Below are 114034 nucleotides of genomic sequence, written 5' to 3'. Positions count from 1 at the left end.
CGGCAACCTCCTGCGCTACATCGTGCTCCGCTCCGGCATGCTCACCACGAACGTGGGCGAGGCGGTGGCCTTCATCAGGACGTCGCCGGAGGAGCCCGCCCCCGACATCGAGCTGATCTTCGCGCCCGGCCCGTTCATCGACCACGGCCTCACGCCGCCGACCGGCCACGGGCTGACCGTCGGCGTGGTGCTGCTGCAGCCGGAGAGCCGCGGCCGGGTCGGGCTGAGCGGCCGCGAGGTGGTGATCGACCCCGGCTACCTGACCCGGGAGGCCGACGTCAAGCGGCTGGTCGCCGGGCTGAAGACGGCCAAGCAGGTCTTCGCCACCGCCGCGATGAGCAAGTACGCGGGCGGCCCGATGGCCCCCTACCAGGGGCCCGAGAGCGACACCGAGCTCGCTCAGTGGGTACGCGAGCGCGGCGAGACCCTCTACCACCCGGTCGGCACCTGCCGCATGGGCACCGACGCCGAGTCGGTCGTCGACCCGGAGCTCAAGGTACGCGGCCTCGACGGGCTCAGGGTCGTGGACGTGTCGATCATGCCGACCCTGAACCGTGGACACACGCACGCCCCGGCCATCATGATCGGCGAAAAGGGAGCCGAGCTCATCACCAAGCGCCCTTGACGTAAGTGACTACTTGCAGAAGGCTTGGTGTTCATGACGCTCTCCAGTGACCTGGACATCTCGCAACTGGTGTTCTGGGGGCTGCCCCAGGCCGAGCGCATGGCCGCCTTCCGCCGGTTGCGCCAGCTGGACGAGCCGGTGTTCCTGACGGAGCAGGCCGTGCCGTTCATCAAGGGCGGCCCCGGCTACTACGCCCTGGTGCGCCACGCGGACGTGACCGAGGCCAGCAGGAACGCGGCCGTGTTCAGCAGTGAGCCGTGTTCCAACAGCGTGCCCGACATGCCGCGCTGGCTGGCCGTGTACTTCGGGTCGATGATCAACATGGACGACCCGCGGCACGCCCGGCTGCGCCGGATCGTGTCCAGGGCGTTCACGCCGCGCATCCTGTCCAAGATGGAGGAGGACCTGGCCACGGCCGCCGCCGAGATCGTGGACCAGGCGATCGAGGAGGGGCCGGGCGACTTCGTGGCGCAGATCGCCGCCCGGCTCCCGGTCCGCGTCATCTGCGACATGATGGGCATTCCGGCGACATTTCATGACATGGTGCTTCGGCGGACCAACGTGATCCTCGGCAACGCCGACCCCGAGTACACCGGCATCGACCCCGAGTTCAGCCGCGTCAACGTGGCCCGCGGCCTGGCCAAACTGCTGCACGCCGGCTTCTCCCTGAACCGGCTCGCCGCCCGCCTGGGCGACGAGCGGCGCAAGAATCCCACGGGCGACCTGGTCAGCCTGCTGGTCAACGGTGAGGAGCGGCTCACCTCGCAGGAGCTGGGCTCCTTCTTCATCCTGCTGGTGGTGGCCGGCAGCGAGACCACCCGCAACGCGATCGCGTACGGGCTCAAGCTCTTCACCGACCACCCCGAGCAGCGGCGGCTGCTCCTGGAGGACTTCGACGGCCGCGTCACCAAGGCCTGCGACGAGATCGTGCGCTACGCCACGCCGGTGATCCAGTTCCGCCGCACGCTCACGCGGGACCATGAGATGAACGGCATGCGCTACAAGAAGGGGGACAAGGTCCTGCTCTTCTACAACTCGGCCAACCGTGACGAGACGGTGTTCAAGGACCCCGACACGTTCGACATCACCCGCGACCCGAACCCGCACGTCGGCTTCGGCGGTCCCGGCCCGCACTTCTGCCTGGGCGCCCACCTGGCGCGCAGGGAGATGACGGTGATGTTCCGCGAGCTGTTCACCCGGCTGCCGGGCATCAGGTCAGAGGGGGAGCCCGACTTCCTGCTGTCCAACTTCATCAACGGGATCAAGCACCTGAAGTACACCTTCTGAGGGCCTCGGCCAGGCCCTCCTCGCCGCGCCAGGCCACGAACCCGTCAGGCCGTACGAGGAGCGTCCCGTACGGCCAGCCGTCCACGACATGCACCGGAACGTCGGCCGCCACGCCGGGATCGGCCGTGAGCACACACCACTGGGATCCGACCAGGTCGAGCGTGGACACCCCGTCGGCCACCCACATGTGCGGCAGGCGGGATCCCGGCGACCCGTCGAGGTCGAGGGCGACGTCCTCGGTGGAGGGGAGCTCCGCGCCGCCGTACCGATAGCCCATGTGCACCACCGGCGCGTTGATCGCCCCCGCCGCCTTGCGCGCCTCCGCCATGTCCTGCCCCCAGTGCAGGGACGGATCGTTGAACCGCAGGAGCGCCTGTTCCATCGTCATGAGGGCCACCGGATGGCGCTCCGCGTGATAAGTCTCCAGCAGCTCGGGCTCGGCCTCACCGCGCAGCACGTGCGCGAGCTTCCACGCCAGATTGTGCGCGTCGGCGATGCCGGTATTCAGCCCGAACGCGCCCAGCGGGGGGATGGCGTGCGCCGCGTCGCCCACCAGGAAGACCCGCCCGACGGAGAGGCGATCGGCCACCTGGCCGCGCCCCCGGAACGTCAGCACGCTGCGGATCTCCACCTCGATCGACGGGTCGCCGAGCGCGGTGCGGATGTGCTCCGGAGTCGGCTCAGTGCCGAGGCGGGTGAGGAAGACCCACTCGCGTTGGCCGTCGACGGTCACCAGCAGGCCGGGCGCGTCCGGATGCTCGATGTCGCACATGGCGAACGGCTTGCGCGGGCGCAGATCAGCGCGGAACAGGACGCTCGTCGTCTCCTGACCGAGCACACCGGGACCGGTGAGGCCGACGCCGAGGATCTGCCGAACCCGGCTGCGCACACCGTCGGCCGCCACCAGATAGCGCGCCCGCACGACACGCCCGTCGGACAGGGTCGCCGTGACGCCGTCGGAGTCCTGTTCGAACGAGTCGAGCGCCACGCCGAACTCCACGTCGCCCGCCTTGGTGATCAGCACGCGGTCGAACCGGTTCTGCGCGCAGGTGCCGCGGATCCGGGCCGGCGTGTAGGTGAACTCGGCCTCGCCTCTCGTCTTCCACGCCACGCCTTCGGTGAAGTCGGCCTCGGCGAGCGTGCGCCCCCTGATCTTCCCCGCCCGCAGGTCGACCGCGGCCTCGTTGACCGCTTGTTCCAGGCCGACCTCGCGCAGGATCTCCACCGACCGCAGCCCGATGCCGTTGGCCCTGGGGTGGTGCGACAGCTCCGGCTTCTCCTCAACGACGAGGGGTTTGACGCCGTGGTGGCGCAACAGCACCGCGAGCATCAGCCCGACGGATCCGCCGCCGGCGATCAGAACATCTGTGGAAACAGTGTGCCCATTCATGGGAACACTGTACCCATATCTGTAGAATCCTGTCCATGCCGCTTATCTGGGAGCGCGAGCCGTACCAGCCGAAAAGGCAGGCCCTGAGCGTGGAGCGCATCGTGGACGCGTCCGTCGCCATCGCCGACGCCGAGGGGCTCGACGCGCTGTCGATGCGCCGCGTCGCCGCCGAGCTGTCGACCGGTACGACCTCGCTCTACCGTTACGTGGACAGCCGCGACGACCTGCTCGACCTCATGGCCGACGCGGTGCAGGACCACCACGTGCCGCTGACGGGAGACTGGCGCGCCGACCTCGAGGCGTACGCCCACCACGAGCGCGAGCTGTGGCTGCGGCACCCCTGGCTCGCCCCGCTGCTGGCGACCCGGCCATCGCTCGGCCCCAACTGGTTGCGCGGCCTGGAACACGCCCTCACCGCGGCCGCCCCGCTGACTTCCGACATCGCCGACGCGGGCTCGGCCGTCGGGCTGATCAGGGACTACGTGCGCGGCGCGGTCATGCGCGAGCTCGCCGAGAAGGAGACTCAGCGGCGCACCGGTCAGACCGAGGACGAGTGGCGCGCCGACGTCGCCCCCTACATGCGCAAGGTCATCGAGAGCGGTGCGTATCCCCGGGTCTCGCGCATGACCGAGTCCGCCGACCTGAGCCCGGCCGAACAGTTCTCGTACGGCTTGCACCGCATCCTCACCGGGATCGCGGCCGCTCAGCAGACGGCAAAGTGATCACGACCCGATCAGTTCGAGTTCGGACCGCGCTGCCCGCCGCGGGGGTCGAGGAGGGCAGCTGATTCCGGAGTGCTACTCCAGCGGAGAGCCGACTGCTAGGTTTCGCAGTCATGGAGATCAGAACCGTCCACGCCAACGGGGTGGAGTTCGCGTATCTGGCCGTAGGGGAGGGGCCGCTGGCCCTGTGCCTGCACGGCTTCCCTGACACGGCCCACACCTGGCGTCACCTGCTCCCGGCGCTGGCCGAGCGTGGCTACCGCGCGGTCGCGCCGTTCCTGCGCGGCTACGCGCCGACCGAGATCCCCGCCGACGGCGCCTACGAGGCCGGCGCGCTCGTCGCCGACGTACGGGCGCTGCACGAGGAGCTCGGCGGCGACTCCGCCGCGGTGCTCATCGGCCACGACTGGGGCGCGTTCCCCGTCTACGCGACCGCCGACCGCTTCCGCAGATCCGTGGCCATGGCCGTGCCGCCGGCCGCCGCCCTGGCGACCGGATTCCTGGACTACGAGCAGCTCAAGCGCTCGTTCTACGTCTTCCTCTTCCAGACCGCCCTGGCCGAGACGGCCGCCGCCGCCCCCGGCTTCCTCGAGGGCATCTGGCGCGACTGGTCGCCCGGCTACGACGCCGAGCAGGACCTGGAGTTCGTCCGGCAGAGCATCGGCGCACCGGCGAACCTGGCGGCGGCCATCGGCTACTACCGGGCGATGCTCGGCACCACCCCGCCCACCGGCCGCTACCCGGCACCGGAGCCCGCCACCACCGGACCGATCCTCTACCTGCACGGGACCCAGGACGGCTGCCTCTCGGCCGACCTGGCCAAGGACGCGCTGAGCCACCTGCCGGCCGGATCGCGGACCGAGCAGGTGGCCGGCGCGGGACACTTCCTCCACCTCGAAAAGCCGGCGGAGGTCAACCGGCTCATCCTCGACTGGCTGGCCTCCTGAGGGCGGCGGCCCACGGGCTCGTCCTCGACTGGCTGACGTCCTGAGGGCGGGGGTCAACTGGCTCGTCCTCGACCGGCTGACCTCCTCAGGACCGCCACGACCGGATGGCGGCCTGACAGGGTGAGACGAATCACCCTGTCCACCCCGAATCCGGGCGGCTGCCACGGCTCCGGAACGAGCGCCACCACGGTGCCGCCCACGGCCAGGACGCGGTGGATCTCCCGCCACAGGCGGCCGGGGTCCCGGCGGAGCCGCCCGCTCGGGGCGACCTGACGGTCCCAGGGCGGATTCACCAGCACCCGGTCCACGCTGCCGTCCGGCAGGGGAATCCGCCCCGCATCGGCCACCCCCCAGGCGATGGCGTCCGTCACGGGGCTCCGGCCCGCGTGGGCTGAGGTGAAGGCGCGGGTGGCGTTGGCGGCGGCGACGTGGACGGCGTGCGGGTCGTGGTCAAAGCCGATCAGCCGTGCGTGCGGCGCGAGCGCGCGAGCCTCGATGAGCGTGGTGCCGGCGCCACAACAGGGGTCGAGCACCGTGCCGGCGCGCTCGAGCCGCGCCAGCCCGGCCATGGCGGCGGCCACCGGCGGGTGCAGCGTGCCCGGGATCGACTCCGTCTTGTACGGCCTGCGGTGCAGCGGCCTGACGGGCACCCGCAGGGCGATGACCGCCTGCCCGCCCTCCACCGTGACCCGCCACGCCGTCGAGCCCTCGGGCGGCACTCGTCCGTCGCGGCGCGAGTGGTACGGCATGCCCAGCGGCCGGGCGAGCTCGGCACCGACGGCGTCCTCGATGTCGAACCGGTTGTAGTTCCGCCGCCCGACGAACGACGCCGACACCTCCACCCCACCGCCGCCCCGCCCGCCTGTCTGGAGGGCGAGTTTCGTCAGGCTTTCGGCGTCGAGCTCGCGAGCCGCCCGCGCCAGGCGTCCCAGCGCCTCCTTGTCGCGCCCGATCCCCTCCACGACGGCCGCCACCAGCAGCACGTCGTCGGCCGTCCGCAACCCCAGCAGCTCCGGCCCGGGTTCGGCCGTCTCGAACCACACCTCACGGTGGCGCACCCCGCGCACCACCCCAAGCCCGGCACGTCGGATCTCCGCGGCCACCAGGGGCTCGATGCCACGCACCGCCCTGGCCACGGCAAGCGTATGCACGTGTCCTTCTCCCACGTCGCGACCCGGGACGGCGGCCGGCCGTCCCGCATCACCGGCGGTGGGTCATCCACGGCCCGCCGGCGGGTCGCTAACGCAGGAAGAAGAAGAACTGCATGCGCCCACGCTATAGATCACCCGCCTCCAGAGGCCACCGATTTTCCGCGCGCGCCCGGCCACGGAGACGTACGGTGTACTTCGATCGCGTTGACGTGAATGGGCCGCTATCCGAATGATGGTGTTCATGGACGTGCTTGACTTCGACCTGTCGGACCGTGACTTCTGGGCCAAGCCGATGGCGGAGCGGAGGGCCGCCTTCGACCGGCTACGGGAGCGAGATACGCCGGCCTTCTTCGCCGAGCCCGTGGTCGACTTCGCCCCGCAGGGGCCCGGCTACTACGCGCTGGTCAAGCATGCCGACATCCTGGAGGCCAGCCGCACTCCCGAGGTCTTCTCCTCGGGCGACGGCGGGGCCACGAACATCCTCGACATGCCCGCCGAGTTCGCCGAATACTTCGGCTCGATGATCAACATGGACGACCCGCGGCACGCGCGCCTGCGCCGGATCGTCTCCCGGGCCTTCACCCCCAAGATGATCAAGCAGTTCGAGGCGGACGTGGACACCGCGGCCGCCAAGATCGTGGACGACCTGCTGGTCACGGGCTCCGGCTGCGACTTCGTCACCGAGGTCGCCGCCCGCCTGCCCTTGAAGATCATCTGCGACATGATGGGCATCCCCGAGCGCGACTACCAGTTCGTCTTCGAGCGCTCGAACGTCATCCTGGGCGGCTTCGACCCCGAATACACCGGCGACGACGTCACCCAGGTGGTCCCGCTCCTGCTCAACGCCGGGATGGAGCTGCAGCAGCTCGTCCAGGACCTGGCCGCCTACCGCATCGACCAGCCCACGAACGACCTGACGTCCTCCCTCGTCAACGCCAACATCGACGGCGAGCGGCTGACCTCGCAGGAGCTCGGGTCGTTCTTCATCCTGCTGGTGGTGGCGGGCAACGAGACCACCCGCAACGCCATCTCGTACGGCCTGCGCCTGCTCACCAACAACCCCGACCAGCGGGCGCTGTGGCTGGAGGACGTCCAGGGCCGGGCGGCCGGAGCCGTGGAGGAGATCGTCCGGATGGCCTCACCGGTGAACTTCATGCGCCGCAAGGTGACCAGGGACTACGAGATGAACGGCCACCTGTACCGGAAGGGCGACAAGGCGGTCCTGTACTACTGGGCGGCCAACCGTGACGAGGCCGTCTTCGAGGAGCCGGAGCGGTTCGACATCACCCGCTCACCCAACCCGCACGTGGGGTTCGGCGGACCGGGGCCGCACTTCTGCCTGGGGGCGCACCTGGCCCGGCGGGAGATCACGGTGATGTACCGGGAGCTGCTCCGCCGGGTGCCCGGCATCCAGGCGGGCAAGCCGGACCGACTGCACTCCAGCTTCATCAACGGCATCAAGCACCTGGAGTGCACCTTCTAGAGCCGCCTGCCCGGCCCCCGGGATGCCGGGGGCCGGGGACAGGGTCAGGAGGTGGGGGTGACCTTGATCTGCTTGATGACCGTGTTGACGTCCGGCAGAAGCTGCTTGCTGGTCGACGGGATCGACATGTAGACGATCGCCGGTACGTCCTTGCCGGTGTTGATGGCGGCCGTGACGATCGTGGCCTTCTCGGTGCCCGAGGTCAGGGCGTAGGCGATGACCCGGCCCGAGGACTGCCCGACCTTGATCGGCTGCTGGGCGATCTTCTTGACCGTGTTGCCCTCGGGGAAGAAGCGCTTGCGGGCGTTCAGCACCACCTGCTTGATCACCGGCTCCAGGTCGTCCTCGCTGGTGAACGAGGACGCCAGCTTGGCCGGGAGCGGGCCGGTGAGGATCTGGGCGGAGCTGTTGGTGCCCGTGATCACGTACTGGCGGGTGTCGAAGCCGTACGTGGACTTGACGGTGGCGCGCTGGTCCTGCTGCCAGGTGCCGCCGAGGCGCGGGATCGTGATGCCGGCCGAGGGGTTGGCGACTATGCCCGTCACGGGGGCGGCCTTGCCGGACCACCGCGGCAGACGGGGGATCGAGCTCGCCGCCTTGGTGGGGGCGGTGCTGGCCGACGTGCTCGGCTTGGCGGCCGCGGTGTTGGTGGCGGACGGCGTGTTGCTGGCCAGCGGTCCGGCCAGGAACGCCCAGAGGACGGCGCCGACCAGGGCGATGGCCACCGAGCCCGCCAGGGCGTAGATCCAGAGGGGCTTGCCGGGGTTGTCCAGCGACTCTGGCTCACCCATCGCCTGGTAGTCGTCGCCGAAGACGGTGTTCCAGAGCTCCTGCTGGCGCTCGGGCGGCGGGGTGCGGGAGCCGCTGATCTGACCGGCCGTCACGAACCTGTGGTCCGGGTCGGACGGGTCGCGGCTCAGGTTGGCGCCCGGCCTGCCCTGCTCGCCTTGCTGGTCCTCGCCGGTCGGCGGCTGCCCGCCCGGGGGCTGGCCGCCCGGACCGTGGCCACCTGGTCCTTGCCCACCCGGACCGTGGCCACCTGGCCCGTGGCCGATCGGCGGCTGGCCGGGCGGTGCTTGGCCGACCGGCGCCTGGCCGTACGCGACCAGGCGGTCGTCGGGGGAGGGCGCGGAACGCGGCACCGCACGCTCGTCGAGGGGAGTGCCACGGCGCCGGCTGTCCAGCGGAGTGACGTTTCGCGGGCCGTCCAGCGGAGAGCCGCCCTGCGGACCGTCCAGCGGCGAGCCGGACCGAGGGCCGTCCAGGGGGGAGCCGGAGCGGGGACCGTCCAGCGGGGAGCCGGACCGCGGGGAGCCGGACCGCGGCGCGCCTCGGTCGTCCGCGGGCGGGTACGCCAGCTCGCCGAGCGGATTCGGGAACTGGTGGTACGCCGTGGGCTGATTGTCCGGAGAGTTCTGGCCATAGGCGGCCGTGCGCTCCATCGGGTCACCCGGACGCGACTGAGGCCGGGCGTCGGGCTGGCCGAGGTTCGACCACGCGCTCGAGGACGGCGGAGCCTCCGACCAGGCGGGCCCGGAGTCCGGCCAGGACTGCTGCGACCCCTGCGAGGGCGCGGAGCCCTGCCGCGAGGGATCGGGCCACGAAGGCGAGGACTGTGATGGGTCCGGCCAGGACGGCGAGGATTGCGCCGGGTCCGGCCAAGATGGCGAGGACTGTGATGGGTCCGGCCAGGACGGCGAGGACTGCGCGGGATCGGGCCAGGACGGCGAGGACTGCGCGGGGTCCGGCCACGAGGGTGAGGATTGCGATGGGTCGGGCCACGACGGCGAGGACTGCGACGAGTCCGGCCATGACGACTGGGCGGCACCGCCCCGTGAAGAGTCAGGCCATGCCGCGTCCTGCCGGGGCGCCTCGGGCCAGGATGTCGGCACCTCCGGCTTAGGCGCCTCGGGCCAGGACGGTGGCAGATGGGGTGCTCCGGAATTCTCCGTTGCCATTGCTGCCGTACCTCCCGAGGTTATGTCCGGATTTGACGCATCCGGCATGATCTCACGCGAGACCAGGGGTTCCGCAGTAAAACGCGCGAAGCCGTGCGGATCCGTCGGTGGGTCCTGCATGGGCAGGCCACCATCTGGACGTTCTGGCTCTACTGGGTACACCACGGCGACGAGAGTATTCTAATGGGACATTAGAGGTCACAACGGATACATCACCATCAGATCTCACCAGACCTGAAGAGTCCATTGTGCCTACTGACCCGACTCGACGACCCGCATTCAGCCGAAGACGTGCGCTAGGCTTGACCTATGCGTTCCGCGACCCTGCTTCTTAGCGGGCCGCGACGGCTCTGATCAGCTCGCCGTCGCGGCTGCCCCTCGTCATGCGCACGAGGGGTTTTCTTATGGGTCCGAGTCAATCCAAAAGGACAACCGCCGTGAGTGAGTACAACCCGCAGGCGCTGCAGGCCAAGTGGCAGCAGCGATGGGAGGAGCAGGACCCGTTCCGGGCCAGCGATGACGCCGCCGACACGCGTGAGCGGCGCTACATGCTGGACATGTTCCCCTATCCTTCCGGTGACCTCCACATGGGCCATGCCGAGGTGTTCGCGATCGGTGACGTGGTCGCGCGCTACTGGTTCCAGAAGGGCTACAACGTCCTCCACCCGATCGGCTGGGACTCCTCCGGCCTGCCGGCCGAGAACGCCGCCATCAAGCGGAACGCACACCCCGCCGAGTGGACCTACGCCAACATCGAGACGCAGGCCAATTCGTTCAAGCGCTACGGCATCTCCTTCGACTGGTCGCGCCGCCTGCACACCAGCGACCCCGACTACTACCGCTGGAACCAGTGGCTGTTCATCCGCTTCTTCGAGCGCGGCCTGGCCTATCGCAAGGGCGGCCTGGTCAACTGGTGCCCCCAGGACCAGACCGTGCTGGCCAACGAGCAGGTCGTGGCGGGCAAGTGCGAGCGCTGCGGCGCCGATGTGATCCGCCGCGAGCTGACGCAGTGGTACTTCAAGATCACTGACTACGCGCAGCGGCTGCTGGACGACATGCAGCAGCTGGACGGCTGGCCGGAGCGGCTGCTGACCATGCAGCGCAACTGGATCGGCCGGTCCGAGGGCGCCGACGTGCTGTTCGAGATCGAGGGCCGCGAGGAGCCGGTCCACGTCTACACCACGCGGCCCGACACGTTGTTCGGCGCCACGTTCTTCGTGGTGGCCGTGGACGCGCCGCTGGCCGACGAGATCGTCACGGACGAGCAGCGCGCGGCCTTCGAGGCATACCGGGCCGAGTCGGCCAAGCTGAGCGACATCGAGCGGCTGTCCACCGACAAGGACAAGACCGGCGTCTTCCTGGGCCGCTACGCGATCAACCCGGTCAACGGCGAGCGCATCCAGGTCTGGGCGGCCGACTACGTGTTGTCCGACTACGGCCACGGCGCCATCATGGCCGTGCCCGCCCACGACCAGCGCGACCTGGACTTCGCGGTGAAGTTCGGGCTGCCGGTGAAGGTCGTCGTGCACACCGGCCTGGCCGACCCCGGCGAGACCGGCGAGGCCACGCCGGGCGAGGGCAAGCTGGTCAACTCCGGCCCGCTGGACGGGCTGTCCAAGACCGAGGCCATCTCCAAGATCATCGAAGTGCTGGAGACCCAGGGCAAGGGCACGGGCGCGATCAACTTCCGGCTGCGCGACTGGCTGCTGTCCCGCCAGCGCTACTGGGGCACGCCGATCCCGATCATCCACTGCGTCGACTGCGGCGAGGTGCCCGTCCCCGACGACCAGCTGCCGATCACGCTGCCCGACCTGCGCGGCGAGGCCCTGGCGCCGAAGGGCGTGTCCCCGCTGGCCAGTGCCACCGACTGGGTCAACGTCGAGTGCCCCAAGTGCGGTGGTCCCGCTCAGCGGGACACCGACACCATGGACACCTTCGTCGACTCGTCCTGGTATTTCCTGCGCTACACCTCGCCCGGCTACACCGACGGCCCGTTCGACGTCGAGGCGGTCCGCAAGTGGGGCCCGATCGACCAGTACGTCGGCGGCATCGAGCACGCGGTGCTGCACCTGCTCTACTCGCGCTTCTTCACCAAGGTCCTGCACGACATGGGCATGCTGGACTTCACCGAGCCGTTCCTGCGCATGCTCAACCAGGGCCAGGTGATCAACGGCGGCAAGGCCATGTCCAAGTCCCTGGGCAACGGCGTGGACCTGGGCAAGCAGATCGACGACTTCGGAGTCGACGCGGTCCGCCTGACCATGGTGTTCGCCGGTCCGCCCGAGGAGGACATCGACTGGGCCGACATGTCGCCGGCCGCGTCGCAGAAGTTCCTGGCCCGTGCCTTCCGTGTGATGGACGAGGTGGCCGCCGAGCCCGGCGTGTCGTTCGAGGGCGGCGACGTCGAACTGCGCAAGGCCACCCACCACGCCATCGACGAGGTCACCCGGCTGGTGGAGTCCCAGCGCTTCAACGTCGCGATCGCGCGCATGATGGAGCTGACCTCGGCGGCCCGCAAGGCCATCGACTCCGGTCCCGGCGCCGCCGACCCCGCGGTCCGCGAGGCGGCCGAGACCCTGGCGATCATGCTGTCGCTGGTGGCGCCCTACACCGCCGAGGAGGGCTGGGAGCGCCTGGGCCACGAGGGCGGCGTCGGCCGGGCCGGCTGGCCCACCGCCGACCCGGCGCTGCTGGTGCAGGAGTCGGTGACCTGCGTCGTCCAGGTGGCCGGCAAGGTGCGCGAGCGCCTGGAGGTGTCCCCCGACATCTCGGAGGCCGACCTGAAGGCGCTGGCCCTGGGCTCGGAGAAGGTCCGCTCCTACCTGACGGGCGAGCCGCGCAAGGTGATCGTGCGGGCGCCGAAGCTGGTCAACATCGTCCCCTGACGCCGACTTAGAGGCGGCGCAGCGCGGGCAGCAGCTCCTTCTCGGCCCAGCCGAAGAAGGGCTGCTGCTGGTCGTGGCCGATCTGGACGAGCGCGACGTGCGTGAACCCGGCGTCGGTGTACTTCCGGACCGCCTCGACCACCGCGTCCACGTCGTTGCCGCACGGCACGCTGCCGGCGACGTCCTCGGGCCGTACGTAGTCGGCGTAGGCGCCGAAGTTGACCGGCCCCGGCAGCTCGGCCATGACCTTCCACCCGGCCGCCGACCAGCGCCACAGCTCGTGGGCCCGCTCCTTGGCCGCCTCGGCGTCGGTGTCGTAGGAGATGGCCAGCTGGCCGTACACCGGCTTGCCCGACCCGCCGAGCGCGTTGAACTGCTCCACCACCTCCGGCATCGGCTCGTTGACGATCAGCAGGTCGCCGAACTCGGCGGCCAGGTCCGCCGACTGCCCACCGGAGGCGGCGACCCCGATCGGGATCCGGCGCTCGGGCAGGTCATAGAGCTTGGCCGAGTCCACGTCGTAGAACTCGCCCTGGTAGGTGACGTACTCGCCGGAGAACAGCTTCTTGATGATCTGGACGGCCTCGCGCAGCATCCGGTGCCGGGTGTTGACCGGTGGCCAGCCCTCGCCGATCACGTGCTCGTTCAGGTTCTCGCCGGAGCCCAGCCCCAGCGTGAACCGGCCCTGGCTGAGCACGCCCATCGTGGCCGCCTTCTGCGCGACCACGGCCGGGTGGTAGCGCATCAGCGGGCACGTCACGTACGTCATGAGGGGCAATCGCTCGGTGGCGTTCGCCGCCGCGCCCAGGACCGACCAGGCGTAGGGCGCGTGACCCTGCTCCTCGAGCCATGGGAAGTAGTGGTCGGAGATGACCGCGTAGTCGAATCCGGTCCGTTCGGCGGTGGCCGCGTCGTCCACCAGTTGCCGGGCCGGAGTCTGCTCGCACATCAAGGTGTAGCCGATTTCTGCCATGGTGTGCCGACTACCCGGGCTTGCACACATTAGTTACCAGGCGCCGGAGATCAACGTTGGGTCAGTTCCTCCACCACCAGGCCCAGCCCGATGCCCATCAGCCAGACGTCCTTGGCGACGGAGACCCCCTCTTGGGAGGGGCGCAGGGTGCCATCCTGGCGCAGCCCGGGGGTCTTGACGTAGAAGGCGAGCAGTCCGCCGGCGAACGCGGTGAGCGCCGCCCCCGCGAGCAGCGACGGCACCACCGGGAGCAGCAGCGCCGATCCGACCGCGATCTGCGACTTCGACAGCAGCCGCACGAACGTCTCGGGATCCTGCCGGCGAAGGAAGGGGAAGGCCGTGGCCGCCATGCCGTGCACGCCGGTGGCGGCTTCGCGGTCGGCCTGAGCCAGGGTGAGCCCGGAGTCCAGGATGTACGCTCCCGCCGCGATGCGGGGCGGCCATTGGTGGGGACGGGCGAGAATCCTCACGTTTCCTCCAGAAATGACGTCACGTACGGCTTCTGCCCCATCGCCGTCTGTCACACGCTGCCCGGCGGCGGCCTTGACCAAGACTTCAAGGGCGGACTTCGCGGCCGGACGCGCACTAGTGTGCAGCTGTGACAACTGGCGCATACCTGAGATTTCCACACCTGCACGGTGACCTGGTCACCTTCGTCGCCGACGACGATGTCTGGCTGGCTCCCGTGGCGGGCGGACGGGCCTGGCGGTTCACCGCCGACCGTACGCCCGTGTCGTACCCCAGGTTCTCGCCCGACGGCGCCCGCATAGCGTGGACCGGCCATCGGGAGGGACCGCCCGAAGTGTTCGCCGCCGAGCTCGACGGGGCCGAAGGCGAGCGGCTGACCCACTGGGGCAGCGCCACGACCGGCGCGCGCGGGTGGACCGCCGGCGGGGATGTGCTCGCGGTCAGCGCGACGGGCGAGGGCTCACGGTCCAGGACGTGGGCGTACGCGGTGCCGCTGGACGGCGGCCCGGCGGTGCGCCTGCCGTACGGGTGGGTGAGCGAGGCCGCCGTCAGCGGCGACCGGGTCGCGACCGTGTCGCCGGTCTACCGCGAGCCGTCACATTGGAAGCGCTACCGGGGAGGTACGGCCGGCAAGCTCTGGGTCGACGCCGAGGGGAACGGCGAGTTCGCCCGGCTGTTCGCCGACAGCCACGCGCAGTACTGGTCGGTCATGTGGGTGGGTGACCGTATCGCGTTCCTGGCCGACATCGACGGCACCGGCAACGTGTACTCGGCCCTGCCTGACGGCTCCGACCTGCGCAAGCACACCGGGCACGACGAGTTCTACGCCCGCCACGCCTCGACCGACGGGGAACGGGTGGTCTACAGCCACGCCGGCGACCTCTGGCTGCTGGAGAGCCTGGACGCAGAGCCGTACAAGCTGGAGGTCAAGCTCGGCGGGCCGCGCCCGGCTCGCGCGCGGCGACCGGCGCCGGCCCGCGTCGGCGGGTTCTCGCCGGACGAGACCGGGCGGGCGAGCGCGGTCGAGATCCGCGGCACCGCCCACTGGGTGACCCACCGAGACGGGCCCGCGGGCGCGTTGCGGGTGGAGCCGGGCGTCCGGGTACGGCTGCCGCGGGCGCTCGACGCCGACGGCCGGGCGGTCTGGGTCTCGGACGCCACCGGTGAGGACGGTCTGGAGATCGGTACGCCCGGCGGCGAGATCCGTACGCTGGCCGCGGGCGAGCTCGGCCGGGTGCTCCAGCTGGCCGCCGCGCCCAACGGCAAGCACGCGGCCGTGGCCACGCACGACGGGCGACTGCTGGTCATCGACCTCGAATCCGGAAATATCCGGGAGCTGGATCGCACGACGCAGGGGGACATCAGCGGGCTGACGTTCTCGCCCGACTCGTCCTGGCTGGCGTGGGTGCATCCGCATGACGAGCGGCTGTCGCAGATCAGGATGGGCCGCCTCGACGGGACCTCCGTCATCGACGTGACGCCGCTGCGGTTCGTCGACTTCGACCCGGTCTTCACCAGGGACGGAAAGCATCTGGCGTTCCTGTCGGTACGGACCTTCGACCCGATCTACGACGCGCACGTGTTCGACCTGTCGTTCCCGGCGGGCTGCCGGCCGTACCTGGTGCCGTTGCAGGCGACGACGCCCTCGCCGTTCGACCCGAGCCTGCAGGGGCGCGGGTTCAACGGCGAGGACGACAAGCCCGCCTCGTCCGCTGCTTCGGATGAGAAGAAGAACTCGGACAAGAAGGACGCCGAGCCGCCGCGTACCGAGGTGGACGTCGAGGGGCTGGCCTCGCGCGTGGTGCCGGTGCCCGTGCCCGCTGCGCACTACCGCAACCTGCGCACCGCCAAGGACGCGCTGCTCTGGCTGCGCCACCCGACGGCCGGGCTGCTCGGCGACGGCACCGAGCCGACCGGCGAGACCGTCCTCGAACGCTACGACCTCAAGAAGCGCGCCAAGGCCGAGCTCGGCAGGGAGACGCGCGCCTTCGAGGTGAGCGGCGACGGCAGCAGGCTCGTCCTCAACGGCAAGAACGGCCTGCAGACCCGCACCAGCGGCGAGGGCGACGAGGTCGTCACCATCGACCTCGACCGGATCACGGTCCAGATCGACCCGGTCGCCGAGTGGCGACAGGGCTTTGCCGAGGCCGGCCGGTTGATGCGCGACCACTTCTGGCGCGCGGACATGAACGGCGTCGACTGGCAGGGCGCCCTCGACCGCTACGCGCCGCTGGTCGACCGGATCGGCGCCTACTCCGAGCTCATCGACCTGCTCTGGGAGGTACAGGGCGAGCTGGGCACCTCGCACGCCTACGCCCGGCCCGTCGGCGGGGGCTACGACTCGCGGCGGCGCCAGGGCCTGCTCGGCGCCGACATCACCCGCGACGCGGAAGGCGTCTGGCGGGTCGAACGGATCCTGCCCGGCGAGTCGTCCGACCACGACGCGCGCTCGCCGCTGCTCGCGCCGGGCGTCGCCGTGCGCGCGGGCGACGCGATCGTGGCGGTGGGCGGACGACCCGTCGATCCCGTACGCGGCCCGCTCGCCTCTCTGTCCGGCACGGCCGGCCAGCCCATTGAGCTGACCGTACGACCGGCGTCGGGCGGCGAGACCCGCCGGGTGGTGGTCACCCCGATCTCGGACGAGACGCAGCTGCGCTACCACGACTGGGTGGAGGGCCGCCGGGCCTACGTCCGGCAGGCGTCGGACGGGCGGCTCGGCTACCTGCACGTGCCCGACATGGTGGCCTCGGGGTGGGCGCAGTTCCATCGCGACCTGCGTACGGAGATGGCCCGCGAGGGGCTGGTCGTGGACGTCCGTGAGAACGGCGGCGGGCACACCTCCGAGCTCGTGCTGGAGAAGCTGTCGCGCCGGGTCACCGGCTGGAACCACGCCCGCGGCTACGAGCCGATGCGCTACCCCGAGGACTCGCCGCGCGGCCCGATCGTGGCCGTCACCGACGAGTTCGCGGGCTCGGACGGCGACATCGTCAGCGCGGGCATCAAGAACCGGAAGATCGGTCCGCTGGTAGGCACCCGGACGTGGGGCGGGGTGATCGGCATCGACTCGCGCTACTCGCTGGTGGACGGGACGGTGGTGACCCAGCCCCGCTACTCGTTCTGGCTGGCCGGGCCGGGCTGGGGCGTGGAGAACTACGGCGTCGACCCCGACATCGAGGTGGTCATCACGCCGCAGGACCGGGTGGCGGGGCGCGATCCGCAGTTGGAGAAGGCGGTCGAACTCGCGCTCGCCGCCCTGGCCGAGCACCCGGCGGCCACCCCTCCGGACCTGCCGCCTCTCGCGACATGACGAGCCTCTCCGTCGCGGACCTGCCGCCTCTCGCGACATAACCGCGCGACGTAACCTCGCGACATAACGGACTCATCACGGGATCCGCTCCGATGACGATCGGAGCGGATCCTGTAGGCAGGCTTGATCCTATGAAGTCCCTTACGTATCGCCTTGGGCTGTCGCTCAAGGGCGTGGCCGCTGACTCCCTCTTTCAGAGGTAAGGCGGTGGAGCCTCTCGCCTATCGTCAGAGCGGTATCCGGGAAACCGGACTGAATGCCCGGGACATCAGGAAGGCCCTGGAAAAGCTCACCGTTCCAGGGCTCCCCCTGGGGACGTTCGGCATCGCGGGCGGTGCGGCGAGAGAACGCCACAACCAGGCCGGCGACGAGTTCAACAGCCGGGCGCGGCGCGGCGCGGAGTCGGCCGAGGGCATCTCGCACAATATGAAGCTCACCGCCGACGGGTACGTGCGGGCCTCCAACGACGTCATGCGCGCGGTTCTCGCCGTTGGCCGCGACCGGCAGCCTCTCGTACGCGGGAAGGCCCCTTCGCCGGAGTCGGAAGTCCGGAACGGCCTGGGATATGGCCTCACGTCGCTCGGTACCACGGGCGTGACCCTCATCCGGCTAGCGGAGGCCTCCTCCTACCTCCAGCGCGGCTCGGCCGCCGGGGTCGCGAACCTGTCGGCCGAGGCGGCGAAGATGGCGAACCTGAGCCAGCGCACGCTGTCCATGCTCAAGGTCGCCGCCACGATGTCGATCACGGCAGGGACCGGGCTCATGCTCTGGCTGGCCACCGTGACCTGGAACGACGACAAGGTCGACGAGGCCATCGCGGCTTGGCGCCACGCCGCCGACTCCCTGGGCGAGATCTTCGGGGCCGGGGACCCGATGAAGCTGGAGGCATTGGCGGCAGCATGGCACGGTGGCGCCAAGGACGTGGCCGACCAGAAGCTACGAGACTTCGTCACCGCGGGTGTCCAGCTCGCCGACTACGCCGCCGGCCGGGCTGTCGGGTTGCAGGACGCGGTGAAGCAGCTGAACCGGCTGCACTCGTACGCGTTCTGGACGACCATGGGCGAGCTGGGGGTGATCGCGGCGCTGCGCCTGGTCGCGGCCGTCAACCCGGCCGCCCGGCTGGCGACCATCACGGTGGGGTGGCGGTTGTCCCTCGCCCTTGTACTGATTCAGGGGGCTATCACCGCGCGGCTGGAGTACCTGGCGGGAGAGTCCTTGAAGAAGGACTCGGTGGGCGCCGGGCCGCCGGGGGCCGAGGAGACGGACTTCCCTCGCTTCTGACCTTCCCTTGCGGTCATGCGGTCATGCGGGCCTGCGGTCATTGGGGTCCGTGGTCATGCGGGTCGTCCTGGACTGCCGCCCGGCGGGGTGAGGCCACAGGCCGGTTGATGATGATGGTCATCCGGTCTGTGTGATGCGGTCCAGGATCTCAGCCAGGATCGGCTCGGTGGTGGCGAAGTTCAGCCGCACGCAGTGCGCGCCGCCGGGCCCGAACGTGGCGCCATCGCTCAGCATGACTTTCGCGTCACGTTCGAGCGCTTCCTGTACGCCTGGGCGGCCGTAGTCGAGCCAGGCCAGGTAAGTGGCCTCCGGGATGCGGTAGCCGACCTCCTCAGGCAGCCGGTCGGCGATCGTCCGGCGATTCCTGTCCAGCAGGGCACGGGTCTCCTCAAGCCAGGCGTCGCCGTGCCGCCAGGCCGCCACCGTCGCCTCTACCCCGAACAGATTGGCGGAGCCGAACACGAAGGGCGGCTGCGCGTCCAGAGCCTTACGCAGCTCCGGCGAGCCGATGTGGGCGACCGAGCACCGAATGCCGCCAAGATTGAACGCCTTGGTGGCAGAGGTGAGCGTGACGGTCCGCTCCGGCAGGATGGTGGCGAACGGGATGTGCTGGTTGGGGGCGTACGCGAGGTCGGCGTGGATCTCGTCGGAGATGACGAGCAGGTCATGACGCTCGACGTGCTCCGCCAGCTCGGTCAGCTCCTCGCGGGTGAAGACCCGGCCCGTGGGATTGTGCGGGTTGACCAGCAGCAGCACCTTGCACCGGGACAGATCAGGCACCTCAAACCGCCACGAGTCCCCGTCGGCGATCAGCTGGAGGGGATGCAGCGGCCGGTTCATGGTCTCCAGCGTGCCGAGGAACGGGGGATAGGCGGGGGTATGCACGGCCACGCCGTCGCCTGTGCGGGTCCATACGTGGAGGAGCACTTGGAGCGCTTGGTTGATGTCGGAATAACTCCGCACATACTCAAGCTCTGGCTCCCAGCCGTACCGACCGGCCATCCGCTCAACGAACGCCTCAGCCAGGGGACCACAGCGGGGACTGTCCAGCCAGGTGGGGTAGCCGAGGTCACCGTGGGCCCGCCGTTGAAGGGCGTTGACGACTTCGGGGGCGGTGGGGAGGTCCATGTCGGCGATCCAGGCGGGGATGACGCCGGGAGCGGCTTTGGCCCACTTGAATCCGTCGTGTGTTGCCTTGAGGTCTTCTGCCCGCTTTGTGTAGGTCACCCGGCCATTCTAAAAACCACCTTGATCCTGGCCACCCCGTCTCACGATCAGCCCGGTCTTACGGCCACCCCTGGCCTTGCGGCCGACCCTGTCTCACGGCCATCTCGTCTCACGGTCGGCCCGGTCCTGCGGCCAACCTGTCTCACGTCGGCCAGCCGGTCCCACGATCAGCCCGGCTCACTGATCAGCCCATCTCATCGTCGGCCCATATGGCCGATCAGACGATCGGTCCGTTCGCGCCGAAATGCTCGAAGACCCGTCGATGGCAGGCCCACAAGGTGGCTGGTGGCGAAACAGCACCAACCACTCGTGGATCACAGGAGCGGTGCCTTCCTGCCATATCCATCAGCCATCCGCGCGACTGATGCCCATTGGGCACCCGCACGGTCGATACCCGCTAGCCGTCTGTACGATCCGTACCCATTAGACGCCCGTACAGGAGATGCCCAGTAGCCACCCGATACGGTCCACGGCCACCCATCAGCCACCCGTATGGTCGTGGCCACTCGTAAGACACACGTACGGTGTTCCGGGCGCATGACCCTGTCATGCGCCCGGAAACCTGCGTGGAGTCAGAGGCGGCGGAGGACCGCCACGACCTTGCCCAGGACGCTGGCTTCGTCGCCGGGGATCGGGTCGTAGTTGGCGTTGTGCGGCACCAGCCAGACGTGGCCGTCCTTGCGCTTGAACGTCTTCACCGTAGCCTCGCCCTCGATCATGGCCGCCACGATGTCACCGCTCTCCGCGACCGGCTGCTGGCGGACGACGACCCAGTCGCCGTCGGCGATGGCGGCGTCGATCATCGAATCACCGGCGACCTGCAGGAGGAAGAGGGTGCCTTCACCGACCAGTTGCTTGGGCAGGGCGAAGACGTCTTCGACGCTCTCCTCGGCGAGGATCGGCCCACCTGCGGCGATCCGGCCGACCAGCGGCACGTAGGCGGCCGTGGGCCTGCTCACCGGAGAGTCGGACTCGTTGGCGGCGTCGGGATCGACCCAGAGCACGGGCTCGCCGGGCAGACGCACCTCGAGCGCACGCGGCCGGTGGGGGTCGCGTCTCAGGTAGCCCTTGCGCTGCAACGCCGTCAGCTGGTGCGACACGCTGGACGTGCTGGTCAGTTGCACGGCCTCGCCGATCTCGCGCATGGACGGCGGGTAGCCCCGCTGTTGGACCGAGTCGCGAATCACCTCGAGGATCTTGCGTTGCCTGGGCGTCAGGCCCAGGGAGTCACGCCGACGCACCGCGAGGTCACTGACCCCGTTGGTGTCATCCCGATCGCTCATGATCTGCCTCCTCGCCCGGCGGCCCGCCTCACCGGCGAATCTCCCGGTCCGTGGTCTTCGTGTCGCACACAGCGACCGTATCGCTGTTGAAGATCATCTTCAAACAATTGTTCGAGTCTTCCTCGAAATTGTTGGCAGCGTGGTGTACAACATCGTACGGGAGTTCGATCGACACCGTGTTCGATTTGCCGATCTTTATTGGGTCTTTTTTTCGGGCCGGGGCGGCTGGGAGGTCACACATGCGAACGACCACCATCACAGATGCGACCAGCGACGACGTCAAGCGACTCACCCTCCTGGCAGACGCCACCCGGCGACCGGTGGCAGGGGGCGGAAACACGGGTGACGACCGGGGGGACGGTTCTCGGGGCGGCGATTCCGCCATCCGGCCAGATTGCGAACGCCCGCATACCCGTGACAACTCTGACAACCGGGCTCCGGGGTCTGGCGGTTCGGGATCGGCCACTCCGGGGTCTGGCGGTTCGGCGTCGGTCGGCCCAGGGTCTGTTGGACTGACGTCTGGCGGTTCGGGGTCTGTTGGTCCGGGGCTCGTCGAGTCGGGATCGGCCGGTTTGGGGTCGGCCGGTTTGGGGTCTGGCAGTTCGGGGTCTGGCGGTCCGGGATCTGTCGCTTCGGGCTCCGCCGATCCGCGATCGGCCGGTTCGGGATCTGGCAGTTCGGGATCGGCCGGTTCGGGATCCGGCGGTCCGGGGTCCGCTGCCCCGGGACCAGAAGGCCGTCTTGGGGTAGCGGGCGGGGCTCGCTCCGGAAGTGGGAGTGCGGGTCGTCTGCGGGCTGGGGGCGGGAGCATTCGCGAGAGTGGAGACGGAGGCCGTTTCGGCAGGGAAGGCGGTACACGGCCTGTACGCGGGGGCGGGGGGCGTCCCGAATACGGCAGCGGTGGCCGTCCGGGGGGCGGCAGAGTACGTGCCGGAGGCGGATCGGCTGGCAGAGGGCCTCTCAGTCGTCGGGCTGCGGCACAGGGGAGACCGCTCCTGTGGCTGGTGCCCGCGCCGCGCCCTGACGCCGACGACACGCCGCCGCCTGATGGAAGTGTGCGACCCACGGACACGACCGGGCGCCCAGTGGAGCCCGCAGGCTCAGCGGAAGTTGGGCGGCGATCGGTGGAGTCCGGGAATTCGTCGCTTCGGGCGAGCGACGGCCGCGCGGAGGGACCTCTGCGCGATGCGGGCGTTCGGCCCGGTGAGGCAGGAAGCCGGCCCGGGGGCCGGTCCAGTGAAAAGAGTGGCCGGTCCGAGGGTCGGTCTCGTGAGGCGGAGGGCCGGTCCGAGCTTCGGTCTGGGGAGGCTGCGGTCCGGTCGGAGGGGCGGTCGCGTCGGGTGGGTGGCCGGTCCGAAGGCCGGTCTCAGGAATCGGGTGGCCGGTCCGAGCTTCGGTCTGGGGAGGCTGTGGTCCCCTCGGAGGGGCGGGCGCGCCGGGCGGGTGGTCGGTCCAGTGTGCGGTCTCGGGGTGTCGGTGGGCGTGTCGGGGGTCGGGCTCGGGAAACGGCTGGTCGTTCCGGTGGCCGGGCCCGTGAGGTGACGGGCTCGTACGCACGCCGTCCCCGGCGTAAGGGCGGCCTGCCCGCTGATCGGACCCGTCTCTCCAGGAGGCAGGCCGGCGTCACTCGACGGGGGCGGCGTAATCCTCCCGTACGGCTCACGCGACGGGGGCGGGCCGTACTGGTGATGGCCATGGCTTTGCTGTCCCTGGGCGGTTTCTGGCTCGGCACCCGTGCGGTCAGCCAGGCGTCCGCGGCACCCGCCGTACCGAGTCACGCGGGTCTGCCCTGGGTGACCGTCCACGAGGGGGACACGCTCTGGACGATCGCCGACGCGATGGCTCCCGACGAGGGCGACCCCGGAGCGGTCGTGACCGAGATCAAGCGGCTGAACGGCCTGCCCAGCTCGCTCATCCGCCCCGGCAGCCGCCTGTACGTCCCGAGCGCTCACGCCGTGCCGTAAGCCCCGAATACCCCTAATCCGTGCCGTGCCGCGCCGCGCCGTGCGATCCCGTGCCGTGCCGCGCCGCCCGGTGTCAGTGCCGTAACCGTGTGATGCTCTGTGATGTCGTTCCGTGTCGGGTGGTGCCGTTCCGTTGCGTGGCGTTTAGTCCCGAAACGGTCCGTCCCGACCGGTGGCCGTATAGCCGTACGGTCCGTCCTCCACCGGTGAGCGATACGGTCCGTCCCCAACCCGAAGCGCGGAGACGAGCGCGTACGGATGTGCCGTACGAGATGCCTGTGAGCCGTGTTCACCCACGTGAGACCGGCCAACCAACGTGACCAGCGAGGCGAGGAACACACCCCCGCCGGCCGGTGTTGACGACGACACGCCCGAGCCGGACCAAGGCGGCTGCGCTGATCAGCGACTTCGGCGGCAAGCCCCCGTCCAACTTGCGTTCATGGTCGCTCGCTTCTACGGTTGGACCACAACATCTAGTAGTTACACCGATGTAGTTCACCACAAATTGTGTTTCTCTGACCGCACCATGGCGAGCCGTGGGGCGTGCGCGAGCGTACGCAGAAGAGTGCTTTACGCCTGTGGTGACCACACGGTCGAGGAGGGCGAGCAAACGTGCACTGTCCGTTCTGTCGTCATCCCGACACGCGGGTCATCGACAGCCGCTCGACAGAGGACGGCGCGGCCATTCGGCGCCGCCGTACCTGTCCGGAATGCGGGCGCCGGTTCACCACGCAGGAGACCGTACTGCTGATGGTGAGCAAGCGCAGCGGAGTAACGGAGCCGTTTTCGCGGGACAAGGTCGTCGCGGGCGTGCGACGGGCCTGCCAGGGCAGGCCGGTGAGCGAGGATTCGCTGGCTCAATTGGGCCAGCGCGTCGAGGAGGCCATCCGGGCCAAGGGTGCCGCTGAGCTCCCCTCCAACGAGGTGGGGCTGGCGATCCTGGGCCCGTTGCGGGAGTTGGACGAGGTGGCCTACTTGCGATTCGCATCGGTATATCGCGGTTTCGAGAGCCTGGCGGACTTCGAGGCCGAGATCGAACAGTTGAAGGCGGAGAAGGGGGAGTCATGACGGAGACGGCCAGCGGTTCAGTCGCGCGCGGAGGTAAGCGTCCGCGTAAAGGGCTCAAGATGAAGCGCATCTTCACCAAGCCCGGTGTGCACCCATATGACGACATCAAGTGGGAGCGCCGCGACGTCGTCATGACCAATTGGCGCGACGGCTCGATCAATTTCGAGCAGCGGGGCGTCGAGTTTCCCGAATTCTGGTCGGTCAACGCCGCCAACATCGTCACGACCAAATACTTCCGCGGCGCCGTGGGCACCCCGCAGCGCGAGTGGAGCCTGAAGCAGCTGGTCGACCGGGTCGTCGGCGTCTACACCAAGACCGCGGTGGAGCACGGCTACTTCGCCACCGACGAGGATGCCGAGATCTTCGACCACGAGTTGAAGCACGCGCTGACGCACCAGGTGTTCGCGTTCAACTCGCCGGTGTGGTTCAACGTGGGCACCGCGAGCCCGCAGCAGGTGAGCGCCTGCTTCATCTTGGCCGTGGACGACACGATGGAGTCGATCCTCGACTGGTACAAGGAAGAGGGCGTGATCTTCAAGGGCGGCTCGGGCTCGGGGGTCAACCTGTCCCGCATCCGCTCCTCGAAGGAGCTCCTGTCCAGCGGCGGTACGGCCAGCGGGCCGGTCTCGTTCATGCGCGGCGCCGACGCGAGCGCGGGCACCATCAAGTCCGGCGGCGCCACCCGCCGGGCGGCCAAGATGGTCGTGCTCGACGTCGACCACCCCGACATCGTGGAGTTCGTCGAGACCAAGGCCCGCGAGGAGGACAAGGTCCGCGCGCTGCGCGACGCCGGGTTCGACATGGACCTGGGCGGCAAGGACATCGTCTCGGTCCAATACCAGAACGCCAACAACTCGGTGCGCGTCTCCGAGGAGTTCATGCACGCGGTCGAGAAGGGTGACGACTTCGCCCTGCGCGGCCGCCTGACCGGCGAGGTGATCGAGAAGGTCGACGCGCGGGAGCTGTTCCGCAAGATGGCCAAGGCCGCCTGGGAGTGCGCCGACCCCGGCGTCCAGTACGACGACACGATCAACGACTGGCACACCACCCCGGAGACCGGGCGCATCACCGCCAGCAACCCCTGCAGCGAGTACGTCCACCTCGACAACTCCTCCTGCAACCTGGCCAGCATCAACCTGCTGAAGTTCCTGAAGGACGACGACACCTTCGACGTCGCGAACTTCGTCAAGCTGACCGAGCTGATCATCACGGCCATGGACGTGTCGATCACGTTCGCCGACTTCCCGACCGAGAAGATCGGCGAGACCACCCGCGCCTACCGCCAGCTCGGCATCGGCTACGCGAACCTGGGCGCGCTGCTCATGGCCACCGGCCACGCGTACGACTCCGACGGCGGCCGCGCGGTCGCCGGGGCGATCACGTCGCTGATGACCGGTGTGTCCTACCGGCGCAGCGCCGAGCTGGCCGGCGTCGTCGGCCCGTACGACGGCTATGCCCGCAACGCCGAGCCGCACAAGCGGATCATGCGCAAGCACGCCGCCGCCAACGACGACCTGCGCACGGTCGGCTCGATGGACGCCAAGATCCACGCCGAGGCGTCCCGTCAGTGGTCGGAGTGCCTCAAGGTCGGCGAGAAGAACGGCTACCGCAACGCGCAGGCCAGCCTGCTCGCGCCCACCGGCACCATCGGCCTGATGATGGACTGCGACACCACCGGCATCGAGCCCGACCTGGCGCTGGTCAAGTTCAAGAAGCTCGTCGGCGGCGGCTCCATGCAGATCGTCAACCAGACGATCCCGCGCGCGCTCAAGCAGCTCAACTACCAGCAGGAGCAGATCGAGGCCATCGTCGAGTACATCGCCGAGCACGGCCACGTCGTCGACGCCCCCGGCCTGCGCAGGGAGCACTACGAGGTGTTCGACTGCGCGATGGGCGAGCGGGCCATCGCCCCGATGGGTCACGTCCGCATGATGGCCGCCGCGCAGCCGTTCCTGTCCGGCGCGATCTCCAAGACGGTCAACCTGCCGGAGTCGGCCACGATCGACGACATCGAGCAGGTCTACATGGAGGGCTGGAAGCTCGGCCTCAAGGCGCTGGCGGTCTACCGCGACAACTGCAAGGTCGGCCAGCCGCTGTCGGCCGGCGGCAGCAAGAAGGAAGCCGAGAAGGCCGACAAGGCGGCCGAGGTCGCCGAGCCTGAGGTCAGGGTCATCGAGGTCAACCGGCCCACCAGGCGCCGGATGCCCAACCAGCGGCCGAGCATGACCACCCGCTTCACGGTCGGCGGCGCCAAGGGCTACATGACCGCCTCGTCCTACCCCGACGACGGGCTCGGCGAGGTCTTCCTCAAGATGTCCAAGCAGGGTTCGACGCTGGCGGGCGTCATGGACGCCTTCTCGGTGGCGATCTCGATAGGGCTCCAGTACGGCGTGCCGCTCGAGACGTACATGAGCAAGTTCGTCAACATGCGCTTCGAGCCCGCCGGGATGACGGACGACCCCGACATCCGGATGGCCACCTCGGTGATGGACTACATCTTCCGCCGCCTGGCCCTCGACCACCTGCCCTACGACGAGCGGGCGGCGCTGGGCATCTTCTCGGCGGCCGAGCGCGCCGCGCAGCAGCGCGGTGAGGACCCGGCCGCGCTCCAGGAGGCGGTCGATCGTGAGGCGCTCGCCCAGTCGGCGCCGATCGAGGCGAAGCAGGAGGCCGAGCAGGAGGCGAAGCCGGAGCCGGTGCAGGAGTTCACGCTGGAGAACCACCAGCGCATCACCGCCGACGCCCCGCTCTGCATGACCTGCGGCACCAAGATGCGCCCGGCGGGCAGCTGCTACGTCTGCGAGGGCTGCGGCTCGACCAGCGGCTGCAGCTAGAAGAGTCGCGGCGGATGTGACAACTGGGCAAGCGCTCAGCTGGTTCCGTGTTGGTCGTCGGTATGGCGGCTGATATGGCGAGCGCCTGGCCTTGTGTAAGGCCAGGCGCTCGGCGTGATCAGGAAGCTGATGTTCCTGCTCGTGTCAGAACCTGCATGACCTCAGCTTCCGGGTCGCAACGCGAGCGACTCGGAGTGAGGTGAGGGTGCTGAAGAAGGGGTCAGGAAATCGTTCATGGCCCCCTTCGACGAGCTCAGGGATTTCCCTGTGCCTCAAGCGAGAGCTCCTGCCAGTCGGCCCAAGTCTTGAGCCTGTCGGCATAAGCCTGCTGGAGCATCGGATAGAAGCCCACCCCGAACATGACGCGCAGCGGCGGCTTCTCGGAATCGACCAGTTTGAGGAGCGCCTGGGCGGCGGCGGCAGGGTCGCCGGCCGGTTGCTTTCCGGCCATAGCGCCGAGTCGTTGACGGAGCTCCGTATAAGCCGGATCAGGCTGAGCCACGAAACCGTTGTTGAGCGGGTCAGGATTCTTACCGGCCCGGGTCGCGAAGCCGCCGGGCTCGATAATGGTCACCTTGATCCCGAATTCGGCGACTTCGCCGGCGAGGGCCTCGTTCAATCCCTCAAGGGCCCACTTGGACGCGTGGTAGGCCCCGCCGAGCGGCATGGCGATGACCCCGGCGGCCGAGGAGAGCTGGATGATGTGCCCTGAGCCCTGTTCGCGAAGGTAGGGCAGAGCGGCCTGGACGACCCAGACGGCGCCGAACAGGTTCGTCTCCATCTGGTTGCGCAGCTGCTGCTCGGTCAGTTCTTCGACCGCGCCGATCTGGGCGTAACCGGCGTTGTTCACGATGACGTCGAGCCGCCCGAAGTGCGCATGTGCCCGCTTGACGCTCTCGAAGACGGCGGCCCGATCGGTGACGTCGAGCTCCAGCGGAAGCAGCGCATCGCCGTAGGTGGTGATCAGGTCATCGAAGCCCGCGATGCTTCGGGCGGTCGCGACCACCTGGTCGCCCCGGGACAGAGCGGCCTCGACGAATTCACGGCCCAGGCCGCGGGAGGAACCGGTGATGAACCAAATCTTGCTCATGAGGTCTCTCCAAAGGCAGCTGCGTTGTCGCGGGCCCAGTCGGCGAAGGTGAGCGCCGACCGGCCGAGCAGATCGTCGACGGTCGTGGTGGTGGGGCCGGGGCGGTCGGCATAGTCAGCCAGTGAGCCCAGCAGGCGGGCGGGGACCTCCTCTGGCAGGCCCTGGGCGAGCATCGCCCGCCGTACCTGCCCGGCGGGGAGCTCGACGAAGGACAGCTCCCGGCCGAGAGCGGCGCCGAGCAGACGCACCTTCTCGAACTGGTTCAGTGACTGCGGGCCGGTCAACGTGTGGACAGCGCCGGCATGGAGGCCACGCAGAGCCTGTACGGCTACCGCGGCGATGTCGGATTCGTGGATCGGGGAGGTGACGGCGTGGCCATAGGCGCCGCACACCACGTCACCGTCCCGCAGCTGCGGAGCCCAGGCCAAGGCGTTGGCGGCGAAGTCGGCCAGGCGCAGGATGGTCCAGTCCAGGCCGGAACCGGTGACGAGGTCCTCGGCGAGCTTGAACTGGGCGGCGAAGCGGGCCTCACCCGCCGGATACCGCACAGTGGTGGCCGACAGGAGCACCGCTCGCCGTACACCCCGCTCGACCGCGAGCCTCAGCAGTTCGCCGAGGCCGGGGCCGGTGGCGCGCGGGCTGATCTGGATCGCTTCCACACCCTCCAACTCGGCCTCGATCCACTGGGGGTGGAACAGGTCGCCGCTGACGGGCCGCACGTCGTCGGGGAGCAGGGCCCCGCGCGTGGTGGCGGCGACGGTCGCGCCCTCCTGGAGCAGCAAGTTCATCACGGAGCGGCCGACGACGCCGTTGGCTCCGGTGAGCAGGATCATGGCTGGTCACCAGCCCACGACGCCGAGGCGGTCGATGAAGATCCCGGTCGGCCCGTCAGCGCCCAGCGTCGCGAGCCGGATGAACGGGTCGGTGCCCTCGGTGACGGTCAACTGGCCCATGTGATTGTTCATATCGGTGGCGGCGAACTTGTGGTTGGCGACCTCGCCCGGGGTGAGGGCGTTGAACTTGATGTCAGGATGCGCCTGGGCGTATCTGAGAGTGACCATGTTCAGGGCCGCCTTGGATGAGCTGTAGGCGAGCTCGTGGAGCTGTGTCCCTGGTTGCGCCGGGTCGCTCTGCACCGCGAAGGAGCCGATGGCGCTGGACACCATGACCACCCGCGGATTGTCCGACGCCCGTAGCAGGGGGAGGAAGGCGTTGGTGACCCTGATGGGCCCGTACACGTTGGTGTCATAGACGGAATGGATCTCCTCGATCGTGGTGTCGGCGGGCTTGGCCGCCTTGCCGGGCGCACCCGCGTTGTTGATCAGGACGTCCAACCGGTCGGTGTGCTCGCTGACGAGCCGGACGGCGTCCGCCACCGATGCGTCGCAGGTCACGTCGAGCGGGACCAGGACCACGTTCACGCCATCGATGGCCAGCTTCTCGGCCGCTGTCCGTCCACGACCCTCATCGCGCGAGCCGAGGAAGACCGTCCAACCCTGCTCGCCGAGCCGCCGGGCGGCTTCCAGGCCGAGGCCCTTGTTGGCTCCGGTGATAAGTGCTTTCGTCATGGATCCAGCATCGAGCCAGGTCAAAGGCGGAACAATGTAAGCTTCATTGGGCGATCAATAACATAGGGATTATTTGTGGAGCTAAGGGATATCGAGATCTTCTTGACGCTGGCTGAAGAGCTCCACTTCGGCCGCACCGCCGAACGACTCCACGTTTCCCAGGCCCGGGTCAGCCAGGCCATCAGCAAACAGGAACGGCGCCTGGGCGTGGCATTGTTCGACCGCACCAGCAGGCGCGTGGCCCTGACCTCGGTCGGCAGGCGCCTCGTTGAGGACCTGCAGCAGGCCCTCGACCTCCTCCGCGCAGGGCTCGCGCGCGCCGAGGCCGCGGGGCTGGGCGCGGGGCTGAGCCTACGTGTGGGCGTCTTCGGTTACGCCGGACATGTTCTCGAACCCCTCATCGCTGCGTTCCGCGCCCGTCATCCTGGCGTTGACGTCCAGTTCGGCGAGGTCAACGGCGTCGACCCGTTCAAGGCCGTACGTAGCGGAGACCACGATGTGAACGTGCTGTGGCTGCCCGTCATCGAAGCGGACCTCACCGTCGGACCCGTCCTGTACACCGGGCGCCGCGTGCTGGCGGTGGCGGCCGACCATCCGCTGGTCGAGCGCGGTCACGCGACCCTGGAGGACCTGGCCGACAACCACGTCATCGACTTCGGGGCGGACGCTCCCGAGTATTGGGTGGCGTCCATGATTCCGATGCGCACACCGTCGGGGCGCCGGATTCCGCGCGGGCCGATCGCGCGGACCTTCCACGAGATCGTCTCCCTGGTCTCTTCCGGGCGGTGCGTCCAGCCGATCGGCGAGATCGCTGCCCGCTATGGCAGCCCTCCGGGGATGGTCTTCTTGCCCATGCCCGACGCGCCCGTTCTCCAGTGGGCCATGACGTGGCGCACCACCGCCGACAGTCCCATCATCCGGGCGCTGGCCCAGACCGCCGCCGACCTCGGGCCGATCGTGTTGTGATCAGAGGCCGCCGTCGCGTCGGAGGGTGCCGACGGCGCCGGCCGAGCACCCAGGCCCGATCCCCGGCAAGATCCTGGGCGTGCACGTGGTCAAGGATCTGGACTTGGTTCCAGATCCCTCTCGACGAGTTCGGGCGGGCGGCGGGAACCTGCTGACCCGTCGCACCAACGACTCGGGCCGAGTACCTGACCGCCCACGATGCTATGGTCCGGCCATGGCTCAACAGCGATCAACGGGACCGACCGGCTTCAAGTAGCGCGCCAGGAAATACCTGGCGGTGCTACCCAGGGAGCCTCATGTCCCGCACTGCCCATCACATCGCTCGTCCGGTTCACGGCGGGGGAGCCCCATGGCGATCGGTGGCGATAGTTGATCTCCGTTACAGTGCCGCATGCCTGCGACAGGCACGGCAGGCCGGTCGTCGGCCACGTCCGATGTCCCTCCGCCACAAGGTCGACGTCTCCTCCTGGGCCAGGGCCGATCTCCGAGATCGGTGGGTATCAGAGTGGGCCGACATCGAGGAGCGCCGGGCACGCCAACGCCTGCGTCTCAGGCTCGAAGCCATCCGTCAGACGATCAACGCCACAAGCGGTGACTCCCTGGCCATCGATGATCTTGAAGTCCACCCGGCGCGACACCGTCGCAACGCCATCTGGCTGTACTGATCACGGAATACCGCACTCATCAGAGAGAGGCTTCGATGCGCCATGACCTATCCACCACCGACCTATGACGGTGACGCCGGCGAGCTGAGCGCGACGTACCGGCGCCCGGATGCCGTGCCGGAGCTGATCTACCCGAGCCGTAACACGGTGCACTACCTGGCGACCGGCGCGTCGACCAACGGACAGTTCGGGCTGTACCGCTGGGAAATGGGACCGGAGCCCAGTGGCCCCGCGGCGCACTTCCATCGGTCGATCTCCGAGTCGTTCTACATCCTGTCCGGCAGCGTGCGTATCTACGACGGGCGGCGCTGGATCGACACGACGCCGGGCGATTACGTGCATGTCCCGGAGGGTGGCGTACACGCCTTTCGTAATGAGTCGGGGGCGCCGGCGTCGATGCTGCTGCATTTCGCGCCGGGCGCGCCACGAGAGGGCTACTTCGAGGGGCTGCTGACCCTGGCGGGCAAGAGCGAGGAGGAGAGGGCGGAGTTCTTCCGCGAGCACGACACGTACTGGCTATGAATTCGACGAGCCCGACAACAGGCCCGCATTCAGCAGGTGTCACCCTGGGGGAGATCCTCGTCCTCGGCGTCCGGCTGGCCCAGCACCTGCGCGAGTGCGTCGCGCCCGGACACCCCGAGCTTGGCGTACACCCGGCCCAGATGGTTGTTGACGGTTCGGAGCGAGAGGCCGAGGCGGTCGGCGACGGCGCGGCTGGGCAATCCCGCCGCGGTCAGCTTCGCCACCTGCAGCTCTCGAGGAGTCAACGACACATCGAGAGTCCCCGTCAGGTCCGTCAGCGGTGTGCGGGCGCCGTCGCACTCGGTGAGCAGCTCACGGGCGAACACGAGCGCGGCCTTGGCCGCCGTACGCCGGCGCGCCCCGGCATGCAGCCGGTGGGCTGTCGCGGCCGCCTCCGCTGCGGGCAGCAGGTGGCCGAGGCGATGGAGCCGCTCGGCCGCCTCCGCGAGCAGGTGGGCGTCGTTCGTGGCCAGCGCGGTGGCCATCGTGGCGAAGGCCGCCGTCGCGGGTGCGGCGGTGTTCCTGGCGAGTTGGTGCAGCCTGTCGCACACCTCTTTCGCGGCGCCGAACCGCGCGGCGTCGAACAACGCCAGGGCCTCGATCATCGGCACTCCGGCCTTGCCCGCGGTCTTCGCGGCCCCGAGGGCGTGGCCGGCGGCGCTGGAGAGATCGAGCGCGGCGGCGGCGACCCAGGCGCGGTCGCGCTCGATCCAGGCGTCGAAGAGCGCACCTCGTGGTGGGGGGCTGGCGTCCGTTCGGCAGAGCCACGCGTCCGCCTGGACGGTGTCTCCCGCCATCGCGTACGCGCCGGCCAGCTCGGCCAGGTAGACAGCCGGTAATCGCAGCGGATCGTGTTCGCCGAGTAATACGATCGCCTCGCGCAGCGCCTGCTGGGCCGGCTTCACGCGTCCCTGAGCCTTCGCCACGAAGCCACGTACGATCGCCCACATGCCGACCATGGGTGCCGCCTGCCGCGTCTCGACGGCTTCTCGATAGGCGAGGTCCACGGCCTTGGCCGCGGTGGTGAGAGCGCCCGCGAGCGCCAGGGCGACGCATCTGGCGGCACCGACCTGAGCCTCTGTCCACGGCGAGGCGACCTCCAGACCGGTGGCGCTCGCTCGTTCGACGAGGCGGATGTCTCCCATGAGACCCGCGGCGAGCACGACCGCCGTGGCCGCCCGTGCCGTCGCCTCCGCCGGCAGCCGGGGTCCCGGCCGGGTGAGCAGCGCCGTACCGATGGCGAGAGATCCCGCGACGTGTCCCTCGATCAGCATCGTCCAGGCCCGCACTGCCTCCGCCGCCCGCTCGCCGGTCGGGTTCCCCTGGGCCGGTGCGGCTTCGTGCTGCCAGTATTCGATCTTCTCCCTGACTATCGCCCGCCGGTCGGCGCGTTCTTCGTTGTCGCATTCCCCCGGATCAGGGAGTACGCCGGCCGCGTCGGCGAAGCGGCCCTGCAACGCCAGCACCTCGGCCAGGGTCAGGTTCGCGTCCACCCCGCCGTCGGCGGCACCGGCCGCAGTGGCCAGCCGCTCGGCGACCTCGAGCTCCAACCGTTCGGCGGCGCGTTCGGCGGCGGCCAGCAACTCCTGGCCGGAGGAGCCGAGGCCCGCGGTGCGCCGCCACATGACCAGCTCGAACGCGTCGTCCGCGCGACGGCGTGGCGAGGCGGCCAGGGACCCGGCCAGTCGCGCCCAGATCTCGTGCGCTCGGGCGCGTGGCATGCGTGCCCGGATGACCTCCCCGTACGCGGGTATCGTGAGGCGCGCCTGGTGCCGCGCTCCGGAGGGTTCGACCACCACCAGCCCCTGCCGTTCGGCCCGCACCACGGCGGAGTGCCCGGTGAGCTCCTCGAGCACGGGCTGGCCGAGCGGCTCCTTACAGGCGAGCACCTCGAGTACGGCCAGTACGGCCGGATCGTCGACCTGCATCTGCGCCTCGATCAGATCACCGAGCCGGCCGGTTATCCGCAGCTCGCCACTCAGATGCCAGAGGCCGTCGCGGCGCAGCAGCGCGGATCCCTCCAGCGCGGACTGCGCGAGTTCGCGCAGCACGAGCGGGTTGCCGGCGGACAGCCGACGGAACGTGTGCCGCGTGACGGCGTCCAGCGGACCGCCCAGGCCGCGCTCAAGCAGGGTGTCCACCTCGCGGTCGCTCAGCGGTCGCAGCTCGACGCGGCGGGCCACCCCTTCCTTCCATAACGCCGTCATCACGTCGGGTGCCGTGTGCCCCTGCCGTACGGTGAGCAGCACGAAGGTCCGTGTGTGTACGGCGAGCTGGTACACCAGCGCGGCCGAGGCGTCGTCGAGCAGATGGGTGTCGTCCACGACGAACACGGGCCGTTTCCCGGTGGGAACGCTGAAACGTTCCACGATCTGGCCGAAGATGTGCGCGGTGACGGGCTCCGCGGCGTCGTGTGGGAGCGCGAGATGCAGCAATGATCCCAAGGGGATCGCCCCGGCGGCACGGGTCCCCGTCGCCCAGGCCGTCGGGTGACCCGCCGCCGCGAGCCGCGCGACCGCCTCCTTGGCCAGGCGCGTCCGGCCCACTCCCGGCGGTCCCACGATCACCACGCCGCCGACGTCCGCCTGCCTCGCCGCTGACAGGACCGTGCGCAGCGCGGCGGCGCGCCCGACGAGTGGCCAAAGGTTCCCGGGGCGTCCGTCGTGCGGATGGCTGTCTGCCATGTCGTCCCTTCCGGATGTCGTCACACTGCGACGTCGTGCCCTGACCGGAGATGCCCCCAGCGGCGACTCTCATGCCGCGTCCCCCGCCCGAAACTCAGGCAGGTCCTTGATCTTCTCCACGTGAAGCGTGCTCCCCTTTGGCGCCCTTCAAACAGGCTTGGCCGGGCGGTGACCGCGCGTCACGGTGTCCGGACGCGCCAATAGCCACCCGCTTGAGGCCGCTCAGTCCCAAAGGGCCTAAAGGGGTGGTCCGGAAGGCGCGGCGAGCGCCCGCGGAAGAGAACGGAACGGCGCCCCGCGACGGCGGAGGGGTCCGTTACGGTGCGAGGAGTTCGTCGGCGATGGCGAGCAGGCGTACGACTGCCGCGTCCGACGACCGGTCCCTGCCCCGCAGCCTCTCGCCGATCCGCCGCAGCAGCGCGTTCGGGTCGGCGAGAGGCTCCCGGCCATCACTCCGCCGGACGCGGAGCAGGAGTTCCAGGGCGCAGGCGGCCTGCGTGGCGAACATCCCCAGGAGCTCCATGTCGTCCAGATCGCTGCGGGAGGCCGTGCGATCCAGCACCTCCAGAACGCCCACGCATTCCTCGAACCGGATGAGCGGTGCCGCCATGATGGTCCGCGGGACGTAACCGGTGGATTCCGCGGCGTCCTGGGCGAACTGCGTCACGGCCGACACATCATCCGCGACCATCGGCTGCCCGCTCGCCGCGACCCAGCCGGCGATCCCGGTTCCTGCCGGAAAGTGGCTCCCGACCAGCTCTTTCTCGCCTTCGCCCGAGACGGCTTCGAAGACCAGGTCACCGGTGTCGGGGTCCACGAGGAAGATGGAGGCGGCGGCGGCGCCGAACATGTGGCGGGCCACCTCGACGATCGACTGCAGCAGCCTGCGTTCGGTGCCGTCCAGGGAATCGGGAGAGTCAGGGAAGTCAGCGGACATGGGGCTCTCCGTTCTGCGTCATGGTGTTGTCCGCGGCCAGGTAGAGGACCGTCTTGAGCTGGAACGGCGTCAGCCACGGATGCTTGCCCAGGATGAGCGCGCAGATGCCGGTGATGTGCGGCGCCGCGAAGCTGTTGCCGGTGCTGCGGATCTCCCGGCCGCCGGGCCAGGCGACCGGCACCCTGACCCCTCGCGCGAGGAACTCCGCGGGGGGCGCGGGGTTGTAGTAGTACGTCATCGGGTCCGCCTCGTCGTGGCTGGCCACCGAGACGACCGAGGAGAACGTCCACGGGTAGCTGAGCACCGGCATGTTGTGCGCCGCGGCGACCAGGAGGCAACGCCGGAAGTACGCGCGGTCGGCGAGCTCGTGCAGGGATTCGCGCAGACCCGACCTCGTGCTGGAAAGACTGAGATTGACCAGGTCATAACCCTGGTCGATGGCCCAGCGCAGCCCGGTCACCAGGGCGTCACCGGTGCCGGACTTCCCGTCGGTGAGCGCGCGTACGGAGGTGATCGCCGCTCCGGGAGCGACCGACCTGATCACTCCGGCGCAGGCCGTGCCGTGCCCGGCCGGGTCGACGGGAGCGCACTCGGCGACGGTCAGTCTGCCCTCGTCCCCGCTGACGACCTCGACCGACCGGTCAAGGCCGCCGATCTTGGGATGGTCGCCCGCCACGCCCGTGTCCACGACGCACACGCGTACTCCGGTGCCGTCGGACCCACCCCATGCCCACTCCCTGGTCACCCCCGCCAGCGGGCTGATTTGGAAGGGCTCCGGGGGCTGCCGCGTGGTGGCCAGACCCCACGCGGGCACACCGGGGAAGTGCGCGCGCTGGTTCCGGCGCCAGGGCGGCGTGCTCATCGCAGTCCCTTCATCCAGTCGCGGACGCGCCGCGCCGACAGGGTCGCGCCCTTGCTCAGGTACGCGTCGAGCGCGCGCCGGGCGGGTTCGGCCGGGTCGTGGCCGGCGGCCCGCCGGATCCGGGCGATCTCGACCAGGACGTCCCCTCGAAGACAAGGGTCGTCGGTCGATTCGAGCAGCGCCGCCGCACGGTCCGCGGCGCTCATCGCGTCCGCGTGCTCCCCGTCGAACGAGGCGATCGCGCCTCTCATCGCGAGGGCCGTGAGCTCGCCGCGCAGCTGCGGCGGCCCCGCGTCGCCGCGCGCCAGTTCCGCGGCCGCCTGCCGGACGTCTCCCTGCCGGAGGGTCTCCCGCGCCGCGTAGATCTCCAAGGTGACGGCGGGCCCCCCATGGCCTGCCGTACGAAGCGCGGCGGCGGCCCGGCTGAACAGCTCCCTCGCGTCCTGATGGTTGCCGTCCAGGGATTCCACCAGCCCCCGCACCTGGACGACGGCGACCGCCGAGAGGCCGAGGTGCAACTCCTCCGCGTACTGGCCGGCCGTGTCGAGCGACTCACGGGCGCCACCGAGGTCGCCGGCGAGGGCGAGCAGGCGGGCCCTGGTGACGAGCACCGGCACCAGCAGAGCGCGATCACCGGCGAACCGGGCCAGCAGGTCGGCGCAGAGCGCGAGCCCTTCGGGCACCGGGGTGGGCGACCATTGCACCAGTTCGCACAGCCCGCCGAGCAGCCGGTCCTCCTCGTAGCGGTCGCCCATCGGCCGGGCCAGCGCGAGCCCGTCACGCAGCGCGCGGTCGGCGGCGCCGAACCGGCCTTCCTGGATGTGAACCAGGGCTTGGAGCTGGTGGAAGCGGCACCAGCTCAGGTCGTCTCTGGGGTCGAGCGCCAGCCGTACGCGAAGGGGTTCGAGCTCCGGCGCGCGGGCGCCCGAGCGCAGGGCGAGGACCTCCCGCTGGATCACGCAGGTGAGCTGGGTTCGCGGGTCTTCCGGCAGCAGCTCCTCCGCACGGTCCAGGGCCGCGGCCGCCGCGGCGGCCTCTCCCCGTGCCAGCTCGGCATCGCTGATGCGGACGGCCAGCGACCGGTGCTCGTCCCTGCCCGGGGGCAGCATCTCCCGGCCCTGCTCCAGCAGTGCGATCGCCGCGGGCAGGTCTCTGCGGTGCAACGCCTGGCCGCCGTCCCTGATGAGCTGGTCCGCGGCCCGGCCGGTCAGCTCGGGCAGGAGCGGGTCGCCGGGGCGTACCTGCCGGGTGAGGCGGCAGGCCGCCAGGAGGTGCCGGCTGACGTCTCCGGACGCCGGTCCGAGGAAGGGAGCCTGCTCCGAGGCGTCGCCGGCCCGGTCGCCGAACCAGTCGGCCAGCCTTCGGTGCCAGTCCGCCCGCACCTCCTTGCTCGTCAGCGCGTACACGGTCTCCCGGGTGAGGGTCTGCGCGAACTCGTACGCTCCCGGCAGCGCGCCACGCCGGATGAGGCGCTCGCGCCGCAACCGGCTCAGCGGAGCGGCCGTCATGGCGGGCTCGCCGTCGAAGAGGACCTCCAGCTGTTCCACCGAGAAGGAGTGCCCGATGGTCGCGGCCCGTTCGAGCACCTGGCGCTCGGCCGCGTCCAGCCGATCCAGCCGGGCCCCGAGCAGCGCCTGGATGGTGGGCGGGAGGGAGGCGGCGCCCTCGGCGAGGGTCTCCAGCATCAGCTCGGCGAAGAGCGGGTTGCCGTCCGAGCCGTGGATCACCCGCTGGTACGTGCCGTCGTCGTCGTGGGCGACGACGTCCGCCCGCCCGGCGCGGAGCTCGGCGACGAGCCGGGCCATGTGCGGCGGGCTCATCGGGCCGAGCTCCAGCGCCATGGCGCAGGTCATGCCCCCTCCCCAGGAGGGGCGGGCCTCGTAGAGCTCGGGCCGGGCGACGCAGACGAGGAGGACGGGCACGTCGGCGAGCCACGCCGAGCAGTCCTCGATCAGGTCGAGGAGGGTCGGCTCGGCCCACTGCAGGTTGTCCAGCACCACCACGAGCGGCCGGCGCTGGGCGAGCACCTCGAACAGCGACCGTACGGCCTGCGCGATCTCCGCGACCCCGGGAGTGTCGTCCTGGTACTCCGCGTCACCGCGGCACGCCAGCCCGCGCAGCGCCCGCTCACCTTCCGTGCCCACGGCCTCGGCGATGGTGGGCCAGTCGCCGTTGAGGGCTTCGAGCATCTCCGTGATGGGCCGGTACGTGGCGCCGATGCCATAGGACGGGCACCGGCCGGCGAGCACGGTCACGTCCTCGGGCAGGTTCGTCAGAAACTCCCTGACGAGCCGGGACTTGCCGATGCCCGGAACACCGAGCAGGGTGGCCATGCAGCACTGCCGCCCGCGTACGACGCGGTCATGGAAGCGCGTCAGCTGCTGCAGCTCCTCGGTCCGGCCGATCAACGGGACCGTGTCGGTCTCCGGCGCGCCGCGATCGGGCTCCACGGTGATGAGCCGCCACGCCCGTACCGGATCTCTCTTGCCCTTGAGCATGAGCGGGGGGACGCCGTCCAGCAGCGCGTGCCGCCTGACCAGGCGGGCCACGTCGTCGCCCAGGAGGATCTCGCCGCCGCCCGCCGCGGACTGCAGCCGGCTCGCGGTGTTGACCGTGTCACCGATCACCCGCACGTTCGAGCCGGACCCGTCGGCGACCATCACCTCGCCGAAGGCGATGCCGCAATGGGCGTCCAGCCGGACTCCGTGGGTGGGGGCTATCTCGGCGCTGAGCCGGTGCACGGCCGTCATCGCCGCGTCCGCGGCCAGGACGGCCCGCAGCGCGTCGTCCTCCCGGCTGACCGGGACGCCGAACACCGCCATGATCGCGTCGCCGATGTACTTCTCCACGGCGCCGCCGTGCTCGAAGATCTCCGTCCGGCACGCCGCGTAGTAGCGGTCGAGGATGCGCAGGAGCAGCTCGGGGTCGAGACGCTCGGCGAGCTCCGTCGACCCCACGATGTCGATGAACAGGACCACGACGTTACGGCGGGTGGGTCGCGGGTCCCTGTCGCTCATACGAGCTTGAGCTCCTGTCCTTCCACCTCGCCGGCGTGGTCGTCCAGACGCTTCTTGATCGAGTTCAGTACGGCGACCTCGGTCTCCGTGAGCGAGGCGAACACGGTTCGCTGCCGCTCATCGAGCAGGTCGATGGGATGCCCGCCCGCCCGCAGCGTGGCCAGCGCGTCGAACCCGCCCGATCCGGTTGCGTTCATGAACCACAAGCCTGAAACGGCTCATCAAGGTTCGCAAGAGATCAGGACACCCACATTCGTGTGGTCTTCGCTCTGCCTGGTGAAAGGCGTTTAGCCCACATTTGTGGGGTTGTGTCGCCTCCGCATCGCCAGCCGATACTCGACCTGCAACGCGTCCCCCCTTAAGACGGAGAGGTGAAGGCATGGCCTTCGATCCGAAGGAAGCCCTGCGCGAAGCCGGCGTCCTGAACGACCCGATCGCCGCGGAAGTCGAGGCGGCGTTCGCCACCTTGACCAAAGAGGAAACCGACCTGCTCATCTCGCTGAAGGACAAGCTTCCCGCCGCACTGCCCGTCGTCATGGCGGGTGGCCAGTGGGCCACGCCCGAGGTCGAGGTGCACAACGAGTCCCCCGAAGCGTCGTGCCTGTGCGGAGCCTGGTCCGGATCCGGGTCCGGGTCCACCCCGACCAAGCCGAACCCCTAGTCCGACGGCCCACGGGTGCGGCCCCGGTCACCTGTCGCCGGACAAGGCCGGGGCCGCGCCTGCCGCTGAGAGCGTGAAGGGAACTGGATGTCTGGGAAGCTGGCCCGGAACCACGCGTTGTTCTACGTACCAGAAGACCTTACCTACTTCGTGCACGCCGGTAATCATCTGGTCGTCAACCCGCATTCCGGCGGTCGGTGTGTCCTCGATTCGCGTGAGTTCGGCGTCCTGCGAGCCTTGACCCGGCCCTACGCGCGGCTCGAAGAGACCGACGAGACCGATCGGGTCCTCGCCAAACTCATTCTGAGCTGGATCGTCTACTACAACGGCAACCATCCGCGGATCAAGCTGAAGGAGCCGCCGCTCCGCATGGCGTACTACGCCATCACCGACGGTTGCAACCTCCGCTGCCCCTACTGCTACGCGTCCTCGGAGAAGTGCCTGCCGGGTGAGCTCAACACCGAGGAGTCGCTCAGCCTGGTCTCCCAGATCGCCGACTTCGGCGCCTCCACCATAGTCTTCACCGGTGGCGAGCCCATGCTCAGGAAAGACCTGTTCCAGATCGTGGAGCATGCCAACCGCAGCGGCCTGACGTCGAACATCATCACCAACGCCACCATGATCAGGACGCCCGCCATGGCGGAGCGGTTCGCCGAGCTGTTCGGCAACGTCACGGTGAGCGTCGACGGCGGCACGGCCGAGACGCACGACCGCACGCGGGGCGCCGGCTCCTTCGCCAAGACCCACCAGGCCCTGCGACTGCTCAACGACGCGGGCGTCGTGCCGATGATCAACCATATCGTCACCTCGGAGAACGTCGAGGAGCTCGAAGGCTTCGCCTCGTTCATGGAGGGGATCGAGGTGAACAGCATCCGGCTGATGTACCACAACAACCTGGGCCGGGGAGAGAGCGACGAGTACGACTTCGGCTGGGACGACCATCTGAGGATCCAGCAGCTCACCTGGACCTCACCCGTCGCCGGCAAGCTGCTCCCGGACGGGCCGAAGACGCTGAAGCTGTGCTCGGTGAAGGCCAACTGCGGGATGGGCGGCAACGAGATCTACATCAACTCGCTGGGCGACGTCTACCCGTGCAAGCTCGTCACGGGACGCTCACACTTCGCGGGCAACGTGAGACGGCAATCCCTGGCGGAGATCTTCGGCAGCCCGGTCCTGTACGACATGCGGACGAGCTCCGTGTTCGGCGGCGACTACCACGCCGACTGCGCGAAGTGCTACATCAAGTCGTCCTGCGGCGGAGGCTGCCGCGCCTCTCACATGGCGGAGTCGGGGGACCTGCGGCGCAACAGTCGTCATCAGTGCAGGATCCTGCGGCACGGCATCGTCACCCAACTCTGGCTGGAATCCGGCGTCGACCCCGCGGAGCTCGCCGAGGATCCCGAAATGCAGACGCCCCGCCTGCTCGTCAACGACGACGTCCATCCGGTCTTCGACGACTGGAAGACCTACGTTCCCCCTTCAGCCGAGGCCGTCAAGGTCCGCGAGCTGCTTCCCATAACGCCGGTATAGAGGAGGTGGAGTGTGTCACTCCAGATCAGTGACTCGGTGATTTGGCAGGAGACCGCGGGGGGCATCTCGCTCTATCACGCCGAAACCGGGGATTTCCACACCCTGAACGAGACCGGTTCCCGGATATGGGAGCTCGTCGCGAGCGACGGGGAGCGGGAGCCGATCGTCGCGAAGCTGTCCCATGAGTTCGCCGGAGACAACCTCGCGATGAGCGTCCGCGTGCTGAAGGACGTGCAGGCGTTCCTCGGCAGCATGATCGAACGGGGTCTGATCGAAGAGCACCCTGCATGACCAGAGCGGTCGTCCTCGGCGGCGGCTTCGCGGGATCGCTGGCCGGCGCCGTGCTCGCCAGGCACGCGGACGACGTGATCGTGATCGAGGACGATCACTATCCGTCCGGTCCCCGTGCCCGGCGGGGACTACCCCAGTCACAGCACAGCCACGTCCTCGTGGCCGGTGGCGCGCGGGCGCTGCAGGAGCTGCTTCCGGGGACTCTCGAAGAGCTCTTCGCGCGCGGCGCGCATCACCGCCGCCTGCCCGGCGACGCGCTGATCCTCGCCGCGGCGGGGTGGTTCCGGCGGCTGGACACCGGGGCGTACCTCATCTCGTGCAGCCGGGGACTCCTGGACCAGGTGGTACGTCAGCGGGCGCTGGGCGCCGTCTCGACCTGGACGGGCACGCGCGCGCTCGGCCTGGTGGGGGACGCGAGCCGGGTCACCGGGGTCGCGGTCAGCCGCGAGGGCGCCGCGCCGGAGACGATCGAGGCGGATCTCGTCGTCGACGCGACCGGGCGCAGATCGAAGGCGCCACGGTGGCTGGCCGAGCTCGGCGGGGCGGAGATCGAGGAGACGACCGTCTCCTCCGGGCTGGCCTACTCCACCCGGGTCTATCAGGCGCCCGCCGAACTCGCCGGCGAGATTCCGGCCATCATGCTGCACCCGCGGCCGGTGGCGGGGCGGCCGGGCCAGGGGGCGACGCTGTTCCCGATCGAGGACGGCCGGTGGATCGTCACCCTGACCGGCACCCGGGGCGGCGAGCCGCCCGCGGACGAGCGGGGCTTCGCGGACTTCGCGCGCTCGCTGCGTGACCCGATCGTGGCGGACCTCATGGCGGCGGCCACACCGCTCGGCGGCATCCGGCCGTACCGTGACACCTCGAACCGGCGAAGGTACTTCGAACGAGCGCGCCTGCCTGTCGGCTTCGTCGCGATCGGTGACGCGGTCGTCGCGGTGAATCCCGTTCACTCGCATGGGATGTCGGTCGCCGCGCTGAGCACGCTCCGGCTGGACAGGGAGCTGACGCGGCGCGGGCTCGATCCGGCCGCCTCCGCCGATCTGCAGGCGGCCATGACGGCGGAGGCGGAATCGTCATGGCGGATGGCAGTCGCGCAGGACGCGGGACCCGCCGGGCGGATGGCGGTCGTAGAGGAGGCGGAACCGGCCGGGCGGCGGGAAGCGACCGCGTTCGAGCGCGAGATTCTCGCCCGCAGGACTCGGGCCCTGCTGAGCAGCCCGGAGCTGGCCGCCGAATTCTTCCGCGCTCAGACCTTGATGCCCGCACGGGCCGAGAAAGACGGATCGGCAGTGGCACGGGCGCTGAGAGGAGAACCGGATCCCCTGCTCACCACGCGGGAAGCCGTCATGCAGTACCCCGCGCTGCACGCATGGTGGGACGCGCTCAACCGCGTGCCCGGCGGCCGTGAGCCGAGCCTGCGGTGATGAAGCCGGATTCGTAGGCGATGCCGACCGCGTGCGCCCGGTTCGCCGCCGACAGCTTGGCGAGGATGCGCGCCAGGTGCGAACGGACGGTTCCGGTGCCGATGCCGAGCTTGTCGGCGATGCCGGCGTTCGACAGGCCGGCCGCGACGAGCGCCAGCACCTCGGCCTCGCGGCGGGTGAGCTCCGCGAGCCGGTGATCGACCCCGGTGGTCACGGCGGCGATGCGATCACGCAGCCGCGTGATCATCGAGCTGGAGATGAACGTGTGCCCGGCGGCGACCAGCCGGATCGCGGGCACGATCTCCTCCACCAGCGACGCCCGGTGCACGAAACCGCCCGCGCCCCCGCGTAGCGCCCGCCCGAGCAGCTCCTCGTCCAGCGCTTCGGAGACCACCACCACCCGCATCCCGTTCCTCGCCTGCGCCGCGACGATCCGGGCGAATTCCACGCCGTCCGCCTGCCGCAGCGCCGCGTTCACCACCGCCACCCTCGGCCGATGCCTGACGACCAGATCGCCCAGCCGGTCGGCGGCGCCGGCCTCGCCCACCACGTAGATGCCGTTGCCCATGTGGAGCACGCTCCTGAGCTTGGCGCGCACCACCCGGTCCGGCTCGCCCACGACGACCCGCAGAATGGGCATGGCCTCGCCGGCAGGGCTCGCGTCAATCGGTTGCGCCACCTGACCACCCGAGTTTGAGCCCGTTTGCTCGACCGGCACACTATGCGCGTCCGGTTCCCGGACAGCCAGAGCAGCGGGGTTACTCACGTCGGACAGCCGCATGTGAGAAGTACTCATGACTGTCTGTAGTCCGCGTTGTCGGGACCTCGGGACCTCGGGACCTCGGGACGTCGGGGCGGACAACCGGAGGATCGGCCCTCAGGACGGATCCGCGACGAGGATCCGGATCGCCGAACCCCGCAGCGGCGCCGTGACGTCGGCCAGGTCGAACCCGCCGGCCGCGAGCAGGGCGTGGAACTCGGCCCGGTCGCGTTCCCAGCCGCCGGTGTAGACGAGCATGGCGATGTCGCTCATGACGACGCCGGCCGCCTCCGGGGTGCCGAACCTGGCCGGCAGCACCGGTTCCAGCACCAGCAGGCGCCCGCCCGTCGCGATCGAGGCGCGGCAGTTACGCAGCAGCGCGGTGCACCGCTGGTCGTCCCAATCGTGCAGGACGCCTTTCAGCAGCATGAGGTCGCCTTCGGGCACGGACTCGAAGAAATCGCCCACCTGCCTGGTGCACCGATCCGACAGCCCCGCTCGCCCGAACGTTTCAGTGGCGGCCGCCCCGCCGTCGGCGGTGTCGTACAGGATGCCCTGGGCGCCGGGCGTGGCCGCCACTACCGCGGCGAGCAGCGCGCCGTTTCCGCCCCCGATGTCGACCACGGTGCGGACGCCGGTGAAGTCGTACGCCTGGGCGACCTCTGACGCGACGCGCTCGGTGCCCTCGCGCATGGCCGTGTTGAAGATCTCCGACAGGTCCGGATGGCCGGCGAGGTAGTCGAAGAGCGGCTGGTCGTGCACGTGGTCGAAGGCGGTCGCACCCGTTCGTACGCTGTGGGTCAACGCCCCCCATGCCTGCCAGGTCGCGGGGTCGCCGAGCAGCAGCACGCTGGAGCGCATCGACCATGGGTGGTCGGCACGCAGCGGCTGACCCAGCTCGGCCAGCGCGAGGTGTCCCGGCGCCACCTCATCGACCACGCCCAGGACCACCAGCGCCCGCGACAGCCGCTCCAGCGCCCGCGGGTCGGCCCCGATGGCGTGCGCCAGTTTCTCGACCGGCAGCGCACCGGCGGCAAGGGCCTCCGGAATGCCCAGGCGGACGGCCGCGTACAGGATCTGCGAGCCGGCGTAGCCGAACGCCATGCGGGACAGCTCCGCGTACCCCTTGATCATGGGCTCTTCTCCAACAGCAGCGGCAGGTGGCGTACACCGTGCAGGAACAGGTCCGGCGTCCACTCCAGCTCGGCCGGATCGACGGCCGGGGCCAGGCCGGGGAAGCGGCGCACCAGCGCGCCGATGGCGGCCCGGGCCTGCAGCCGGGCCAGCGCGGCGCCGAGGCAGAAGTGGATTCCGTGGCCGAAGCCCAGGTGCCGATTCGGGGTGCGGCCGATGTCGAAGACGTCCGGCCGGTCGAACACCGCCGGGTCGCGGTTGGCGGCCAGCAGCACCGGCACGACGATGTCACCCTGGGGGATCACCGATGACCCGATGTCCACGTCGGCCAGCGCGAACAGTGGCCGCGAGTGCCCGACCGGGCCGTTGAACCGCAGCACCTCCTCCACCGCGGAGTCGATCAGCTGTGGCCGGGCGCGGAGGCGTTCGAGCTGGTCAGGATGGCGCAGGAGTTCCAGCACTCCGTTGCCGATGAGGTTGACCGTCGTCTCGTCCCCGGCCAGCAGCAACTGGAACACGCTGGACACCAGCTCGGCGTGCGTGATCTCCGTTGACCGGACGAGCTGGGACAGCAGGTCCTCGCCCGGGTGGGCCCGGCGCTCGTCGAGCTGCTCGTTGACGTAGGCGACGAACGCGACTCCGGTGCGGCGTATCAGTGCCGCGTCCCGGCTGCGCAGCATGTCGTCGCTCCACCCGCGCAGCCGGCCCCGGTCGCCGATCGGGAAGCCGACCAGGTCCGCGACGATCAGGATCGGCAGCGGCAGGGCCAGAAGCTCGATCAGGTCGGCTCCGTCTCCGGCGGCCGCCAGGTCGTCGACCAGCTCGCCGACGACCTGGTCGATGCGCCGCTCCAGCGCCGCCACCGTCCGGGGGCCGAACGCGGGCGCCATCAGCCGCCGCAGCCGGGTGTGGTCGGGCGGGTCGAGGTTGAACATGTTCCGCCGCACCATCGCCAGCGGGTCGTTTTCCCACCGGCGGTGAAAGGCGGCCAGCTCGCCGGGCAGCCGGTCGAGTTGGCGTCCTATGTCCGGGTGGTGGAGCGCGCGCTGCACGTCGGCGTACCGGGTCAGGTACCAGGACACGCGACCGTTCGCCGGGGCGTGGCGGTAGACCGGCTCCTGCTCCCGCATGCGGTGGAAGAGCGGGTGCGGGTCCCGGCGGTGCCGCGAGGTGGTCGGGTCGAACGCCCGCTCAAGCTCGGTCGCGCTCATCGCCCCTTGGCCTTGTGCACGTCCAGGGCGAAGAACCTGGCGGCGGTCTGTCCCAGATCCGCCATGCTGAGGAACCCGCGCCGCGCCAGCTCGACCTCCGCGGTCGTTCCCGGGCCGTTCCAGTGGCGGGAGAAGATCCGTCCGCAGATCGCCGGCGCCGGGATGACCACCCTTCCGAGGCTCTGTTCCGCGATCTCGTCGGCACGGGCCACGATGTCGGACCACTCGGGCCAGCGGCTCGATTCCCGGATCCGGTCCAAGACGATCGGCCGCCAATCCTCCGACTGCCAGACCGGCCACACCCGCACCATGACCAACCGGAGTTGCTCGGCGACGGGCAAGGTGGCCCGCTCCGTCTCGGACAGCCACGGCGCGAGGACGTGCGGCAGGTCGGCGCGGCCATCGACGCCGAGCCTGGCGCGCGTGTACGCCTCCAGCTCCAGGCCCCGCGCGGCGGCGAAGTCCGTCAGGAGGCCGGTCAGGACCTCCTCGTGCAGCTTCGGGTAGTCCTGGCCGAACAGCCGCGCCGCGTCCAGGACATCGAGATCGGACATCCACCTGCCCGGCGCGTACTCCCGCATCGACCGCCAGGCCAGCGCCTCATAGTGGGTGATCCCCGTCAGGGCCAGCTCGGCCGCCCACGTGCTGGGCGTTTCGGTTTGGTGCCCGCCGACGGCTCCCAGTGCAGCCATCGCGTCCAGCCGCTTCAGGTCCCACTCACCCGTCCCGATCTTCCGCTCCAGCGTGCTCAGCGCGTCACCGGCGTCCGGGCCCAGGGCCTCTCCCAGCTCGCGCCAGGTCCGGTGGACGAAGGGCCTGGACCGCGCCGCTTCGACGATCCGCTCGGCGGTCGCCGCCGGAACCAGGCCGCTCTTGGCGCCCTCCTGGCAGCCGTAGCGGATGTTGACCATGGCCACCGTGTCAGTGGGGTATCCCCGCTCCGCGGGCCCGTGCAGGACCGCCACCTCGTCATCCCCGTCGACCTCGCCGCTCTCGTACATGCGGAAGACGGACCCGACGCCCCGCATGCCGTACGGGCTCAGCTCCGCGGCCCGCAGCGCCCCCATGCTGGCCGCCCCGATGACGTTCACGCCTTCGTTGAGCAGCCAGAGGATCTCCTTGTGGCCCACGGACAGCCGTTCCCGGTAATACCCGTCGATGATGACGGCGGTGTCGTCCCGGCTCCACTCCTCCCTGAGGAGATCGCCCCGGGCCACGGGCGGCCGCGCCTGTGCCTCGGGAAGCACGGCGCGGACCTCGTCGTGCGAGATCGTCGGCCCGGCGTAGACGACCGTCTTCTGGCGGCTCACTAGAACACCTCCGGGGTGACGCGGCTGCCCGGTGCCACCACTCTGACCACCGGGACGCCGATCTCGTCCCTCGTCAGATCGATGACGAGCGGGGCGGCGGAGAACGCGGCCGCGGCCCGCCCGACCACGTCCGCCAGGTCATCGACCAGGCTCTGGTGAGCCGTCAGCTTCGGGATCGCTTCGCCGGTGTCCGCCGCAGGTGCGGCCCGGTGCCGCGCGCCGTCGTGGACGCCCGGATGGAGGTCGTCTCTCGCGCCCGAGATGTAGCCGAGCCTGGCCTGCGCGGCCTCGGTGACGGCCCGGGTGAGCGCTATCTCCGAGCCGAGGTGGCAGCCGAATCCCATGAACGCCGGTGGATAGTCGTCGCAGGAGATCCGGGCGAGGAAGCACGGCAACCCGGTGGGCGACGGCAGGGACCTGACCTCGAGACCGACCCGGGCCCGCGTGAGCAGCCCGCACAGCTCGTCGACGACCGGCGACCCCAGCGTCCCCGGATCGACGAGGACGCCCTTGTCGCCGCCGGTCATCGCCGTGGTCACGGCGTCCCGCTCGATCACCTCGTAGAGCGCGTGCAGAACGGCCTCGACCAGCGTGTTCCCGCTCGCCAGGCCATTCGTCGACTCGAAGAACACCGGCGGGTTCCAGCCGGGCTTCCGCAGGAGGGAGAATCCCACCGATTCCCTGGGAACCAGCCGCTCCGAGCCGTCGACCAGCGACCGGCCGGCGACCCAGTCCAACGGCAGCCCGTCATGCAACACGGTCGGCGGGGAGAGCGGGAGATCGCGGACGTCGTAGCCCAGCTGCCCGCTGACGTCTCGCGGAGGCGCGGTCGTCACCGGCGTCATGGGCTGTTCGGCATGCCAGAGCTCGACGGCCTCCATCATCGCGGACAGCTTCGCCAACTCGGGCGTGATCCCTTTCCCCTGAGACACGGCGAGCGTCCGGGAAGTCGGTCTGATCGCCTGAAAAGTCGGGATGCCGATGGTGTCCAGCTTGGTGATGTCCGCGACCCTGGTGATCCCGACCATCCGGGCCGCCCGGCCGGCCATCTCCAGCGTGGCCGTCGGGTCGTGAGCTCTGTCCGTGCCCGGCAGCCGGACCTTGGACCGGTCGGACCGCGAGAGAAGCCGCGAGAGAGAGGAGCTGTCTGTCCGCATCGTCCCCTGCCCTTGACGAGATCAGATGTTGCGGGCGCGCTTGATCAGCGCGCGGCCGCCCACGGTGTAGCTGATGGCCGCCAGGACGGCCAGCACCAGGAGGTCCTGCCACGCGTCGGCGAAACCGAAGAACGCGGCGTTGCGCATACCGTCGATCGCGTACGTCAGCGGGTTGATCATCGCCACCCACTGCAGCACGGTGGGCATGCTGTCGATCGGGTAGAGCGACGGGGCGCTGAACACGAGAACGGGGATCGACACGTTCGACAGCAGCATGAAGACCTGGTAGTCGGTGATCAAGATGGCCGTCGCCAGATAAAGCCCGTTGAAGGCCAGGGCGGCCAGCGTGAGCGTCGACAGCAGGCCGACCCAGGCTTGCAGGTCGAACGGCAACGCGAAGATGAGCACCGCCACGCCCAGCGCCAGCAGCGCCTGACCCAGCACCAGCGACACGCCCGCGATCACCTTGCCGAGCAGGAACCGCGACCGGCGCAACGGGTAGGACCACAGCTGCGTCGCCGCGCCGCTCATCTCCTCCTGGAACACCGCCATGCCGGACGTTCCCGCCGCGCTGACGACCGACATCGCCAGCGTCATGGGCAGCAGGAAGATCGTGAACGGTACGTCGACGCCCTTGTAGTGGACGACCCTGAGGAGGTTGCCCAGCGAGGTGTTCACGAGCAGCAGGTAGATCAGCATCGGGGCCAGGCCGAGGATGAGATACACCCGGTTGCGGGCGAGCAGCGCGTACTCGCGGTAGAGCACCGCGGACAGGTCGGCCGCCTTCGGAGTCCCGGTCGGAGGAGTGTTGTCGAATGCCAGCTTGGCGGCCACATCTGCCCCTTTTGTCGACTTCAGTCCTCGGTATCCGTCATCCTGAGGAAGACCTGCTCCAGCGAGTCCGTGACGGTCGAGACGCCGGAGATCGCGACTCCGTGGTCCAGGCAGTGCCGCGACAGTTCCGGCAGCACCTCCCGCGCTCGCGCACCGTGGATGCGTACGTCCGACTCCTCGGTCGTGGCCCTGAGCCCGGCCAGCTCCGCCCAGGCCGCCACCACCAGGCCGGCCGCGGGGTCATCGAGGGTCACCAGCAAGTGGGTGCTGCCGAACTCCTCGACGAGTTCGCGCGGTTTGGCGAAGCGCAGCACCCGTCCGTGGTTGATGACCATCACCCGCTGGCTGTTGCGTTCCAGCTCGTCGATGTGGTGGCTGGTCCACAGCACGGTCACGCCGTGCTCCTCGCGCAGCCAGGTCACGAAACGCTCGATGTGCCGCCGCCCCACCACGTCCAGTCCCGCGGACGGCTCGTCGAGGATCAGCAGCCGCGGAATGGTGAGCAGCGCCCGTACCAGCTGCAACCGTTGCCGCTGACCGCCCGACAGCTGGAAGCAGAAGCGCGGCAGAGCCTCCGTCAAGCTGAGGAACTCCGCCAGCTCGAGCGCCCACGGCCGCACGGCACGCCACTTCAGGCCGCGGAAGCGGGCGGCGATCCGCAGGTTGTCGAGCGCCGGCAGCATCATGTCGAACGGGCCTGACTGGTGCATCGCCCCGATGCCGCTCTTGGCGGCGACCGGCTGGCGCACCGGATCGGCGTCGAAGACGCGGACCTGGCCGGAGGTAGGGGTGGTGACCCCGCAGATCATTTTGATCAGGGTCGTCTTCCCGGCGCCGTTGGGTCCCAGGAGCCCGATCGTCTCTCCCCGCGCGATCTCGAACGAGACATCGTCCACCGCCGGTCTCTCGCTGCGCCGATAGCGTTTGGTCAGCCCCGCGGCCGTCACCACATCGCTCGACACGGCACCACCCTTCACTTGCCACTTCACCAAACGTGCAGGTTGTCGGCTGCTGGAGATGTGTTGCAGGTTGAGTATGGACCGGCGATCAGCGGGTGACACAACCCCACAAACGTGGGCTATCCGGGACGTTATGCCGAACGACAGAGGGCACGTTGTGTGATCTCGCCACGTGTGATCATCATCGGCACATGGACCCGGTTCACTCGCGCATTCCGTACACCCTGCGCATGCCGGCCGGAAGTCCCGGCGTGACCTGGCAGCTCCCGGAGGAGACCGACCCGGCGGCCGCCCTGCCGTGCGTGGTCCTCGTGGACCGTGCGGGGATCAACGAGTTCGCCGTGCTCCAGCGCGGGCTGCGCACGTTCGGCGTGCCGAGCGTGCGGATCGACGCCGGGTCGATCGGCGACCTGCGGATCCTCACCCGGCTCGACGACGGCTCGCTGACGGTGAACGGGCGCCGCATCATCCCCACCGTCACCTGGGTACGGCACTTCTCACCGCGAGCCGTGCGAGGCGAGAACGGCTCGGCGGCGTCCCTGTTCCGGGCCGACTCGTGGGCCGCCCTCATCGACCAGCTGTCGTCGCTGTCAGCCGCCCGGCTGCCCGGTGGCAGTGATCTGGGGCGGCTGGTTCAGCTGGACGACGCGGCGGAGGCAGGGGTCCGTACCCCGCGAACGATCGCCACGACCGACCTGGGGGCGGCGAGCGCGGCGCTGGCCAGCGACCGGGTCATCGTCAAGGCCCTCGACCAGCATTTCGTCGAGACCGAACCGGGCACCCTGCACGGGGTCTTCCCGGAGATCGTGGCCGGTGTCGCGGCCAGGAAGCTGCCCGCGCGGGACGCGCCCATGATCGTCCAGGAGTACGTCGACCACTGGGCGGAGCTGCGCGTCTACTTCGTGGACGGCGAGATCCGGGCCTTCCGCGTCGGCAAACCGTCGCCGGAGGCGATCTGGCGCGACGAGGCGTCGGTCACGGTCTCTCCGGCGGCGGCGCCGGAGCCCGTGGTGGAGGCGGTGCACCGGCTCGCCGGGATCTGGGGCCTGCGCTACGGCGCCTTCGACTTCCTGCTGACCAGGCAAGGGCCGGTGTTCCTCGAGGTCAATCGCGACGGCGATTGGCGGTGGTTCGAAGCGAAGGCCGGTGTCGACGACGTCTCCATCGCCACGCTGTCCACGGTGCGTACGCTCCACCGTCAGGTGGCCAGGGCGGGTTCGGCGACGATCGATCTGGCCGGATTCCTGGCGCTGGGCACCGACCGGATCAAGCGGGCCAAAGCCGTGACCGCGCGCTTGGACGCGCGCGTGCTCGGCGCGCTCGAGGTGCGGGTGGACGGCACGATCGTGCACGTCAGCGCCAGAAAGGCGCGGCTGCTGGCCGCCATCCTGCTCTCCCGCCCGAACCAGGTGGTTCCGACCGACCAGCTGATCGATTCCTTGTGGGGAGAGCGACCACCTCCCACGGCACGCAAGAACCTGCAGGTCTACGTCTCGGCGTTGCGGCGGAGCTTCGGGGATCGGATCTCCTACCAGGGCTGGGGATACCGGCTGGACGCCGGGCCGGACGAACTCGACCTCCTCAGGTTCCGGCGGCTGGCCGGCGCCGGCCGCGACATGCGGCGCAGGGGCGACGCCGATGCCGCGTTGACCGTGCTCGATGACGCCCTGCGCCTGTGGGGCGGTCAGCCGCTCGCGGAGTTCTCGGGTGTCGCCTTGGTCGATGAGGCGGTCGGCAGATTCACCGACCTGTACCTCACGGTCAACGAGGACTGGGCGGAACTCGCGATCGAGCGGGGCGGCCACGTCGAGGTGCTGAACCGGCTCGACGACCTGGTGCCCTTCTTTCCCGCGCGCGAGCGGCTCGTGGCGGCCAGGATGACCGCTCTCGCCGGTTGCGGCCGTGCGCCGGAGGCGCTCTCGCAGTTCGAGACCGTACGCCGGCATCTCGTGGCCGAGCTCGGCATCGACCCCAGCCCCGTACTCAGGAATCTCTACGAGGAGATTTTCCAAGGGCAGCTGGCCAGGGCCGATCCTTAACCGGTCGCATGGTCCGGCCATACCGCTGATTAAGCAGACGCTTCTAGCTTGCACACAGAGGTGCTTTCACCAGAGGCGCCTCTGGCCAAGGCGATCCGAATCGGGACTTGCTATGGATCTTGTTTTCGACGATCTGATCAACGATCGCGACACGCGGCTGATCGTCCTGCTGGCCAGGGGATACACGACGACAAGAATCGCCCGCGAGCTGAAACTCAGCAGGTATACGGTGGCGGAGCGGATCAGCAAGCTCCTCGACCGATTCGCCTGCAGCAACCGGAGCCAGCTCGTGGCGTACTCCTATGCCCACAAGCTCCTGGACGTCGGCATCTGGCCACCGGGCGCCTCCGAGCCCCTTCCTTGAGGACCCCGGTGGCCCGCCGGTTAGGGGAGCCGTGTCAGAACATGCCGTGTGGGACCTGCGCCGGTTCGGGGACCGGCTGGACCACGTCCCAGTGCTCGGCGATCAGGCCGTCCTCGATCCTCCAGAAGTCCGCGACCGCCAGCCCGCGCCCGCCTTCCCGAGGGATCAGGTGATAGTGCATCACTACGAGATCGCCTTCCGCGACGACCCGCTTGAGCTCCAGCCGGGAGGTGGCCAGCGGGGAGTCCCTGATGAAGTCGATGAAGGCGCGCCTGCCTGACGGGTTGCCCGGGCTGTGCTCGATGAAGTCCTCGCTCAGGAGCGTCTGGAGCACCTCGATGTTGCCCGCGGCGAACTCCGCGAAGCCGGCCATGATCAGTTCTTTGCTGCTCGTCATGGGAGAACGCTGACAGCGGCCGCGGGGTGGTGTCGATTACCTGGGATGTAGTTTCCCCGGTGCTCAGGCGAAGGAGCAACTCTGGTTGACTAAGTGGAAATTGGTCAACTACGGTTTCCCGCCTGGTCACCCTCCAGGACGCTCGCATGCAGGGCATCTTCGGCCGCCTGCCGAACGCCTGCGTGGAGAACGCGGTGAACACCTACTTCGGCGACGGCACTCTGCCCGCCGCCGACATCACCTGCCACGCGCCGCGGCCGCCGGGGTGGACCGAGATCAGCGCCGTCTGCACCGCCCCCGAGGCACGCGGGCGAGGCCATGCCGCCCGCCTGGTCAGTGCGCTCGTCGCGCGGATCGTGGCTCGTGACGAACGGCCCTTCATCCACGTGGCCGAGGCGAACACCGGCGCGATCGCCCTCTACGAGCGGCTCGGCTTCGAGACCCGCAAGCCCGTGACCTTCCGGGGGTTCCGCACGCCGTGACGGCTTCCGTCACTGAGCCGGGGCGCTACCGGACCTTGATCCGCAGAGCCCCCGCCGTTGGCCGCAGGCCGGTGGTGAGCATGGCGGTCTTGCGTTGCTCGATGGAGAGCCGCACGCCCTTGGGGTCCGGCCGTACGGCGCCCGCGAACGAGTCCCTGCGCCAGTCGGAGAGCTTCTCCTCCTTGACCACGTCTCCGGTGTGCGGCGCGTGCACCATGTATCCGGGTCTCGAGATCATCCCCACGTGCCCGAGCCCGTGGAAGAAGACCAGGTCACCTGGCTTGAGGTGGTCCCAGGAGATCTTCTTGGAGAACGCGGAGTACTGCTCCGTCGTGGTGCGCGGCAACTCGATCCCGGCGTGCTCGTACGCCCTGAGCATGAGCCCGGAGCAGTCGTAGCCGCTGTCGCTGGTCCCGCCCCAGACGTACGGGATACCGCGCTTCTTCATGGCGAACTTGAGGGCGACCTTCCAGGCCGGAGTGGTCTGGCTCGTCTGCTGGACGGGCTTGCTCTCAGTGCTGGCAGGGGTGGTGGGGCCGGTAGGGGTGGTGGGCTCGGCGTGAGCCGGAGCGGCCAGAGTGAGCCCGGCGACGGCAGCCGCCAGGCAGATGGCGAGGGGAGCCACTGCTGTGTCCTTCCATACGGCCTACCGGGTTAGCTGACGGGCTCGGGCCTGGAAGTGGCCCTACGGCGATGCCGATTCGCCCCAGAGGGAACTTGGGTCCCCGGCTCCACGCAGGTGAGTGGATTAGGCGGGACGAACACTAACAAAACGGTCAAAGACTTGTAAACTGCCTAAAATCGGGCGTCAACCAGGCGGGCATGACATGACAGGTAATCGACACCACCCCGGCGGGCCAGGTAGAACCGGCCGGTATGAACATGGATCAGCCGATAGGGGAGTTGCTGCGGGACTGGCGGCACCGACGCGGGCTCACGCAGCTCGACCTGGCCCTCCAGACCGACGTGTCCGCGCGCCACGTCAGCTTCGTCGAGACCGGGCGGACGATCCCCAGCCGGTCCATGGTGCTGCGCCTGTCCGAACAGCTCGAGGTGCCGCTGCGCGCGCGCAACCGGCTGCTGCTCGCGGCCGGGTACGCGCCCATCTACCCCGAGCGCCCGCTTGACGACCCCGATCTGGGCAAGGCGCACGAGGCGCTCCAGCGGATCCTGCGCGGGCACGAGCCGTATCCGGCGATGGCCCTGGACCACCGGTGGAACCTGCTGCTGGCCAACGACGCCATGAACGTCTTCCTCGACGACGTGGCCCCGGCCCTCCTGGAGCCGCCGGTGAACATGATGCGGCTTGGCCTGCACCCGGACGGGTTCGCGCCGCGGGTGCGGAACCTGGCGCAGGTCCGCGGCTTCCTGCTGCCCCGGCTCGCCAGGCAGGTCGCCCGTGCGGGGGATCCGGAGCTGAGCGCGCTCTACGAGGAACTGCTGGCCTATGGAGACGATGGCGAGGCGCCGCTGCCCGACCCCGCCGACATCGCGCTGCCCGTACGGATCACGCATCGGGGGGACGAGCTCTGCTTCTTCAGTACGATCACGACGTTCGGCGCGGCATTCGACATCACGCTCGAAGGGGTTGCCGTCGAGGCGTACTTCCCCGCCGACGACGAGACCACCCGGCTGGTCGGGAACCGTTGACGCCGCCGCCGGGTGGCGTCAGTACGCGGCGGTGAACCTGACCCGGTGGTGCCCGGGCCGTTCCGCCTCGTCCAGCAGTACGACCGCGAGGTCCTCCATGGAGATCGCCGAGTTCCCCTCGGCGTCCAAGAGCAGCTCGTCGGCGCCCAGCCGGTAGACGCCGGTACGCTCGCCCGGCGCCAGCACCGCGGCCGGACTCAGGTACGCCCAGTCCACGCCGGTCTCCGCGCGGCAGGCTTCGAGCTGGGCGTTGCAGGCCAGCGCGATGTCGCGGTAGGCGTCGGACATGAAGCGCGGGTCGTCGAGCACGGTACGCCCGCCGGACCCGGGAACGGTCAGCCCGGCCGCCCCGCCGACGAGCAGCAGCCGGACGCCGGTCCCCGCGAGCCCCGCCAGCAGCGCCTTGGCGGTCGTGACGAGATCGTGCTCGCGGCCGGTGGGCGGGCGGGTCGCGCTGATCACGAGGTCCTGACCGGTGCCGAGCCTGGTCACGTCCTCGACATGGGCGGCGTCGCCGACCTGGGGATGGGCGCCGGGGTGCAGTGACGGGAAGCGGGCCGGGTCGCGTACGACGGCGGTGACCTCGTGGCCACGGGACAGCGCCTCGGCGACCACACGAGCGCCGACGCTGCCCGCCGCTCCGAACACGGTGATGCGCATGATTTCTCCTTGATCGGCAGTGAGGGATGAGAGGGATGAGAGGGTGCGGATCGGACGGTCAGGGCGTGGGGATCAGCCGGTCACGAGCGGGCGCGTCCGCCTGACCCGGCGGCTTCTGCTCTGGGCCGCGACGAGGGCGGCTGGTCTGGGCCGCGATGAGGGCCGCCACGACGACGAGCCCGCCCACGATCTGGGCAATGGTGAGCGACTGGCCGAGGGCGAGCCACCCCAGCGCGGTGGCGACCAACGGGCTGAGCAGGCCGAGGAAGGTGACGTGGGTGGGGGACAGGGCGCGGATCCCCCGGAACCACAGCGAGTAGGCGACGGCCGAGCCGATGACGGCGAGGTAGGCGTACCCGGTCAGGTTCGCCGGGGTCAGTGCGACGGGCGGCGGTCCTTCGACGAGGAGGGCCACTGGGAGCAGCAGCAGGCCGCCGGCCACCAGCTGCCAGCCGGTGGTCGCGAGTAGGGGCGCCGGTGAGGTCCACCGCTTGCTGAGGACGACTCCGGTGGCCATGACGATCGCGCCCCCGGCCGCAGCGGCGATGCCGACGGCGTCCAACCGGGCGTCGGCCCGCAGCACCAGGAGGCTGACACCGGCCACACCCGCCACGGCGGCGATCGCCGTACGCGCGGACAGGCGCTCGCCGAGCAGGCCGGAGGACAGGCCGGCGACCAGAAGGGGCTGCACCGCGCCGATGGTCGCGGCCACCCCGCCGGGCAGCCGGTACGCGCCGATGAACAGCAGCGCGAAGAACAACCCGATGTTGAGCGCGCCGAGCGCGAACGCGCGCCACCACCACACCCCTTGCGGCAGGCGCCGGGTGAGCAGGAGGAGCAGCAGCCCGGCGGGCAGGGCCCGGACGACCGCGGCCAGGAGCGGGCGGCCGGGCGGCAGCAGTTCGGTGGTGACGAGGTAGGTGGTCCCCCAGATGGCCGGGGCCAGCGCGGTCACCATGATCAGGGCAGGTCGATTTCTTAGCACTAAGACAATGTATCTCACCGCTAAGACATCCGATAGGGTGGGATGGTGACTGATCATGTTGACCGGGTGCTGGAGCAGTGGGCCGAGCAGCGGCCTGACCTGGACGTGTCGCCAATGGCGATCATCGGGCGGCTGTCACGGCTGTCGCGGCTGATCGGCACGGAGCTGACCCGTACGTTCAGCGCTCACGGGCTCGACTCGGCGTCGTTCGACGTGCTCGCCACGCTGCGGCGCAATGGGCGGTCGTTGACCCCGGCCGAGCTCATGAAGTCGGCCATGGTCACCTCGGGGGCGATCACCCAGCGCCTCGACCGCCTCCAGTCCCGGGGCCTGGTGTCCCGTACGCCCAGCGAGAAGGACGGCCGAGTCGTGTATGTCGCCCTCACCGAGGAGGGCCGGGAGCTGATCGACCGGGTGCTGCCCGATCACGTCGAGACCGAGCGCCGCCTGCTCGCCGCGCTCTCCGAGCCCCGGCGCGCCGCCCTCGCCGGCGAGCTCAAGGAGCTCCTGGAGTCACTGGGCGACAGCCTGGACTGAACGGCGTACACCGCCTGCCGGGGGATCGCTCGGACGGGCGGGGTGAGAGTGCCCAGAAGGGTGGGACGAGGGGCTCGGACGGGCGGGAGGAGAGTGCTCAGACGGGTGGGACGAGGGTGAAGTATCGGTCGAGCACGGCCCGGTCGCCGTGCACGTCGAGCCGCTCGTACGGGATGCGGTGCCACAGGAACAGCATGAGGTCCGACGCGGTCCCGACCACCTCCACGTCACAGCCGCCCGATTCCACAAGACTCACGTCGGCGCCTTCTATGAGACTCGCGTCGGCCTCTTCTACGAGGCTCGTGTCGGCCCCGTCGAAACGGATCGTCCACCGCCCCGGCCCGTCGCTCTGCCGGAAGCCGTACGTCTCTCCCACTCCGGGCGGCGCCGCCGTCAAGGCCCGCCGGGCCGGGGCCATCACCTCGAACGTCTGCCCCACCGCGTCGGCCGCCAGCTCCGCGTCCATCGGCCCGGCGATCCCCGCCACCATTTCGGCGTCCCAGCGGTGGATGGCCGCCTCGATCGTCTGCATCCGCAACCAGAAGCCGACGCTCTGCTCACCCGACCACGTCCACACCGGCACACCCGGATCCGTGGTGGCGAACGCGGCCTCCAGCTTGGCGGCGCCCTCCGCGAACCAGTCGAGCAGCCCGGCCGGCAGCGGCCCGGTCGCCGGTGCGTTCGCCGGATCCGGCCAGCCCACCGGATCGGCCGGCAGATCGAGGAAGGACAGGCCCGCGGGATCCGGCTTCTCGGTGAGACGGTCGCCGATGACCCACACCAGGTAGCGGTGCACACCGCCCAGATGCATGACCAGATCGGGCACGCCCCAGCCCGGACAGGACGGCACCAGACCGGAGTCAGCGGCCCGGCACGCCGCCTCGAACGCGCGGATCTCCCGGCCGAAGTGAGAAAGATGATCCATCCCTTCACTCTGCCCGCCCCACCCGCTCCCCGCCAGCGGCAAGGATCTGACGCGGCGCCCACGGACCCCTGCCGGACATCGCCCCCCGGAGGGGGCGTCCCTCCGTAAGGGCCTCTGCCGGGACGGGCTGTCCGCGATGGGGGTGTCCCTCCCCGGGGGCCTCTGCCACGACGGGCTGTCTTCGTCCACTCCCGCGACGGAGGGTGTCCCTCCCGGGGACCTCTGCCACGACGAGCCGCCTTCTTCCGCTCCTCCGGATGGGGTGTCCGCCCGGTATGTGGTGGCCGCGCACGGCGTGCGCGACCTGCTGCTGGTGTCCCCCGAGGGGGCCCAGCCACGACGGGCCGTTCGTCTTCCCCTCCGGACGGGGTATCCCTCCCGAGGGATCCCAGCCACGACGGGCCGATTCCTCTTCTTCCCCGGAGGGGGTATCTGTCCAAAAGGACCCCAGCCACAACAGACCGTCACACGGATCAAGAGGGTCGTGAGACGAACCCCCCGGGAAACCTACGGGGGGCCACCCCATTAGCGTGGTTGGAATGAGATTCGGCGGGACGCTGGCCGTGCTTCTGTCCGCCTGGTTCATGGCCCAGTTCGACTTCTTCGTGGTCAACGTCGCCGCGCCGTCCTTCGAACGCGAGCTGCACGCGAGCCCCGCCGCCCTGGAGCTCATCGTGGGCGGCTACGCCTTCACCTACGCGGCGGGCATGATCACCGGCGGGCGGCTCGGAGACCGGTACGGCTACCGGCGGATGTTCATCGGCGGCGTGGTCGCGTTCACGATCGCGTCGCTGCTGTGCGGCATCGCGCTGAACCCGGCCCAGCTCGTCGCCGCCCGCCTGCTGCAGGGGCTGGCCGGTGCGGCGATGGTGCCGCAGGTGCTCGCCATGATCTCCGCGGTCTTCCCGCCGCACGAGCGCCGCCGCGCCGTGGGCTGGTACGGCGCGGCCGGTGGTCTCGGCTCGATCGCCGGCCAGGTGCTGGGCGGGCTGCTGCTGTCGGCCGATCTGTTCGGGCTCGGCTGGCGGGTCATCTTCCTGATCAACCTGCCCGTCGGCCTGGTCGTGGTGCCGCTGGCCGCCTGGTTGCTGCCCAGGGTCGAGCCGGCCCGGCGCGCGCGGCTGGACCTGCTCGGCGCGGCGGGACTGGCCGCCGGGTTGGCGCTGGTCCTGGTGCCGCTCGGTCTCGGCAACGGCGCGGGCTGGCCCGCCTGGACGTGGATCTGCATCGGTGCGAGCCTGCCCCTCCTGGGCCTGACGCTGCGCTGGCAGTACGTGCTGGGCAGGCGCGGCGGTCAGCCGGTGCTGGACCTGGCGCTGCTCAAGGTGCATTCCTACCTGGCGGGTGTCGGCGCGATCACCGCGTTCATGGCCTACTTCGCCTCGTTCATGTTCACGCTGACGCTGCTGCTCCAGGGCGGGCTGCGGCTCACCGCGTTCCAGGCCGGGCTGGCGTTCGCGCCGATGGGCGTGCTGTTCACGATCAGCTCGCTGCTGGGGACCCGCCTGGTCGGGAGGTACGGCCTGATCGTCGTCATGATCGGCGGAATCGTGACCGCGTCGGGCCTGGCGCTGCTGCTGGGCACGGTGGGGGCCGGGCTGCCGTGGATCATGGCCGCGCTGGTGCTCGTGGGGCTCGGTAACGGCCTGGTGATCCCGCAGCTCATCGGGGCGGCGCTGGTAGAGGTCGCGCCGCACCAGGCGGGCATCGGCTCGGGCTTCCTCAGTACGGCCCAGCAGTTCGGCGGTTCGGGCGGGGTCGCGGTGATCGGGGCGGTCTTCTTCGCGGCCGCGAAGGGCGGCGACCACACCGGTGCCATGCGCTGGTCGGCCACCATAGATCTGGCACTCATCCTGGCCGTGGTCGCGGTGGTGGCCTACAACAGGCGCCGGGCTATTCGGCGGGCGGCGCCGGCAGCGACGTCCCGTACAGCCGGGACACCCGGAGCCTGATCACCAGCCGCCGGTCCGCGACCGCCTGACCCAGGAACGCGGCCGCGCCGACCGGGTCTTCGAGGCCCGCCGGCCGTCCCGACCGCATGGCCAGCAGCTCCCGTCCCACCTCGTCGCCCGGCTCGACGCTCACCGGCGACAGCTCGGCCAGGCCCTCGGCCACGGCGTACGACCAGAAGTCGTCGCTGGCCACGTACAGGGCGGCGCGCGGGTCCTTGTGCAGTTGGCGTACTTTGAGCCGGCCGTCGGCCGTCGCGACGCGCACCACCCGCTGGTCGGAGTCCCAGTCGTACACGACGGTCGACAGGTGCGGGCGGCCGTTGGCGCCCAGCGTCGCCAGCGCGCCGAAGCGCTGCCGGCTGAGCAGGTGGGACAGGTCCTCGTCCGGCAGGCTGCTGGGGCCGGGCTCGTAGGCGGCCTGATCCTCGGCCAATTCATTCTCCTTTGCCCTATTGCTGAAGGCCCCTATTGCCGAAACCCTACCCAAGCCCTGGTCAAGGAGCGAAGCGGCCGTACTGCTATATGCCGAAATATCTGTCACGGTAGGTTGCTGTTATGAATCTTGCGATCACCAGCGGATATGTCGTGCCGGTCGATGGTGACCCGATCGAGGGCGGCACCGTGCTGATCCAGGACGGGAAGATCACCGCGGTCGGCCGCGAGGTCGAGATACCGCCGGGGACCCCTGTCGTCGACGCGGCCGGTGGCTGGGTGCTGCCGGGCTTCGTCGAGGCTCACGGCCACCTGGGCGTGCACGAGGAGGCCGAGGGCTGGGCCGGCCAGGACACCAACGAGAAGACCGACCCCAACGGCGCCCGCCTGCGCGCCCTCGACGCCATCAACCCGGCCGACCTGGGCTTCGCCGACGCGCTCTCGGGCGGCGTCACCACCGCCGTGATCAAGCCGGGGTCGGCCAACCCGATCGGCGGCCAGACGGTGGCGGTCAAGTGCTGGGGCCGGACCGTCGACGAGATGCTGGTCCGGGAGCCGGTGAGCGTGAAGAGCGCCCTCGGCGAGAACCCCAAGCGCGTCTACGGCGACCAGAACCGGCTGCCCGCCACCCGCCAGGGCGTGGCGGCGGTGATCCGCGACGCGTTCATGAAGGCGCAGGACTACCGGGCCAGGCGGGCCGCGGCCGACGACGAGGGCAAGCCGTTCGAGCGCGACGCCACGCAGGAGATCCTCGTACGGGTCCTCGACGGCGAGCTGCCCTGGTGCCAGCACACGCACCGGGCCGACGACATCGCGACCGCGCTGCGGCTGGCGGACGAGTTCGGCTACCGGGTGGTGATCAACCACGGCACGGAGGGGCACCTGATCGCCGACGTACTGGCCGAGCGCGGCATTCCGGTCATCATCGGGCCGCTCTTCACCAGCCGTTCCAAGGTCGAGCTCCGGCACCGCTCGCTGCGCAATCCGGGCATCCTCGCGCGCGCCGGGGTCGAGCTGGCGATCACCACCGACCATCCGGTCGTGCCGATCCACTTCCTGGTCCACCAGGCGACGCTGGCGGTCAAGGAGGGGCTGGACCGGGACGTGGCGCTGCGGTCCATCACCGTCAACCCGGCCCGCATCATGGGCCTCGACGACCGGGTGGGTGCCCTGCGTCCGGGGCTCGACGGCGACGTGGTGATCTGGTCCGGCGACCCGCTGGACATCATGAGCCGGGCGCTGCGGGTCTTCGTCGACGGCCGCGAGGTGTACTCGTACGCGGACGGGGTCGCCGATCCCTACTACCGGGAAGCCGCACGGTGATCAAGCTCGGCAAGTAATCGTCAAGCGTCTGTCGACGGGCCCGATCCATAGTGGGAGCCCGTCCGAAAAGAGGTATGGCGATGACAGTACGGACCCGACCTTCCTCGCTCCCGCAGCGGCCCAGCAAGGCGCTGCTGATCTGCCTGGTGATCTCGAGCGCCCTGGCGGTGATCGTGCTGGTCGCCATGCTGCTGGACGGCGGCCCGATCGGGTTCGGCCTGTCGATGCTGCTGGCGCTGGCGCCCCTGCCGCTGCTGCTCGCGGCTGTGCTCTCGCTCGACCGGCTGGAGCCCGAGCCGGGGCTGCACCTGGGCTTCGCGTTCGCGTGGGGCGCGGGCGTGGCGATCGTGCTGGGCATCGTGCTGACCCTCGCCGGCCAGGCGATGTTCGCCAGGGCCGGCTATGGCGAGCAGGCCGTCGACGAGCTGGGGACGGCCTACCTGGCCCCGGTGATAGAGGAGGCGCTCAAGGGCTCGGCGCTGCTGCTGCTCCTGGTCAGAAGGCGGGAGATCGACGGGCTCACCGACGGCATCGTCTACGGCTCGATGGCCGGCCTGGGCTTCGCGACCGTCGAGAACGTGGGCTATTACGTGAACGCGTTCACCGAGGACGGTGCGGGCGGGACCGTACAGTTGTTCGTGATCAGAGGGCTGATCGACCCGCTCGGCCACCCCGTCTACACCGCGATGACCGGGCTCGGTGTCGCGTACGCGCTCACCCGCCGCGGCCCCGCGCGGTTCGCGGCCATCCCACTCGGCTACCTCGGCGCGGTCCTTCTGCACGGGCTCTGGAACGGCGCCGCCTTGCTCAAGTCGCTCGGCTGGCTGGGCGCGGCCTATCTGGTGATCATGGGAGCGCTCATCGGGCTCGTCCTGGTGACCGTACGCGAGCGCAGGCAGCTGGTGGCCAAGATAGGCACCTACCTGCCCGCGTACCAGCCCACCGGGCTCTTCACCCCACCGGACATCAAGATGCTGAGCACGCTGTCCGCCCGCCGGTCCGCGCGCAAGTGGGCCAAGGGCGCAGGGCTCGGTCGGGCGATGGGCGACTACCAGCAGGCGGCGACCGAGCTGACCATGCTGCACCTGCGCGCCGAACGCGAAGGCGTGGACCCGGCCGGGTTCGCCGCCGAGCGCGACGTGCTGCTCGACGCCTTGAGCCAGGCCCGGCGCTGGTAGCCACTGTCCTCCAAGGGGGCGTGGCTCAGTGGCGGGTGACGAGTGCGGCCACTGCCGTGACCGCCGTCAGCGCGATGCACGCCGCCACCGCGACCACCACCCCCTGCTGCGCCCCGAGCCCGCCGATGACCCCAGCCACCCCGGCCGCCCCCAGTGAGCTGCCCACGTACCGGGCGGTGTTGTTGGCGCCCGACCCCATGCCGACCCGATGCGACGGCACGCTCTCGATCGCCAGATGGGTGATCGAGGAGTTGATCACCCCGGCCCCGGCCCCGCTCACCGCCAGCCCGCCGACCACGAGCGCGGGCACGAACTCCCCGCCCAGGCCCAGCAGTCCGGCGAAGCCCAGCGCCGTCAGCGCCAGCCCGAGCGCCAGCCGCGCGGCCGTGGGCAGCCGCAGGTACCGCGACAGCAGCGAGGCCACGAACGACAGCCCGGACCACAGGACGAACAGCAGCGCGGTCCCGAGCGGTGTCATGCCGTGCGCCGTCTGCAGCACGGTCGGCAGGTAGGTGAGCAGCCCGACCACCGCCGCGCCGACCACCAGCGCCCCACCCGTCGCCACCAGGAACACCGGCCGCCGGAACAGCTCCAGGTCGATCAGCGGCTCCGCCCGCCGCCGCTCGGCCAGCACGAAGGCCGTCACCAGCAGGGCCGCCACCGCGAACGCCACCAGCACCACCGGCCGCGACCAGCCGAGACGGCCCTCGGTCACGCCCGCGAGCAGCGCGGCGACGCCCAGACTGAGCAGCACCACACCGGGCACGTCGAACCGCCTGGGCGTGGGGGAGCGCGACTCCTCCAGCGTGCGCGCCGACACCACGGCCAGGGCCAGCGCGCACGCCGCCATCAGCCAGTACGCCGCCCGCCAGCCGGCCACCTCGGCCAGCACCCCGGACAAAAGCGGCCCCACCATGGTGCCCAGCCCGATCATCGCGCCATAGCGGCCGGTGGCCCGCACCCGCTCCGTCCCCGAGGGGAAGGCGTGGCCCACGATGCCGAGGCTCGCCGCCAGCATCGCCGCGCTCGCGCCGCCCTGCACCAGCCGGGCCGCCACGAACACCACCACCGCCGTGCTCACCGCGGCCACCACACTGGCGACCGCGAGCACGGCCGTGCCCGCCACCAGCACCCGCTTGCGGCCGTAGTCGTCGGCCAGCCCACCGGAGACCAGCAGCAGCGCCGCCAGGCCGAGCGAGATCGAGCCCAGGATCCACACCGGTCCGGTCGGGCCCGCGCCGAGCTCGTGCGCGGTCAGGGGCAGCGTGACCGTCGGCACCGTGAAGTTCGTCAGCACGAGCAGGGGCGCCGACGAGGCCACGGCGAGCGTTCGCCGGAGGGGCGCGATCACCGGCCTTGGTTCAGTGATTGAACTCATGCCGGGCAAGCTACCATAGTTCAATGAACGAACCGATGGGGTCTCATGGCGCTGGGTAAGAACTACGACGCTCAGGACTGCTCGCTGGCCAGGGCGCTGGAGGTGATCGGCGAGCGCTGGACGCTGCTGGTGGTGCGCGACGCGATGTACGGCGTACGGCGCTTCGGCGACTTCCTCGCCCACCTGGACATCCCCCGCGCGGTGCTCTCGCAACGGCTGGCCACGCTCGTCGAGGCGGGCGTCCTCGACAAGCGCCGCTACCAGGACTCGCCGCCGCGCGAGGAGTACGTCCTGACCCCCGTGGGCCATGAGCTCTGGCCGCCGGTCCTGGCCCTGGCCGAGTGGGGCGAGCGCCACCTGTCCGGGACCGGCCCGCGCCGCGTCTTCCACCACTTGGCCTGCGGCTCCCGTATCGACGGCGCCGCCCGCTGCGCCGCCTGTGACGTGCAGGTGCCGATCGGGGAGACGGAGGTACGCCCCGGACCGGGTCTGAAGGGCATCAGGAACGATCCGGTCAGCGTTGCCTTGCGTACCCCTCATCGGATGCTCCACCCGATTCCCTGAGAGAATTGGCCAAACCCTCGGAGGGAGACGGCATGAGCTGGGTGGAGATCGAGTCGGAAGCGGAACTGCGCGAACTACTGGGCGAGGTAATGCCGCGCGCGGCCACCAAGGACCGGCCGAAGCTGCACGAGCGCGACAGACAGTGGCTGGCGAGCTCGCCGTTCTGCCTGATCGCCACCTCCGACGCCGACGGCACCTGTGACGTCTCGCCCAAGGGTGACCCGGCCGGGTTCACGTACGTCATCGACGACACCACGATCGCCATCCCCGACCGGCCGGGCAACCGCCGGGCGGACGGCTTCCGCAATGTCCTGAAAAATCCGCACGTGGGGTTGATTTACCTGATCCCTGGGCGCAACGAGACGCTGCGGATCAACGGCCGCGCCCGGCTGATCAGCGAGGCGCCGTTCTTCGACGACATGATCGTGAAGGGCCATCGCCCGCACCTGGCGCTCGTGGTGGAGATCGAGCAGATCTTCTTCCACTGCGCCAAGGCGTTCCTGCGCTCGGCGCTGTGGAAGCCCGACAGCTGGGAGTCCGACGCGCTGCCCTCGCACGCGACCCTGGTCAAGGACGTGCAGAAGGTCGAGGAGACGCTCGAGCAGCTGGAGAGCTACTACGGCGAGACCTACACCAAGAAGCTCTACGGCTGACCGTCGGGAATCAGGCGGCGGGGGTGGGGCCGTCGGGGAGCCGGATGACGTTGCGGCCACTGTAGGCTTGGAGATCGACGACCTTGGGGTCGTGCTCGCGCACGACGGGCCTGTGGCGCTCTCCCGACCGGATGTCGCGGATCTTGTGCCGGGCGACGTGTGGCGGCACCACCACTAGTCTCTTCATCGTGAGCCCCCCGTGACGTTCTTGTTACCTATGTTATCTACAGCTGCCTCGGTAAGATAGGTGTAAGTGGCGATTCAGTAAGGGAGTCGGCGGCCCGATGGGGACCGCAGGTCCAGGCCCGTGTTCCGGTCCTGTCGCCGCTTCGCCGACTTGACGATCCGCACGCGTCTCATGATCTGCCCCCTCTCGCGCTCGCCTTCGACAGCCTCTATGTGCACTGTGCGCGCCACCGCTTGACGGTGGCTTGGCGGCGAGTTGCAGCCGCCATGTGCCACAACCTAACCGGGGCCGTCCGGCCGTTCCATGCATTTCTACCGGGGGGAGGCGCCTCCCCCCGGCAGAATTACTCAGGCGCCGGGCGTGAGCCTGGCCGTGACGCCGATCCGGTTCCAGGCGTTGATCATCGCGATGGCCACGATCAGCGAGGCGAGCTGCTGCTCGTCGTAGTGTTCGGCCGCCTCCTGCCACACCTCGTCAGGGACGGCCGCCCGGTCGGCCAGCCTGGTCGCCTCCTCGGTCAGCGCGAGCGCGGCCTTCTCCGCCGGGGTGTAGACCGTCGCCTCGCGCCAGGTGGCCACGGACCAGAGCCGCTCGTCGCTCTCGCCCGCCTTCTTCATGGCCCGGCTGTGCATGTCGGCACAGTAGCCGCAGCCGTTGATCTGGCTGGCCCGCAGCTTGACCAGCTCAATCGTGCCGACCGGCAGCCCGCACGCGTGCAGATACTTCTCCACGGCGAAGAACGCCTGGTAGGCCTCGGGGGCGAGCTTCATGACGTTGAGCCGCTGTGACATGGGGACCTCCATCGGGTAGTCGTGACACGAGGAAGACGCGACAGGGCGCCGATGTGTGACAACTTCGGCATCGCCCGTACGCACGACATGTCGCTGACCAAGACCGGGGAGGTGGCGGGGACGCCCGGCTACATGCGCCCGAGGCGTTCACCGGAGGGCCGGGACGCCCGCAGACGGGCCCGTCCGCGCGGTCGGCGCGGACGGGCCGGTGGGGGTCAGCCGGCGCAGTTGCCCCAGGAGTTGCGGCCGCCGCGGGCCTCGACGCGGCCGCTGGGGTCGCGGGTCCAGCCCCAGTACTTCACGCACTTCCAGCTGCCGTCGACGTGACCGGTCTCGGCGTAGAAGCGGTACTTCTGCACGTCCTCGGACCGGCCGCCGCCCCGCACCTCGATGCTGGCGCCCGTGGTGGTCTTGGTGCTGAGGTAGGCCGTCTTGATGGCGGCCACGCAGTTCTTCCCGGAGCGCTTGTTATACATGAGGTACACGTGTCCGAACACCGCGCCCTCGCGCGTCCTCATCGCGCGGTGACCGTCCTTGACCCGGCGGAAGCCAGGGCCGCACACCCTCTCCGGCGAGTACGGGGCGGCGCTCGCGGAGGCGGCGGCGCTGACCGGAGCGGTGGGGGCGGCAGTGGCGGCTGCGGGGGTAGCGGCGATCCCGGCGGCGGCCAGACTGGCCGCGATGACCGTTCGCGTGAGCACGATAAACCCTTCGATGGAGGATATTTAGGACATTGACGATCTTTACTGGCACACAACCGTAATGCACGGCGAGGGGGGTTGGTGGGGGAACGCGGCATACCGCTGATCGCGGTCAGCGCGGCCTGGGGCGGGTTCTGGGGCTCCTGGTCGGCGCTGCTACCGGCGATCCAACTCGGCGCGTCCACGGCCGACCTCGGGCTGGCACTGAGCGCGGTGCCGGTGGGGGCGATTCCGGCCATGGCGGTTGCCGGGCGGCTGGCCGGCGGCAGGGAGCGTACGGCGCTGATCGCGGTCACCGTGGCCTTCGCGCTGAGCGTGGCGGCCATCGCGCCCGCCGGCTCGCCGGTGGCGCTCGGGCTGACGCTGCTGCTGGTCGGCATGGCCAGCGGGGCGCTCGACATCGCCCTGAACCTGGCCACCGGCCGGGCCGAGCGGGAGAGCGGGCGCCGGCTGTTCCAGGCGGTGCACGCCGCCTTCCCGGTCGCCGTGATCGTCGCCGCTCCCGCCACCGGGCTGGCCCGGTCGCTGGGCATGAGCACCGGCGCGGTGCTGGTGACGGCGGCGGTCATCGTCATCGCCTCGTCGCTGTCCTTGACCGCCCTGCGCATCGGCCGGGGACTGCCCGCCGCCGGGGGAGCGGGCGGCAGGCGGCGGTGGCGGGTCGCCCTCGTGCTCGGCGCGCTGGCCGCGTGCGTGCTGATCATCGAGAACTCGGTCGAACAGTGGTCGGTGTTGCTGCTCGAAGACCACCGGGGAGCCTCGGCACTGGTGGCGAGCGCGGCCCCGGCCGTCTACATGGCGGCGCTCACCCTGGGCCGGATCGTCGCGCACGCGCTGCCCCGGCTCACGCTGCGGACGTTCTACCTGGTGAGCGGGGTGGGTGGCGTCGCGGGCATGGCGCTGGCGGGGCTCGGCGGCTCGGTCCTGGCCTCGATGGCGGGGTTCGCGCTGACCGGGCTCGCGCTCGGGCCGCTGGTGCCCGCCGTGCTCAGCCGCGCGGCGGCCGACGACGCGAGCGGGGTGCTGGTGTCCACGGTCTCCGCGATCTCCTACACCGGGTTCGTCATCAGCCCGCTGCTCGTGGCCGCCCTGACGGCCCGGGTCGGCCTGCCGGGCGCGCTCGCCGCGCTGGGACTGCTGGCGGTGCCCCTGGTGGCCGGCTACCTCGGTGTACGGACGGAAAATTGCCGTCCGTTGAGGCAATGAGGAGGGGGAAGCGGGTATTCCCCGGCCATGGCCGTCTGCGAAGCGTGTGGCAACGATTACGACATGTCCTTCGAGGTGCACGCCCAGGGGGCGGTGCACACGTTCGACTCCTTCCAATGCGCCATCCAGTCCATGGCGCCCATCTGCGAGCACTGCGGCACCCGGGTGATCGGGCACGGAGTCCAGTCGGGCGATCACTGGTACTGCTGTGCCCACTGCGCCCGCCAGGAGGGCACCCAGGGAATCGTCGATCGTGTCATGGCGGGGATGTCCTGATAGGTGGACACTTGATGTGTGGCCCCTTTTGATTTTGATGTCCTCGTACTCGGGACCGGCCCCGGCGGGCAGAAGGCAGCGATCGCCGCGGCGAAGCTCGGCAAGCGGGTCGCGGTCGTAGAGAAGACGCACATGCTCGGCGGCGTGTGCATCAACACCGGGACGATCCCCTCCAAAACCCTGCGTGAGGCGGTCCTCTACCTCACGGGCCTCAACCAGCGGGAGCTGTACGGGGCGAGCTACCGGGTGAAGGAAGAGATCACGGTCGCCGACCTCGGCATGCGCACCCAGCATGTGATCGGCCGCGAGATCCAGGTGATCCGCAGCCAGCTCGGCCGCAACCACGTGACGATGCTGCAGGGCACCGGCCGGTTCCTCGACCCGCACACCATCGGGATCACCGGCGACGTTGAGGAGAAGAAGGTCACGGCCGACAAGATCGTGATCGCCACGGGCACCTCTCCGGCCCGTCCGTCCAGTGTGGAGTTCGACGACAAGACGGTCATCGACTCCGACGCGATCCTGCACCTCGACCGGGTGCCCGAGACTCTGGTCGTCGTCGGGGCGGGGGTCATCGGCATCGAGTACGCCTCGATGTTCGCGGCGCTGGGCACCAAGGTGACCGTGGTCGAGCGGCGCGACCGGATGCTGGAGTTCTGCGATCTGGAGATCGTGGAGGCGCTGAAGTACCACCTGCGTGACCTGGCCGTCACCTTCAGGTTCGGGGAGAACGTCGCCGCGGTCGAGCGGCGGCCCCGTGGGGCGCTGACCGTACTGGAGAGCGGGAAGAAGATCCCCGCCGACTGCGTCATGTACTCGGCCGGCCGTCAGGGAAAGACCGAGGAGCTGTGCCTGGAGGCGGCCGGGCTCGCCGCCGACGACCGGGGCCGGATCAAGGTGGACGAGAACTACGCCACGCCCGTCCCGCACATCTACGCCGTCGGCGACGTCATCGGCTTTCCCGCGCTGGCCGCCACCTCGATGGAGCAGGGCCGGCTGGCCGCGCAGCACGCCTGCGGCGAGCCGGTCGAGGAGACGAACGAGCTGCCGCCGATCGGCATCTACACCATCCCGGAGATCAGCTTCGTCGGGAAGTCCGAGGACGACCTGACCCGGGACAAGATCCCCTTCGAGGTGGGCATCTCGCGCTACCGGGAGCTGGCTCGCGGGCAGATCATCGGCGACTCCTACGGCATGCTCAAGCTGCTGGTCTCCTCCGAGGACCGGCGGCTGCTGGGCGTCCACGTGTTCGGCACGGGCGCCACTGAGCTCGTCCACATCGGGCAGACCGTCATGGGCTGCGGCGGCACGGTCGACTACCTGGTCAACGCCGTGTTCAACTATCCGACGCTCGCCGAGTCCTACAAGGTCGCCGCCCTGGACGCGATGAACAAGATGCGGGTGATCGCCCGGCTGACGGCCGAGCTGTGACCCGGTGACCGCCTCCCGGCGGGGGTCACTCGTCGGTGGTCGTGCGGCGGCCGCGGGCCGGGGGCTTCTTGCGCCCGGCCACGAGCGTGTCGCCCGACGCGGGCGAGGGAGTGGGCTCGTCCCCGGGCTCGCTCGACGGCCGGCGCGGCCGGGCGTGCGGTGCCGTGTCCTCCTGCGCGGAGCTCTCCGGCTCGCTCTCGGAGCGTGAACTCGACGACGACCGCGTTCCTGACGACTTGCCGCTCGACGAGCCACCAGAACTCGAGGACCCTGAGGACCCTGAGGACTTGGGCCGGGCGGGCGGGCGGAACCCGGGAGCGTCCGGGTCGCGCAGCGCCGCGATGACCTCGTCGGCCTCCGTCTCGGCGGCGAACTCGTTCGCCGCCGCCGATTCCCTGCGCCGGATCACCACCAGGTGGTCCACGGAGACCCGCCCGGCCCCCACCACGGCCAGCAGCAGCGCGGCCACGCCCAGCAGGATCAGCTCGTTCGTGGTGATCGGGTTGAGCGGCGGCGCGATCAGGAAGACGGCCAGGGACTCGGCGAAGAGGATCAGCCCCATCACCGACACGATCAGTCCGGCGATCAGCAGTGCCCCGCCGATCAGCTCGGTGAGCATGGTGACCGTGGCCCAGGCGCGCGGCGCGGGCGCGCCCTGCGCGAGGAATTTCGCCCCCGTGGCGTTCAGGCCGTCTTCGAGCTTGGTCCAGCCGTTGGCGAAGCAGATGCCGCCCACGCCGATGCGGGCGACCAGGGAAGCGAGATCATGGAGGGACTGTCTCACGGTTGTTGTCTGCCCTAAGCGGGACATCACACACCTCAATCACGGCGCAGCAGCGTGGCCACGGCGATGGCGGTCAGGCTGAGCAGAACGACGCTCACGACGACGGTCGTGTGCAGGGCATTGACGAAGGCCCACCGGGCGGCGTCGAGCAGCGCACCGCCGGCGCCACCGCCGACCTTGTCGGCGACGTGCGCGGCGCTGGCGAGAGACTGCCTGGCCTCGTCCATGCCACCGCCGGACACTCCGGGAACGGCGGGCAACGCGGGCGCGTAGGCGATCGTGGTGATCGTGCCGAGCACGGCGACCCCGAGCCCGGCGCCGAGCTCGTAGGCGGTCTCCTCGATGGCCGCCGCCCCGCCCGCCTGGGCCTCGGGGGCCGAGGACATGATCGTGTCAGAGGCGGCGAGCAGCGCCACCTGTACGCCGAACCCGACGCCCACGAAGCAGACCGAGAGCATCACGGGATGCGCCTCGACGCCCCAGGTGAGCGTGGGGGTGAGGGCGAGCGCGACGAGGCCGAGCCCGCCGCTCATGGTGGCGCGCAGGCCGATCCGGGGCAGCAGGTGCGCCGCGGCCAGCCCGCCGCAGATCGCCGAGATCACCAGCGGCAGCATCCGTACGGCGGCCAGCAGCGGGGTGTCGCCGAGCACGAGCTGCAGGTATTGCGCCAGCATCAGCTGCAGCCCCACCAGCGCGAACACACCCAGCAGCACCCCGGCGACCCCGGTGCCGAACTCACGCCGCCGGAACAGCCCGACCTCCAGCAGCGGCGAGGCCAGCCGCAGCTGCCGCCGGACGAACCAGACGAGCAGCCCCACCCCGGCGAGGAAGACCAGGACGGAGGCCCCGAACGGGATCAGGCTGCCCGCTCCCGCCTCCTTCAGCCCGAACGCCACCGCCAGGATGCCGAACACGGACAGCGCGGCGCTGAGACGGTCCCACGGCTGCCCGCCACGGTGCCGCGACTCCGGCAGCAGCCGGGCGGCGGCGGGCAGCAGCACGAGCAGGATGGGCACGTTGATCAGGAAGACCGCGCCCCACCAGATGCCGACGAGCACCCCGCCGATCAGCGGCCCCACGGCGGCTCCCGCCGCGGCGACCGCGCTCCAGACGCCCAGCGCGATGGCCCGCTCACGCCGGTCGGGGAAGACCTGGCGGATCAGCGACAGCGTGGCCGGCATGATCATTGCGCCGCCCACCCCGAGCAGCGCCCTGGCCAGGATCAGGACCAGCGGCGTGGGAGAGAAGGCGGCGACGGCCGAGGCCACGCCGAACAGCACGTAACCCGCCAGCACCAGCCGCTTGCGCCCGTAGCGGTCGCCGAGCGTGCCGAACAGGAGCAGCAGTGGCGCCACGACCAGCGAGTAGATGTCGATGATCCAGAGCAACTGCACCGCCGTCGGCTCCAGCGCCGCGGTGAGAGTGGGCACGGCGATGTGCAGGACGGTCGCGTCCACGGTGATCAGGAGCAGACTCAGGCAGAGCAGCACCAGGATGGACCAGCGGTTGTCCCGATTTTGCTGAACCGCGCGCCGGAGGACCGGGGCGGCCTGAGTGACGGTCATGGGGCCTCCTTGCAGGCCGATCCGATCTCACGCAAGGCCCACATGAACTTGCGTGGCAGCTTAGGCCATGCCATCCACTCGGGACAGCGGTATCGGCCGATCCACGGCCTGAGGCACCTCTCTAGAGAGACACAGCCATATGTCCCGGCCTATCCATCTCTGTCCGGTCAGCCGATCATGGGGTCCGTGGGGACCGCCGAAAGTGCCGACAGGACCGACAGATCCCCCCGCGAATGGTGTGAAGAGGCGGTCACCAGACTCCAGGCGGGCCGCCCCGAGGCCGCGCTGGAGGCCGCTCGCACGGCCGCCGACATGGACCCGGCCAACGAGTGGGCCTACCGCCTGATCAGCCTCGCGCTGGAACGCCAGGGCCGCGACGCCGACGCGGTCGCGCCCGCGGAGCAGGCGGTGCGCCTCGCTCTGGGCTCCTGGCCGGCCCGGCTGCGGCTGGGCACCGCGCTGCGCCGCGTCCCCGGCCACTGGGACGAGTCCGTCGAGCAGGCGGCGCTGGCCCGCGCGTACGCCCCCGAGGAGGCCGCCCCTCACGTGCTGCGCGGCGACCAGGCGCTGCTCCGCGCCGAGCACGCGCCCGCCCGGCGCGCCTACCTGACCGCGCTCGACCGGGATCCCGCCCATCCGCAGGCCCGCGTCAACCTCGGATTGACGCTGCTGCGCTGGGACCGCCTCCCCGCCCACCGCGACCCCGCCTGGCCGATCGACCCGCGCGAGAGCGGCCGGGCCAGACGGGCGCTGGAGGTCTGGTCGCGCCAGTCCCGCCTGCTGGTCGCGCTCGCGACGATCGCCATCGTCGTGGCCGCCCTGGGCTTCGACCGAGGCGGCGAGGGCCGGCTCGGCGGCCTCCTGGTGCTGGTCCTGCTCGTCCCGATCACGCTCAGGCAGGTGCGCAGAGTAGGGGTGTGGTCCTACGTCCCCGCCATGCTCGGCCGTGACCCCTGGCTGGGCGCCGCCCTGGCCTCGGCCGTCGCGTCGGTGGCCGCGTTCGCGGGCTGGCTGACGATGGGCGCGCTGCCGGACCTGCCGACGGCGTTCGACCCGGTCTGGGCTGCTCTGGCGGGCGTGGTGGTGCTCGGCTGGCCGGTGACGGCGGGCATGCGCGCGCTGGCCGAGCTCTGGCGCGGCAGCCCGATGCGGGCCCTGGCCCAGTTCGCCCGGGTGCCCGCCGAGCGCACGGCCAGGCGTAACACGGGGGTCACGCTCTGGATCATGCTCGGCAGGACGTGGTCGGTGCTGGTGCCCCTGGTGTGCGGGGCGCTGGCCGTGGAGCCACGGGCCGCCGTGCTCGCGGTGGCGGTGCCGTACCCGCTGCTGGTCTCCTACCGGCGGGTCCGCCATCGCGAGGACAGATGGCTGCCGGTCGCGACCGGCCTGGTCGTGCTGGCGTCCGTGGCCTGCGCGGCGGGCGGCCTGCTGGGGCTGGTCTGGGCCTGGCGGGCCGGGCTCGGCGCGCTCTGCGCGGCGGTGGCGGTGTTCGCGCTGCGCGCCGCGCGCGCCTGGTGGCGCGGCGGGCCCGGGCCATGGCGCGCGTCACTGATCATGTGCGACCTGCCCACCGGCGACGCCCCGTCCGTCGCGCTCACTCCGGAGGTACGCCAGGCGTTCACGTACGCCAGGAGCGTCGTGCTGTCCTTCGGCGACTCCCTCGGCCCGCGCGTCGTGGGCACGGCGGCGACCGTCACCCCGTCGGGAGAGCTCAGACTGGTCGCCGAGACGCAGGCGCGGGCGGCCGTCGAGGCGGATCCACGGGTGGCGGTCTTCGCCGCCGACCCGCTGCAGCGCAGGTATTGGGTGGAGGTGCGCGGCATCGCCGTGGCCGATTCGGACCTGCTGCGGGTCACTCCCAAGCAGGTGCTCATGGGGGAGTTTCCCGGGCGGCACCAGCGGCGCTAGCTAGAATATCGTTCTATGCGGACCCTCCGTACCCCCGAAGAGCGTTTCGCCGACCTGCCCGACTTCCCCTACGAGCCGCGCTACGCCGAGGTGGCCGACGGCCTGCGCATGGCCTACGTCGAGACGGGCCGCGCCGACGGGGCGCCGGTGGTGCTGCTGCACGGCGAGCCGACCTGGTCCTTCCTCTACCGGCACGTCATGCGCGAGCTGGCGGCGGCCGGGCTGCGGGCCATCGCCGTCGACCTGGTGGGCTTCGGCCGCTCCGACAAGCCGGCCGAACGGGCCGACCACACCTACGCCAGGCACGTCGAGTGGACCCGCGCGCTGCTGTTCGACGCGCTCGGGCTGACCGGCGTCACCATGGTCGGGCAGGACTGGGGCGGCCTGATCGGGCTGCGGATCGCCGGTGAGCATCCGGAGCGCATCGCCAGGATCGTCGCGGCCAACACGGGCTTGCCGACGGGTGACATTCCCATGCCCGAGTTGTGGCATCGCTTCAAAGACGCGGTGATGAACGCTCCCGCGCTGGACATCGCCAGATTCGTCCAGTCGGGCTGCAAGACCGAACTTTCCGCGGCCGTGCGCGCCGCCTACGACGCCCCCTTCCCTGACGAGTCGTACAAAGCCGCCGCGAAGGCCATGCCGGGGCTCGTGCCGATCACCCCCGACGACCCCGCCGCGCCCGCCAACCGCGCCGCCTGGCAGGTCCTCACCACGCTCGATCGCCCCTTTTTGGTGGCCTTCTCCGACGGAGATCCGATAACGGGGGGTATGGCGCCGATCCTCATGAAGTCGATGGCGGGCGCGGCGGGACGCGCTCATCCGGTGATCACGGGCGCCGGACACTTCCTCCAGGAGGACGCGGGCGGCGAACTCGGCCGCCACATCGCACGATTCGTCACCGGCACCTAGCGTGTCAGGTCCGCCCAATCGTCGGTCTGGTGCGGTATAACCAGGGGCGGACCGGGGAGGCGTGATGCGTGAGTCCGGCAGGGCCCAGACCGCAGGGCGGACCGCGGCGCGGGATCTGTTTGAACAGGTGCGGCTGCGCTATTTCCATCTTCCCCCGGCCATGCGCCGGGTGATGCACGTGGTCGTGCTCATCGCCACCGTCGGCGTGGCCGCCGCGCTCGGCTGGGACCTGTTCAAGACCTTTCTCATCACCCTGCTGGTGCTCGCGTTCCTCGCGCTGACGCTGCGCTTCCCGCGTGCCGCCGCGACCGTGCTGGTGCTCATCGGCTGGTGCGCGCTGCTGCCGGTGTTCTACGCGCTCCTCCCGCCGCCCTCACTGGCCCCCACGCTGTTGATGATGCTGGCCGTGCCCGTCGCCGCCGCCGCGCACCTGATCCGCTGGGTGACGCCGTGGCTGAGCGTGCTGATGGCGCTCGTCCCCGCCGGGGTGCTCGCCGCGGCCATTTCCTTCGTCTCCGACGCCGCCGCGGTCTGGGTCGCCTACGTCGCGGCCACCGCCGTCCTCGTCCAGCGCTTCATCGCCGCCCGCCGGGCCAGGAACGCGCTCAGCGCCGAGGAGCAGGTCCGGGTCAGGGCCCGCGACGGCCGGCCGGAGGCGCCGCCCGAGAAGGCCGGCGGGCTGCCCGACATCTCGGTGGAGGAGGCGCTGGCCGAGCTGGAGGGCATGATCGGGCTCGCCCCGGTCAAGGAGCAGGTCCGCTCGATCGCCGCCTCCATCGAGGCGTCCCGCCTGCGGGCCGAGGCCGGCTACAAGGCCGGCCGCCCGACCAGGCACCTGGTCTTCCTCGGCCCGCCCGGCACGGGCAAGACCAGCGTGGCCCGCACGGTGGCGAAGATCTTCTACGCGTTCGGCCTGCTCGAGACGCCCTTCGTGGTCGAGGCGCAGCGGGCCGACCTGGTGGGGGAGTTTCTGGGCGCGACCGCGATCAAGACCAACGAGCTGGTCGACCGGGCACTGGGCGGCGTGCTGTTCATCGACGAGGCGTACGGACTGATCAACTCCTCCGACGGCCAGCCCGACAGGTTCGGCGCCGAGGCCGTGCAGACGCTGCTCAAGCGGGCCGAGGACGACCGCGACCGGCTGATCATCATCCTGGCCGGCTACGAGCAGGAGATGACCTCGTTCCTGTCCAGCAACCCCGGCCTGGCCAGCAGGTTCGCCACCCGGGTGCGCTTTCCGAGCTACTCGCCCGGTGAGCTGGCGGAGATCACCGAGCTGCTCCAGCGGCACCGGGGCGACACGATGGCGCCCGACGCGCGCGCCGCGCTGCTCGGCCTGTTCGAGGACGTCCAGCGGCGCGGGCTGGTCGACGAGCTGGGCAACGCCAGGTTCGTCCGCAGCCTCGTCGAGGCCGCCGCGACGGCCCGTGACGTGCGCGTCGTGGGCGCGGGCGGGACGCCGACCACCGAGGACCTCGTCACCACCACGACCGCCGACGTGACCAAGGCGTTCGACGAGCTGACCGCCCGCTTCCGCGGCTATGAGGACACCCCCACCATCGAGGAGGCGCTGGCCGACCTCGACCGGATGGCCGGGCTCGAGCCGGTCAAGCGACAGGTGCACGCCATCGCCGCCCAGCTCCAGGTCGCCCGGATGCGCCAGGAGCGCGGGCTGCCCACGCCGCCGCAGACGCGCCACTTCGTGTTCGCGGGCCCGCCGGGCACCGGCAAGACCACAGTGGCCAGGGTCATCGGCCGCATCTTCGCCGCGCTCGGGCTGCTGGCCAGGCCCGACGTGGTCGAGGCACAGCGGGCCGACCTGGTCGGCCAGCACCTCGGCGCCACCGCGATCAAGACCAACGAGCTGGTCGACCGGGCGCTGGGCGGCGTGCTGTTCATCGACGAGGCCTACAGCCTGGTCAACCCGGGCTACTCCGGCGGCGACGCGTTCGGCGCCGAGGCCGTGCAGACGCTGCTCAAGCGGGCCGAGGACGACCGCGACCGGCTCGTCATCGTGCTGGCCGGCTACCAGCGCGAGATGGACACCTTCCTGGCCACCAACCCCGGCCTGGCCAGCCGGTTCAACCAGCGGGTCGCCTTCCCCAGCTACTCCGCCCGGGAGCTGTCCGAGATCGCCGTGCTGCTGGCCGACAAATCGGGCGACCGCTTCGACGAGGCGGCGCTGCGCGACCTCGACGAGGTCTTCGCCTGGGTCTGCGACGAGCGGCTGATCGACGGGCTCGGCAACGGGCGCTTCGCCAGGTCGCTGTTCGAGCGCGCGGCCATGCGCCGCGACGTACGGCTCGCCGCTCTGGCGGGGGGTGGCGGGTCGGCCAGCTCGGCGGAGCTGACGACCATCACCAGCGACGATGTCCGCATGGCCGTGGACGAACTTTCCGGACGTTAGACAGCGAACTTTCCGGACGTTAAGCAGACTGCAGTTTGGTAGTTCCGTGCGCCCCGATGCTCGCATGGTGTAGCAATATGACTACACATCGTGCGCGCCGAAGGGGAGGGCGATGGCGGGGTTCCTGGCCCGCAGGCTGCTCAACTATCTCGTGCTCGTGGCCGTCGCAGCCAGCCTCGCCTACATGCTCGCGGCCAGCGCCCTCGATCCGCGCTCCAACTACGCCGACCGGACCCCCAAGCCGCCGCCGGCCGTCGTGGACGCCCAGCTCACCGCGCTCAACCTCAACGACCACACGCCGCTGCTCCAGCGCTACGCGACGTGGGCGGGCGGCGTGGTGCAGGGCGACTTCGGCCGTACGGTCACCGGCTCGCCGGTCAACGAGGACCTCAAACGACGCATGGGCGTCACCTTCCGGCTGGTCATGCTCGGGCTGATCTTCGGCAGCCTGCTGGGGGTGGTCGTCGGGGCCGCCGCCGCGGTCAAGCAGTACGGGTGGTTCGACCGGTTGTCGACAGGGATGTCGTTCCTGGTGCTCGCGATGCCGGTGGTCGTGCTGGCCAACATGCTGATCCTGCTCGGCACCCTGGCCAACGATCGGCTCTTCGGGCACCGGCTCTTCCTGGTCAGCGGCGAATACAGCGACGGGCTCGACACCGGCTTCTGGGGGACCGTGAGCGACCGGCTGCGGCACCTGATCCTGCCGACGATCTCCCTGTCGCTGGGGCTGACCGCGGTCTTCAGCCGCTACCAGCGCAACACCATGCTCGACGTGCTCGGCGCCGACTTCGTCCGCACCGCCATGGCCAAGGGGCTGAGCAGGAGCCAGGCGCTCATCCACCACGCCCTGCGCACCGCCCTGATCCCCGTCGCGACCTACTTCGCGTTCACCTTCGGCGCCCTGCTGACCGGCGCGACGTTCACCGAGAAGATCTTCGGCTGGCACGGGCTGGGCGAACAACTGATCAACTCCATCTTCACCAACGACGTCAACACCGTGGCGGCCATCGCCTTCATCGCCGCGATCGCGGTGCTGTGCGCGTCCCTGGCGGCCGATCTGCTGCACGCCGCCCTCGACCCCCGGGTGAGGGCCGGATGACGGCGCTGCTCGTCGGTAGACGGGCTCCCTCGCGGCTGCGGGTGGTCGCCTGGAGGTTCTTCCAGTCCACGCAAGGGCGGATCGGCTTCGGCGTGCTCGTGCTGCTGTTCCTGCTGGCCTTCGCCGGGCCGGCGCTCAGCCCGTGGTCCTACACCGACAAGGACTTCACCGCCTTCCTCAGCCCGCCGTCGGCCGAGCACTGGTTCGGCACGCTGCAGACCGGCGCCGACGTCTACGCGGTGACGCTGCGCGGCATGCGCAAGTCGCTGATCGTCGGGCTGCTGGCCGCGCTGGTGTCCACCGCGCTGGCCGCCGTCGTCGGGGCGTTCGCCGGCTACTTCCCCGGCTGGACCGACCGGACGCTCACCTGGGGCGCCGACCTGCTCCTGGTGCTGCCCGCGTTCCTGATCCTGGCCGTCATGTCGCCGCTGTTCGGGGCGGGGCAGTGGGTGCTGTTCGTGATCATGCTGGCGTTGTTCCTCTGGATGGTCACCTCGAAGATCGTCAGGGGGATGACGATCTCGCTGAAGCAGCGGGAGTTCATCCAGGCCGCCCGGTTCATGGGCGTCTCGCCGGTGCGCATCATCTTCCGGCACATCATCCCCAACCTGTCGTCGCTGCTGATCGTCGACGCCACCCTCAACGTCAGCGCGGCCATCCTCACCGAGACCTCGCTGTCCTACTTCGGTTTCGGCATCCAGCCGCCCGATGTCTCCTTCGGCACGCTCATCGCCGACGGCTCCCGGACCGCCCTCTACGCGCCGTGGACGTTCTGGTTCGTCGCCGGGCTGTTGGTGGTCACCGTGCTCGCGGTCAACCTCATCGGCGACGCGCTGCGCGACGCCTTCGATCCTGCCTCCCGGAGGCCACGGTGACCCCCGTCCTTGAGGTCACCGACCTCAACGTCTCCTTCGGCGACGTGGCGGCCGTACGCGGCGTCAGCTATGCCGTACGCCAGGGCGAGGTGCTCGGCATCGTCGGCGAATCGGGCTCCGGCAAGTCCGTCACCTCGGCCGCGGTCATGGGCCTGCTGCCGCCGGGCGCCACGGTCACCGGCTCGGTGCGGCTGCACGGCAAGGAGCTGATCGGCGCCCGGCAGCGCGAACTGACCGCCTTCCGCGGCAAGACCATGTCGATGGTCTTCCAGGACCCCCTGTCCGCGCTGACCCCCGTCTACCGCGTCGGCGACCAGATCGCCGAGGCCGTGCGCGTCCACCAGAAGGTGACCAAGAAGCAGGCCGCGGCCATGGCCGTCGAGCTGCTCGACCTGGTCGGCATCCCCAACCCCGCCGAGCGGGCCCTGGCCTTCCCCCACGAGTTCTCCGGCGGGATGCGGCAGCGCGCGGTGATCGCGATGGCCATCGCCAACGACCCCGACGTGATCATCTGCGACGAGCCGACCACCGCGCTCGACGTCACCATCCAGGCGCAGGTGCTCGAAGTGCTGAAGAAGGCCCAGCGGGAGACGGGCGCCGCGATCCTCATGATCACGCACGATCTCGGGGTGGTGGCCGGGTTCGCCGATCGGGTGCTGGTGATGTACGCGGGCCGGCCGGTCGAGGTGGGCAGCGTGGACGACATCTACTACGGGCCGCGCATGCCCTACACCGTCGGACTGCTCAGCTCCATCCCGCGCGTCGACACCGACGGACGGCACCCGCTCGTGCCCATCGAGGGCGCGCCGCCGTCGCCCGCGGCGCTGCCGCCGGGCTGCCCGTTCGCGCCGCGCTGCCCGATGCGCATCGACGCCTGCGAGGCCGCCGAGCCGCCGCTGGTCGACGTCGGCCCGGCGCACCAGGCCGCGTGCATCCGCTGGGCGGACGTACGCCCCCGCGTGGCGGCCAAGCACGCGGTCCCCGTCGAGCCGCGCGAGGCACGGCCGCGCCAGGACCGGCAGCCGGTGCTGAAGGTCGACGGGCTGGTCAAGCGCTACCCGCTGCTGCGCGGATCGGTGTTCAAGCACAGGGTCGGCACCGTGCACGCGGTGGAGGGGGTCAGCTTCGACGTACGCGAGGGCGAGACGCTCGGCCTCGTCGGCGAGTCGGGCTGCGGCAAGACCACGACGCTGATGGAGATCCTGGAGCTGGCCGAGCCGCAGGAGGGCCGCATCGTCGTGCTCGGGCACGACACCGCCCGCCTCGGCGGCGCCGAACGGATGGCGATCAGGCGCGACATGCAGGTCGTCTTCCAGGACCCGCTCGCCTCCCTCGACCCGCGCATGACCGTCTACGACATCCTGGCCGAGCCGCTGCGCACCCACGGCAAGGGCGATCCGGGCGGCCGGGTGGCCGAGCTGCTCGACCTGGTCGGGCTCGACCCCTCCCACGCGGCCCGCTACCCGCAGGACTTCTCCGGCGGACAGCGGCAGCGCATCGGCATCGCCCGCGCGCTGGCGCTCGAACCCAGGTTCCTGGCGCTCGACGAGCCGGTCTCCGCGCTGGACGTGTCGATCCAGGCCGGTGTGATCAACCTGCTCGACGCGCTGAAGGCCGAGCTCGGGCTGTCCTACCTGTTCGTCGCGCACGACCTGGCCGTGGTGCGCTACATCGCCGACCGGGTGGCCGTCATGTATCTGGGCAGGATCGCCGAGATCGGGCAGGTGGACGCCGTCTATGACGCTCCCGCGCACCCGTACACACAGGCGTTGCTGTCCGCGATCCCGCTGCCCGACCCGGTCCGCGAGCGCTCGCGCCGGCGGATCCTGCTCGAAGGCGATCTCCCCAGTCCGGCCGACCCCCCGTCGGGCTGCCGCTTCCGTACCCGGTGCCCGAAGTTCAGGGCCGAGCTGACCGATGACGAACGCGCCGTGTGCGTGGCCGTCGAGCCTTCGGTGCACCTGCTCGACAAGGACCAGGGCGCCGCCTGTCACTACGCCGAGAAGCTCGAAGTCACCTAAGCTAAGCGGGAGGATTCGCTCGATGAAAGCATCACGCCTGATCGTGGTCGCCCTGGCCGGCTCGCTGTGCCTGGCGGGTTGCGGGCGGGGCCCTGGCGGCAGCGATGGCCTCGCGGGCGGCCCGCGGGGGGACGAGCGGAACGTCAAGGCGTACGACATCAACCCGCAGCCGCGTGAGAAGGTCAAGGACGGCGGCACGCTGCGCTGGGGCATCAACGAGTTCCCCACCCAGTGGAACAGGAACCACGTCGACGGCAACCTCGCCGTGGCCGCGGTGGTCAGCAACGCGCTGCTGCCCGCGCCGTTCAGATCCGACGAGAAGGCGGACATCACCGCGAACCCCGACTACCTGATCAGCGCCGAGGTCACCTCCCGCGATCCGCACCAGGTCGTCACCTACACGCTCAACCCCAAGGCCAAGTGGTCCGACGGCAAGCCGATCGACTGGGCCGACTACCAGGCCCAGTGGAAGGCGCTCAACGGCACCAACCCCGCCTTCCACATCGTCTCGTCCACCGGTTACCAGGACATCTCCGACGTACGGCGGGGGCGCGACGACTACACGGTCGTCGTGACGTTCGCCCGGCCCTTCGGCGACTGGAAGTCGCTGTTCAGTCCCTTGATGCCGGCCTCCACCAACAGCACCCCCGAGGCCTACAACACCGCCTGGCTGAACAAGATCCCGGTGACGGCCGGGCCGTTCAAGTTCAAGGGCTTCGACCAGACGGCGAAGACGATCACGCTCGTCCGCGACGACACCTGGTGGGGCGACCGGGCCAAGCTCGACCAGATCATCTACCGCGCCTCCGAGCAGGACTCCCTGATCGGCGCGTTCAGCAACGGCGAACTCGACATCACCGACGTCGGCCCGTCGGCGCCCGACTACGCGCGCGCCAAGACCACCCCGGGCGCGACCGTACGTCAGGCGGCGGGCCCCGACTTCCGCCACATCACCTTCAACGGCTCCAGCGACCTGCTGAAGGACCAGCGGGTCCGGCAGGCCATCCAGCTCGGCATCAACCGCCAGGCGATCGCCCAGTCCGACCTGCAGGGCCTCGACTGGCCGATCGCGCTGCTGAACAACCACTTCTTCATGAACACCCAGGAGGGCTACCAGGACAACGCCGGCGCCCTGGGCGTCTACGACCCGGCCCAGGCCAGGCGCCTGCTCGACGCGGCGGGCTGGCCGCTGGGCGGCGGTGGCGTCCGCCAGAAGGACGGCAAGTCGCTCGACCTGCGCTTCGTGGTGCCGTCGGGCGTGCAGACCGGCAAGTCGGAGGGCGAGCTCGCACAGAGCATGCTCGCGCAGATCGGGGTCAAGCTCACCATCCAGGCCGTGCCCAGCGATGACTTCTTCACCAAGTACGTCATCCCCGGCAACTTTGATATGACGCCGTTCGCGTACATTGGCACGCCTTTTCCGGTTTCGAGCAGTTTTGGGATCTACGCCAATTCGCCGAACGGGCAGACGTGGAACGCCAACTTCGGTCGCGTGGGCTCGCCCGAGATCGACGCGGCGATGAACCAGGCCGGCCAGAGCCTCGACCTGAAGCAGGCGCACGCGGACACCAACGCGGCCGACAAGCTGATCTGGCAGGAGGTCAACGTGCTGCCGCTGTACCAGAGGCCGCAGAACGTGGCGGTCAGCGAGACGCTGGCCAACGTGGGGGCCCGCGGCTTCTACGACCTCCGCTACCAGGACATCGGCTTCACCCGCTGAGGTCGGCGCTCGCCTGAACCCCACTCGGTCAGCCGTGCCAGATCCGCTCGTAGGCCGCGCGATAGCCCGGCGGGTCCCACGAGGTGGCGTCGTCGACGTTGCGTTGCGTGGTCAGATGCACCGGCGCGACGTACCCGCTCGGGGGCCGCCCGGCGAACGCGCGGTTGAACTCGTCGACGATCTGGCTGCCCTGCGCGTTCAACGGCTCGGGAACGGTGGCCTGCTGGAACTGGCGGTCCCGGACGCGCTGGAACGCCGACGGGTCGCCGTCACCCGCGCCGATCGCGTACGGGGGCCCATCGCCAGCCTTGCCCGCGGCGCGCAGGGGCGCCGCCGCGTCGGCGAAGTAGAGGTCGTTGATGGCGACCGAGTAGGTCCATCGATCGCCGAAGCGCGACAGGAGCGAGGAGACCGCCTGAGGCGTGCGGCTGCCCGTGTCGGGAAGCGGGATGTTCTGGTACGACAGCAGCGTGACACCGGAGCAGCTCAGCAGCGTTTTCTTGATCAGCTGTGCCTTGTTCTCCGCGAAGGGGATCGACGAGTCGGTGAAGATGACGACTCCCGCGTGCCCCTTCGACCTGGCGATGATCCAGAACGCGCTGATTCTCGCGACCTCCTCCACCCGGGTGGTGATGTTGGTGAAGAGCCTCGGGTTCGCGCCGGGCCCGGGCCGGCTCGCCGCGTGCCACCCGACGAGCGGGATGCGCATGTCACCGGCCCGCTCGATCTGCTCGGCGGCGGAGTTCGGGTCGAAACCGCCGATGACGATCCCCGACGGGCGCAGGGCGACGGCCTGGCCGAGGGCCTCCCGTACCCCGGCCGGAGTGCCCTGCCCGTCGATCACCCGGACGTTCCAGCCGATGGACTCCCCGGCCTCCCGCACCGCGTTGGCCGTGCCCGCGACGCCGGGGTTGGTCATGGTCGCCGCGACGAACACGAGGTTCTTGCCGCGGACCGCTCGCGGACCGCTCGTGGGACCGTTCCAGGGGACGATCCCCTCGGCCCGCGCGACGGCCGGCCCGGCCACGGACAGGACACCGGGACACGAGCTCGCCGACGGGCCCGGTGCGGGGCCGGGAGCCGAGCCGGCGGAGCCCCGGGAGCAGCCGCTGGCGAGCGCGCAGGCCACCGCCAGCGCCGTCGCGATGCGTGAGAAGCGGTTCACGCTCGGATCCTTACCCCGCAGGTGGGACGGTTCGCGGTGGCGATGGGTCACGGGACGGTGTGGCGGCGGACTCGTACGGAGGCGCGGGCGGTGGCGTGCGGCGTGCCGCGGCCGGTCCCGCGCGCAGCCGGCGCCGGGCCGCGTAGCCGACGAGCCCGACCGCGATGAGCAGGGTGACCCCGTTGAACAGCGGCGTCACCCAGAAGTCCGCCCCCAGCTGACCGATGCCCGACAGGCCGATCGCGAGCACGGCGACGGCGACGACGGTACCCAGAGGGTTGGCCCGTCCGGGTCTGATCGCGGTGGAGCCGAGCAGGGCCGAGACGAACGCCGGCAGCAGATAGTCGATCCCGACGCTCGGATTGCCGATCTGCTGCTGAGCGGCGAGCAGGACGCCCGCGAAGCCGGTGACCAGTCCGGAGCCCACGAAGGCGTAGACGACGTACCGGTGGGTCGGGATGCCGATCAGGTCGGCGGCCCGCGGGTTCGAGCCGATGACGTACAGGTAGCGGCCGACGGGGAGGCGTTCGAGCACGAGCCAGAGCACCGCGGCGAGGACGAGCACGTAGAACGCGGGGACGGGCAGGCCCAGGAACGTCGAGTCGGATATGCCGGTGAAGGCGGGCGGAAGACCTTGCGGGCCGGGCACGATCCTGGCGCCCTTGGTCGTCCAGCCCGTGATGGCGTACAGCACGCTGCCGGTGCCCAGGGTGGCGATGAACGAGTCGATCCTGGCGAACTCGACGAGGAGACCGTTGATCACGCCGACGAGCGCGCCGCCGATGAGCACGCCGAGACAGGCCAGGGGCCATGGCCGGCCGCCGGCGATGATGAGTTGCAAGGTCACGACGTGTCCGAGCCCGAGGCCATAGCCGATGGACAGGTCGAACTTCCCCGTGACGATGGGGATCATCGCGCCCAGCGCCAGGATCGCGGTGATCGAATGAGCCGAGAGGATCGACGTCAGGTTGGCCATCGTGGGAAAGGTGTCCGGCAGGGCGAGTGTGAACACCACGAACAGGACGACCGTCAGAGCGAGCAGTCCATAGCTGCCGACGAAGTGGCCGGCGGTGCGCCGCCGGCGCGGGGCTCTCGTGGTCATCGGGGATTCGCACCTGTGACAGCGGGCGCGACCGACGCGGCGTGGGTGAGGGCGGTGACCGTGAGGGCCGCACCGGCCACCTCGGTGGTCACCGTCCCCCGGACGAACATGAGGGCGCGATCACATACGTTCACGACTTCCTCGAAGTCGGCGGAGACGAGGATGACCGCCAGCCCGCCGGCGAGGGCTTCGTCGAGGAGCCGGTAGATCTCGGGTTTGGCGCCGACATCGACACTGGCCGTCGGCTCCTCGAGGATCAGGAGGTGGCGGTTCGTACCGAGCCAACGGCCGATCATGACCTTCTGCTGGTTTCCGCCGGACAGGGTGGCAAGAGGCGCCTCGGCATCGGCGGGGTGGACGCCGAAGCAGGCGACGAGCGCCGCCGCCTCGGCGCGCTCCACACGGGGCCGGATCCAGCTCAGTGGTGATCGGCCGTGTGCCCTGGGGTTCGCCAGGAAGTTCTCGCGGACGCTGAGGCCCGGGGCGGCGCCTTCCTCCTGCCGGTCGCTCGCCACCAGGCCGACACCCGCGTCGACGGCCGCCGACACCGACCGTGGACCATAGGGCCGCCCGTCGAGCAGCATGTGGCCGGCGAGGATGGGGTGCGCGCCGGCCAGAGCGCGGCCGAGATCCACGTGCCCGGCACCGGTGAGGCCGACGAGACCGATGGCCTCACCGGCCCGCAGGTCGAGGCTGATCGGGCCGGCCTGCCCGGTGCGTACGCCGGTGAGGCTCAGCACCACCTCTCCGAGGTCGCGGTTCGGGCGCCGGTGGGGCGTCGGTTCGCGCCCGACGATGTCACGTACGAGGGTGGTGGAATGGCCGCCGGTGAGGGTCCCCTGGCTGACGAGGCGCCCGTTGCGAAGGACCGCGACCCTGTCGGCGATCTCACGCACCTCGTCGAGCCGGTGGCTCACGTAGACGATCCCGTGACCTCGGTCACGTAGGGCGCACAAAGCGCCGAACAGGCGGGCGCGGTCGGGCGCGGGCAGGCTCGCGGTCGGCTCGTCGAGGACGACGATCTCGGTTTCGGCGGCCAGCGCGCGGGCGATGGCGACGAGCGACCGCTCGGCGCGGGTGAGGTCGGCCATCCGCTCATCGGGGTCGAGGTGGATCGCGACGGATCGGAGGGCCGCCACGCAGCGCTCGCGCACCCCGCGCCAGGAGATGAGACCGCCGCGCCGGCGATAGCCGGTGCCCAGGGCGATGTTCTCGGCGACGGACATCCAATCGACGAGGCCGAGGTCCTGGTGGACGAACGACATGCGGCGGGAGGCGGCCTGGCTGCCCAGCGGATGGCCGGCCACCTCAACCTCCCCTTCGTCGGCGCGATAGACCCCGGCAAGGATCTTGATCAGCGTCGACTTTCCGGCGCCGTTCTGTCCGAGCAGGGCGAGAATGTCGCCGTGGTGGAGGTCGAGATCCACCCTTTCCAGCGCGGTGGTGCCGCCGAATCGCTTGCTCACTCCACGGATGCGGATGAGTGGCTCCGAGGCGGTCCGTGACGCCGGATCCGCGAGAACGGTCACGGTCTACCGGCCTGCTGCCGCGAGCTCCAGGCTTTGGCCACCTGCGACCTGGAGGTGAAGCTCAGCTTGCGCAGGATGTTCTCGACATGGCCTTCGGCGGTGCGCTGGGCGATCACCAGAGTCTCCGCGATCTCCTTGTTGCTCAGCCCTTGTGCGACCAGTTCGGCGATCTCCCGCTCTCTGCGGGTCAGGACGGACGCGACATCGGATTCGGGCGGGGGGCTCGCGGTGTCGCTGGCCGGCTTCTCCTCCAGCGCATAGGCGACGGCCTGGTCGAGCGTGAAATCCGAGCCGCGCGTGAAGGCCGCGGTGAACCCTTCGTTCTTGAGGCTCCGTCGTAGCCGGGCCTCGCATCGGCTGTGGAGACCCGCCAGATGTCCGAGTCCGGAGAGCGACGTCCCGATCGACCGCCAGACCATGTGCGCGGCGCCCAGCAGTTGAGCGGCGCGGCCGTCCTGATGCTGGTCGGCGATGATCCAGGCGAGTCCTTCCAGGCCTTCGGCGATGCCGAAATGGTCGTTGCACCGCAGCTTGAACCGCAGCGCGTCGCGCATCATGGCGACGGCGGTGCCCGGATCACCGTGCCGCCACCGGTCCAGGGCCGTGATCCACAACGCGTAGGACACGGACCAGTCCGCGTGCGCCTTCTGGGATGCCTCCAAGGCCTCCTGGCAGAGCGCCGTCGAGCGGGGATCGTTCATGACCACGGCGACCATGCTCAGCTGGAAGAGGGCGACCCACGAATGACCCCGGTGGCCGAGGGCGCGGCGGCGGACCAGGGCCTCTTCCAGGAGAGCGAACGATCGGGCGAAGTCTCCGGCCAGCAGCGCGGAAAATCCGGTGATGTGCAGTGCGCCGGCGAGTTGCGCCTCATCACCCAGCCGCTCGGCCAGAGCGCGGCACTCCAGCAACAGGGGCTGTGCGGCCAAGAGGTCGCCCTGCAGCAGCAGGAGCCACGCGTCGACCCACAGGGCCTTGGCCCGCGCGGCGATGGGGCGGGGCTCCTGGGCCAGCGCCTGCTCCAGCCAGTGGTGTCCTTCGCTGGGGGAGCTCCACGAAAGCCGGTGGCTCCACATCGCGGCGGCGATCTCGAGGGCGGCCCAGGCCTGACTCGGCTCGGTCAAGCAGAATTCCAGCGCCCCCCGTACGTTGGCCTGCTCCTGACGGATCCGGACGAGCCATTCCATCTGGCTCTCGCCGAACCACTCGGCCTCCGCCCGCGCGGCCAGCTCGCGGCACCAGTCGCGATGACGCAGCCGAAGCGTCGTCTCCTGGCGGGAATCGGTGAGCCGTTCCCATCCGTACTGGCGCAGCGTCTCCAGCATCTCGAAACGTACGCCGGTGTCCTGCGTCCTCCGCAGCAGGATCGACTTGTCGACCAGCTCTATCAGGAGACTGGGGATGTCTTCCCGGGCGATCCCGTCGCCCGAGCACACCTCTTCGACCGCTTCCAGATCGCAGCCGCCGGAGAAGACCGACAAGCGTTCCCACAGCAGTCGTTCCTCGGGCGAGCACAGGTCATGACTCCAGTCCACCAGCGCCCGCAGCGTCTTCTGGCGGGGCACCGCGACCGAGCGTTCCGTCGCCAGCAACCGGAACCGGTTGTTCAGCCGTTCGAGGATCTGGTCGACGGACAATGCCCGCATGCGTACCGCCGCGAGCTCGATGGCCAGCGGAATCCCGTCGAGCCGCTGGCACAGCCGCGTCACCGCCACGCTGTTGGCGGCATCGACGGTGAAACCGGGCACGACGGCCGCCGCACGGTCCTCGAACAGTCTCACCGCCTCGTAGCGCGCGTCGGCGGTCGCGACCATCGCCTCGCCCGTCCCGTATACGGTCAACGGCGGCACTTCCAGGAGGTGCTCACTCGGCACCTGGAGCGACTGCCGGCTGGTCGCGAGAATGTGCAGCTCAGTCGTCGCGGAGAGCAGCTTGCCGGACAGGATGGCGCATTCGTTCAGCACGTGCTCGCAGTTGTCCAGCACCAACAGCAAACGCTTGTTGAGCAGATGCTCGGACAACGCGGCCACGGTCGGCTGGCGGCAGCCGACCGTGTCGGCGATGGTCTCCGCGAGCAGCTCTTCGGCCACCAGCGGCGCCAGGTCGATGAACCACGCCCCGTCGGGGAAGGCCCGTGACATCTCCGCGGCGACCCTCAGCGCCAGCCGCGTCTTGCCCACTCCGCCGACGCCGGTCAACGTCACCATCCGGCCAGCGGAAAGCAGACGCTTGGTCTCGGTTAGCTCATGCCGACGACCAACGAAACTCGTCAATTCGGCCGGCAGGTTCCCCGCTTGCCGCCGTGTCATCGTCCCCATGACAATTTCAGGCTAACTCATCTCTGCCGCGCGAGTCCGGTGCGCCCGGGTGTGAGCGGTCACTCAGCTGATGGCGTCCTGACCTGCGATGATAGCCGCCCCGTAGCTACGTGCTCCTTACCTACGTAGGTAGGAACAGGTAATTATCCGGGCATTTATCCCGTCCTACTTCCACGGTCCGCATGCGCATGCTGGTGTGGTCAGCCAAGAACGTCGTGACAGCAGCGACCGAACCAAGGAATGATCATGTGTCAGCACCAGCCTCGGTGCCCATCCGCATACGCCGGCGACCGCGAGGCCGCGCGCCTGGTGGCCTTCCATCCCGAGCAGGGGTGGGGTCTGCTGTGCAACGGCGTGGTGGTCTTCGAGGACAACGGTGAGATCCTGCCCGACGGGCGTAGCGTTCCCGCCCACCACAGCCACCTCGGACGGGCGGCATGAACCAGTACTCCGGATCCGCGCTCATGGCCGAGAGCACACTCCGGCAGGACGACCCGGGGGACAGGGCCATGCCCTGGGACGGCCACACGCCGCTCTGGGACCGCCTCAAGGCGGGCATCCGGCGCCTCGGGGAGCTGGTCACCGGCTCCGGCCACCTCCGCGGTATGGAGGTCGCCTCCTGGTCGCTTTCCCCGGGCATGTCCTCGGTGCCGGAGGCGCGACGTCTCACCCGTGCCCGTCTCGCCGCATGGGGGCTCGATGAGCTGGCCGAGGTCGCCGAGCTCCTGGTCAGCGAGCTCGTCACCAACGCGTTGCGCCACGCGCCGGGACCGCACCGGCTCACCCTCTACAGCAGCGACGGCCTGCTGCGCGGCGAGGTCGAGGACGCGGGCACCGCGCCGCTCTGTCTCCAGCAGGCCACACCGGGCGACGAGCACGGCCGCGGACTGGACCTGATCGACCTGCTGGCCTGCTGCTGGGGCAGTGAGTCGACATCCAGGGGGAAGACAGTCTGGTTCGAACTCTCCGCCGCCTGCGCCGCGAAGTCGGACGGGTTCAGTCCTTCACCGCACAAGTCGGCATATCACAGGTGAGCACGCCTTCCACGCCGAGTCGCGTCCCGTCTCGGAAGCTCGCCGCGAACGCTCGGTTCCCCAGCGTCTCGCGGGCCTGCTCCACGCAGCGCTCGTGCCATCTCGCGTGGTACCACAGCCGGGTGGGTGAGGCGTCCGCCGCCTGCCACAGCGAGTGCGCCGCCCCCAGCATCCGGGCGGCCCGTTCATGCTCCCCACGCGCACCGGCGATCCACGCCAGCACCTCCAGGCACTGCGTGAGGCACCAGCGGTCGTTGACCTCTTCGGTCAACTCGGCGGCCGCCCTCACCAGCGCGTCGGCTCGTGGGTAGTCACCCAGGTTCCACACGGCGATGCCGAGTGCCAGCTGGGCGTACCCGCGGGACACCACCATGTGATGGGTCTCGCACAGCGCCAAGAGCTCCTCGCCCAGCCGGACGGCTCGCTCCGGGTTCTCGATCGAGCCGTACGCCGCCGCGTAGTACAGGTTGAGCACGACGCCGTGAACGTCTCCGGCGGCCCTGAAGAGGGCGAGCGACTCCTCCAGGAGCGCGAGGCCACGCTGGGTGTCACCCGTGGAGAACGCGGCGACACCGGAGGTCCGGATGGCGAACGGCAGGACAGCCTCGTTCCCCGGCTGCCGGGCGATGAGATGGCATTCCCGCAGTCTCGGCACCGCCGCCGCCAGGTCGCCCTGGCGCAGGGCGAGCATGCTGTCCACCCAGAGCGCCGTCGCCCGCGCGCTGTCGGGCGTACGCGTCAGCTCCAGGGCGCGCTCCAGCCAGTAGCGGCCCTCGGTGAGGGCGCCGGCCAGGAGCCAGAAGCACCACAGCCTCGACGCCGTCTCGAGTCCCACGTGAGCCAGGCGCGGCTCACTGAGGCAGAGCTCGAGTGCGACGCGCACGTTGGGCAGCTCCTGCCGCAGGAGCAGGTATCGCTCGGCCTGGTCCGGGACGATCTCGTCGATCTGGTGCCGGTCGACCAGATCCCGGTAGTGGTCGATGTAGCGTCGGCACAGTACGCGCTTCTCCGCGGGCGACAACTGCTCGCACCCGTACGCGCGGATGCTCTCCAGCATGCGATACCTGAGCCCGGCCTCCCACCGCTCGCAGACCAGGATCGACTTGTCCACCAACCCGGCCACCAGATCGATCACCTCGGCGGGGGAGATCCCCTCACCCGAGCACACCGCCTCGGCCGCATCCAGGTCGACCCCGCCCGGGAACATCGACAGCCGGGTCCACAACCGCCGCTCCGCCGGTGAGCACAGGCGGAAGCTCCAGTCCATGGTCGCGCGCAGCGTCTGATGGCGGGGCAGCGCGGCGGGGCTCCCCGTCGCCAGCACCTCGAAGCGCTCGTCCAGCTCGCGCGCCAGCTGTTCCAGGGGCAAGGCGCGCAGTTGCACCGCGGCCAGCTCGATCGCCAGCGGGATCCCCTCCAGACGCCGGGCCAGCCGTGCCACGGTCGCCGCGTTGCCCGTGTCCAGGGAGAAGCCGGGCGCCGCACTCGCCGCCCGCTCCACGAAGAGGCGCACCGAATCCTGCCGGGCGATGTGGCTGAGGGGGCGGCTGGAGCCCGGCACGGACAGGGACGAGATCTGCAGCACCTGCTCGCCGTACACACTCAGCGTCTGCCTGCTGGTCGCCAGGATCCGCACCCGGGGAGCGCCCCGCAGCAGCCGGGCCACGAAGCGGGCGCAGTCGTCGAGCAGGTGCTCGCAGTTGTCCAGGACCAGCAGCATCCGCTTGTCCGACAGGTGGTCCACCAGCGCGGTCATGGGGTCGGGTCCCGCCTCGCGCAGTCCCAGCGCCCCGGCGACGACCGGCTCCAGCAGGTGGCCGGCCTCCAGCGTGGCCAGCTCGACGACCTCCACGCCGTCCTTGTAGGTGCCCTGAAGGGTTTCCGCGACCCGGTGCGCGAGCCGGGTCTTGCCGACCCCGCCGGTGCCGGTCAGGGTCAGCAAGCGGGCCTGAGACAGCCCCCTCCTGGCCGCGGCCAGCTCGTGCCTGCGCCCGACGAAGCTGGACCCTTCCACGCGAGGACGGGCCCGGATCGTACGACCGCGCGCTGCCTGGATCATGATGCGTTCTGGTCGTCCGAGGCGTGCTGACGCTCGCCGACGTGCGATGCCACCTCAGTCATGACTGCTCCAGCGGCTCAGGCTTTCACTGCCGTCAGGTCTTAGCCGTCATCAATCAGATTATGCCCGGACCGTTTCCGCCGCACCCGGTGGCCTCTCTGGGGGGCTTGGGGGAACTGTCGTAGCTCCGGTGTAGAAGTGATGCCGTGACGATCCAGCTGACCTGGCCGAAGATCCTCGCCTGGCGCCTGCGCAGGCAGTTCGTCAGCGCTGCCGACGGGAGCGACGCGGTGGCGATCACGCGCCGACTGTGCGGCGTGCAGACCCAGGTGGCCTCCTCGGCGCAGCTGGCCGTGGCGGTGCGGAGCGCGCGGCCCGACCCGGGCGGGATCGGCCGGGCGCTGTGGGAGGAGCGCACGCTGGTCAAGACGTGGATCATGCGCGGCACCCTGCACCTGCTGCCCGCCGACGAGCTGGCCGACTACTGCGCGGCGCTGGCCACGCTGCGGACCTGGGAGAAAGGCTCCTGGCAACGCGGCCACGGCGTCACGGCGGCGGAGATCGCCGCGATCATCGAGGCGGTCCCCGAAGCGCTGCGAACGTCCCGTCCCGCGTCCCCCGCCCTGACCCGGGACGCCTCCCCGGTGCTGATTCGAGACGCATCTCCAAGGCCCGCGCTGCCCCAGGACGCATCCCCAAGCTCGGCGCTGACTCGGGAGGAGCTGGTCGAGGCCGTCGTCGAGGTCACCGGTGACGAGCACCTGCGTGCGGCGCTCACCTCGGGCTGGGGCGCCCTGCTCAAGCCGCTCGCCCGCCTCGGCGAGCTCTGCTACGGCCCGCCCCGCGACGGCAGGGTGACCTTCACCGCCCCGCGCGCCTGGCTGCCCGGCTGGCCGTCGGAGCTCCCGCCGTACGAGGAGGCAGGCGTGCGGCTGGCCCGGGCCTTCCTCGGCGCGCATGGACCGGCGACGCCGGAAATGTTCGACACGTGGCTGTTCGGGGGCGTGGCCAGGAAGGCGGTGCTCAAGGGCTGGTTCCGCGACCTGGCTCCGGAGCTGACCAAGGTCGAGACCGATGACGGGCACACGCTGCTCGCCCTGACCGAGCAGCTGGACGAGCTCGCCGCCACCAAGCCGTCCGAGGGTGTGCACCTGTTGCCGGGCTTCGACCAGTACATCCTGGCTGCCCCCCGCACCCTCACACCGCTGCTGCCCACCGCCGCCAAACCCAAAGTCAGCCGCCAGGCGGGCTGGATCTCGCCGGTCATCGTCCACCGGGGGCGAGTAACCGGGGTGTGGGAGGCCAAAAACGGGCGAATCACGACCGACCTGTTCGAGCCCGTCCCCGAGAGCCTGCTCGACGACGCGATCTCCCACGTCCGTTCCCTCCTCGCCACCGCCCCACCTGAGGCCTGATGACGGATGTGGGAGCGATCTCTCGCGCCCGCTCCCTCCTCCTCGCCACCGCCCCGCTTGAGGACTGATGGCGGATGTGGGAGCGATCTCCCGCGCCCGCCCCCTCCTCTTCACCACCACCCGCCCGAGGACTAATGGCGGATGTGGGCCTGGAACACCGGCCGTTCGTGAGTGCGGGTTGGGATCGCTGGCCGTCGAGCCGCACCGCCTGGGCCGGGTAGGCGGTAGGCGGCGAATGCTGCGTGATCAGGACGTTCGGTGTCTTGAGGGGATACTTGACGCATGTTGCGCACCTTCCGCCAAGTCGACGTCTTCACCGCCACGCCGTACCAGGGAAACCCGCTCGCGGTGGTCCTCGACGGCGACGGCCTGAGCACCGAGGAGATGCAGCGGTTCGCCCACTGGACGAACCTGTCCGAAACCACCTTCGTCCTGCCCCCCACCGTTCCCGGTGCCGACTACCGGGTGCGGATCTTCACCCCGACGAGCGAGCTGCCCTTCGCCGGACACCCCACGCTGGGCACCTGTCACGCCTGGCTGGAGAACCGAGGAACGCCGAAGGAGCCGGAGACGGTCGTGCAGGAGTGCGGCGCCGGGCTGGTGACGTTGCGCAGGACGGACGGCGGGCTGGCGTTCGCCGCGCCCGCGCTGCTGCGGTCGGGGCCGGTGGACGAGCCGCTCGTCGAGCGCATCGCGGGCATGCTGGGCATCGGCCGCGACGAGATCGTCGACGCCGAGTGGGCCGACAATGGGCCAGGCTGGGTGGCGGTGCTGCTGCGGAGCGCGGACGAGGTGCTCGCACTGCGCCCCGGCCCGATCGACATCGACCTGGGCGTGGTGGGCCCCTATCCGCCGGGGTCGCCGCTCGCGATCGAGCTGCGGGCGTTCTTCCCGGTCAACGGCAGTACGGTCGAGGATCCGGTGACCGGCAGCCTGAACGCCTCGGTCGCCCAGTGGCTGCTGCGCACCGGCCGCCTCACGGCCCCCTACGTGGCCGGCCAGGGCACCATGCTGGGCCGCGCCGGACGCGTCCACATCACCACCGGCCAGAGCCCCGAGGACGGTCAGGAGCCCGTGGTGTGGGTGGGCGGCTCCAGCGTCACGTGCGTCGTCGGCCAGGTCGAACTGTGAACCGTACGCTGTCACCCGGCCGGAGCTGGGCGGCGATCGGCAGGTCCGCCGATCGCACCACGCCGATCACCGGGTAGCCGCCGGTCGGTGGGTGGTCGGTGAGGAAGACGATCGGCTGCCCGCTCGGCGGCACCTGCACCGCCCCCGTCACCATGCCCTCACTGGGCAACTCGCCCTCACGCGCCCGCGACAGCTCTCGGCCGCGCAGGCGTACTCCCACGCGGTTGCTGTCCTGGCTCACCTCGTACGGCTCGGCGCAGAGCTCGGCGAGCGCGTCCGGCGCGAACCAGTCGTCGCGCGGCCCCGGCACGATCCGCAGTACGGCGGGCGGCGGCTCCCCGGCGGGCGCCAGATCCACCGAGATCTCCACCAGGCCCCTGGAGCCGCCCACCGGGAGTACGGTCCCCTGGCGCAGCGGCGCCGGGCCGAGCCCCGACAGCGAATCCGTGGAACGGCTGCCGAGCACCGGCTCTACGGCGATCCCGCCCCGCACTGCCAGGTAGGTCCGCAACCCCCATTCGGGCGCCCCGAACCGCAACTCACTCCCGGCCGGAACCCAGAACGGCACATTCATCCCGGCCCCGAGGGTGGGCGAGCGCCGGGCCTCCTCGGGAACAGACGCGCGCCCGGCCTCACCGGTGATGGGCGACCGCCCGGCCTCCACTGGGCCGGGCCTTCGCCTAGCCTCGACGGGAACGGGCCTTCGCTCAGGCTCGACGGGAAAGGGCCTTCGCTCAGGCTCGACGGGACCGGGTGAAGGCCCGGATCCCACGGCGTCCGGCGGAGGCTCGGACCCCACGGCGGCCGGTGAAGGTCCGGCTCCCACGGGGATAGGGGAAGGCCCGGATAGCGGGCAGGGGGCGCCCGTGACCGCGACCCAGGCGCCCGAGTGGAACGCCAGCCGCGCCCCTCCGTACGTCAGCTCGATCCCCGCCGCGTCCGCGGGGTTGCCGACGAGCCGGTTGCCCAGCCGCAGGCTCGCCTCGTCGGCCGCGCCGGAGCGGGGCACGCCCAGGTGCGCGTAGCCGGGGCGGCCCAGGTCCTGGATGGTCGCGTACGGGCCCGGCGTGAGCACTTCGATCATGCCGGCTCGAACCGTACGCGGGTTCCGGGCCGGAACAGTGACGGCGGCTCGGCGTCGACGTCCCAGATCCGCGTCGTCGTACGGCCCAGCAGCCGCCACCCGCCCGGCGAGGCGGTGGGGTAGATCGCGGAGTAGGGACCGGCGATCGCCACCGAACCGGCGGGCACCGACGTGCGCGGCGTCGCCAGCCGTGGCAGGTGGAGCGCCGGATCCAGCCCGATCAGATACGCGAACCCCGGCGCGAAACCCAGCCAGCCCACCACCAGCTCCCGCCCGGTGTGCCGCGCGATCACATCGTCCACCGACATCCCGGCCAACTCGGCCACGGAATCGAGGTCCTCCCCGTCATAGACAACGGGAATGGCTACGACCCCCTGCCCGGTCCCGGACAGGGCCCCGCCAGGCTCCCGGGACTCAAGCGCCTCGCCAGGCTCTCCGGGCTTGAGCGCCTCGCCGAGCAGTTCGTCGAGCCGCGACCGCAGCAGGCCCTGGTCCGCCCCCGGCGCCACCACCAGCACCGTCTCGGGCCCCGGTACGATCTCCACCACCCCAGCGGGCCGCGCGGCACGCAGCACCGCGTCGAGCCGGTGCGACACGGCCAGCGACCCCGTCTCCACGAGCAGCCCGTGCTCCCCGGCCATCCGGATCATGCGAAGGCCTGCAGGACCACTCCCGCCTCCAGCAGCCCATCGCGTACGGCCTGCGCCAGTCGTACCGCGTCAGGTGTGTCGCCGTGCACGCAGATGGACCGGGCGGAGACCGACACCGGGCTGCCGTCCACGGCGGTCACCCGGCCCTCGACGGCCATCCGCACGGCGCGGGCCGAGACCGTGGCGACATCGTGGATCACCGCTCCGGGCTCGCGCCGCGAGACCAGCGTCCCGGCGGCCGTGTAGGCACGGTCGGCGAACGCCTCGGTGATCGTCGGCACGCCCTCGGCGGCGGCCGCCCCGTGCACCACCGAGCCGGGCAGCGTGAGCACCGGCAGGGAGGTGTCGTAGTCGGCCACGGCCTCGATCACCGCGGCGGCCTGCTCCTCGTCGCGGCAGATGCGGTTGTAGAGCGCGCCGTGCGGCTTGACGTAGGAGACCCGGCCGCCCATGGTCCGCGCGATGCCGTCGACGGCCGCGAGCTGGTAGAGCACCTCGGCGCAGAGCTCCTCCGGCTCGACGTCCATCTCCCTGCGCCCGAAGTGGGCCAGGTCGCGATAGGACACCTGCGCCCCGATCGCCACACCCCGGTCCACGGCGGCCGCGCAGGTGCGCCTGATCGTCACCGGGTCGCCGGCGTGGAACCCGCAGGCGACGTTCGCGCTCGTGACGATGTCGAGCAGCGCCAGGTCGTCGCCCAGCCGCCAGACGCCGAAGCCCTCGCCCAGATCCGCGTTGAGGTCGATCACCATGCTCCCATCATGGCGGTAGCGGCCACCTCAGCGCGACGACGGGGTCACAGACGCCGACCCGCGGCGAGATGGGCGTACACCGGGCTAGAGGGCAGAGCGGGCGCGGCGGGCGTACATCGCGCTAGATCTCGTCAGGGATGTCGGCGATGTCGTCGAGGGCGGAGGCGAGTTCGTCCGGGTCGCCGCCGATTCGCTCGGCGATCTCGATGAGCACGTGCAGCACGTCGTGGCGGTCGTGGCCGAGGTCGAGCAGCCGCTGGGCCGCCTCCCACAGCTGCGGCGGGTCCCCGTCCCACAGCCGCGCGGCGATCTCCTCGTGCCAGGCCAGGTGCTCCTCGTCGATGGCGCCGACGTGGTCGATCTCCAGGAGCGTGCGCCGGTCGGCCTCGTCGGCCGGGTTGAGCGCGTCCAGGTCGATGCCGCCGTGCACGCCCTGCAGGAACGGGAACGCGAAGGCCCGCCTGGCCAGCGCCGACAGGTCGCCGTCCGGCAGCAGCCGCTCCAGCAGCGGCCGGTCCAGGCCGAACGAGGTCGGATCCCGGTACGCCTCCGGGAACTTGCCGGTCGCCTCCCACACGGCGTCCAGCGTGTCCTTGAGCCCCGTGTCGGGCAGGCCGGTGCGGCGGGCGGCGAAGCGGATCCACGCCGACAGTACGTGCGGCATGGCCTCCTGTTCGGCCACGCTTAACATCACCTTGCGCGGCAGCCAGTCGAGCAGGAACGTCTCGCACTTGGTCGGGCTCACCCGCAGCGGCCGGTTGAAGTCCTGCTCGCAGCCGTAGTCGATGATGTGGTCGGCGCACCGCGAGGCCGCCGACGGGTCGGACAGGTGCTCGGCCGCGTCGGAGGCGAGGAACTCCGCGGCCAGCATCGCCCGCCGCTCGCGGCTGTAGGGAGCCTCGATGTGCAGGGGGGCGGGGCGCTTGCGGCCCGGCGGGAGGGCCTTGAGCCGGGCGCGGGCGAAGGCGTGGTAGGCGCTGTAGCTGTCGCTGACCGGCGGCGGGGTCTTCGGCTCCCTGGTGGCCTTCATGGCCGACTCCAGCAGCGCCCTGGCCTGCTGGGGCTCGATCTCCTCGAACAGCAGCATCGGGTTGCCGGCCGCCTCGACCCGTGCCTTGTCCAGCAGTGTGTCGACCTGGGAGGAGACCCAGGCGTCGCGCGCCATGCCCGACATGTTGTGGTCGACGACCATGACCAGCGCGTGCCGGTCCTGCTCGCGCTCGAAGGTCACCGGCGTCTCGCCGCCCGCCTGCTCGTCGCGGGGGCCCTCGCTCCAGCGGTAGCCGAACGTGCAGATCACGGTGTCCTGGTCGCCGTAGGCGTCGCGGGAGACGTAGCAGCCGGTCGGCTTGACCGCGCCCACCCGGTCGGCCCAGCCGGGCCGGGCCACGCCCGATTCCATCATCGCCAGCGCCGCGCCCTCCGCCTTGGCACCCTGGCGGGCCGTGCCGAGATAGGCCAGGCAGATGAGCAGCGTCAGCGACGCCGGAGTGCCGGCCTTGGCGGCGTAGTCGACCAGACCCTCGCCGAGTACCTGTTCGACATCACCACCCCTGACGCGCCTGCCCCACCAGGCTCCGATCATGTCGGAGACCATCAGCTCCGCGTCAAGAGGGCTGCGCACGGCCAGAAGCTCGCGAGCCGCCTGCACCATCTCCTTGAACACATCGTCTGGTGGGGTGCTCTCCCGGGGATCTCGTCGGTGTCGGCGCACGCCCTCACTCTCTCGCATTCCAGGCCGAAACGGTGCGTAGAACGCGGCCTGGTGACCCCGATGTTATCGGGGAGTCCGGGGCGGCGGTGCGGAGTTCACGATCGCCAGTAGATGTTCGCGGGCGATGCGTTCGATGACATCGGGCGTCGGGGAGATGCCGAGGTGCTGCGCGCAGGCGCAGACGTCGGACACGCAACGGTCGATGGTGTCCACGGGTATGGTCAGGAACTCTTCGGCCAGCCTGAGACTGACCGGCTCCCGTAGGAAGCGTGTGGCCAGAGCGAGCATAGATGTGAGATTCCTCTGGAGCCCCTGGGGCAAACCCCCAGGGAATGGATGCAGGGCGACTTGCGCTCCCATTTCATCTTTTCTCGGCTGAGTGTCAAGCCTCCACAACGCTTGTGTTCGCTTCTTCGGAACCGCATTCGTGCGAAGCTGTTCCCATGCGCATCCAGCTCGCCCAGCGGACGGAGGCCGACGATCTCCTCGGCCGAAGTCCGCTCGCCCTGCTCGTCGGCATGCTGCTCGATCAGCAGATCCCGATGGAATGGGCGTTCACGGGGCCTCACACCATCTCCGAACGCCTCGGGCACGACCTCACCGCGGAGGAGATCGCGGCTCGTGATCCCGAGGAGTTCGCCGCGCTGCTGGCCGCCAAGCCGGCCGTGCACCGCTACCCCAAGGCGATGGCGGACCGGGTCCAGCAGCTGGCCGCCTACCTTGTGGAGCACTACGACGGCAATCCCGAGCGGGTCTGGAGTGACGTCGCCGACGGCAAAGAGTTGCTCAACCGGCTCCTGGGACTTCCCGGCTTCGGCAAGCAGAAGGCTCAGATATTTTTGGCATTGCTCGGCAAGCAAATGGGGGTTCAACCGCCAGGATGGCGCGAGGCGGCTGGACCTTATGGCGAGGAGGGGTCGTTGCGTTCGGTAGCGGATGTGGTCGACGCCGACACACTGGGTCGCGTTCGGGCCGCCAAGCAGGAGGCCAAGCGCGCGGCCAAGGCCAAGTAGCCTGATCTTGCTGCGCAACGTGGAGCGATTTTGACAGGATGCGTTGACCGTATGGCGGCCGGGGCTTCCGTCCGCGCCTGCCCATCGCCGATGATGTACTGCAGAATCCGGTCGCCCGGAGCTGCGCTACGCCGATACACAGTTATGGAGATGTGCCGCGTGGGAGACCCTGGCACGCGACGGAGGTGCCGACCATGAGCGCCGAGACCTCCGTTCCCCGTCCCCGGGAGTCGGATGTGGACATCTCAGACTCCGCCCTCTTCAAGGGCATGCTGTCGGAGGCGGAGTTCGCCTTCGCGTTCTTCGACGCCGCCGGCCACGTACAACTGGTCAACGACGTGTTCACCGAGGTCGTCGGCGTACCCGCCGAGCGGCTGGTCGGCCGCGCGCCCGCCGAGACGCTGACGGCCGACCTCAGCCAGCTCATCACCCATGCGGTCCAGGCCGTCACCGAGAGCGATTCTCCGGTCACCGAGAGCCGCGTACGCGTGCGCTCGTCCGAGGGGGAGACCAGGCACTGGTCGCTGTCGTTCTCGCCGGTCCACGACGACGCGGGCGAGTTGCGGGCGATCGCGCTCATCGGCCTCGACGTGACCGAGAGCCGCCAGGTCGAAGAGGACCTGCGCCGCAGCGAGGAGCGCTACCGCTCGCTGGTCGAGGCGCAGTCACAGCTCGTCTGGATCACCTCGCCGACCGGTACGGTGGTGGAGGACGCGCCGCAGTGGCGCGCCATCACCGGCCAGGGGCTGGAGGAATACCTCGCCCTGGGCTGGCTGGAGGCCGTGCATCCGGAGGAGCGCCAGCAGACCGAGGAAGCCTGGAAGGAGGCGCTGCGCGGCCGCACCATGTTCGAGTGGAACTACCGCGTGCGCACCCGGGCCAGCGGTTACCGCCACTTCGAGGTGCGGGCCGTGCCCATCATCAGGCACGGCAGGGTCGTGGAGTGGGTCGGCGCCAACACCGACGTGACGCCGCAGCGCGAGGCCGAGGAGATGCGCGGCAGGCTGACCGACCAGCTCGGCGCCGCGGCCCTGCGCACCGCGCGGCTGCAGGGCGCCACCGCCCAGCTGGCCGAGGCGCTCACCGTCGAGCAGGTGGTGCAGGTCATCATCGACGTCGGCCGCACCGCCCTGGCCGCCGACCGTTCCGCGGTCGCGCTGCTCGACCCCGACCGTGCCGCGCTCAAGCTGATCAACGGCGAGGGCGTTCCCGAGGCGTCCGACACGCTCGGCGAGGAGATCCCGCTCTCCTCCTCCAGCGTGATGACGATGGCGGTCAACAGCCGCCGTCCGGTCTTCGCCGAGTCGCCCGACAGGCTGAAATCCCAGCTTCTCGAAGCCGGTGGCGACGAGCAGGTGCTGACCAATTATCTCACGCACAGTGACGAGCGGGCCTGGGTCGGCCTGCCGTTGCTGGCGGCCGGGCGGGCGCTGGGCGCGTTGCGCTTCTCCTTCACCAGACCGCAGAAGATCTCCCAGGAGGACGGCGTCTTCCTGGAGGCGCTCGCCGGGCAGTGCGCGCTCGCCGTGGAGCGGGCCACGCTGTTCGAACGCGAGCACCGCACCGCCGAGACGCTCCAGCGCAGCCTGCTGCCCGACCGCCTGCCGGTGGTCAAGGGCCTGGTGCTGGCCCAGCGGTTCCGCTCGGGCAGCCGTCACGTGCAGGTCGGCGGCGACTGGTACGACGCGTTCGTGCTGCAGGACGGCCGGGTCGCGGCGGTCGTGGGCGACGTCATGGGCAAGGGCGTCAAGGCCGCGGCGGGCATGGGCCGCATCCGCAACGCCATGCGCGCCCTGGCGCTGACCAACCCGCCGCCCGCGGCCGTGCTCACCGGCCTCGACCGGGTCTTCGACGCCACCGAGGAAGAAGAGCAGGTCACGACCCTCGCCTACATGGTGGTCGAGCCCGTCACCGGCGAGGGCACGCTGGCCCTGGCGGGCCATCCGCCGCCCGTCCTGGTCTCCCCGCAGGGCACCGCGGTCCTGGGCGACGTGGAGCCGGGCACGCCGCTGGGCTGGCCGACCAGCCGCCGGCAGTTCCGGTTCGTGGTGCCGCCGGGACACACCGCCGTGCTCTACTCAGACGGCTTGGTGGAGAACCGGAAACGCGGTTTGGACGCAGGACTCGCAGAGCTTTGCAGTGTTGTGACCGAAGCGCCGCCTGAGGTGGTCAGTAGTCCGCACATGTTGCTGGATTTCCTGGTTGACCGGATGTTGTCTGGATATGAACAGGATGATGACGTTACCGCCCTGGCTATCCATGTGCCGCCCGCCACGAAGAGTGACTGAATGAATCAGTCATAAGGGTTGCTTTCGGGTATCAGTGCCGCGCTTACGTACGCACTACTGTCTGGGTCGGCCTAGGGTGGAGGTCAACCGCCGGGAGGTGGCCGTATGGAGTGCGTGGTCGTGCCAGAATGCTGGACAGGTCCGTCGCGATCCGCACGGCCGCACCGTTCTCCGAGAGAGGCAACAGCCCCCCAGCGGGTATCTGGGTCCATAGTCGCCACGCGTTCGTTCGAGAGGTGTTCGTGTCGCCTGCAAGTTCGACTCGCTCGAAGCCACAAGAGCTGAACGAGCCCGTCATTCAGCGACTGCTCGAGCGTGGGCGCTCGCAGGGTTTCCTCGAGTCTGAGGATGTCCGTCAGGCCTTCGAGGAGGCGGACATCCCCATGTCGCACGCCGCCGCATTTTTGCGGAACCTCAGTAAAGAGGGCGTGACCGTGGTGGTGACCGCCGCGGATTCGGCTGCGCCGAAAAAGTCTCGTGGTCCAGCAAAGCGCCGTACCGCTGCCCCCGTCAAGACCAAGGCCGCAGCGGCCGCCAAAGAGCAGCAGCCTGAGACCGTGACCGCGGTCGTGGGCGCCGTTGAAGCCGAGCCCGCCCCCAAGAAGGCGGCTCCCGCCAAGAAGGCCGCTCCGGCGGCGAAGAAGGCGGCCGTGCCCGCCAAGAAGGCCGAGCCGAAGAGCGCTGGGCCTGCCGAGACCAAGCCGAAGAGCCCTGAGGGCGTCGACGACGACGAGGACATCGAGCTCGAGGGAGACGTCGAGCTCGAGGACCTCGAAGACATCGAGGTCGAGGACGAGGAGATCGTCGCCGCGGACGACTCCGACTCCGAGGGCGACTCCGACGACGACACCGAGGACGAGCCCAAGGCCGCCGACGTGGCAGCCGTCGCCGCCACGGAGAAGACCGAGGACGAAGTCCTCATCCTCTCCGACGACGACGATGACGCGCCGGTCGCGCAGGTGGCCGCCGCCGGCGCCACCGCCGACCCGGTCAAGGACTACCTCAAGCAGATCGGCAAGGTCCCCCTGCTCAACGCCGAGCAGGAGGTCGAGCTGGCCAAGCGCATCGAGGCGGGACTGTTCGCCGAGGAGCAGCTGGGCGGCGGCGAGACCGAGGGTCTGCCGGTCGACGTCCGGGCCGAGCTCGAGTGGATCGCCGAGGACGGCCGCCGGGCCAAGAACCACCTGCTGGAGGCCAACCTCCGTCTGGTGGTCTCGCTGGCCAAGCGCTACACCGGACGCGGCATGCTGTTCCTGGACCTGATCCAGGAGGGCAACCTCGGCCTGATCCGCGCGGTCGAGAAGTTCGACTACACCAAGGGCTACAAGTTCTCCACCTACGCCACGTGGTGGATCCGGCAGGCGATCACCCGCGCCATGGCCGACCAGGCGCGGACCATCCGCATCCCGGTCCACATGGTCGAAGTGATCAACAAGCTGGCCCGGGTTCAGCGGCAGATGCTGCAGGACCTCGGCCGGGAGCCCACGCCGGAAGAGCTGGCCCGCGAGCTGGACATGACCCCCGAGAAGGTGGTCGAGGTCCAGAAATACGGTCGCGAGCCCATCTCGCTGCACACCCCCCTCGGTGAGGAGGGCGACAGCGAGTTCGGTGACCTCATCGAGGACTCCGAGGCCATCGTGCCGGCCGACGCCGTCAGCTTCACGCTGCTCCAGGAGCAGCTGCACTCCGTTCTCGACACGTTGTCGGAGCGGGAAGCGGGCGTCGTGTCGATGCGGTTCGGCCTCACGGACGGGCAGCCGAAGACACTCGACGAGATCGGCAAGGTCTACGGGGTGACGCGTGAGCGCATCCGGCAGATCGAGTCGAAGACGATGTCCAAGCTGCGTCACCCGTCCCGGTCCCAGGTGCTGCGCGACTACCTGGACTAACGGAAGATCGTTTCACCCCTGGCCCCGCACAGCTCCGGCTGTGCGGGGCCAGGGGCGTTCATGCCCCTTTGTTGAGGCGTTCCGCCTGGGCGCGGCCGACCGCGCTGGCCCGGCGCAGGTAGTCGGCGATCACGGCCAGCTCCGCGTCTGTGAACGTCTCCATCATCTCGGCGAACGCCTTGCCCGGCGTCTCCCAGGCATCCCCGATCCTGGCCTCGGCCGAGGGCGCGAGGGCGACCAGCGCCCGCCTGCGGTCCGCCGGATCGGTGTGCCGTACGACGAGACCGGCCTTCTCCAGCCGGTCCACCAGGCGGGTGGCGGAGCCGGGCGTCAGCCCCGTCAGCCGGGCGATCTCCCCGGTGCTCACCGGTCCGGTCTCCAGGTCCAGCAGCGCCACGCACTGCAGGTCTGTCGGGTGAATGCCCAGATGGTCGGCCAGCGCCTGATTGAACAGCACATATGCCGCATAGTGCCGCTGGCTCTCATCGATGATCCGCTTCAGCGTTTCCGCTCGGTTTGACACCAGGTTGCTCCGTACCTCATATTTATGTGCGTCACACAATCTTTGTGTGACGCACTCTTTGTGTCACGTACGCATTCTATCGAGGGGGTCCGCATGTCCGCACTCATCCGCGCCTCACCCGTCCAGGTTGACCGGCGGTGGGCCGTCCTGGGCGTCATCATCGCCGCCGCCGTCCTGGACCTGCTCGACGCGACGATCACCAACGTCGCCGCCCCCACCATCGCGGCCGACCTCGGCGGGGGAGCGGCCCTCATCCAGTGGCTCGGCGCCGCGTACGCGCTGGCGCTCGGGGTCCTGCTGGTGGTCGGCGGGCGGCTCGGTGACCGCTACGGCCGCCGCCGCCTCTTCCTTCTCGGCATCACCGGATTCACGCTCGCGTCCGTCGCCTGCGGGCTCGCGGTCAGTCCCGGTGTGCTCATCAGTGCCCGGCTGGTGCAGGGCGGGTTCGGGGCGCTGATGATCCCCCAGGGCTTCGGGATTCTGGGGGCCGTCTTTCCCCGTGATCAGCTTGGCAAGGCCTTCAGCGTGTTCGCCCCCGCGCTTGGCGTCTCGTCGGTCGCAGGGCCGGTGGTGGCGGGCTTTCTGATCGAGGCCGATCTGTTCGGGCTGGGGTGGCGGGCGATGTTCCTGATCAACATCGTGCTCGGGGGCGCCGCGCTCGTCGCCGCCACCCGGCTCCTGCCCGCCGATGCTCCCGGTGATCGCTCCAGCGGATCCGGGGTGGACGGCGTTGGTGCCGGGGTGCTGGCGGTGACCATGGTGGGTCTCCTGTACGGCCTGATCGACGGCTCGGCCCATGGGTGGACGCTCGTCCCGATCCTGTGCCTGGCCGGTGGGCTGGTGTTCTTCGGCCTGTTCTGCGTACGCCAGCGCACCGCCACCAACCCGCTGATCGAGCCGTCGCTCCTGCGCAACCGCGGCTTCACCGCCGGCCTGGTCCTGGGCATGGTCTTCTTCGCGGCCGTGTCTGGCCTGCTGTACGTGCTCGTGCTGTTCATGCAGTACGGCCTGCGCTTCACGCCCGTACAGGCGGCGCTCGGCCTGGCCCCGGTGGCGGTGGGCATCGTCATCGCCTCGGTGGCCTGCCACCGGCTCATCGACCGGCTCGGCCGCACGCTGATCACCATCGGCCTGACCATCGCGCTGATCGGCACCAGCTGGCTGCTGGCCGTCGTCTCCGGAGTCGTGGACGGCGCCTGGGCGCTCGTCCTCGCGGCGCTGGTCATCGGGCTGGGCATGGGCACCTGCTTCGGCACCATCTATGACGTCACCCTGGGTGACATCGACCCGCGCGAGGCCGGCAGCGCCAGCGGGTCGCTCTCCGCGGTCCAGCAGCTGGCCAACGCCATCGGCGCCGCGGCCGTGACCACCGTCTACTTCCGTACCGGCGATCAGATGGAGGCCGCGACCGGCAGCCTGCTCGTCGTGGTCGTCGCCGTGATCGCCTGCTGCGGCCTGGTGTGGCTCCTGCCGCGCAAGGCCCAGCCGCGCCGCCACTGAGAACGCCATACAGAGCTCAGCCGCAGCATGACCCAAGCGGCCTGCATACATAGCCCAAAATCATCACCCAGAAAGGCATTTCCCGATATGACCACCCTTGTTACCGGCGCTCGTGGCGCCGTCGCCACTGAGCTCATCGCCATCCTGCGCCGACGCGGCCTGCCCGTTCGCCCGGCCTCCCGCCAGCCCGGTGACTCGTCGATCATCACGTGCGACCTCAGCGACCCCGCGACGTTCCCCGCCGCGCTGGCCGGCGTCACCTCGGTCTTCCTGTACGCCGAACCGTCGCACATCGACGCCTTCGTCAAGGAGGCGACCGAGGCCGGAGTCGAGCACATCGTGCTGCTGTCGTCCTCCTCCGTGCTCGGCCCGAACCCCGAGGCCAGCCCCCTGGCCAAGTCCCACCTGGACGTGGAGCGCGCCCTGACCGCCGCGCCCGTCCGCAGCACGCTGCTGCGTCCGGGCTCGTTCGCCGGCAACGCGCTGGCCTGGTCCTGGCCCGTCAAGGCCGGCGAGCCGGTGAGCCTGCCGTACCCCAACTCGCACAACGACAGTATCCACGAGGCCGACATCGCCGAGGCGGTCGCCGCTGTGCTCGCCGACCCGGCCCTGGGCGGCCGGCCGTACCTGCTGACCGGGCCCGAATCGATCACCTTCGCCGAGCAGATCCGCATCCTCGGCCACGTGACCGGCAGGGACATCCCCATCAGGAACGTCACGCGGGAGGAGTGGAAGGCGGAGATGGCCGACTACATCCCCGAGCAGTTCGCTGAGCCGTTGCTGGACTGGTGGCAGTCCAACGACGGCGTGCCGGTCGAGATCACCACGGATGTCGAGCGGTTGATCGGCCGCCCCGGCCGTACGTTCGCGGCCTGGGCGGCGGACCACCTGGGCGACTTCACAGGCTGACGTCGAGGGTCCAGGGGCGGTTGGGCCGGGTGGGCTCGATCAGGTGGACCGTGTGGCCGTGGCCGGTGAGGAGCGCGGCCAGTTCGCCGGGTGTGGCGGGATCCGCCCCGGTCTCCAGCAGGGTGCGGGCGATCTCACCGCGGGTCGCCTTCGCCATGTGGCTGACCACCTTGCCATCGCGGAACACCCGTACCGCCACAGACCGCTCCCCGGGCTGCCAGGCTCCCGCGTAGGTGGCCGAACGCAGATCGACCACCAGCCCGTCCAGGCGCTCCAGCTCCTTGGACACCGTTGGCCGCCAGAACGCGGCCAGCCCGCCCAGCACCGGCAGAGTCACTCCCATCGACAGCCGGTACGGAGGTACGCGGTCGGTGATCCGCAACACGCCCCAGAGGCCGGAGAAGATGAGCACCGACTCCTCGGCCCGCTTCCTGGCCTCGTCCGTCAGGGTGCCGAGACCGAGCTTCTCGTACAGGACGCCGGTATAGAGATCGGCCGCCGGGAGGGCCGGAGCGGTTTGGAGCTCCAGGTTTTTGGCCAGTTCGCCTGCCAGGCCGGGCGACAGACCGAGGACGTCGAGGGCGTCACGCCGTCTGGACGCTCTCATGAGCGCGGTCAGTACGCGTTTGCGCGGTCTGTCCAGGGCGGGGAACGAAAGATCCCCTAGAGGAGGACCGCTGCCTTCACCGGCCTTCCCCTCCGAGGGCGGCAACAAAATCAGCACGCCACAGCATAGTCAATGCTCGCCACCCACCGCCCACAGCCTGCCGCCCGCCGCTCACTGCTTGTGTCTGGGTTGCCCTGCCGGCCGGAATGCGGCCGCCGAGGTTTGGCCGCTTCGCGGGAGGTCTGCGCTGGTTGGGTAGGGTGCGCGAGTGGATTTCGACTTGCTGGTTCATGAAGCCTGGCCTGCCTATGAGCAGCGGACGTACGACGGCTGGATCCTTCGCTACGCCGGTGGCGTGACCAAGCGCGCGAACTCCGTGCTCGCCCTGGGACGGCCCGCCGATCTCGCCGGTGCGATCGAGGCGGCCGAGGCCTTCTACGCCGAGAAGGGGCAGCGGAGCGTGTTCTCCGTTGGGGTGGGGGCGATGCCGGGGATCGACGACGAATTGGCCGCCCGGGGATATGGGGTCGTCGATCCAACCGTGATCATGGTGGGGGACGGCGTGCCGGAGCCTGTTCGTCAGGTGCGGGTCGAGGAGAGCCCCTGGCCGGGATGGCTGGAGACCTGGTGGGCCGTGGACGGGCGCTACGCCGAGGGTGTCGAGGTGGCTGAGCGGATCTGCCGAGGGGTGCCCGCCTTGTACGCCGCGGTCGAGGAGGACGGTCGAGCCGTCGCAGTGGGCCGGGGTGTGCCGCAGGGGGAGACGATCGGGATCTACTGCATGGCCACGTTGCCCCAGGCTCGCCGCCGTGGGCTGGCCAGGAGCGTGTTGCGTGCTCTCGTACGGCGTAACGGGGCGCGTACGGCCTATTTGGTGACCACCGCGCCGAACGAGGCGGCTCAGGCCCTGTACCGAAGCGAGGGCTTCGAGGCGCGGGCCCGCTATCACTACAGAGTGAGATGAGACGGCCCGAGACATGACGAAACGGCGGTCCCGGGCCTGCCGGGATCGCCGTTCCGCTCCGTGCAATATGTTGTTATCTCATCACGACCAGCGCCGGTTAGCGCTCGTCGTTGGGGGCCACTGTTGGGGTTTCGCTGAGCCGAGCAGACTCGTCCAGGATGTCGGCGCCCTTATCGCGGAGCGCTGCTATGTGCTGACGCCCGTGATGAGCGCAGAACAGCAGCTCCCCACCCACGGGCAGGGTCGCGCGAATGTAGGCCTGGGCGCCGCAACGGTCGCAACGGTCGAGGGCCGTCAGCGGCTTAACGGGGGCGAGAGCTCCAGTCACGTATCGCCTTTCGGGTCACCCCCGCCGAAGCGAGGATCTGGCGTCAGTCACTTGGACAACATCTAACCGGACGTGGACGTTCCCAATCACTGCCCCGCTACGCCGAGAGCAGAATGTGGCCGGAAGTGATGGAGAGCCGTCGCCTGGTAACACCAAACCTGCCGTCATGGCAAGCTTGTACGCGTGCGTAGGGGAAGAACGATAGGCTACGCACACATGTTCGATGCTCAGTTCGACGCTTAGACGTTCGACGCTTAAACGCAGGGGAGCCGGAGTGACGCTAGTGGAGGCGGGTTACACGGCTCGTCACCTGTCGGTGCTTGAGGGGCTGGAAGCGGTCCGCAAGCGCCCTGGCATGTATATCGGGTCAACCGACAGCCGCGGGCTCATGCACTGCCTCTGGGAGATCGTCGACAACGGCGTCGACGAGGCGCTCGCCGGGCACTGCACCCGCATCGAGGTGGAGCTCTATCCAGACGGCTCCATCGAGGTGCGCGACGACGGCCGCGGCATCCCCGTCGACATCGAGCCCAAGAGCGGTCTGGCCGGAGTCGAGCTCGTTTACACCAAGCTCCACGCGGGCGGAAAGTTCGGCGGCGGCTCCTACGGCGCGTCCGGCGGCCTGCACGGCGTGGGCGCCTCCGTGGTTAACGCCCTGTCCGAGCGCCTCGACGTAGAGGTTGACCGTGACGGCCAGATCCATGAGATCAGCTTCCGCCGCGGCGTGCCCGGCATCTTCGACGGCGACGGTCCGAAGGCCAAGTTCAAGAAGAAGTCCGGCCTGCGTGACGGCGGCAAGCTGCCCAAGCGGACCACCGGCACCCGGGTTCGGTTCTGGGCCGACAAGCAGATCTTCCTGCCCGACGCCGAGGTCTCGCTCGACGAGATCCACGTACGCCTGCGCCAGACCGCCTTCCTGGTGCCCGGCCTGACCCTGACCGTGATCGACAGCAGGCACGAGGAGCGGGTCGAGGAGGAGTTCCGCTTCGACGGGGGAATCTCCGAGTTCACCGAGTTCCTGGCCCGCGACGAGGCCGTCTGCGACGTGCTGCGCCTGCAGGGGGTCGGCCACTTCCACGAGACCGTCCCGGTGCTCGACGACCAGGGCCACATGACGGCCACCGAGGTGCAGCGCGAGCTCACCGTCGACGTGGCCGTGCGCTGGGGCAAGGGCTACGACTCGACCATCCGCTCGTTCGTCAACGTCATCGCCACCCCCAAGGGCGGCACCCACCTCACCGGCTTCGAACGCGGCCTGGTCCGCACGATCAACGAGCTGCTGCGCGAGACCCGCCTGCTGAAGAACGGCGACGACCCGGTCAGGGGGGAGGACATCTCCGAGGGCCTGACCGGCGTTGTCACGGTCCGGGTGCCGGAGCCGCAGTTCGAGGGCCAGACCAAGGAGGTGCTGGGCACCTCGGCGGCCACCCGCATCGTCTCCCACGTGGTCTCCCGCGAGCTCAAGGAGCTGTTCGCCAACCCGCCGCGCGGCTACAAGCAGCCCCTGCGCGCCGTGCTGGAGAAGATCGTCGCCGCGGCCAAGGCCCGCATCGCGGCCCGCGAGCACCGCGACAACCAGCGCCGCAAGAGCGCCCTGGAGAACTCCGCGCTCCCCGCCAAGCTCGTCGACTGCCGCAGCGACGACATCGACCGCAGCGAGCTGTTCATCGTCGAGGGCGACTCCGCGCTGGGCACCGCCAAGCTGGCCCGCGACTCGGAGTTCCAGGCCCTCCTTCCGATCCGCGGCAAGATCCTCAACGTGCAGAAGGCGTCCGTGAGCGACATGCTCAAGAACGCCGAGTGCGCCGCGATCATCCAGGTGGTCGGCGCGGGCTCCGGCCGCTCCTTCGACATCGAGGCGGCCCGCTACGGCAAGGTCATCCTGATGGCCGACGCCGACGTCGACGGCGCCCACATCCGCTGCCTGCTGCTGACCCTCTTCCACCGCTACATGCGGCCCATGGTCGAGGCGGGCCGGGTGTTCGCCGCGGTCCCGCCGCTGCACCGCATCGAGCTCACCAACCCCGGCCGCGGCAAGGAGAAGTACATCTACTGCTACTCCGACGCCGAGCTGCAGAAGGTGCTGCGCGACCTGGAGCGACGCGGCCGGCGCTGGAAGGACCCGGTGCAGCGCTACAAGGGTCTGGGCGAGATGGACGCCGACCAGCTCGCGGAGACCACGATGGACCCGCGCCACCGCATCCTGCGTCGCGTCCGCATCGAGGACGCGGAGACGGCGGAGGGGATCTTCAGCCTGCTGATGGGCAGCGACGTGGCTCCGCGCCGCGAGTTCATCGTCAGCAGCGCCGCCGAAGTCGACCGCGACCATATCGACGCCTAGAACACCCCTTTTCGTCTGCTCGGTTTTGCCTGCTCGGCGCCGTTTTCGCGGGCTTTTCTTTTACGGGCCTTCTTTTACGGGCTTTCTTTTACGGCAGGCACGGTGAGCCCCAGACGCCGTAGCGGGCTGGGGTCTGTCCAGGGGCACGCTCCTCCGGTGGAGCGGGTCGGGCGCCGTGACGTGCGCATGATTGACCGCGGCTTCCGTGTGGTTGGGCCCGTGGTGCCCGAGAGTCCGCCAGGGCCCGCGTTTCAGGCCGCTCTAACAGGACTTGGCGCCTCAGGCCCGTCTTGAGGCACGCCTGGACCTGGTTAGCACGCTCCAGGGCCGCTCAGGCCCGTTCCAGAGCGCACCAGGACCTGCTCAGCACGCCCAGGGCCGTTTCAGTCCTCAGGCTCTTCGCCCAGGCTCGTTTCGGCTCGCGGCGTTCTCGGCTGTCTGCGCCCATCCCTCAGGGCAGGCGCCGGGGCCGTCAAGACGAGCGGCGTGGGGTTGGGCTCACCGGCCGTGAGCTTGGCCAGGCCCGTGCGTGCGACATCGAGTACGCGGTCGACCAGGGGAAGTAGCGCTTCGGTAGCGGTGTCGCAGTGGCGGGCCTCGTGGGTCATGTACAGCTCGCGCAGGCCGCCCACCACGGTGTACGCGGTCAGGCGCGGCGCCAGCGCGTCGGACGGCAGGCCCACGTCCTTGCCGACGGCGGCGGCGATCAGGCGTTCCAGCTCGTAGTAGCTCGCGCGGGCACGGGCGCGGAGATCCTCGTCCTCGGCTATCAGGGTGGCGCGCTTGATGCGCAGGGACCAGGTCTCGCCCGGCTTGCGGCCCTGGTCGGCGTCGCGTTCGTCGAGGGCGTGCATCGTGTCGCGCATCCACTCACCGACGCCGTCGAGCGCGGCGCCGGGCCGGGTGTCCAGGCGCGCTGCCAGCGATTCCGCGGCGAACGGGTCATCCGCGAACAGCAGGTCTTCCTTGGTGGCGAAGTGCAGTGTGACGGTCCGCGTCGCGACGTCCGCGTGTTCGGCGATCGCCGCGATGGTCGTGTTGCGGTAGCCGTGCGACGTGAACAGCTCCAGTGCCGAGGCCTGGATCCGCTCGCGGGTCTGCCGCTTCTTCCGATCTCGTCGCCCCTCCATGCGGCAACGATACTACACACACAATTAATACAGTCCATGCTACTGTTATCATGAGACGTATCGACTAGAGGAAGGTGAAGGCGTTGTCCAAGACGTGGTTCATCACCGGCACGTCGAAGGGGTTCGGCCGTGAGTGGGCGGAGGCCGCCCTCGAGCGGGGCGACCGGGTCGTCGCCACCGCGCGCGACCTTGACCACCTGCGTCCCCTGGCCGAGCGGTACGGCGAGGCCGTACTGCCGCTGCGGCTCGACATCACCGACCGCGCGGCCGTCTTCGCCGCCGTGCGGCAGGCGGCCGAGCACTTCGGCGCGCTGGACGTGGTGGTCAACAACGCGGGCTACGGTCACTTCGGCATGGTCGAGGAGCTGACCGAAGCCGAGATCCGCGCCGAGATGGAGACCAACTTCTTCGGCACGCTGTGGGTGACGCAGGCGGTTCTGCCTGTGCTGCGCGCGCAGGGCCATGGCCGGATCATTCAGGTCACCAGCGAGGGCGGCGTCCGGGCGTTCCCCGGCATCGGCGGCTACCACGCGTCGAAGTGGGCGGTGGAAGGGCTGTCGGAATCGCTCCGGCAGGAGGTCGAGCACTTCGGCATCGACGTCATCTGCCTGGAGCCCGGCCCGTACTCGACCGACTTCGGCGGCGGCAGCGTCCGCACTAGGGCCTGTATGGAGTTGAGATCAATGGGATTGGCTGCGCTGCGGTCTGTGGTCCTGGTAGGCCATCGCCATGGCGCGTGGAGACCTCAC

General features: G+C 70.1%; 98 protein-coding genes and 1 riboswitch (1 of these 99 cut by a window edge). Of the genes, 49 read left to right on the top strand and 49 right to left on the bottom strand.

Features of this window, described 5'->3' with window-relative positions:
- A protein-coding gene (locus AB0B64_RS52210) for a GMC family oxidoreductase N-terminal domain-containing protein (RefSeq protein ID WP_357940123.1) crosses the window boundary here: on the top strand, window positions 1–625 show its final stretch. It extends 920 nt beyond the left edge of the window; only the last 625 of its 1545 coding nucleotides appear in the window; its start codon lies off the left edge, out of view; the stop codon is at window positions 623–625.
- Window positions 626–658: 33 nt separating this feature from the next.
- Window positions 659–1912, top strand: a complete 1254-nt coding sequence (locus AB0B64_RS52205; RefSeq protein WP_357940125.1) for a cytochrome P450 — start codon at window positions 659–661, stop codon at window positions 1910–1912.
- Here the strand turns inward: AB0B64_RS52205 and AB0B64_RS52200 are convergent.
- On the bottom strand, window positions 1887–3302 hold the full coding sequence (locus tag AB0B64_RS52200; protein ID WP_358198805.1) for an FAD-dependent monooxygenase: 1416 nt from the start codon (window positions 3300–3302) through the stop codon (window positions 1887–1889). The genes AB0B64_RS52205 and AB0B64_RS52200 overlap by 26 nt on opposite strands.
- A 35-nt stretch (window positions 3303–3337) precedes the next feature.
- Between AB0B64_RS52200 and AB0B64_RS52195 the strand changes: the two genes are divergently transcribed.
- Complete coding sequence (locus AB0B64_RS52195; protein WP_357940129.1) at window positions 3338–4024, top strand: TetR/AcrR family transcriptional regulator; 687 nt, start codon at window positions 3338–3340, stop codon at window positions 4022–4024.
- A 113-nt stretch (window positions 4025–4137) separates the two neighbouring features.
- Window positions 4138–4971, top strand: a complete 834-nt coding sequence (locus AB0B64_RS52190; RefSeq protein WP_357940131.1) for an alpha/beta hydrolase — start codon at window positions 4138–4140, stop codon at window positions 4969–4971.
- Between the two features lie 53 nt (window positions 4972–5024).
- Here AB0B64_RS52190 and AB0B64_RS52185 read toward each other — a convergent pair whose 3' ends face one another.
- Window positions 5025–6122 carry a methyltransferase domain-containing protein gene (locus tag AB0B64_RS52185; protein WP_358198771.1) on the bottom strand — a complete coding sequence of 366 codons (1098 nt, stop codon included), beginning with the start codon at window positions 6120–6122 and terminating at the stop codon, window positions 5025–5027.
- A 241-nt stretch (window positions 6123–6363) separates the two neighbouring features.
- On the opposite strand from AB0B64_RS52185, the gene AB0B64_RS52180 reads away from it, so the two are divergent.
- Window positions 6364–7605 carry a cytochrome P450 gene (locus tag AB0B64_RS52180; protein ID WP_357940136.1) on the top strand — a complete coding sequence of 414 codons (1242 nt, stop codon included), beginning with the start codon at window positions 6364–6366 and terminating at the stop codon, window positions 7603–7605.
- 44 nt (window positions 7606–7649) lie between these two features.
- On the opposite strand, the gene AB0B64_RS52175 is transcribed toward AB0B64_RS52180, so the two are convergent.
- Window positions 7650–9047 carry a hypothetical protein gene (locus AB0B64_RS52175; protein WP_358198752.1) on the bottom strand — a complete coding sequence of 466 codons (1398 nt, stop codon included), beginning with the start codon at window positions 9045–9047 and terminating at the stop codon, window positions 7650–7652.
- A 920-nt stretch (window positions 9048–9967) separates the two neighbouring features.
- On the opposite strand from AB0B64_RS52175, the gene leuS reads away from it, so the two are divergent.
- Window positions 9968–12448, top strand: a complete 2481-nt coding sequence (leuS, locus tag AB0B64_RS52170; protein ID WP_358198746.1) for a leucine--tRNA ligase — start codon at window positions 9968–9970, stop codon at window positions 12446–12448.
- 7 nt (window positions 12449–12455) lie between these two features.
- Here the strand turns inward: leuS and AB0B64_RS52165 are convergent, their stop codons facing one another.
- Complete coding sequence (locus AB0B64_RS52165; protein WP_357940142.1) at window positions 12456–13421, bottom strand: TIGR03557 family F420-dependent LLM class oxidoreductase; 966 nt, start codon at window positions 13419–13421, stop codon at window positions 12456–12458.
- 50 nt (window positions 13422–13471) lie between these two features.
- Window positions 13472–13891, bottom strand: a complete 420-nt coding sequence (locus AB0B64_RS52160) for a hypothetical protein (RefSeq protein ID WP_357940144.1) — start codon at window positions 13889–13891, stop codon at window positions 13472–13474.
- A 128-nt stretch (window positions 13892–14019) separates the two neighbouring features.
- On the opposite strand from AB0B64_RS52160, the gene AB0B64_RS52155 reads away from it, so the two are divergent.
- Window positions 14020–17196 (top strand): PDZ domain-containing protein, encoded by a 3177-nt coding sequence (locus AB0B64_RS52155; RefSeq protein WP_358198717.1) that lies wholly within the window; start codon window positions 14020–14022, stop codon window positions 17194–17196.
- A 207-nt stretch (window positions 17197–17403) separates the two neighbouring features.
- A complete protein-coding gene (locus AB0B64_RS52150; protein ID WP_358198707.1) occupies window positions 17404–18477 on the top strand; it encodes a hypothetical protein in 1074 nt (357 codons plus the stop codon).
- A 117-nt stretch (window positions 18478–18594) separates the two neighbouring features.
- Here the strand turns inward: AB0B64_RS52150 and AB0B64_RS52145 are convergent, their stop codons facing one another.
- From AB0B64_RS52145 to AB0B64_RS52135, 3 genes are all read right to left on the bottom strand, one after another.
- A complete protein-coding gene (locus tag AB0B64_RS52145) occupies window positions 18595–19704 on the bottom strand; it encodes an aminotransferase class I/II-fold pyridoxal phosphate-dependent enzyme (protein WP_358198699.1) in 1110 nt (369 codons plus the stop codon).
- A 572-nt stretch (window positions 19705–20276) separates the two neighbouring features.
- Entirely contained in the window at window positions 20277–20987 is a 711-nt protein-coding gene (gene lexA, locus AB0B64_RS52140) for a transcriptional repressor LexA (protein ID WP_357940151.1), read from the bottom strand.
- Window positions 20988–21015: 28 nt separating this feature from the next.
- Window positions 21016–21270 carry a hypothetical protein gene (locus AB0B64_RS52135; RefSeq protein ID WP_357940153.1) on the bottom strand — a complete coding sequence of 85 codons (255 nt, stop codon included), beginning with the start codon at window positions 21268–21270 and terminating at the stop codon, window positions 21016–21018.
- A gap of 1411 nt (window positions 21271–22681) precedes the next feature.
- Here AB0B64_RS52135 and AB0B64_RS52130 point away from each other — a divergent pair.
- The 3 genes from AB0B64_RS52130 to AB0B64_RS52120 all read left to right on the top strand — a co-directional run bounded on the left by AB0B64_RS52130 (window position 22682) and on the right by AB0B64_RS52120 (window position 26853).
- Entirely contained in the window at window positions 22682–22951 is a 270-nt protein-coding gene (locus AB0B64_RS52130) for a LysM peptidoglycan-binding domain-containing protein (RefSeq protein ID WP_357940155.1), read from the top strand.
- A gap of 612 nt (window positions 22952–23563) precedes the next feature.
- Window positions 23564–24019: a transcriptional regulator NrdR gene (nrdR, locus tag AB0B64_RS52125; RefSeq protein WP_214636146.1), complete on the top strand. Its 456-nt coding sequence runs from the start codon at window positions 23564–23566 to the stop codon at window positions 24017–24019.
- Window positions 24016–26853 (top strand): vitamin B12-dependent ribonucleotide reductase, encoded by a 2838-nt coding sequence (locus AB0B64_RS52120; protein WP_357940157.1) that lies wholly within the window; start codon window positions 24016–24018, stop codon window positions 26851–26853. Before nrdR ends, AB0B64_RS52120 begins: the two co-directional genes overlap by 4 nt.
- Window positions 26854–27106: 253 nt before the next feature.
- Here the strand turns inward: AB0B64_RS52120 and AB0B64_RS52115 are convergent, their stop codons facing one another.
- From AB0B64_RS52115 to AB0B64_RS52105, 3 genes are read right to left on the bottom strand one after another with little or no spacing between them, the layout of a single operon-like run.
- Window positions 27107–27943, bottom strand: a complete 837-nt coding sequence (locus AB0B64_RS52115) for an SDR family NAD(P)-dependent oxidoreductase (RefSeq protein WP_357940159.1) — start codon at window positions 27941–27943, stop codon at window positions 27107–27109.
- A complete protein-coding gene (locus tag AB0B64_RS52110) occupies window positions 27940–28776 on the bottom strand; it encodes an NAD(P)H-binding protein (protein WP_358198639.1) in 837 nt (278 codons plus the stop codon). Before AB0B64_RS52110 ends, AB0B64_RS52115 begins: the two co-directional genes overlap by 4 nt.
- A gap of 6 nt (window positions 28777–28782) precedes the next feature.
- Complete coding sequence (locus AB0B64_RS52105; protein ID WP_357940163.1) at window positions 28783–29511, bottom strand: SDR family NAD(P)-dependent oxidoreductase; 729 nt, start codon at window positions 29509–29511, stop codon at window positions 28783–28785.
- Window positions 29512–29586: 75 nt separating this feature from the next.
- Here AB0B64_RS52105 and AB0B64_RS52100 point away from each other — a divergent pair, with 75 nt between their 5' ends.
- Together AB0B64_RS52100 and AB0B64_RS52095 are read left to right on the top strand one after the other, a co-directional pair.
- On the top strand, window positions 29587–30477 hold the full coding sequence (locus AB0B64_RS52100) for a LysR family transcriptional regulator (protein WP_357940165.1): 891 nt from the start codon (window positions 29587–29589) through the stop codon (window positions 30475–30477).
- Between the two features lie 707 nt (window positions 30478–31184).
- Window positions 31185–31664 (top strand): cupin domain-containing protein, encoded by a 480-nt coding sequence (locus AB0B64_RS52095; protein ID WP_358198617.1) that lies wholly within the window; start codon window positions 31185–31187, stop codon window positions 31662–31664.
- A gap of 29 nt (window positions 31665–31693) precedes the next feature.
- On the opposite strand, the gene AB0B64_RS52090 is transcribed toward AB0B64_RS52095, so the two are convergent.
- From AB0B64_RS52090 to AB0B64_RS52070, 5 genes are all read right to left on the bottom strand, one after another.
- Entirely contained in the window at window positions 31694–34348 is a 2655-nt protein-coding gene (locus AB0B64_RS52090) for a LuxR C-terminal-related transcriptional regulator (RefSeq protein WP_358198606.1), read from the bottom strand.
- Between the two features lie 316 nt (window positions 34349–34664).
- Window positions 34665–35285, bottom strand: coding sequence for a GAF domain-containing protein (locus tag AB0B64_RS52085; protein WP_357940171.1), 621 nt, complete (start codon window positions 35283–35285; stop codon window positions 34665–34667).
- Window positions 35275–36147 carry a S8 family serine peptidase gene (locus AB0B64_RS52080; protein WP_357940173.1) on the bottom strand — a complete coding sequence of 291 codons (873 nt, stop codon included), beginning with the start codon at window positions 36145–36147 and terminating at the stop codon, window positions 35275–35277. Before AB0B64_RS52080 ends, AB0B64_RS52085 begins: the two co-directional genes overlap by 11 nt.
- Window positions 36144–39164: an AAA family ATPase gene (locus tag AB0B64_RS52075; RefSeq protein ID WP_358198590.1), complete on the bottom strand. Its 3021-nt coding sequence runs from the start codon at window positions 39162–39164 to the stop codon at window positions 36144–36146. The genes AB0B64_RS52080 and AB0B64_RS52075 overlap by 4 nt, the downstream gene beginning before the upstream one ends.
- Entirely contained in the window at window positions 39161–39361 is a 201-nt protein-coding gene (locus AB0B64_RS52070; protein ID WP_357940177.1) for an aroma-sacti cluster domain-containing protein, read from the bottom strand. Before AB0B64_RS52070 ends, AB0B64_RS52075 begins: the two co-directional genes overlap by 4 nt.
- A 182-nt stretch (window positions 39362–39543) precedes the next feature.
- Here AB0B64_RS52070 and AB0B64_RS52065 point away from each other — a divergent pair, with 182 nt between their 5' ends.
- From AB0B64_RS52065 to AB0B64_RS52050, 4 genes are all read left to right on the top strand, one after another.
- The gene (locus AB0B64_RS52065; RefSeq protein ID WP_357940179.1) at window positions 39544–39825 is read left to right on the top strand and encodes a StsA-related sactipeptide RiPP; all 282 of its coding nucleotides are present in this window, start codon (window positions 39544–39546) and stop codon (window positions 39823–39825) included.
- 87 nt (window positions 39826–39912) lie between these two features.
- The gene (stsB, locus tag AB0B64_RS52060; protein ID WP_357940181.1) at window positions 39913–41355 is read left to right on the top strand and encodes a StsB family radical SAM/SPASM domain sactipeptide maturase; all 1443 of its coding nucleotides are present in this window, start codon (window positions 39913–39915) and stop codon (window positions 41353–41355) included.
- A gap of 12 nt (window positions 41356–41367) precedes the next feature.
- Window positions 41368–41646: a PqqD family protein gene (locus AB0B64_RS52055; protein WP_358198569.1), complete on the top strand. Its 279-nt coding sequence runs from the start codon at window positions 41368–41370 to the stop codon at window positions 41644–41646.
- Window positions 41643–43073, top strand: coding sequence for an FAD-dependent oxidoreductase (locus tag AB0B64_RS52050; RefSeq protein WP_358198560.1), 1431 nt, complete (start codon window positions 41643–41645; stop codon window positions 43071–43073). Before AB0B64_RS52055 ends, AB0B64_RS52050 begins: the two co-directional genes overlap by 4 nt.
- Here the strand turns inward: AB0B64_RS52050 and AB0B64_RS52045 are convergent.
- The 7 genes from AB0B64_RS52045 to AB0B64_RS52015 all read right to left on the bottom strand — a co-directional run bounded on the left by AB0B64_RS52045 (window position 43033) and on the right by AB0B64_RS52015 (window position 50441).
- Entirely contained in the window at window positions 43033–43752 is a 720-nt protein-coding gene (locus AB0B64_RS52045) for a response regulator transcription factor (protein ID WP_357940185.1), read from the bottom strand. The genes AB0B64_RS52050 and AB0B64_RS52045 overlap by 41 nt on opposite strands.
- 198 nt (window positions 43753–43950) lie before the next feature.
- Window positions 43951–44967 carry a methyltransferase gene (locus AB0B64_RS52040; protein ID WP_358198547.1) on the bottom strand — a complete coding sequence of 339 codons (1017 nt, stop codon included), beginning with the start codon at window positions 44965–44967 and terminating at the stop codon, window positions 43951–43953.
- The gene (locus AB0B64_RS52035) at window positions 44964–46178 is read right to left on the bottom strand and encodes a cytochrome P450 (RefSeq protein ID WP_358198534.1); all 1215 of its coding nucleotides are present in this window, start codon (window positions 46176–46178) and stop codon (window positions 44964–44966) included. The genes AB0B64_RS52040 and AB0B64_RS52035 overlap by 4 nt, the downstream gene beginning before the upstream one ends.
- The gene (locus AB0B64_RS52030; RefSeq protein WP_358198519.1) at window positions 46175–47488 is read right to left on the bottom strand and encodes a TfuA-like protein; all 1314 of its coding nucleotides are present in this window, start codon (window positions 47486–47488) and stop codon (window positions 46175–46177) included. The genes AB0B64_RS52035 and AB0B64_RS52030 overlap by 4 nt, the downstream gene beginning before the upstream one ends.
- Window positions 47488–48645, bottom strand: coding sequence for a YcaO-like family protein (locus AB0B64_RS52025; protein ID WP_358198510.1), 1158 nt, complete (start codon window positions 48643–48645; stop codon window positions 47488–47490). Before AB0B64_RS52025 ends, AB0B64_RS52030 begins: the two co-directional genes overlap by 1 nt.
- A 21-nt stretch (window positions 48646–48666) precedes the next feature.
- On the bottom strand, window positions 48667–49479 hold the full coding sequence (locus tag AB0B64_RS52020) for an ABC transporter permease (RefSeq protein ID WP_357648416.1): 813 nt from the start codon (window positions 49477–49479) through the stop codon (window positions 48667–48669).
- 20 nt (window positions 49480–49499) lie between these two features.
- Window positions 49500–50441 carry an ABC transporter ATP-binding protein gene (locus AB0B64_RS52015; RefSeq protein WP_357940195.1) on the bottom strand — a complete coding sequence of 314 codons (942 nt, stop codon included), beginning with the start codon at window positions 50439–50441 and terminating at the stop codon, window positions 49500–49502.
- A 188-nt stretch (window positions 50442–50629) separates the two neighbouring features.
- Between AB0B64_RS52015 and AB0B64_RS52010 the strand changes: the two genes are divergently transcribed.
- Together AB0B64_RS52010 and AB0B64_RS52005 are read left to right on the top strand one after the other, a co-directional pair.
- The gene (locus tag AB0B64_RS52010; protein ID WP_357940197.1) at window positions 50630–52477 is read left to right on the top strand and encodes a BTAD domain-containing putative transcriptional regulator; all 1848 of its coding nucleotides are present in this window, start codon (window positions 50630–50632) and stop codon (window positions 52475–52477) included.
- A gap of 112 nt (window positions 52478–52589) precedes the next feature.
- On the top strand, window positions 52590–52841 hold the full coding sequence (locus tag AB0B64_RS52005) for a LuxR C-terminal-related transcriptional regulator (RefSeq protein WP_357940199.1): 252 nt from the start codon (window positions 52590–52592) through the stop codon (window positions 52839–52841).
- 34 nt (window positions 52842–52875) lie between these two features.
- Here the strand turns inward: AB0B64_RS52005 and AB0B64_RS52000 are convergent, their stop codons facing one another.
- Window positions 52876–53238 carry a nuclear transport factor 2 family protein gene (locus AB0B64_RS52000; RefSeq protein WP_357940201.1) on the bottom strand — a complete coding sequence of 121 codons (363 nt, stop codon included), beginning with the start codon at window positions 53236–53238 and terminating at the stop codon, window positions 52876–52878.
- A 122-nt stretch (window positions 53239–53360) separates the two neighbouring features.
- On the opposite strand from AB0B64_RS52000, the gene AB0B64_RS51995 reads away from it, so the two are divergent.
- Window positions 53361–53720: a GNAT family N-acetyltransferase gene (locus AB0B64_RS51995; protein WP_357941464.1), complete on the top strand. Its 360-nt coding sequence runs from the start codon at window positions 53361–53363 to the stop codon at window positions 53718–53720.
- Window positions 53721–53745: 25 nt separating this feature from the next.
- Here AB0B64_RS51995 and AB0B64_RS51990 read toward each other — a convergent pair whose 3' ends face one another.
- Window positions 53746–54345, bottom strand: coding sequence for a C40 family peptidase (locus tag AB0B64_RS51990; RefSeq protein ID WP_357940203.1), 600 nt, complete (start codon window positions 54343–54345; stop codon window positions 53746–53748).
- Window positions 54346–54348: 3 nt separating this feature from the next.
- Window positions 54349–54485: riboswitch (cyclic di-AMP (ydaO/yuaA leader) on the bottom strand.
- 111 nt (window positions 54486–54596) lie between these two features.
- On the opposite strand from AB0B64_RS51990, the gene AB0B64_RS51985 reads away from it, so the two are divergent.
- Window positions 54597–55370 (top strand): helix-turn-helix transcriptional regulator, encoded by a 774-nt coding sequence (locus AB0B64_RS51985; RefSeq protein ID WP_357940205.1) that lies wholly within the window; start codon window positions 54597–54599, stop codon window positions 55368–55370.
- A gap of 18 nt (window positions 55371–55388) precedes the next feature.
- Here the strand turns inward: AB0B64_RS51985 and AB0B64_RS51980 are convergent, their stop codons facing one another.
- On the bottom strand, window positions 55389–56030 hold the full coding sequence (locus AB0B64_RS51980; protein ID WP_357940207.1) for an NAD(P)H-binding protein: 642 nt from the start codon (window positions 56028–56030) through the stop codon (window positions 55389–55391).
- A 58-nt stretch (window positions 56031–56088) separates the two neighbouring features.
- Complete coding sequence (locus AB0B64_RS51975; RefSeq protein ID WP_357940209.1) at window positions 56089–57015, bottom strand: EamA family transporter; 927 nt, start codon at window positions 57013–57015, stop codon at window positions 56089–56091.
- A gap of 42 nt (window positions 57016–57057) precedes the next feature.
- On the opposite strand from AB0B64_RS51975, the gene AB0B64_RS51970 reads away from it, so the two are divergent.
- Window positions 57058–57552 carry a MarR family transcriptional regulator gene (locus AB0B64_RS51970; protein ID WP_357940211.1) on the top strand — a complete coding sequence of 165 codons (495 nt, stop codon included), beginning with the start codon at window positions 57058–57060 and terminating at the stop codon, window positions 57550–57552.
- A 97-nt stretch (window positions 57553–57649) separates the two neighbouring features.
- Here AB0B64_RS51970 and AB0B64_RS51965 read toward each other — a convergent pair whose 3' ends face one another.
- Window positions 57650–58477, bottom strand: coding sequence for a maleylpyruvate isomerase family mycothiol-dependent enzyme (locus AB0B64_RS51965; RefSeq protein WP_358198448.1), 828 nt, complete (start codon window positions 58475–58477; stop codon window positions 57650–57652).
- A 539-nt stretch (window positions 58478–59016) separates the two neighbouring features.
- On the opposite strand from AB0B64_RS51965, the gene AB0B64_RS51960 reads away from it, so the two are divergent.
- Window positions 59017–60429 carry an MFS transporter gene (locus AB0B64_RS51960; protein ID WP_358198440.1) on the top strand — a complete coding sequence of 471 codons (1413 nt, stop codon included), beginning with the start codon at window positions 59017–59019 and terminating at the stop codon, window positions 60427–60429.
- Here the strand turns inward: AB0B64_RS51960 and AB0B64_RS51955 are convergent.
- Window positions 60371–60862, bottom strand: a complete 492-nt coding sequence (locus AB0B64_RS51955) for a TIGR03618 family F420-dependent PPOX class oxidoreductase (RefSeq protein ID WP_357940217.1) — start codon at window positions 60860–60862, stop codon at window positions 60371–60373. The genes AB0B64_RS51960 and AB0B64_RS51955 overlap by 59 nt on opposite strands.
- Before the next feature lie 122 nt (window positions 60863–60984).
- Between AB0B64_RS51955 and AB0B64_RS51950 the strand changes: the two genes are divergently transcribed.
- Window positions 60985–62184: an amidohydrolase gene (locus AB0B64_RS51950; protein ID WP_357940219.1), complete on the top strand. Its 1200-nt coding sequence runs from the start codon at window positions 60985–60987 to the stop codon at window positions 62182–62184.
- A gap of 80 nt (window positions 62185–62264) precedes the next feature.
- Entirely contained in the window at window positions 62265–63362 is a 1098-nt protein-coding gene (locus tag AB0B64_RS51945) for a PrsW family intramembrane metalloprotease (RefSeq protein WP_357940221.1), read from the top strand.
- Window positions 63363–63387: 25 nt separating this feature from the next.
- On the opposite strand, the gene AB0B64_RS51940 is transcribed toward AB0B64_RS51945, so the two are convergent.
- Entirely contained in the window at window positions 63388–64740 is a 1353-nt protein-coding gene (locus tag AB0B64_RS51940) for an MFS transporter (RefSeq protein ID WP_358198409.1), read from the bottom strand.
- Between the two features lie 45 nt (window positions 64741–64785).
- Between AB0B64_RS51940 and AB0B64_RS51935 the strand changes: the two genes are divergently transcribed.
- Both AB0B64_RS51935 and AB0B64_RS51930 read left to right on the top strand, forming a co-directional pair.
- On the top strand, window positions 64786–65304 hold the full coding sequence (locus AB0B64_RS51935) for a helix-turn-helix domain-containing protein (RefSeq protein ID WP_357940225.1): 519 nt from the start codon (window positions 64786–64788) through the stop codon (window positions 65302–65304).
- Between the two features lie 32 nt (window positions 65305–65336).
- Window positions 65337–65957, top strand: a complete 621-nt coding sequence (locus AB0B64_RS51930; protein ID WP_357940227.1) for a pyridoxamine 5'-phosphate oxidase family protein — start codon at window positions 65337–65339, stop codon at window positions 65955–65957.
- A gap of 10 nt (window positions 65958–65967) precedes the next feature.
- Here the strand turns inward: AB0B64_RS51930 and AB0B64_RS51925 are convergent, their stop codons facing one another.
- From AB0B64_RS51925 to AB0B64_RS51915, 3 genes are all read right to left on the bottom strand, one after another.
- A complete protein-coding gene (locus AB0B64_RS51925; RefSeq protein ID WP_357940229.1) occupies window positions 65968–66144 on the bottom strand; it encodes a hypothetical protein in 177 nt (58 codons plus the stop codon).
- 347 nt (window positions 66145–66491) lie between these two features.
- The gene (locus tag AB0B64_RS51920) at window positions 66492–66935 is read right to left on the bottom strand and encodes a carboxymuconolactone decarboxylase family protein (protein ID WP_357940232.1); all 444 of its coding nucleotides are present in this window, start codon (window positions 66933–66935) and stop codon (window positions 66492–66494) included.
- A 215-nt stretch (window positions 66936–67150) separates the two neighbouring features.
- Window positions 67151–67636: a hypothetical protein gene (locus AB0B64_RS51915; RefSeq protein WP_358198379.1), complete on the bottom strand. Its 486-nt coding sequence runs from the start codon at window positions 67634–67636 to the stop codon at window positions 67151–67153.
- A gap of 81 nt (window positions 67637–67717) precedes the next feature.
- Between AB0B64_RS51915 and AB0B64_RS51910 the strand changes: the two genes are divergently transcribed.
- From AB0B64_RS51910 to sthA, 3 genes are read left to right on the top strand one after another with little or no spacing between them, the layout of a single operon-like run.
- Window positions 67718–68842 carry a hypothetical protein gene (locus tag AB0B64_RS51910; protein ID WP_358198368.1) on the top strand — a complete coding sequence of 375 codons (1125 nt, stop codon included), beginning with the start codon at window positions 67718–67720 and terminating at the stop codon, window positions 68840–68842.
- Window positions 68843–68869: 27 nt separating this feature from the next.
- Window positions 68870–69118, top strand: a complete 249-nt coding sequence (locus AB0B64_RS51905) for a hypothetical protein (protein WP_357940239.1) — start codon at window positions 68870–68872, stop codon at window positions 69116–69118.
- An 18-nt stretch (window positions 69119–69136) separates the two neighbouring features.
- The gene (sthA, locus tag AB0B64_RS51900; RefSeq protein ID WP_358198359.1) at window positions 69137–70549 is read left to right on the top strand and encodes a Si-specific NAD(P)(+) transhydrogenase; all 1413 of its coding nucleotides are present in this window, start codon (window positions 69137–69139) and stop codon (window positions 70547–70549) included.
- A gap of 25 nt (window positions 70550–70574) precedes the next feature.
- Here sthA and AB0B64_RS51895 read toward each other — a convergent pair whose 3' ends face one another.
- Both AB0B64_RS51895 and AB0B64_RS51890 read right to left on the bottom strand, forming a co-directional pair.
- Window positions 70575–71333, bottom strand: coding sequence for a DoxX family protein (locus AB0B64_RS51895; protein ID WP_358198347.1), 759 nt, complete (start codon window positions 71331–71333; stop codon window positions 70575–70577).
- A gap of 35 nt (window positions 71334–71368) precedes the next feature.
- Window positions 71369–72898, bottom strand: coding sequence for an MFS transporter (locus AB0B64_RS51890; RefSeq protein WP_358198340.1), 1530 nt, complete (start codon window positions 72896–72898; stop codon window positions 71369–71371).
- A 177-nt stretch (window positions 72899–73075) separates the two neighbouring features.
- Here AB0B64_RS51890 and AB0B64_RS51885 point away from each other — a divergent pair, with 177 nt between their 5' ends.
- From AB0B64_RS51885 to AB0B64_RS51855, 7 genes are all read left to right on the top strand, one after another.
- A complete protein-coding gene (locus AB0B64_RS51885) occupies window positions 73076–74806 on the top strand; it encodes a hypothetical protein (RefSeq protein WP_358198327.1) in 1731 nt (576 codons plus the stop codon).
- Window positions 74807–74821: 15 nt separating this feature from the next.
- Complete coding sequence (locus AB0B64_RS51880; protein WP_357940248.1) at window positions 74822–75718, top strand: haloalkane dehalogenase; 897 nt, start codon at window positions 74822–74824, stop codon at window positions 75716–75718.
- 64 nt (window positions 75719–75782) lie between these two features.
- Complete coding sequence (locus AB0B64_RS51875) at window positions 75783–78125, top strand: AAA family ATPase (RefSeq protein WP_358198315.1); 2343 nt, start codon at window positions 75783–75785, stop codon at window positions 78123–78125.
- Between the two features lie 112 nt (window positions 78126–78237).
- A complete protein-coding gene (locus tag AB0B64_RS51870) occupies window positions 78238–79224 on the top strand; it encodes an ABC transporter permease (RefSeq protein ID WP_357940253.1) in 987 nt (328 codons plus the stop codon).
- Window positions 79221–80099, top strand: a complete 879-nt coding sequence (locus AB0B64_RS51865; RefSeq protein ID WP_358198298.1) for an ABC transporter permease — start codon at window positions 79221–79223, stop codon at window positions 80097–80099. The genes AB0B64_RS51870 and AB0B64_RS51865 overlap by 4 nt, the downstream gene beginning before the upstream one ends.
- Entirely contained in the window at window positions 80096–82120 is a 2025-nt protein-coding gene (locus AB0B64_RS51860; RefSeq protein WP_358198286.1) for an ABC transporter ATP-binding protein, read from the top strand. Before AB0B64_RS51865 ends, AB0B64_RS51860 begins: the two co-directional genes overlap by 4 nt.
- 22 nt (window positions 82121–82142) lie before the next feature.
- Window positions 82143–83840 (top strand): ABC transporter family substrate-binding protein, encoded by a 1698-nt coding sequence (locus AB0B64_RS51855; RefSeq protein ID WP_357940260.1) that lies wholly within the window; start codon window positions 82143–82145, stop codon window positions 83838–83840.
- Between the two features lie 28 nt (window positions 83841–83868).
- On the opposite strand, the gene AB0B64_RS51850 is transcribed toward AB0B64_RS51855, so the two are convergent.
- The 4 genes from AB0B64_RS51850 to AB0B64_RS51835 are packed head-to-tail and all read right to left on the bottom strand — an operon-like array spanning window position 83869 to window position 89843.
- The gene (locus AB0B64_RS51850) at window positions 83869–85005 is read right to left on the bottom strand and encodes a substrate-binding domain-containing protein (RefSeq protein WP_357940262.1); all 1137 of its coding nucleotides are present in this window, start codon (window positions 85003–85005) and stop codon (window positions 83869–83871) included.
- A 10-nt stretch (window positions 85006–85015) separates the two neighbouring features.
- Window positions 85016–86107: an ABC transporter permease gene (locus tag AB0B64_RS51845; protein WP_358198266.1), complete on the bottom strand. Its 1092-nt coding sequence runs from the start codon at window positions 86105–86107 to the stop codon at window positions 85016–85018.
- Window positions 86104–87573, bottom strand: a complete 1470-nt coding sequence (locus tag AB0B64_RS51840) for a sugar ABC transporter ATP-binding protein (RefSeq protein WP_358198257.1) — start codon at window positions 87571–87573, stop codon at window positions 86104–86106. The genes AB0B64_RS51845 and AB0B64_RS51840 overlap by 4 nt, the downstream gene beginning before the upstream one ends.
- Before the next feature lie 59 nt (window positions 87574–87632).
- Window positions 87633–89843, bottom strand: a complete 2211-nt coding sequence (locus AB0B64_RS51835; RefSeq protein ID WP_358198246.1) for a LuxR C-terminal-related transcriptional regulator — start codon at window positions 89841–89843, stop codon at window positions 87633–87635.
- Window positions 89844–90200: 357 nt separating this feature from the next.
- Between AB0B64_RS51835 and AB0B64_RS51830 the strand changes: the two genes are divergently transcribed.
- Together AB0B64_RS51830 and AB0B64_RS51825 are read left to right on the top strand one after the other, a co-directional pair.
- Window positions 90201–90395 (top strand): DUF5999 family protein, encoded by a 195-nt coding sequence (locus AB0B64_RS51830; RefSeq protein ID WP_357940270.1) that lies wholly within the window; start codon window positions 90201–90203, stop codon window positions 90393–90395.
- A complete protein-coding gene (locus AB0B64_RS51825; protein WP_357940272.1) occupies window positions 90392–90988 on the top strand; it encodes an ATP-binding protein in 597 nt (198 codons plus the stop codon). Before AB0B64_RS51830 ends, AB0B64_RS51825 begins: the two co-directional genes overlap by 4 nt.
- On the opposite strand, the gene AB0B64_RS51820 is transcribed toward AB0B64_RS51825, so the two are convergent.
- On the bottom strand, window positions 90951–93002 hold the full coding sequence (locus tag AB0B64_RS51820) for an AAA family ATPase (RefSeq protein WP_358198231.1): 2052 nt from the start codon (window positions 93000–93002) through the stop codon (window positions 90951–90953). The two genes, AB0B64_RS51825 and AB0B64_RS51820, sit on opposite strands and share 38 nt — an antisense overlap.
- A 251-nt stretch (window positions 93003–93253) precedes the next feature.
- On the opposite strand from AB0B64_RS51820, the gene AB0B64_RS51815 reads away from it, so the two are divergent.
- Both AB0B64_RS51815 and AB0B64_RS51810 read left to right on the top strand, forming a co-directional pair.
- Window positions 93254–94462 (top strand): crosslink repair DNA glycosylase YcaQ family protein, encoded by a 1209-nt coding sequence (locus AB0B64_RS51815; protein WP_358198223.1) that lies wholly within the window; start codon window positions 93254–93256, stop codon window positions 94460–94462.
- A 282-nt stretch (window positions 94463–94744) separates the two neighbouring features.
- Window positions 94745–95593, top strand: a complete 849-nt coding sequence (locus AB0B64_RS51810; RefSeq protein WP_358198216.1) for a PhzF family phenazine biosynthesis protein — start codon at window positions 94745–94747, stop codon at window positions 95591–95593.
- Here AB0B64_RS51810 and AB0B64_RS51805 read toward each other — a convergent pair.
- The 5 genes from AB0B64_RS51805 to AB0B64_RS51785 form a co-directional block, all read right to left on the bottom strand.
- Entirely contained in the window at window positions 95562–96677 is a 1116-nt protein-coding gene (locus tag AB0B64_RS51805) for an allophanate hydrolase subunit 2 family protein (RefSeq protein ID WP_358198207.1), read from the bottom strand. The genes AB0B64_RS51810 and AB0B64_RS51805 overlap by 32 nt on opposite strands.
- Window positions 96674–97318: an allophanate hydrolase subunit 1 gene (locus tag AB0B64_RS51800; RefSeq protein WP_357940282.1), complete on the bottom strand. Its 645-nt coding sequence runs from the start codon at window positions 97316–97318 to the stop codon at window positions 96674–96676. The genes AB0B64_RS51805 and AB0B64_RS51800 overlap by 4 nt, the downstream gene beginning before the upstream one ends.
- A gap of 5 nt (window positions 97319–97323) precedes the next feature.
- The gene (locus AB0B64_RS51795; protein ID WP_357940284.1) at window positions 97324–98079 is read right to left on the bottom strand and encodes a 5-oxoprolinase subunit PxpA; all 756 of its coding nucleotides are present in this window, start codon (window positions 98077–98079) and stop codon (window positions 97324–97326) included.
- Between the two features lie 121 nt (window positions 98080–98200).
- Window positions 98201–99733, bottom strand: a complete 1533-nt coding sequence (locus AB0B64_RS51790) for a hypothetical protein (protein WP_357941466.1) — start codon at window positions 99731–99733, stop codon at window positions 98201–98203.
- Between the two features lie 123 nt (window positions 99734–99856).
- A complete protein-coding gene (locus AB0B64_RS51785) occupies window positions 99857–100081 on the bottom strand; it encodes a hypothetical protein (protein ID WP_225288959.1) in 225 nt (74 codons plus the stop codon).
- Window positions 100082–100236: 155 nt separating this feature from the next.
- Here AB0B64_RS51785 and AB0B64_RS51780 point away from each other — a divergent pair, with 155 nt between their 5' ends.
- The 3 genes from AB0B64_RS51780 to AB0B64_RS51770 all read left to right on the top strand — a co-directional run bounded on the left by AB0B64_RS51780 (window position 100237) and on the right by AB0B64_RS51770 (window position 104983).
- The gene (locus tag AB0B64_RS51780; protein ID WP_357940286.1) at window positions 100237–100806 is read left to right on the top strand and encodes an HhH-GPD-type base excision DNA repair protein; all 570 of its coding nucleotides are present in this window, start codon (window positions 100237–100239) and stop codon (window positions 100804–100806) included.
- Between the two features lie 194 nt (window positions 100807–101000).
- The gene (locus AB0B64_RS51775) at window positions 101001–103094 is read left to right on the top strand and encodes a SpoIIE family protein phosphatase (RefSeq protein ID WP_357940288.1); all 2094 of its coding nucleotides are present in this window, start codon (window positions 101001–101003) and stop codon (window positions 103092–103094) included.
- A 242-nt stretch (window positions 103095–103336) separates the two neighbouring features.
- Window positions 103337–104983 carry an RNA polymerase sigma factor gene (locus AB0B64_RS51770; protein ID WP_357940290.1) on the top strand — a complete coding sequence of 549 codons (1647 nt, stop codon included), beginning with the start codon at window positions 103337–103339 and terminating at the stop codon, window positions 104981–104983.
- A 58-nt stretch (window positions 104984–105041) separates the two neighbouring features.
- On the opposite strand, the gene AB0B64_RS51765 is transcribed toward AB0B64_RS51770, so the two are convergent.
- On the bottom strand, window positions 105042–105506 hold the full coding sequence (locus AB0B64_RS51765; RefSeq protein WP_357940292.1) for a MarR family transcriptional regulator: 465 nt from the start codon (window positions 105504–105506) through the stop codon (window positions 105042–105044).
- A gap of 93 nt (window positions 105507–105599) precedes the next feature.
- Here AB0B64_RS51765 and AB0B64_RS51760 point away from each other — a divergent pair, with 93 nt between their 5' ends.
- Together AB0B64_RS51760 and AB0B64_RS51755 are read left to right on the top strand one after the other, a co-directional pair.
- Window positions 105600–107006, top strand: a complete 1407-nt coding sequence (locus tag AB0B64_RS51760; RefSeq protein ID WP_358198170.1) for an MFS transporter — start codon at window positions 105600–105602, stop codon at window positions 107004–107006.
- Window positions 107007–107093: 87 nt separating this feature from the next.
- Window positions 107094–107915 carry an NAD(P)H-binding protein gene (locus AB0B64_RS51755; protein WP_357940296.1) on the top strand — a complete coding sequence of 274 codons (822 nt, stop codon included), beginning with the start codon at window positions 107094–107096 and terminating at the stop codon, window positions 107913–107915.
- On the opposite strand, the gene AB0B64_RS51750 is transcribed toward AB0B64_RS51755, so the two are convergent.
- Entirely contained in the window at window positions 107905–108639 is a 735-nt protein-coding gene (locus AB0B64_RS51750) for a peroxide stress protein YaaA (RefSeq protein ID WP_357940298.1), read from the bottom strand. The two genes, AB0B64_RS51755 and AB0B64_RS51750, sit on opposite strands and share 11 nt — an antisense overlap.
- A 151-nt stretch (window positions 108640–108790) precedes the next feature.
- Between AB0B64_RS51750 and AB0B64_RS51745 the strand changes: the two genes are divergently transcribed.
- Window positions 108791–109486, top strand: a complete 696-nt coding sequence (locus AB0B64_RS51745) for a GNAT family N-acetyltransferase (RefSeq protein ID WP_358198153.1) — start codon at window positions 108791–108793, stop codon at window positions 109484–109486.
- A gap of 97 nt (window positions 109487–109583) precedes the next feature.
- Here the strand turns inward: AB0B64_RS51745 and AB0B64_RS51740 are convergent, their stop codons facing one another.
- Entirely contained in the window at window positions 109584–109814 is a 231-nt protein-coding gene (locus AB0B64_RS51740; protein WP_357940303.1) for a hypothetical protein, read from the bottom strand.
- A 274-nt stretch (window positions 109815–110088) separates the two neighbouring features.
- Between AB0B64_RS51740 and AB0B64_RS51735 the strand changes: the two genes are divergently transcribed.
- Window positions 110089–112155, top strand: a complete 2067-nt coding sequence (locus AB0B64_RS51735; RefSeq protein WP_358198134.1) for a DNA topoisomerase IV subunit B — start codon at window positions 110089–110091, stop codon at window positions 112153–112155.
- A gap of 383 nt (window positions 112156–112538) precedes the next feature.
- Here AB0B64_RS51735 and AB0B64_RS51730 read toward each other — a convergent pair whose 3' ends face one another.
- Entirely contained in the window at window positions 112539–113285 is a 747-nt protein-coding gene (locus AB0B64_RS51730; RefSeq protein WP_358198121.1) for a TetR/AcrR family transcriptional regulator, read from the bottom strand.
- An 83-nt stretch (window positions 113286–113368) separates the two neighbouring features.
- Here AB0B64_RS51730 and AB0B64_RS51725 point away from each other — a divergent pair.
- Window positions 113369–114034: SDR family NAD(P)-dependent oxidoreductase (locus tag AB0B64_RS51725; protein WP_358198112.1), on the top strand; the 666-nt coding region annotated here is incomplete at its 3' end.

It is taken from the genome of Nonomuraea sp. NPDC049129 (assembly GCF_040648495.1).
Taxonomy (GTDB): domain Bacteria; phylum Actinomycetota; class Actinomycetes; order Streptosporangiales; family Streptosporangiaceae; genus Nonomuraea.
This window is presented reverse-complemented; position numbering and strand designations above follow the sequence as displayed.

What these genes read in the sequence shown, in the direction of transcription:
- AB0B64_RS52205 (WP_357940125.1), top strand. Translation starts at nt 659, where the DNA reads ATGACGCTCTCCAGTGACCTGGACATCTCGCAACTGGTGTTCTGGGGG.
- AB0B64_RS52200 (WP_358198805.1), bottom strand. Translation starts at nt 3,302, where the DNA reads ATGAATGGGCACACTGTTTCCACAGATGTTCTGATCGCCGGCGGCGGA.
- AB0B64_RS52195 (WP_357940129.1), top strand. Translation starts at nt 3,338, where the DNA reads ATGCCGCTTATCTGGGAGCGCGAGCCGTACCAGCCGAAAAGGCAGGCC.
- AB0B64_RS52190 (WP_357940131.1), top strand. Translation starts at nt 4,138, where the DNA reads ATGGAGATCAGAACCGTCCACGCCAACGGGGTGGAGTTCGCGTATCTG.
- AB0B64_RS52180 (WP_357940136.1), top strand. Translation starts at nt 6,364, where the DNA reads ATGGACGTGCTTGACTTCGACCTGTCGGACCGTGACTTCTGGGCCAAG.
- AB0B64_RS52175 (WP_358198752.1), bottom strand. Translation starts at nt 9,047, where the DNA reads ATGGAGCGCACGGCCGCCTATGGCCAGAACTCTCCGGACAATCAGCCC.
- leuS (WP_358198746.1), top strand. Translation starts at nt 9,968, where the DNA reads ATGGGTCCGAGTCAATCCAAAAGGACAACCGCCGTGAGTGAGTACAAC.
- AB0B64_RS52165 (WP_357940142.1), bottom strand. Translation starts at nt 13,421, where the DNA reads ATGGCAGAAATCGGCTACACCTTGATGTGCGAGCAGACTCCGGCCCGG.
- lexA (WP_357940151.1), bottom strand. Translation starts at nt 20,987, where the DNA reads ATGAGCGATCGGGATGACACCAACGGGGTCAGTGACCTCGCGGTGCGT.
- AB0B64_RS52130 (WP_357940155.1), top strand. Translation starts at nt 22,682, where the DNA reads ATGGCTTTGCTGTCCCTGGGCGGTTTCTGGCTCGGCACCCGTGCGGTC.
- AB0B64_RS52120 (WP_357940157.1), top strand. Translation starts at nt 24,016, where the DNA reads ATGACGGAGACGGCCAGCGGTTCAGTCGCGCGCGGAGGTAAGCGTCCG.
- AB0B64_RS52115 (WP_357940159.1), bottom strand. Translation starts at nt 27,943, where the DNA reads ATGAGCAAGATTTGGTTCATCACCGGTTCCTCCCGCGGCCTGGGCCGT.
- AB0B64_RS52110 (WP_358198639.1), bottom strand. Translation starts at nt 28,776, where the DNA reads ATGATCCTGCTCACCGGAGCCAACGGCGTCGTCGGCCGCTCCGTGATG.
- AB0B64_RS52105 (WP_357940163.1), bottom strand. Translation starts at nt 29,511, where the DNA reads ATGACGAAAGCACTTATCACCGGAGCCAACAAGGGCCTCGGCCTGGAA.
- AB0B64_RS52095 (WP_358198617.1), top strand. Translation starts at nt 31,185, where the DNA reads ATGACCTATCCACCACCGACCTATGACGGTGACGCCGGCGAGCTGAGC.
- AB0B64_RS52090 (WP_358198606.1), bottom strand. Translation starts at nt 34,348, where the DNA reads ATGGCAGACAGCCATCCGCACGACGGACGCCCCGGGAACCTTTGGCCA.
- AB0B64_RS52085 (WP_357940171.1), bottom strand. Translation starts at nt 35,285, where the DNA reads ATGTCCGCTGACTTCCCTGACTCTCCCGATTCCCTGGACGGCACCGAA.
- AB0B64_RS52080 (WP_357940173.1), bottom strand. Translation starts at nt 36,147, where the DNA reads ATGAGCACGCCGCCCTGGCGCCGGAACCAGCGCGCGCACTTCCCCGGT.
- AB0B64_RS52075 (WP_358198590.1), bottom strand. Translation starts at nt 39,164, where the DNA reads ATGAGCGACAGGGACCCGCGACCCACCCGCCGTAACGTCGTGGTCCTG.
- AB0B64_RS52070 (WP_357940177.1), bottom strand. Translation starts at nt 39,361, where the DNA reads ATGAACGCAACCGGATCGGGCGGGTTCGACGCGCTGGCCACGCTGCGG.
- AB0B64_RS52065 (WP_357940179.1), top strand. Translation starts at nt 39,544, where the DNA reads ATGGCCTTCGATCCGAAGGAAGCCCTGCGCGAAGCCGGCGTCCTGAAC.
- stsB (WP_357940181.1), top strand. Translation starts at nt 39,913, where the DNA reads ATGTCTGGGAAGCTGGCCCGGAACCACGCGTTGTTCTACGTACCAGAA.
- AB0B64_RS52050 (WP_358198560.1), top strand. Translation starts at nt 41,643, where the DNA reads ATGACCAGAGCGGTCGTCCTCGGCGGCGGCTTCGCGGGATCGCTGGCC.
- AB0B64_RS52040 (WP_358198547.1), bottom strand. Translation starts at nt 44,967, where the DNA reads ATGATCAAGGGGTACGCGGAGCTGTCCCGCATGGCGTTCGGCTACGCC.
- AB0B64_RS52035 (WP_358198534.1), bottom strand. Translation starts at nt 46,178, where the DNA reads ATGAGCGCGACCGAGCTTGAGCGGGCGTTCGACCCGACCACCTCGCGG.
- AB0B64_RS52025 (WP_358198510.1), bottom strand. Translation starts at nt 48,645, where the DNA reads ATGCGGACAGACAGCTCCTCTCTCTCGCGGCTTCTCTCGCGGTCCGAC.
- AB0B64_RS52010 (WP_357940197.1), top strand. Translation starts at nt 50,630, where the DNA reads ATGGACCCGGTTCACTCGCGCATTCCGTACACCCTGCGCATGCCGGCC.
- AB0B64_RS52005 (WP_357940199.1), top strand. Translation starts at nt 52,590, where the DNA reads ATGGATCTTGTTTTCGACGATCTGATCAACGATCGCGACACGCGGCTG.
- AB0B64_RS52000 (WP_357940201.1), bottom strand. Translation starts at nt 53,238, where the DNA reads ATGACGAGCAGCAAAGAACTGATCATGGCCGGCTTCGCGGAGTTCGCC.
- AB0B64_RS51985 (WP_357940205.1), top strand. Translation starts at nt 54,597, where the DNA reads ATGAACATGGATCAGCCGATAGGGGAGTTGCTGCGGGACTGGCGGCAC.
- AB0B64_RS51980 (WP_357940207.1), bottom strand. Translation starts at nt 56,030, where the DNA reads ATGCGCATCACCGTGTTCGGAGCGGCGGGCAGCGTCGGCGCTCGTGTG.
- AB0B64_RS51970 (WP_357940211.1), top strand. Translation starts at nt 57,058, where the DNA reads ATGGTGACTGATCATGTTGACCGGGTGCTGGAGCAGTGGGCCGAGCAG.
- AB0B64_RS51965 (WP_358198448.1), bottom strand. Translation starts at nt 58,477, where the DNA reads ATGGATCATCTTTCTCACTTCGGCCGGGAGATCCGCGCGTTCGAGGCG.
- AB0B64_RS51960 (WP_358198440.1), top strand. Translation starts at nt 59,017, where the DNA reads ATGAGATTCGGCGGGACGCTGGCCGTGCTTCTGTCCGCCTGGTTCATG.
- AB0B64_RS51950 (WP_357940219.1), top strand. Translation starts at nt 60,985, where the DNA reads ATGAATCTTGCGATCACCAGCGGATATGTCGTGCCGGTCGATGGTGAC.
- AB0B64_RS51945 (WP_357940221.1), top strand. Translation starts at nt 62,265, where the DNA reads ATGACAGTACGGACCCGACCTTCCTCGCTCCCGCAGCGGCCCAGCAAG.
- AB0B64_RS51940 (WP_358198409.1), bottom strand. Translation starts at nt 64,740, where the DNA reads ATGAGTTCAATCACTGAACCAAGGCCGGTGATCGCGCCCCTCCGGCGA.
- AB0B64_RS51935 (WP_357940225.1), top strand. Translation starts at nt 64,786, where the DNA reads ATGGCGCTGGGTAAGAACTACGACGCTCAGGACTGCTCGCTGGCCAGG.
- AB0B64_RS51930 (WP_357940227.1), top strand. Translation starts at nt 65,337, where the DNA reads ATGAGCTGGGTGGAGATCGAGTCGGAAGCGGAACTGCGCGAACTACTG.
- AB0B64_RS51925 (WP_357940229.1), bottom strand. Translation starts at nt 66,144, where the DNA reads ATGAAGAGACTAGTGGTGGTGCCGCCACACGTCGCCCGGCACAAGATC.
- AB0B64_RS51920 (WP_357940232.1), bottom strand. Translation starts at nt 66,935, where the DNA reads ATGTCACAGCGGCTCAACGTCATGAAGCTCGCCCCCGAGGCCTACCAG.
- AB0B64_RS51905 (WP_357940239.1), top strand. Translation starts at nt 68,870, where the DNA reads ATGGCCGTCTGCGAAGCGTGTGGCAACGATTACGACATGTCCTTCGAG.
- AB0B64_RS51890 (WP_358198340.1), bottom strand. Translation starts at nt 72,898, where the DNA reads ATGACCGTCACTCAGGCCGCCCCGGTCCTCCGGCGCGCGGTTCAGCAA.
- AB0B64_RS51885 (WP_358198327.1), top strand. Translation starts at nt 73,076, where the DNA reads ATGGGGTCCGTGGGGACCGCCGAAAGTGCCGACAGGACCGACAGATCC.
- AB0B64_RS51880 (WP_357940248.1), top strand. Translation starts at nt 74,822, where the DNA reads ATGCGGACCCTCCGTACCCCCGAAGAGCGTTTCGCCGACCTGCCCGAC.
- AB0B64_RS51875 (WP_358198315.1), top strand. Translation starts at nt 75,783, where the DNA reads ATGCGTGAGTCCGGCAGGGCCCAGACCGCAGGGCGGACCGCGGCGCGG.
- AB0B64_RS51870 (WP_357940253.1), top strand. Translation starts at nt 78,238, where the DNA reads ATGGCGGGGTTCCTGGCCCGCAGGCTGCTCAACTATCTCGTGCTCGTG.
- AB0B64_RS51865 (WP_358198298.1), top strand. Translation starts at nt 79,221, where the DNA reads ATGACGGCGCTGCTCGTCGGTAGACGGGCTCCCTCGCGGCTGCGGGTG.
- AB0B64_RS51855 (WP_357940260.1), top strand. Translation starts at nt 82,143, where the DNA reads ATGAAAGCATCACGCCTGATCGTGGTCGCCCTGGCCGGCTCGCTGTGC.
- AB0B64_RS51845 (WP_358198266.1), bottom strand. Translation starts at nt 86,107, where the DNA reads ATGACCACGAGAGCCCCGCGCCGGCGGCGCACCGCCGGCCACTTCGTC.
- AB0B64_RS51835 (WP_358198246.1), bottom strand. Translation starts at nt 89,843, where the DNA reads ATGGTGACGTTGACCGGCGTCGGCGGAGTGGGCAAGACGCGGCTGGCG.
- AB0B64_RS51830 (WP_357940270.1), top strand. Translation starts at nt 90,201, where the DNA reads ATGTGTCAGCACCAGCCTCGGTGCCCATCCGCATACGCCGGCGACCGC.
- AB0B64_RS51825 (WP_357940272.1), top strand. Translation starts at nt 90,392, where the DNA reads ATGAACCAGTACTCCGGATCCGCGCTCATGGCCGAGAGCACACTCCGG.
- AB0B64_RS51810 (WP_358198216.1), top strand. Translation starts at nt 94,745, where the DNA reads ATGTTGCGCACCTTCCGCCAAGTCGACGTCTTCACCGCCACGCCGTAC.
- AB0B64_RS51805 (WP_358198207.1), bottom strand. Translation starts at nt 96,677, where the DNA reads ATGATCGAAGTGCTCACGCCGGGCCCGTACGCGACCATCCAGGACCTG.
- AB0B64_RS51800 (WP_357940282.1), bottom strand. Translation starts at nt 97,318, where the DNA reads ATGGCCGGGGAGCACGGGCTGCTCGTGGAGACGGGGTCGCTGGCCGTG.
- AB0B64_RS51795 (WP_357940284.1), bottom strand. Translation starts at nt 98,079, where the DNA reads ATGGTGATCGACCTCAACGCGGATCTGGGCGAGGGCTTCGGCGTCTGG.
- AB0B64_RS51790 (WP_357941466.1), bottom strand. Translation starts at nt 99,733, where the DNA reads ATGGTGCAGGCGGCTCGCGAGCTTCTGGCCGTGCGCAGCCCTCTTGAC.
- AB0B64_RS51785 (WP_225288959.1), bottom strand. Translation starts at nt 100,081, where the DNA reads ATGCTCGCTCTGGCCACACGCTTCCTACGGGAGCCGGTCAGTCTCAGG.
- AB0B64_RS51780 (WP_357940286.1), top strand. Translation starts at nt 100,237, where the DNA reads ATGCGCATCCAGCTCGCCCAGCGGACGGAGGCCGACGATCTCCTCGGC.
- AB0B64_RS51775 (WP_357940288.1), top strand. Translation starts at nt 101,001, where the DNA reads ATGAGCGCCGAGACCTCCGTTCCCCGTCCCCGGGAGTCGGATGTGGAC.
- AB0B64_RS51760 (WP_358198170.1), top strand. Translation starts at nt 105,600, where the DNA reads ATGTCCGCACTCATCCGCGCCTCACCCGTCCAGGTTGACCGGCGGTGG.
- AB0B64_RS51755 (WP_357940296.1), top strand. Translation starts at nt 107,094, where the DNA reads ATGACCACCCTTGTTACCGGCGCTCGTGGCGCCGTCGCCACTGAGCTC.
- AB0B64_RS51730 (WP_358198121.1), bottom strand. Translation starts at nt 113,285, where the DNA reads ATGGAGGGGCGACGAGATCGGAAGAAGCGGCAGACCCGCGAGCGGATC.